Annotated in this window: 74 protein-coding genes (1 of these 74 cut by a window edge); 11 read left to right on the top strand and 63 right to left on the bottom strand. The window is 41.4% G+C overall.

Annotated features, from left to right (window positions below; all coding sequences use genetic code 11):
- Window positions 1–270 (bottom strand): helix-turn-helix domain-containing protein (locus ACIY14_RS03760; RefSeq protein WP_409001573.1); only part of this gene is annotated, 270 nt, incomplete at its 3' end.
- 88 nt (window positions 271–358) lie between these two features.
- Entirely contained in the window at window positions 359–2,674 is a 2,316-nt protein-coding gene (gene pflB / locus ACIY14_RS03755) for a formate C-acetyltransferase (protein ID WP_409001572.1), read from the bottom strand.
- Between the two features lie 236 nt (window positions 2,675–2,910).
- On the opposite strand from pflB, the gene dinB reads away from it, so the two are divergent.
- Window positions 2,911–3,972: a DNA polymerase IV gene (gene dinB, locus ACIY14_RS03750; protein WP_409001571.1), complete on the top strand. Its 1,062-nt coding sequence runs from the start codon at window positions 2,911–2,913 to the stop codon at window positions 3,970–3,972.
- 33 nt (window positions 3,973–4,005) lie between these two features.
- On the opposite strand, the gene ACIY14_RS03745 is transcribed toward dinB, so the two are convergent.
- The gene (locus ACIY14_RS03745; protein ID WP_409001570.1) at window positions 4,006–4,851 is read right to left on the bottom strand and encodes an undecaprenyl-diphosphate phosphatase; all 846 of its coding nucleotides are present in this window, start codon (window positions 4,849–4,851) and stop codon (window positions 4,006–4,008) included.
- Between the two features lie 59 nt (window positions 4,852–4,910).
- Window positions 4,911–6,803, bottom strand: a complete 1,893-nt coding sequence (locus ACIY14_RS03740; protein ID WP_409001569.1) for a DUF2207 family protein — start codon at window positions 6,801–6,803, stop codon at window positions 4,911–4,913.
- 130 nt (window positions 6,804–6,933) lie between these two features.
- On the opposite strand from ACIY14_RS03740, the gene ACIY14_RS03735 reads away from it, so the two are divergent.
- Both ACIY14_RS03735 and ACIY14_RS03730 read left to right on the top strand, forming a co-directional pair.
- Window positions 6,934–8,499 carry an ABC transporter substrate-binding protein/permease gene (locus ACIY14_RS03735; protein WP_409001568.1) on the top strand — a complete coding sequence of 522 codons (1,566 nt, stop codon included), beginning with the start codon at window positions 6,934–6,936 and terminating at the stop codon, window positions 8,497–8,499.
- Window positions 8,499–9,239, top strand: a complete 741-nt coding sequence (locus ACIY14_RS03730; RefSeq protein WP_409001567.1) for an amino acid ABC transporter ATP-binding protein — start codon at window positions 8,499–8,501, stop codon at window positions 9,237–9,239. Before ACIY14_RS03735 ends, ACIY14_RS03730 begins: the two co-directional genes overlap by 1 nt.
- Window positions 9,240–9,331: 92 nt before the next feature.
- On the opposite strand, the gene ACIY14_RS03725 is transcribed toward ACIY14_RS03730, so the two are convergent.
- The 24 genes from ACIY14_RS03725 to ACIY14_RS03610 all read right to left on the bottom strand — a co-directional run bounded on the left by ACIY14_RS03725 (window position 9,332) and on the right by ACIY14_RS03610 (window position 31,389).
- A complete protein-coding gene (locus ACIY14_RS03725; protein WP_000241003.1) occupies window positions 9,332–9,547 on the bottom strand; it encodes a hypothetical protein in 216 nt (71 codons plus the stop codon).
- Between the two features lie 106 nt (window positions 9,548–9,653).
- Window positions 9,654–10,550: an SPFH domain-containing protein gene (locus ACIY14_RS03720; RefSeq protein ID WP_409001566.1), complete on the bottom strand. Its 897-nt coding sequence runs from the start codon at window positions 10,548–10,550 to the stop codon at window positions 9,654–9,656.
- Between the two features lie 82 nt (window positions 10,551–10,632).
- Window positions 10,633–11,883 (bottom strand): threonine ammonia-lyase IlvA, encoded by a 1,251-nt coding sequence (gene ilvA, locus ACIY14_RS03715; RefSeq protein ID WP_409001565.1) that lies wholly within the window; start codon window positions 11,881–11,883, stop codon window positions 10,633–10,635.
- 79 nt (window positions 11,884–11,962) lie between these two features.
- Entirely contained in the window at window positions 11,963–12,985 is a 1,023-nt protein-coding gene (gene ilvC, locus ACIY14_RS03710) for a ketol-acid reductoisomerase (protein ID WP_409001564.1), read from the bottom strand.
- A gap of 90 nt (window positions 12,986–13,075) precedes the next feature.
- On the bottom strand, window positions 13,076–13,552 hold the full coding sequence (ilvN, locus tag ACIY14_RS03705) for an acetolactate synthase small subunit (RefSeq protein ID WP_001253807.1): 477 nt from the start codon (window positions 13,550–13,552) through the stop codon (window positions 13,076–13,078).
- Entirely contained in the window at window positions 13,545–15,245 is a 1,701-nt protein-coding gene (locus ACIY14_RS03700) for an acetolactate synthase large subunit (RefSeq protein WP_409001563.1), read from the bottom strand. Before ACIY14_RS03700 ends, ilvN begins: the two co-directional genes overlap by 8 nt.
- 321 nt (window positions 15,246–15,566) lie before the next feature.
- Entirely contained in the window at window positions 15,567–17,648 is a 2,082-nt protein-coding gene (gene fusA / locus ACIY14_RS03695) for an elongation factor G (RefSeq protein ID WP_000090343.1), read from the bottom strand.
- Between the two features lie 394 nt (window positions 17,649–18,042).
- Window positions 18,043–18,513, bottom strand: coding sequence for a 30S ribosomal protein S7 (rpsG, locus tag ACIY14_RS03690; protein WP_000087873.1), 471 nt, complete (start codon window positions 18,511–18,513; stop codon window positions 18,043–18,045).
- Between the two features lie 19 nt (window positions 18,514–18,532).
- Window positions 18,533–18,946 (bottom strand): 30S ribosomal protein S12, encoded by a 414-nt coding sequence (rpsL, locus tag ACIY14_RS03685; RefSeq protein ID WP_001142332.1) that lies wholly within the window; start codon window positions 18,944–18,946, stop codon window positions 18,533–18,535.
- A gap of 320 nt (window positions 18,947–19,266) precedes the next feature.
- Window positions 19,267–19,866, bottom strand: coding sequence for a response regulator transcription factor (locus tag ACIY14_RS03680; RefSeq protein ID WP_409001562.1), 600 nt, complete (start codon window positions 19,864–19,866; stop codon window positions 19,267–19,269).
- Between the two features lies 1 nt (window position 19,867).
- A complete protein-coding gene (locus ACIY14_RS03675; protein WP_409001561.1) occupies window positions 19,868–20,965 on the bottom strand; it encodes a sensor histidine kinase in 1,098 nt (365 codons plus the stop codon).
- A 4-nt stretch (window positions 20,966–20,969) separates the two neighbouring features.
- Complete coding sequence (locus ACIY14_RS03670) at window positions 20,970–21,704, bottom strand: ABC transporter permease (protein WP_409001560.1); 735 nt, start codon at window positions 21,702–21,704, stop codon at window positions 20,970–20,972.
- Window positions 21,705–21,716: 12 nt separating this feature from the next.
- Window positions 21,717–22,592, bottom strand: coding sequence for an ABC transporter ATP-binding protein (locus ACIY14_RS03665; RefSeq protein WP_409001559.1), 876 nt, complete (start codon window positions 22,590–22,592; stop codon window positions 21,717–21,719).
- A complete protein-coding gene (locus ACIY14_RS03660; RefSeq protein ID WP_070837807.1) occupies window positions 22,579–22,773 on the bottom strand; it encodes a hypothetical protein in 195 nt (64 codons plus the stop codon). The genes ACIY14_RS03665 and ACIY14_RS03660 overlap by 14 nt, the downstream gene beginning before the upstream one ends.
- A complete protein-coding gene (locus ACIY14_RS03655) occupies window positions 22,770–22,976 on the bottom strand; it encodes a hypothetical protein (RefSeq protein WP_223331915.1) in 207 nt (68 codons plus the stop codon). The genes ACIY14_RS03660 and ACIY14_RS03655 overlap by 4 nt, the downstream gene beginning before the upstream one ends.
- A 124-nt stretch (window positions 22,977–23,100) precedes the next feature.
- Entirely contained in the window at window positions 23,101–24,768 is a 1,668-nt protein-coding gene (locus ACIY14_RS03650) for a DAK2 domain-containing protein (RefSeq protein WP_409001558.1), read from the bottom strand.
- Between the two features lie 2 nt (window positions 24,769–24,770).
- Window positions 24,771–25,136, bottom strand: a complete 366-nt coding sequence (locus tag ACIY14_RS03645) for an Asp23/Gls24 family envelope stress response protein (protein ID WP_000216438.1) — start codon at window positions 25,134–25,136, stop codon at window positions 24,771–24,773.
- A 152-nt stretch (window positions 25,137–25,288) separates the two neighbouring features.
- Entirely contained in the window at window positions 25,289–25,477 is a 189-nt protein-coding gene (rpmB, locus tag ACIY14_RS03640; RefSeq protein ID WP_001140948.1) for a 50S ribosomal protein L28, read from the bottom strand.
- A gap of 106 nt (window positions 25,478–25,583) precedes the next feature.
- Window positions 25,584–26,258: a LiaF transmembrane domain-containing protein gene (locus ACIY14_RS03635; protein WP_409001557.1), complete on the bottom strand. Its 675-nt coding sequence runs from the start codon at window positions 26,256–26,258 to the stop codon at window positions 25,584–25,586.
- 5 nt (window positions 26,259–26,263) lie between these two features.
- Entirely contained in the window at window positions 26,264–26,710 is a 447-nt protein-coding gene (locus tag ACIY14_RS03630; protein ID WP_084868249.1) for a LytTR family DNA-binding domain-containing protein, read from the bottom strand.
- A gap of 113 nt (window positions 26,711–26,823) precedes the next feature.
- Window positions 26,824–27,327 carry a phosphatase PAP2 family protein gene (locus ACIY14_RS03625; protein ID WP_409001556.1) on the bottom strand — a complete coding sequence of 168 codons (504 nt, stop codon included), beginning with the start codon at window positions 27,325–27,327 and terminating at the stop codon, window positions 26,824–26,826.
- 97 nt (window positions 27,328–27,424) lie between these two features.
- On the bottom strand, window positions 27,425–29,185 hold the full coding sequence (locus ACIY14_RS03620; RefSeq protein WP_409001555.1) for an ABC transporter ATP-binding protein: 1,761 nt from the start codon (window positions 29,183–29,185) through the stop codon (window positions 27,425–27,427).
- A complete protein-coding gene (locus ACIY14_RS03615) occupies window positions 29,175–30,944 on the bottom strand; it encodes an ABC transporter ATP-binding protein (RefSeq protein WP_409001554.1) in 1,770 nt (589 codons plus the stop codon). The genes ACIY14_RS03620 and ACIY14_RS03615 overlap by 11 nt, the downstream gene beginning before the upstream one ends.
- Window positions 30,928–31,389, bottom strand: coding sequence for a MarR family winged helix-turn-helix transcriptional regulator (locus tag ACIY14_RS03610; RefSeq protein ID WP_409001553.1), 462 nt, complete (start codon window positions 31,387–31,389; stop codon window positions 30,928–30,930). Before ACIY14_RS03610 ends, ACIY14_RS03615 begins: the two co-directional genes overlap by 17 nt.
- 193 nt (window positions 31,390–31,582) lie before the next feature.
- Between ACIY14_RS03610 and ACIY14_RS03605 the strand changes: the two genes are divergently transcribed.
- Window positions 31,583–32,272, top strand: a complete 690-nt coding sequence (locus ACIY14_RS03605; RefSeq protein WP_409001552.1) for a CD20-like domain-containing protein — start codon at window positions 31,583–31,585, stop codon at window positions 32,270–32,272.
- A 47-nt stretch (window positions 32,273–32,319) separates the two neighbouring features.
- Here the strand turns inward: ACIY14_RS03605 and ACIY14_RS03600 are convergent, their stop codons facing one another.
- Window positions 32,320–33,036, bottom strand: coding sequence for a YebC/PmpR family DNA-binding transcriptional regulator (locus ACIY14_RS03600; RefSeq protein ID WP_409001551.1), 717 nt, complete (start codon window positions 33,034–33,036; stop codon window positions 32,320–32,322).
- A 96-nt stretch (window positions 33,037–33,132) separates the two neighbouring features.
- Entirely contained in the window at window positions 33,133–34,503 is a 1,371-nt protein-coding gene (locus ACIY14_RS03595; protein WP_409001550.1) for an MATE family efflux transporter, read from the bottom strand.
- Window positions 34,504–34,612: 109 nt separating this feature from the next.
- Here ACIY14_RS03595 and ACIY14_RS03590 point away from each other — a divergent pair, with 109 nt between their 5' ends.
- On the top strand, window positions 34,613–35,167 hold the full coding sequence (locus tag ACIY14_RS03590) for a GNAT family N-acetyltransferase (RefSeq protein ID WP_409001549.1): 555 nt from the start codon (window positions 34,613–34,615) through the stop codon (window positions 35,165–35,167).
- 118 nt (window positions 35,168–35,285) lie between these two features.
- On the opposite strand, the gene recA is transcribed toward ACIY14_RS03590, so the two are convergent.
- The 9 genes from recA to rpoB all read right to left on the bottom strand — a co-directional run bounded on the left by recA (window position 35,286) and on the right by rpoB (window position 48,495).
- Entirely contained in the window at window positions 35,286–36,437 is a 1,152-nt protein-coding gene (gene recA / locus ACIY14_RS03585) for a recombinase RecA (RefSeq protein WP_001085521.1), read from the bottom strand.
- A 54-nt stretch (window positions 36,438–36,491) separates the two neighbouring features.
- Window positions 36,492–37,748: a competence/damage-inducible protein A gene (locus ACIY14_RS03580; protein ID WP_409001548.1), complete on the bottom strand. Its 1,257-nt coding sequence runs from the start codon at window positions 37,746–37,748 to the stop codon at window positions 36,492–36,494.
- 73 nt (window positions 37,749–37,821) lie between these two features.
- On the bottom strand, window positions 37,822–38,862 hold the full coding sequence (brpA, locus tag ACIY14_RS03575; RefSeq protein WP_409001547.1) for a biofilm formation/cell division transcriptional regulator BrpA: 1,041 nt from the start codon (window positions 38,860–38,862) through the stop codon (window positions 37,822–37,824).
- 4 nt (window positions 38,863–38,866) lie between these two features.
- Entirely contained in the window at window positions 38,867–39,388 is a 522-nt protein-coding gene (locus tag ACIY14_RS03570) for a GNAT family N-acetyltransferase (RefSeq protein ID WP_409001546.1), read from the bottom strand.
- On the bottom strand, window positions 39,378–39,821 hold the full coding sequence (tsaE, locus tag ACIY14_RS03565) for a tRNA (adenosine(37)-N6)-threonylcarbamoyltransferase complex ATPase subunit type 1 TsaE (protein WP_084853468.1): 444 nt from the start codon (window positions 39,819–39,821) through the stop codon (window positions 39,378–39,380). Before tsaE ends, ACIY14_RS03570 begins: the two co-directional genes overlap by 11 nt.
- A gap of 85 nt (window positions 39,822–39,906) precedes the next feature.
- Entirely contained in the window at window positions 39,907–40,530 is a 624-nt protein-coding gene (locus tag ACIY14_RS03560; RefSeq protein ID WP_007520749.1) for a hypothetical protein, read from the bottom strand.
- Window positions 40,531–40,666: 136 nt separating this feature from the next.
- Entirely contained in the window at window positions 40,667–41,086 is a 420-nt protein-coding gene (ndk, locus tag ACIY14_RS03555; protein ID WP_033585778.1) for a nucleoside-diphosphate kinase, read from the bottom strand.
- 108 nt (window positions 41,087–41,194) lie between these two features.
- Window positions 41,195–44,860: a DNA-directed RNA polymerase subunit beta' gene (gene rpoC / locus ACIY14_RS03550; RefSeq protein ID WP_409001545.1), complete on the bottom strand. Its 3,666-nt coding sequence runs from the start codon at window positions 44,858–44,860 to the stop codon at window positions 41,195–41,197.
- Window positions 44,861–44,892: 32 nt separating this feature from the next.
- On the bottom strand, window positions 44,893–48,495 hold the full coding sequence (gene rpoB / locus ACIY14_RS03545; protein ID WP_409001544.1) for a DNA-directed RNA polymerase subunit beta: 3,603 nt from the start codon (window positions 48,493–48,495) through the stop codon (window positions 44,893–44,895).
- A gap of 442 nt (window positions 48,496–48,937) precedes the next feature.
- Here rpoB and ACIY14_RS03540 point away from each other — a divergent pair, with 442 nt between their 5' ends.
- Complete coding sequence (locus ACIY14_RS03540) at window positions 48,938–52,654, top strand: pullulanase (RefSeq protein WP_409001543.1); 3,717 nt, start codon at window positions 48,938–48,940, stop codon at window positions 52,652–52,654.
- Window positions 52,655–52,856: 202 nt separating this feature from the next.
- Here ACIY14_RS03540 and ACIY14_RS03535 read toward each other — a convergent pair whose 3' ends face one another.
- From ACIY14_RS03535 to ACIY14_RS03505, 7 genes are read right to left on the bottom strand one after another with little or no spacing between them, the layout of a single operon-like run.
- The gene (locus tag ACIY14_RS03535) at window positions 52,857–53,621 is read right to left on the bottom strand and encodes an amino acid ABC transporter ATP-binding protein (protein ID WP_409001542.1); all 765 of its coding nucleotides are present in this window, start codon (window positions 53,619–53,621) and stop codon (window positions 52,857–52,859) included.
- Between the two features lie 9 nt (window positions 53,622–53,630).
- Entirely contained in the window at window positions 53,631–54,353 is a 723-nt protein-coding gene (locus tag ACIY14_RS03530) for an amino acid ABC transporter permease (protein WP_167265838.1), read from the bottom strand.
- Between the two features lie 3 nt (window positions 54,354–54,356).
- The gene (locus ACIY14_RS03525) at window positions 54,357–55,049 is read right to left on the bottom strand and encodes an amino acid ABC transporter permease (protein WP_409001541.1); all 693 of its coding nucleotides are present in this window, start codon (window positions 55,047–55,049) and stop codon (window positions 54,357–54,359) included.
- 32 nt (window positions 55,050–55,081) lie between these two features.
- Window positions 55,082–55,960 carry a transporter substrate-binding domain-containing protein gene (locus ACIY14_RS03520; RefSeq protein WP_000037006.1) on the bottom strand — a complete coding sequence of 293 codons (879 nt, stop codon included), beginning with the start codon at window positions 55,958–55,960 and terminating at the stop codon, window positions 55,082–55,084.
- A gap of 11 nt (window positions 55,961–55,971) precedes the next feature.
- On the bottom strand, window positions 55,972–56,970 hold the full coding sequence (locus tag ACIY14_RS03515) for a uroporphyrinogen decarboxylase family protein (protein WP_409001540.1): 999 nt from the start codon (window positions 56,968–56,970) through the stop codon (window positions 55,972–55,974).
- Window positions 56,971–56,972: 2 nt separating this feature from the next.
- On the bottom strand, window positions 56,973–57,176 hold the full coding sequence (locus ACIY14_RS03510) for a hypothetical protein (RefSeq protein ID WP_409001539.1): 204 nt from the start codon (window positions 57,174–57,176) through the stop codon (window positions 56,973–56,975).
- An 11-nt stretch (window positions 57,177–57,187) separates the two neighbouring features.
- Window positions 57,188–58,192, bottom strand: coding sequence for a uroporphyrinogen decarboxylase family protein (locus tag ACIY14_RS03505; RefSeq protein WP_409001538.1), 1,005 nt, complete (start codon window positions 58,190–58,192; stop codon window positions 57,188–57,190).
- A 366-nt stretch (window positions 58,193–58,558) separates the two neighbouring features.
- On the opposite strand from ACIY14_RS03505, the gene ACIY14_RS03500 reads away from it, so the two are divergent.
- The 3 genes from ACIY14_RS03500 (at window position 58,559) to ACIY14_RS03490 (ending at window position 64,837) form a co-directional block, all read left to right on the top strand.
- Complete coding sequence (locus ACIY14_RS03500; protein ID WP_409001537.1) at window positions 58,559–59,416, top strand: 5'-nucleotidase, lipoprotein e(P4) family; 858 nt, start codon at window positions 58,559–58,561, stop codon at window positions 59,414–59,416.
- Between the two features lie 724 nt (window positions 59,417–60,140).
- Window positions 60,141–62,099 (top strand): DNA methyltransferase, encoded by a 1,959-nt coding sequence (locus ACIY14_RS03495; protein WP_409001536.1) that lies wholly within the window; start codon window positions 60,141–60,143, stop codon window positions 62,097–62,099.
- A complete protein-coding gene (locus ACIY14_RS03490; protein ID WP_409001535.1) occupies window positions 62,099–64,837 on the top strand; it encodes a DEAD/DEAH box helicase family protein in 2,739 nt (912 codons plus the stop codon). Before ACIY14_RS03495 ends, ACIY14_RS03490 begins: the two co-directional genes overlap by 1 nt.
- A 361-nt stretch (window positions 64,838–65,198) precedes the next feature.
- Here the strand turns inward: ACIY14_RS03490 and glmS are convergent, their stop codons facing one another.
- Window positions 65,199–67,007 (bottom strand): glutamine--fructose-6-phosphate transaminase (isomerizing), encoded by a 1,809-nt coding sequence (gene glmS, locus ACIY14_RS03485; protein WP_409001534.1) that lies wholly within the window; start codon window positions 67,005–67,007, stop codon window positions 65,199–65,201.
- A 215-nt stretch (window positions 67,008–67,222) separates the two neighbouring features.
- On the opposite strand from glmS, the gene ACIY14_RS03480 reads away from it, so the two are divergent.
- Window positions 67,223–67,636: an EamA family transporter gene (locus tag ACIY14_RS03480; protein ID WP_409001533.1), complete on the top strand. Its 414-nt coding sequence runs from the start codon at window positions 67,223–67,225 to the stop codon at window positions 67,634–67,636.
- A 38-nt stretch (window positions 67,637–67,674) separates the two neighbouring features.
- Here the strand turns inward: ACIY14_RS03480 and ACIY14_RS03475 are convergent, their stop codons facing one another.
- The 7 genes from ACIY14_RS03475 to ruvB form a co-directional block, all read right to left on the bottom strand.
- Window positions 67,675–69,054 (bottom strand): glycoside hydrolase family 1 protein, encoded by a 1,380-nt coding sequence (locus ACIY14_RS03475; protein ID WP_409001532.1) that lies wholly within the window; start codon window positions 69,052–69,054, stop codon window positions 67,675–67,677.
- A 107-nt stretch (window positions 69,055–69,161) separates the two neighbouring features.
- A complete protein-coding gene (locus ACIY14_RS03470; protein ID WP_409001531.1) occupies window positions 69,162–71,015 on the bottom strand; it encodes a proline--tRNA ligase in 1,854 nt (617 codons plus the stop codon).
- Between the two features lie 16 nt (window positions 71,016–71,031).
- The gene (rseP, locus tag ACIY14_RS03465) at window positions 71,032–72,288 is read right to left on the bottom strand and encodes an RIP metalloprotease RseP (RefSeq protein WP_409001530.1); all 1,257 of its coding nucleotides are present in this window, start codon (window positions 72,286–72,288) and stop codon (window positions 71,032–71,034) included.
- Window positions 72,289–72,303: 15 nt separating this feature from the next.
- The gene (locus tag ACIY14_RS03460; protein ID WP_409001529.1) at window positions 72,304–73,107 is read right to left on the bottom strand and encodes a phosphatidate cytidylyltransferase; all 804 of its coding nucleotides are present in this window, start codon (window positions 73,105–73,107) and stop codon (window positions 72,304–72,306) included.
- An 8-nt stretch (window positions 73,108–73,115) separates the two neighbouring features.
- On the bottom strand, window positions 73,116–73,874 hold the full coding sequence (locus ACIY14_RS03455) for an isoprenyl transferase (RefSeq protein WP_409001528.1): 759 nt from the start codon (window positions 73,872–73,874) through the stop codon (window positions 73,116–73,118).
- A gap of 209 nt (window positions 73,875–74,083) precedes the next feature.
- Window positions 74,084–74,668, bottom strand: coding sequence for a nucleotidyltransferase family protein (locus ACIY14_RS03450; protein WP_409001527.1), 585 nt, complete (start codon window positions 74,666–74,668; stop codon window positions 74,084–74,086).
- Window positions 74,649–75,647, bottom strand: coding sequence for a Holliday junction branch migration DNA helicase RuvB (gene ruvB / locus ACIY14_RS03445; RefSeq protein ID WP_409001526.1), 999 nt, complete (start codon window positions 75,645–75,647; stop codon window positions 74,649–74,651). Before ruvB ends, ACIY14_RS03450 begins: the two co-directional genes overlap by 20 nt.
- Before the next feature lie 147 nt (window positions 75,648–75,794).
- Between ruvB and ACIY14_RS03440 the strand changes: the two genes are divergently transcribed.
- Window positions 75,795–75,995, top strand: coding sequence for a hypothetical protein (locus ACIY14_RS03440; RefSeq protein WP_409001525.1), 201 nt, complete (start codon window positions 75,795–75,797; stop codon window positions 75,993–75,995).
- Window positions 75,996–76,133: 138 nt separating this feature from the next.
- On the opposite strand, the gene ACIY14_RS03435 is transcribed toward ACIY14_RS03440, so the two are convergent.
- From ACIY14_RS03435 to ACIY14_RS03395, 9 genes are all read right to left on the bottom strand, one after another.
- Complete coding sequence (locus ACIY14_RS03435) at window positions 76,134–76,550, bottom strand: GNAT family N-acetyltransferase (RefSeq protein WP_409001524.1); 417 nt, start codon at window positions 76,548–76,550, stop codon at window positions 76,134–76,136.
- A gap of 11 nt (window positions 76,551–76,561) precedes the next feature.
- The gene (locus ACIY14_RS03430) at window positions 76,562–77,257 is read right to left on the bottom strand and encodes a GNAT family N-acetyltransferase (protein ID WP_409001523.1); all 696 of its coding nucleotides are present in this window, start codon (window positions 77,255–77,257) and stop codon (window positions 76,562–76,564) included.
- A gap of 93 nt (window positions 77,258–77,350) precedes the next feature.
- The gene (locus ACIY14_RS03425) at window positions 77,351–77,770 is read right to left on the bottom strand and encodes a DUF3021 domain-containing protein (protein WP_250315424.1); all 420 of its coding nucleotides are present in this window, start codon (window positions 77,768–77,770) and stop codon (window positions 77,351–77,353) included.
- A gap of 9 nt (window positions 77,771–77,779) precedes the next feature.
- Window positions 77,780–78,235, bottom strand: coding sequence for a LytTR family DNA-binding domain-containing protein (locus ACIY14_RS03420; protein WP_409001522.1), 456 nt, complete (start codon window positions 78,233–78,235; stop codon window positions 77,780–77,782).
- 18 nt (window positions 78,236–78,253) lie between these two features.
- Window positions 78,254–79,096, bottom strand: coding sequence for an ABC transporter permease (locus ACIY14_RS03415; protein WP_409001521.1), 843 nt, complete (start codon window positions 79,094–79,096; stop codon window positions 78,254–78,256).
- The gene (locus ACIY14_RS03410; protein WP_409001520.1) at window positions 79,096–79,962 is read right to left on the bottom strand and encodes an ATP-binding cassette domain-containing protein; all 867 of its coding nucleotides are present in this window, start codon (window positions 79,960–79,962) and stop codon (window positions 79,096–79,098) included. Before ACIY14_RS03410 ends, ACIY14_RS03415 begins: the two co-directional genes overlap by 1 nt.
- A gap of 505 nt (window positions 79,963–80,467) precedes the next feature.
- Window positions 80,468–80,881, bottom strand: coding sequence for a YjdF family protein (locus ACIY14_RS03405; protein ID WP_409001519.1), 414 nt, complete (start codon window positions 80,879–80,881; stop codon window positions 80,468–80,470).
- Between the two features lie 139 nt (window positions 80,882–81,020).
- Complete coding sequence (locus ACIY14_RS03400; RefSeq protein ID WP_409001518.1) at window positions 81,021–82,253, bottom strand: acyl-CoA thioester hydrolase/BAAT C-terminal domain-containing protein; 1,233 nt, start codon at window positions 82,251–82,253, stop codon at window positions 81,021–81,023.
- Window positions 82,254–82,308: 55 nt separating this feature from the next.
- Window positions 82,309–82,706, bottom strand: partial view of a MarR family winged helix-turn-helix transcriptional regulator gene (locus ACIY14_RS03395; RefSeq protein ID WP_409001517.1) — the 3' portion only. Its footprint extends 58 nt past the window's final position; 398 of the gene's 456 nt are visible here — the last part of the coding sequence; its start codon lies off the right edge, out of view; its stop codon occupies window positions 82,309–82,311.

Genomic DNA, 82,706 nt, shown 5'->3' with positions numbered 1-82,706 from the left:
TCCTTTGTTTGGGAGAGCATAATCAAGACTGACACTTCTTTGCGAACGACCTTCAAGAAGAACTTTATCAATCATTTCTTGTTTTAATTCTGGGGAATAGTATCGATTCTTCCCCTTTTTAACGTTCTCTATTCCATAACAGTCAATTAATTTCATCATGTATCTTAGGCCAGCAACATCCACTCCAAATCTTTTTGAAAGCTGGTTGAAGCTTTGTCCTTGTTTTCTAAGTTCATAGATCTGAACTTTATCTTCATAACTCAATTTCATAATAAAACACCCCAAAAGTTAGATTTTTTCTGTCTAACTTTTGGGGTGCAGTTCATTCCAACTGGCCTTTTCTATTTAATTTAAAATCTTAGCTCAATGCGTCATCCATTGAAAGAACTTCGTGGAAGACACGTTGTGTCAATTCAGTTTTTTGTTCTGGAGTGAGGTATTTGGTGTTTACACAGTATCCTGAGATACGAACGATGACATCTTCGCCATTCATAATCTTGTCATAAACATCTTTCAAGTCCATAACGTTCAAGTTAACGTGTTGTCCACCGTTTTCAAAGTAACCATCAAGGATTGTTACTAAGTTATCCACTTGTTCGTCACGAGTTTTACCAAGAGCACGAGGTGAAACTTGAGTTGTCAATGAGATACCATCAGCTGCATAACCAAAGTCAAGGCTAGCAAGTGAGTTCAAGTTTTGCAACCATCCACCTTTAGCTTTGTTAGATGGGTTAGCACCTGGTGAGAAGAATTCAAGTTTAGACAAGTTCACAGAACCATCTTCGTTGAGGTATACACCTTTGTGGACTGGTGAGTTACCAGTTTGTTTAGAGTAAGCAACGTTAGATGTGATGGTCAAAAGTGATACTGTAGCTTCTGCGTCTTTGTAAAGTTTGTGGCTACGTAGACGAGTTGTGTAAGCTTCAATCAACCATTCTGCCAATTCGTTTGAACGTGGGTCATCTTCACCCCAACGTGGGTATTCACCGATTGTTTCGTAATCGTAGATGTAGCCATTTTCATCACGGATTGGTTTAACTGTAGCGTATTTAATCGCTGACAATGTATCAACAGTGTTAGCAAATCCACAGATACCGAATCCCATGTTGGCACGTTGTTTAGTTGGCAAGAATGCCATTTGAACAGCTTCGTAGTTGTACTTATCAGTCATGTAGTGGATGATGTTCAAAGCATCTACATAAGTGTCAGTCAACCAGTCAAGAGATTTTTCAAAGTTCGCTTTAACTGATTCAAATTCAAGAACTTCGTCGCGGATAGGATCGATGTCAAATACTTTGTAGTCTTTGTGAACATCGTCGTAACCACCGTTCAAACCAGTGAGAAGGGCTTTAAGAACGTTTACACGAGCACCGAAGTACTGGATGTTGTGGCGTTGTTCTTCATTTTCTGGGTCAAGTGGTGACACACAGCATGAGATACAGCTCATTTCACCATATCCGTCTTTAGCCATTGTTGTTACACCTTCGTATTGGATAGAAGAGTGTTTGTGGCTCATGTGCATACAGTAGCGACGGAAGTTGTATGGCAATTTGTCAGTCCAAAGAACTGTCAAGTTTGGCTCTGGAGAGTTACCGATGTTGTCAAGAGTGTTCAAGAAACGGTAGTCCATCTTAGTAACACGGTGACGACCGTCATTACCCATACCAGCCATAGAAGTTGTGATGAAGGTTGGGTCACCTGAGTACAATTGGTCATAAGCTTTTGTACGAGCAAATTTAACTGTACGAAGTTTCATAACGAAATCATCAACGAATTCTTGGATTTCTGATTCAGTAAATGTACCACGAGCAAGGTCACGTTCTGCAAAGATGTCAAGCACGATTGGCACACGTCCTAGAGATGTTGCAGCACCGTTGATAACACGGCAGACAGCCATGAAGGCGATGTTCACCCATTGGATAGCTTCTTTGACGTTCATCGCTGGTTTGCGAACGTCAACACCGTAAAGGTCACCCAAGCGAACAACTTGTTGCAATGCTTGGTATTGAAGGTTTACTTCTTCGCGAAGACGGATTGTTTCTTCATCAATTTCTTTAATTGCATTCCAATCGTTTACTTTTTCTTGCATCAAGTAGTCTGCACCGTAAAGAGCAAGACGTGCGTAAACACCGATGATACGTCCACGTGAGTAAGCATCTGGAAGGCCAGTTACAGTGTGAGCGTGACGAGCACGACGGATATTTGAAGTGTAAGCGCGGAAAATACCGTCGTTAACTGTTGTTACGTATTTTGTGAAGATTTCATGAACAGCTGGATCTGGTTCGTATCCATTTTCTTTCAAAGTAGTTTCAGCCATACGGATACCACCTTTTGGCATGAAATTCAATTTGAAGAGTTCATCGTTCTGGATACCGAAGATCAATTCGTTTTCTTTGTCGATAAATCCAGCAGGAATATCAGCAATAGATGTTGGACGAGTGTCCATTGGGAAACGAGTTTCTTCGTAGTGTGCTTTTGTTTCTTCTACGATTTTTTTGATGTGAAGCGAACGTTCTGTTGGGCCAGCAAGGAAACTTTCATCTCCATCGTAAGGTGTGTAGTTAGCTTGAACGAAGCGAGAAATACTTGCTTTTTCTTTCCAATCTACGCCTTTGAAGCCTTCCCAAGCTTTATCAAAAATATCTTGCGCTTCAACAACTGTCTTAACAACCATGTTAATGTCCTCATTTTTCTTTCTAGTAACAACTATCTGTTACATTCATAAATCAAGTATACCACACAGTAACCGATTTCAACAAGAAGAAAACAGCCTTTTTAGCGCTTTCTTTTATAATACAGACTATATTTTAATGCTATCTGTATTATATATTTGAAAGTCAGACTACTCTTTTCCATTTTTTCAGAAAAAAAGGTATAATGAATAGAAAATGACGCTAGAAAGGAACAAAAATGCTCATATTTCCATTGATTAATGATTTGTCCAGAAAAATCATCCATATCGACATGGATGCCTTTTTTGCTGCGGTGGAAATCAGAGATAATCCCAAGTTAAAGGGCAAACCTGTCATCATTGGGAGCGACCCTAGACAAACAGGTGGTCGGGGTGTCGTTTCTACTTGTAGCTACGAAGCACGAGCTTTTGGCGTTCATTCAGCCATGAGCTCTAAAGAAGCTTATGAGCGCTGTCCCCAAGCTATCTTTATCTCAGGAAATTATGAAAAGTATAAGACTGTGGGACTTGAGATTCGTGCTATTTTTAAACGCTACACTGATTTGATCGAACCTATGAGTATTGACGAGGCATACTTGGATGTAACGGAAAATAAACTCGGTATCAAGTCAGCTGTCAAAATAGCCCGCCTCATCCAACAAGATATCTGGCAGGAGCTACATCTGACTGCTTCTGCAGGCGTCTCTTATAACAAATTCTTAGCTAAAATGGCTAGTGACTATCAAAAACCACATGGTTTAACAGTCATCCTCCCAGATCAGGCTGAGGATTTTCTCAAACAAATGGACATTGCTAAATTTCACGGTGTGGGCAAAAAAACAGTTGAACGCCTTCATGAAATGGGCATTTATACTGGTGAAGACTTATTGGCTGTTTCTGAAGTCACTTTAATCGATCGGTTTGGCAGACTCGGTTTTGATCTTTATCGAAAGGCTAGGGGCATTCATAATTCACCGGTCAAGGCCAATCGTATTCGCAAGTCTATTGGCAAGGAAAAAACCTACGGAAAAATCCTGCACGTAGAAGAAGACATCAAAAAAGAGCTGACTCTTCTCTCAGAAAAGGTAGCTTTCAATCTCAGCCAACAAGGCAAAGCTGGAAAAATCATTATCCTAAAAATACGATATGCTGACTTCTCTACTCTAACTAGACGAAAAAGCCTCCCACAAGCAACACAGGATGCTAGTCAGATTTCTCAAACTGCCCTTCAACTCTACGAAGAACTAGCTGAAAAAGAAAAAGGCATTCGTTTGCTAGGAGTCACAGTAACAGGATTTTAAAAAGCTTGAAGGAAGATTCCCTCAAGCTTTTTCTTATACAAATAAACGCACAAAACTATAGAGCAACAAGACACTACCGAGTACGATACGGTATTTACCAAAGAGGGTAAAGTCGTGCTTCTTCACATAGCCAGTCAAGAAGCGAATAGCAACCATGCTGACCGCGAAGGCTACTCCCATAGCAACCAAAAGCAAGAACAGTTGTCCAAAACTCAAGAGTTGGCCTGCTTTTATAAATTTGAAAATCTTTAAAGCGCTGGCTCCGAACATAACGGGAATCCCAAGATAGAAGGTAAACTCAGTTACGACGGAGCGACTAGTCCCATTCAACAAACCACCAACGATAGTCGCACCAGAACGGCTTGTCCCTGGGAAAAGGGCAAGGACTTGGAAGAGTCCAATGTAAAGAGCTGTTTTATAAGGCAACTTGTCTAACTCTGTTACTGTTGGTTCAATAGCTTGCGCCTTATTTCGTTTTTCAAGATAGATAAAGGCAACCCCAAAGATAATCAACATGATTGCAACTGAAACCATGTTATGGAAGTTGGCATCAAACCAATCATCTAGTTTAAAGACCAATAGCAAAGGCAAGGTCGCAACGAAAACTTTTGACCATAATTGCCAAGTTCGACGAACTTCAACCTTGGTTTTACCAGGTTTGAAAGGATTGAGCTTGTTAAAGTAGATTACCACAACTGCTAAAATAGCACCGAGCTGAATGACAACATTAAACATGGACATGAAGGCTTCATTTTGGTCTTTAAACTGGATAAACTCTTGCGCTAGGATTAAGTGGCCAGTACTTGAAATTGGCAACCATTCTGTAATTCCTTCAACAATCCCAAAAAATATGGACTTCAAAATTTCAATAAAATACATGCATTACTCCTTTTTCTGTCCTCTATTATAACATAATTTCGGATGTTGCGATAGATTTTTTAGAAGGCGCCGATACTACCACCGCCTCCGCCTCCTGAGAATCCTCCACCTGAAGAACCACTTCCAGAAGATACGGAGTAGTTGCTTGCTGTGTTTGCGACCGCTGCATAGTATTTCATCTGTCCAGTATAGGTATGAAGTTGTGCATACCAGCCATAGGCAATGTAACTATCTAAGTCTGGATTCTCAAGATGAATTTGCCGAACTTTCATTAATTGGCTGACCTTTTTGGCATAACCAAAAAGAGTTGCATATACCAGAAGGCGATTCCAAAGGACGATACTCTCCAACTCAGCCTTGTCTAGACGGGCGATATTCCGAAGCATGTTTTCAAAACTCTTCCAGTGATAGTAAACCTCTGCCCCTTCATCTGTCAAAACACCATTATCATAATACCCATATGTTACAGCATAAATTAGCACTAAAATAATGGAAGCAAGTAATCCCAAAAAGAGGAGGTAGAACGAAACAAAACCATACGTGTTCCAACTACAGTAGAAGAATAGCCAGCTCCCTACGGCTGAACCAATTAATCCAATCCACATAGCTAGAGATAGTTTCTTCTCACCCGTACTCAAAGGACGGTAATAATTTGGAATACGCAACGCATGCACCTTGTCTTTAACGCGCTTTTCAATGTTAGAGATGCGTCTATCAAACGAACGTTTCAGCTGCTTTCCTATCTCCTGAACCTGCTTTGCATCCTTTTTAAAAACTCCACGATAAATACTTGGTGAAACCTGATAATCTGAAAACAGGTCCGAAATTGCCAACTCTTTCTTATCTGAAAAGCAAAGTGTCAGACATTCCTTCTCAAAATTTGCCAATCCACTTTCGTTTATGATTTTAAGAATTGGTTCTTTTTCCCCTTTCTCAATAGACAAATGCCCTCTATCTACTAGATCTAGCAAAGTAGCCTGAATGACTCGTTCAAATGTAAAATGACCAAATCCTTTTGCTCCCGGTTTCATTTCGCCCAGTGATAAGGAATATACACTCTCTGCTAAAACCATCGGAGGCCAGTCCATAGGTGGCTCATAGAGGCGATGGTTCTTAGCAAATTTCTTCTTAGGACTAATTTCTTTTTTGAAACGTTTATAAAAGATTAAACCGACAAACAGAAGAACCGTCAAAACAATTGGAATAAGCCACATCATTACGATTTTGTCCGAAGCTTTTTCACTTGCTATTTCAAGCTCAACTCTTTTAAACCAAATGAGGTTATCAGATACCAAGCCTTGATCCGGAGCTTCTGCAAAAGCACTTCTCGGCCAATAGGCATGTAGTTCCACCTGACGATTTCTCGGAAGATCTTTCATCTTGACTTGGTAGAAATCATTTACCTTTTTGACACTAGCTTCCTTAAAGAGTTTTCCTGTATGGAAATAGAGTTTCTCTGCTGGATTTTCAGAGCTGACCTTGAACTCAAACTCTTTAATATCTCCAGAACTATCTGTCAAGGGTTGCCAATTTAACTCCGCTATATCCCTGTATAAGAAGAGAAGATTTGATAGTTGCCAGGTAACCGTCACCCGAACAGTATCTCCAGCATATCCAGCATTGTAAATTTTCACCTTGTAGCCGTCCTCTTCCTCCATAGTATAAAAGGAAACATTTTGAATAATTTGCCCATTTTTAGACACTTGAACGGTCGGGTCGGGATCAATGTCAAATCCTTCTGGCATTTTCCCAGCTTTTCCCAGTCCAACTAGCTGACCATTATAATCATCTCCAAAACGGTAGGTGATTGTTTCCTTAAAAATTGCAGTATTATCTGCATGAATATTCAAATCACCCTGATAGGATAAGATATCAAAGTCTACTGCAAAAACTAGGCTCGGTATAAATAATAAACAAGCAAATACCAAAGTCACTAACCATCTTTTTTTCATAATTGATTCCCTTTCAATCTTTTCACCATTATATCATTTTTTATAAGTAAAGGCTTACTTGTATTGAAAATCTCACCATTTTTAGATACAATAGAGAGACGTCATTTTTAGACTAGAAATAGGAGAAAACATGAAAAAATTATGCTTATCTATTCTTGCTAGCCTAGCCCTTGCATTAGGACTAGCTAGCCAAGTCCAAGCCGACGAATATTTACGCATCGGGATGGAGGCAGCTTACGCTCCCTTTAACTGGACCCAAGACGACGATAGTAATGGTGCTGTCAAAATCGACGGTACCAACCAATATGCCAACGGCTACGATGTTCAAATTGCTAAAAAGATTGCCAAAGACTTAGGCAAGGAACCTTTGGTCGTAAAAACAAAGTGGGAAGGACTTGTTCCAGCCCTTACTTCTGGCAAAATCGATATGATCATTGCCGGTATGAGCCCAACCGCTGAACGCAAACAAGAAATTGCTTTTTCAAGCAGTTACTATACTAGTGAGCCAGTTCTATTGGTTAAAAAGGACTCTGCCTATGCGAATGCCAAATCTTTGGAGGACTTTAGCGGAGCAAAAATCACTTCTCAACAAGGTGTTTACCTTTATGATTTGATTTCCCAAATCCCTGGTGTCAAGAAAGAAACAGCTATGGGCGACTTTGCCCAAATGCGCCAAGCTCTTGAGGCTGGTGTTATTGATGCCTATGTTTCGGAACGCCCTGAAGCTCTAACTGCTGAAGCCGCTAACTCTAAGTTTCAGATGGTTCAAGTAGAACCCGGTTTCAAAACTGGAGAAGAAGATACAGCTATCGCCATTGGACTTCGTAAAGATGACAGTCGTATCAGCCAAATCAATGCTAGTATTGAAACCATCTCAAAAGATGAACAAGTTGCACTGATGGATCGTATGATTCAGGAGCAACCTGCCGAAGCCACAGCAACTGAAGAAAGTAGCAGTAATTTCTTCAGCCAAGTTGCTAAAATTCTTTCTGAAAACTGGCAACAGCTCTTGCGTGGTGCAGGGGTCACTCTTTTAATCTCAATCATCGGAACTATCGTAGGTCTCATTATCGGTCTTGCCATTGGTGTCTTCCGTACGGCTCCTCTCTCTGAAAACAAAGCCATTTACGGCCTACAAAAACTAGTCGGTTGGATTCTCAATGTCTATATTGAAATCTTCCGTGGTACACCGATGATTGTTCAATCCATGGTTATCTACTATGGGACTGCTCAAGCTTTCGGTATCAATCTCGACCGGACACTGGCTGCTATCTTTATCGTCTCAATCAACACAGGTGCCTACATGACAGAAATCGTTCGTGGTGGTATTCTAGCAGTTGACAAGGGACAGTTCGAAGCCGCAACCGCTCTTGGTATGACCCACAATCAAACCATGCGTAAGATTGTCCTTCCTCAGGTTGTCCGTAATATTCTACCTGCTACTGGTAATGAGTTTGTCATCAATATCAAAGATACCTCTGTATTGAACGTTATTTCAGTTGTCGAGCTTTATTTCTCAGGAAATACTGTAGCGACTCAAACCTATCAATACTTCCAGACCTTTACCATCATTGCAGTGATTTACTTTGTCCTCACCTTCACTGTGACCCGTGTCCTACGTTTTATCGAACGCTATATGGACATGGACACTTACACTACAGGTGCTAACCAAATGCAAACGGGGGATTTGAAATAATGACACAACCAATCCTTGAAATCAAACACCTAAAAAAATCCTATGGACAAAATGAAGTGCTAAAAGACATTTCTCTCACCGTCCATAAAGGAGAGGTTATTTCCATCATCGGAAGCTCGGGAAGCGGAAAATCAACCTTCCTTCGTTCGATTAATTTACTAGAAATACCTACAGGAGGAGAGATTCTCTATCGCGGAGAAAATGTCCTGGAAAAAGGCTATAACCTTACCCATTATCGTGAAAAGCTCGGTATGGTTTTCCAATCTTTCAATCTCTTTGAAAATCTGAATGTCCTCGAAAATACCATCGTTGCCCAAACGACAGTACTCAAACGTGACCACTCTGAAGCTGAAAAAATTGCCAAAGAGAATCTTGAAAAAGTTGGTATGGGAGAACGTTACTGGCAAGCCAAGCCGAAGCAACTTTCAGGTGGACAAAAGCAACGTGTAGCTATCGCTCGTGCACTCTCCATGAATCCTGACGCCATTCTCTTCGACGAACCAACATCTGCCCTTGACCCCGAAATGGTCGGAGAAGTCCTCAAAATTATGCAGGATCTAGCTCAAGAAGGCTTGACCATGATTGTTGTAACCCACGAAATGGAATTTGCTCGCGACGTCTCCCATCGTGTCATCTTCATGGACAAGGGAATCATTGCAGAAGAAGGTAAACCTGAAGAACTCTTCACGAACCCTAAAGAAGAACGGACAAAAGAATTCCTTCAGCGTTATCTCAACTAATAAATAAAGACTGCATAAAGAATGCAGTCTTTTTAGTTTAAAATTGTAAAGAAAAGGCAGACTCGATTCAGGAATCTGCCTGTAACCACAGTTCAATCTTCAAATTTTTCATGATTTTTTTCATAGAAATCGATTAAACTAAGAGCTGTTTCAAATGAAATATTTTTAACTTTTGCGCGTCCTTGTGCTAGAGCAATGATAGACATTTCACGCGCATTCGTTTCTTTAGAGATACGGTAACCTGTGATCTTCTTATCACGAACCCAGCCAACAACTGCTTCTACCTTTTCAAAGTTTGACTTAACCATGTTCTTCTCCTGAATTATTCTTTACAATTCCTAATTGTATACGTTTTTATTTCATCTGTCAATAAAAAAACATATATTCGTCACAACTATATTATTCTGCATATTTTTATTTAGCTCTTAAAGCCGATAATATATGAGTTCTTATATCCTCAACTCCATTAGGATTTGCTGGTAGGAAGATTGTATTATTTCCTTCTTTTTCTGCAAAATTATTCAACGTGTCTAAATACTGGTTCGTTAATAGGATAGACATGATTTGTTCTTCAGTTAGCTCAACATTAGCTCCCTTTAACTCTTTGATAGAATCAGCCAGTCCGTCAACAATTGCTTTACGCTGCTCTGCAATCCCTACACCATGTAGGCGATCTTTTTCTGCTTCTGCTTCTGCTGCGGTCACGATCTTAATCTTATCTGCTTCAGCAAGCTCTTGCGCCGCAACTCTCTTACGTTGAGCCGCGTTAATTTCATTCATTGATTGTTTTACTTCAGCATCAGGTTCAACCTTAGTAATCAGCGTTTTGACAATGATATACCCATATGTAGACATTTCTTCAGCCACTTGTTTTTGAACTTCTAAGGCGATTTCATCCTTCTTCTCAAACAACTCATCTAGGGTTAGCTTTGGTACAGATGAACGCAAAGCATCTTCAATATAGGATTTAATTTGGGCTTCTGGACGCATCAATTTATAATAGGCATCTGTGACATTGTTTTCATTCACTCGATACTGAGTTGCCACATTCATCGTTACAAATACATTATCTTGCGTCTTTGTCTCTACAACGATTTCACTCTGCAACAAACGTAGTTGTACTCTTGCCGCAATTCTATCAATCCCAAAGGGAGCCCGCAAATGAATACCACTATTGCTCAACTTTTGGTATTTACCAAAGCGTTCTATAATAGCGACAGATTGTTGTCGTACCACATATACAGAACTAATCGTAATCACTGATGCAATCACCACTAAAATCAATACAACAAGTAAAATTTGTAAAACCATGGGAATCTCCCCCTTTCATCACCCTCATTATAACACCATCGTTATCATTACGCAAATAATATGATAATAATTTTATTTTAGTTTAAACTAGCATATTATACAATGTTTCATTTCCATTCAAATTAATATAAGACGGGTCAAACTTTTCCATCCGATGAATCAACCCAGCATAATCATGCTTATTGGCAAGAGCAATCCCAATCAATACAGGCCCCGTCCCCTTGCTTGCTCGTTTGATATATTCAAAACGAGTGATGTCATCATTTGGCCCCAAAATGTCATTTACAAACTCTCGGAGAGCTCCTGGACGCTGTGGGAAATTCACTACAAAGTAATGCTTGATTCCATCGTAAATCAAGGCACGTTCTTCCATCTCTGGCATGCGGTTGATATCGTTATTTCCTCCAGAAATAATACAACAAATCGTCTTGCCTTTGATATAGTCTGATAAAACTTCCAAGGCTGCAACACTAGCAGCCCCGGCTGGTTCTGCTACAATCCCTTGTTTGGAATAAAGATCAATCAAGGTTTCAGAAATCAAGCCCTCGTCTACCCCAATCAGCGTTTCAACATTCTGACGGGTCGCTTCATAGGTTAATTGTCCAACCTTCTGTACGGCTATCCCATCAGCAAACTTATCAATTTCTTTGAGTTTAACTGGTCCCCCAGCCTCAAAGGCAGCTTTCATAGAACGGGCCCCATTAGCTTCTACCCCGATCACTTCAATAGTCGGGTTAGTTTCCCTAATATAAGTAGAAACACCGGCAATCAATCCACCACCGCCTACTGGTACAAGTACTGTATCAAAATCAATAGACTCTTTACGGGCTTCTTCAAGAATCTCATAAGCTACTGTTCCTTGACCAGCCTGAACATGCGCATCATCAAAAGGATCAATGAAGGTGCGGTTTTCAGAAACTGTAAATTCTTGTGCTGCCTTAGCAGAAGCATCAAAGGTATCCCCAACTAACTTAATTGTCACAAAATCACCACCAAAAAAGCGGACCTGTCCAATCTTTTGTTGCGGTGTTGTGATGGGCATAAAGATGGTTGCAGGAATTTTCATCTCATTACAAGTATAGGCGACACCTTGGGCGTGATTTCCTGCAGAGGCACAGACTACACCACGCTCACGTTCTTCTTTTGTTAATTGAGAAATGGCATAATAGGCTCCGCGAATCTTAAAGGAACGAACACGCTGGGCATTCTCCTTCTTCAAATAAATCTTAGCACCATACTTCTCCGATAAATAATGATCATAATCAAGTGGAGTATTGACTACTACACCACTCAATACTTTGTGGGCTTTCACCACGTCTTTTGCACTTAGCATTGTCTCCTCCTCAAATACTTTTTAAGATAAAAAGCGAGTTAGGTACCCCCAACTCGCCTTCTGTTTTTCTTCACAAGAATTAGTTGTAGATTTTGAATGCGTCGTCGTCGTTTTTACCAACGAAAGGCATTGCTCTACGCAATTCAGCACCAACTTTTTCAATTTCAAGGTTAGCTGCTTGTTCACGGTAAGCAGTCAATTTTGGACGTCCAGCCTTGTAGTCATTTACAAAGTCATTTGCAAATTTACCATTTTGGATATCTGCCAAAACAGCTTTCATGTTTTCTTTGACTTGCTCAGTAATCACACGTGGACCTGATACATAGTCACCGTATTCAGCAGTGTTTGAAATAGATTGACGCATTTTCTTGAATCCACCTTCATAGATCAAGTCAACGATCAATTTCATTTCATGAAGAACTTCAAAGTAAGCCAATTCTGGGGCGTATCTTGCTTCTGTCAAGACTTCAAAGCCTGCTTCGATAAGGGCAGTCAAACCACCACAAAGTACGGCTTGTTCACCAAACAAATCTTCTTCAGTTTCTTCTTTGTAAGTTGTTTCAAGCAAACCAACACGAGCTGCCCCAACACCTTTACACCAGTCCATAGCAATGTTTTTAGCATTTCCTGTAGCGTCTTGATATACGGCATAAAGAGCTGGCACACCAAATCCTTCTTCGTAAGTACGACGTACCAAGTGTCCTGGTCCTTTAGGAGCACACATGAAAACATCTACATCTTCAGGAACTTTGATAAATTCAAAGTGGATGTTGAAACCATGAGCAAATCCAACTGCATTTCCAGCTTCCAAGTTTGGAGCAATTTCTGCTTCGTACAATTCTTGTTGGATTTCGTCTGGTGCCAAGATCATGATAACGTCAGCCAATTTAGTGGCTTCTGCTACTGTATAAGTGTCAAATCCATCTTCTTTTGCTTTGTCAAAAGATTTACCAGGACGTACACCGATGATGACATCACGACCTGAGTCACGCAAGTTTTGCGCATGCGCATGTCCTTGTGAACCATAACCGATTACGGCGATTTTTTTACCATCAAGCGCTGCTACTTTAACATCTTTTTCGTATTCCATTTGAACTGCCATAGTTTTTCTCTCTTTTCTATTTTTTATTGCCTCATAGGCTGGTTTAACAAATTTATGCTGGATTTTATACTCAATAAAAATCAAAGAGTATTAGTCGCGGGTAAATCCAGTTGCACCCGTACGAGCGATATTTTTAATACCATATGGTCGAATCACTCGCAATAAAGCTTCACTCTTTTCAGCATTTCCAGTCATCTGGATAGTGATGGAGCTTGGAGCCACATCTACTACCGTTGCACGGAAAGGTTGGATAATGGCCAAGATTTCTGCACGTTTTTCAGCAGGAGCAGATATCTTCACCAAGATAACTTCTCTTTCCAAGTGTGGTTTATCTGTGATATCTCGAATACGAATCACATCAATCTGTCGATTCAGTTGTTTAATGATTTGCTCTACTTCATCATGAGAAGCTACATCAATAATGATGGTGATACGAGATACATTGGGGTTCTCTGTCGCACCAACTGAGATACTCTCAATGTTGACCTGACGACGAGATAGGACACCTGTAAAGCGATTGAGGACTCCCGAACGATTTTGTAGTTTTGCAGTTAACATTCTACGCATGGAACTTCACCCCCAACATCTCATGATTGCTCTTACCAGCTGGTACCATCGGTAAAACCTGTTCCTTACGAGAAATATCCACCTCGATAAACATCGGTACATCCTCCAGAATGACTTCTAGATCCTTCTCTATCGTCTCTGGATTATCAAATTTATAGTTTTTAATGCCGTAAGCCTGTGCCATCAGCTGGAAGTCAGGAAGTGTATCAAAGACTGACTCGGAAGTTCTACCCTCATAGAAGGATTCCTGCCACTGACGAACCATTCCTAGGGAGTGGTTATTCAACATGACTACCTTAATCGGTACCTTGTAAATGTTCAAAATAGCTAGTTCCTGGTTGGTCATCTGGAAGCCACCATCACCGACAAAAAGGATAACTTCTTTTTCCGGATTGGCAATCTTAGCCCCGATAGCTGCAGGAACTCCGAATCCCATAGTACCCAAACCACCTGAAGTGACTAACTGACGCTCATTTTGGTAAGGATAATACTGAGCTGTCCACATTTGGTGTTGCCCTACGTCTGTGACAACAATGGCATCCCCATTCGTCAACTCACCGATGCGTTCGATAACGGCCTGAGGTTGGACCACACGTTCTTTCTTATCATATGAACGAACTCGATTCTTGTCCTTGGTGACTTTTTCAATCCACTTTTCAGTATTGTTATGAACAGTTGGTTCTGCTAGTAGCATCTGCAAGGCTTTCTTAGCATCGCCCACCACTGGAATATCTGCACTGATAATCTTACCAATCTCGGCTGGATCAATGTCGATATGAGCAACCTTGGCATTTTTAGCAAAGGTCTTGGGATTTCCAGTCAATCGGTCATCGAAACGGCAACCAATACAAATCATAAAGTCGGCTTCCGTCATGGCAATATTAGCTGCGAAAGACCCGTGCATGCCTCCCATTCCAAGAAAGAGCGGATGACTCGTCGCAATCGTACCTTGCCCTAAAAGACTGGTCACGACTGGAATTTGGTAACGTTCAGCAAACTCATTGAGTTCTGTAGCTGCTTCTGCATAACTAACTCCACCACCTGCCAATAAAACAGGTTTCTTGGCTTTTGACAATTGCTTCAAAATTTTCTTGATTTGCATGTCATTTGGCTCTAGAGTCGGTTGATAACTTGGCAAATTCACTTCGGGTGAATAGATGAAATCTGTCTCTAAGGCAGATACGTCTTTTGGTAGGTCAATCACGACGGGCCCTGGACGACCTGTCGTTGCGATATGGACAGCTTCCGTAATGATGCGAGGAATATCTGCCGTCTCACGAACTTGGTAATTGTACTTAGTGATTGGCATGGTAATGCCCACGATGTCTGCCTCCTGAAAGGCATCCTTCCCAATCCCTGCACGCGCCACCTGACCTGTAAAGACCAAAAGGGGAACGCTATCACTCATGGCATCTGCAATCCCTGTAATGGCATTTGTAGCTCCCGGTCCACTCGTGACAACAGCAACACCCAACTCTCCAGTTGATTTGGCATATCCTTCAGCTTCGTGCAAACAACCTTGCTCATGGCGTCCTAAAATGTGGCGAATGCCTTTAAAATTATATATCGCATCATACAAAGGCAAGACTGCACCACCAGGATAGCCAAATATGGTATCAATTCCTAAATCACGAAGTGTTTCCAAAACTAGGTCCGACCCCGTCTTAGGAGATTCTAAACTGATTTTCTCCATTGTTCCCCTTTCTCTTCTCTTAAAAATAGCTTGTTACTATCATACCATTTTTTCAAAAATTTTCAAGATAAAAGAAGCAATTTTCTGAATTTTCTATCTAAAAGTGTATTTATGAATCTTTTTCTCATTTTTATTAACTTTTCTACGGAATTAGGAACCTTTATTTACTTTAATTTATCAAATTAGAATATTTTCTTTCTGGATAAAATTAGTAACTCTCTCACTTAGCGACCAAATTTGTATACTATATTCAGCAAAAATGAATAGTTAAAGACAAAAAAAGGAAGCCACCAAGTGACTTCCTTCTATTGCGAAGACAGATTATTCTTCACCTTTGTTTTTCTTAATGATTTCTTCTTGTACTGACTTAGGTACATCTTCGTAGTGGTCAAATACCATCATGAATGTACCACGTCCTTGAGATGCAGAACGAAGAACTGTTGCGTAACCGAACATTTCAGCAAGTGGAACGTAAGCACGAACGATTTGGCTGTTACCGTGTGCTTCCATACCATCTACACGTCCACGACGAGCAGTTACGTGACCCATAACATCACCAAGGTTTTCTTCTGGAACAGTGATGGTTACAAGCATCATTGGCTCAAGGATAGCTGGCTGTGCAGTCTTAGCAGCTTCTTTAAGTGCAAGAGATGCAGCGATCTTGAAGGCAGTTTCAGATGAGTCGACATCGTGGTATGAACCATCGTAAAGCTTAGCTTTCACGTCAACCATTGGATAACCTGCAAGAACACCGTTAGCCATAGATTCTACCAAACCTTTTTCAACCGCTGGGATAAATTCACGAGGAACCACACCACCGACGATTGCGTTTTCGAATTCGAATCCTTTACCTTCTTCATTTGGAGTAAATTCAATCCATACATCACCGAATTGACCTTTACCACCAGACTGACGTTTGAAGAATCCACGTGCTTGAGTAGAAGCGCGGAATGTTTCACGGTAAGATACTTGAGGAGCACCTACGTTCGCTTCAACTTTGAACTCACGACGCATACGGTCAACAAGGACGTCAAGGTGAAGCTCACCCATACCAGAGATAACTGTTTCACCAGTTTCAACGTTTGTTTCAACACGGAATGTTGGATCTTCTTCAGCCAATTTTTGAAGGGCAATACCCATCTTGTCTTGGTCTGCTTTAGATTTTGGCTCAACCATCAATTGGATAACTGGTTCTGGAACGTCGATTGATTCAAGGATGATTTTAGCTTTTTCATCAGTCAATGAGTCACCAGTTGTCGTATCTTTCAAACCAACGGCAGCTGCGATATCACCTGAGTAAACAGTGTCGATTTCTTGGCGGCTGTTAGCGTGCATTTGAAGGATACGTCCGATACGTTCACGTTTACCTTTAGAAGTATTCAATACGTATGAACCTGATTGAAGAACACCTGAGTAAACACGGAAGAATGTCAAACGACCTACGAATGGGTCTGTCATGATCTTGAAGGCAAGGGCTGCGAATGGCTCTTCGTCAGATGCTGGACGAGTTTCTTCTTCATCTGTATCTGGGTTAACACCTTTGATCGCTGGGATGTCAAGTGGGCTTGGAAGGTAGTCGATAACCGCATCAAGCATCAATTGAACCCCTTTGTTTTTGAAGGCAGAACCACACAATACTGGGAAGAATTCAACATTGATAGTAGCTTTACGGATACCCGCTTTCAATTCTTCGTTAGTAATTTCTTCACCTTCGAGGTATTTCATCATCAAATCTTCATCAGTTTCAGCAACTGCTTCGATCAATTTTTCACGGTATTCTTGTGCTTGTTCAAGATATTCAGCTGGAATATCCTCTTCAAGGATATCTGTACCAAGGTCGTTTGTATAGATTTCAGCTTTCATCTTGATCAAGTCGATGATACCACGGAAATCATCTTCAGCACCGATTGGCAATTGGATTGGGTGTGCGTTTGCTTGAAGACGGTCGTGAAGTGTGCTTACTGAGTAAAGGAAGTCAGCACCGATTTTGTCCATTTTGTTGGCAAATACGATACGTGGAACTCCGTACTCAGTTGCTTGACGCCAAACTGTTTCAGTTTGAGGCTCAACACCTGATTGTGAGTCAAGAACAGTAACCGCACCGTCCAATACACGAAGAGAACGTTGTACTTCAATTGTGAAGTCCACGTGCCCTGGTGTGTCGATGATGTTTACGCGGTGGTTGTTCCATTGAGCTGTTGTCGCAGCAGATGTGATAGTGATACCACGTTCTTGCTCTTGCTCCATCCAGTCCATTTGTGACGCACCTTCGTGAGTTTCACCGATTTTGTGGATTTTACCAGTGTAGTAAAGAATACGCTCAGTAGTTGTTGTTTTACCGGCATCGACGTGAGCCATGATACCGATATTACGAGTTTTTTCAAGTGAAAATTCGCGTGCCATGAGGTTTGTTTCTCCTATTTATTTTTGATTTCTATTCTATTATAACACGATTTTAATAAAAACGGATAGGCAGGACCTACCCGTTCTCAATGTTTTCATGTTTTTGTTGGTTTCAACTTACGAAATGGAAAGTTGAATTGAACTCGGGCTAAAGTTAGCTAGCCGATTTGAGCCGGAACGGGATGCTGTATGAATATGAAAAAGATAAACTTCCTTGTATTCGTCGAATACTGCGTCAGTTTCCTATTTTCACCTTGCATCCTTACCGTTCCTAGCATCATAATTGAACTCGGGCTAAAAGCTCGGAAAATAGATAAGCTTTCCTAGAATCTTTGATTCTGCGTCAAGCTTCCTAATTTTCAGTCGCTTTTTTAACGCCCTTAGTATCATTTTATTACCAACGGAAGTGTGCGAAGGCACGGTTAGCTTCAGCCATACGGTGAGTGTCTTCACGTTTCTTAACTGCTGCACCTGTGTTGTTCGCAGCATCCAAGATTTCTTTTGCAAGACGGTCTTGCATTGTGTGTTCACCACGAAGGCGAGCGATGGTTACCAACCAACGAAGTCCAAGTGTTGTACGGCGTTCTGGACGAACTTCAACTGGGACTTGGTAGTTAGATCCACCAACACGACGTGCACGTACTTCAAGTACAGGCATGATGTTTTCCATCGCTGTTTCAAATACTTCAAGTGCATCGTTACCAGTAGCTTCTTTGATTTGCTCAAAAGCACCGTAAACGATTGAAGCAGCTGTACCACGTTTACCATCAAGCATAACGCGGTTGATAAGACGAGTAACTAGTTGTGAATTGTAAAGCGGATCTGGCAATACGTCACGTTTTGGAGCTCTATTTTTACGACTCATTTCTCTTTATCCCCTTTCCTTATGCTTTTGGACGTTTAGTACCGTATTTAGAACGGCCTTGTTTACGATCGTTAACACCTGCAGTATCAAGTGCACCACGGACGATATGGTAACGTACCCCTGGAAGGTCTTTTACACGTCCACCACGAAGAAGCACCACGCTGTGCTCTTGCAAGTTGTGTCCGATACCTGGGATGTAGGCAGTAACTTCGATAAGGTTGCTCAAACGTACACGAGCAAATTTACGAAGGGCAGAGTTAGGCTTTTTAGGTGTCATTGTTCCAACACGAGTTGCAACACCACGTTTTTGTGGTGAAGAAACGTTTGTTTGAACTTTTTTATGACTGTTGTAACCAACGTTCAAAGCTGGTGATTTAGATTTTTCTACTTTTGATTTACGCGGTTTGCGAACCAATTGGTTAATTGTAGGCATCTACATTCTCCTGTATTTTTTTATTTTTGGTGATGATACACTTGGTGACAGCTACCATCTGTGTGTACTTTTGCAACATTTGTCAGCACGTCCCTGTACACTTTTGAGAGACCAAAAGTAAAAAGTACCGTCTATTATTATAACACAATTTTTCCTTCATTGTCAAGATATTTTTCATTTTTATTCTGATCTTTTAACTCTTTGACACTAGTTATAACTACTTTTTTAAACAAAGAAAAGGAGGCAAAATTGCCTCCTACTTTCTGGTATGGATTTCCTTTGATTCAAGTTGTCATTTCGGAATTTTTTAACCCTTCTTATCAAAGCCAACCAGACTCTTTTGAAATGTTGGCTGCCTCTGTTCGATTACCAGCATCTAGTTTCGAAAGAATATTGGTGACATAGTTTCGGACGGTTCCATTTGATAGATAAAGCTGATCCGCGATTTCTTGATTAGACAAACCTTGAGCGATTCCCTTTAAAACAGCGATTTCTTGCTCTGTTAACGGATTGGGGTGCGTCATCACCACTTCCATCAATTCAGGCGAATATTCCTTGCGTCCTTCGAGAACAGTGTGCAAGGTTTGCATGAGGTCTGCAATGCTTCTTTCTTTCAAGACATAAGCATCCACTCCAGCCTTGACCGCACGTTCAAAATATCCGGGACGTTTGAAGGTCGTCACCACAACCACCTTTGTTTCTAGCTTTTCTGCTCGTATCCACTCCAAGACTTCGAGGCCTGTCTTAACAGGCATTTCTACGTCAAGAATGGCGATATCTACGGGCTCCTTTTCTAAGAGTTGGATGGCTTCTTGTCCATTCTTGGCTTGTAGGACAGTCTCTACATCTGGTTGAAACATAAGCAACTGGCACATCGCATCTCGCAACATACTTTGATCTTCTGCAACAAGTAGTTTCATCTTAGTTTCTCTCCTTATAAGGTAGTCGAACCTGCACTTCCGTTGGCTGTTTCTGACTGATTACCTTTACTTCTCCTGAAAAAGGAAGGACACGGTCTCGAACGGTATGGAGCTCATCTCCTTTTAGAGAAGCAAAGCCACAACCATCGTCTCTCACTGTTAGAATGAGTTCTTTCTCAGTTCGTTCTAATTTCAAGTAAGCTTTCGATGCTTTAGCATGTTTGATGATGTTGGTCACTAACTCAAGTAAAATCATGGAGGCCGTTGATTCTAATTCCTGAGTTAGGCTAGCTGTATCTAGTTGGTGATTGATTTCCGTTTCAATTCCTGCAATTTCCAGCATTTTTTTAACAGTCGCAAACTCGGAAGCAAGGGTTCTTGTTTTAAGATTTTCGATAATTGTACGGACTTCATTCATGGATTCTTTACTGATCTGATGAATTTCTTTTAATTCTTTTTCCACTTGAGGATAGGCCTGCATTTGAAGAAGCTGGAGGGCAAGGTCCGTCTTCACACTCAACATGGCAAAGGTATGACCTAGGCTGTCATGAAGATCCTGACCGATACGACTGCGTTCGTTTTCAGCCAAGAAAAGATTGAGCTTGGCATTTTGTTTCATCTTTTCTTCTTTTAGCTCTTCTGTTATCCGAATTCGATAGAGACCAAAGGTCATTGCATCGGAAAAGATAAAGGTCACCAAGAAAAAGAGTAGCTGCCAGGGACTAACATGATTGACCATATAGATTCCGGTCAGAATAAATGGTTGCAGGACAATAAAACTGACAAAACGCCAAGAGTGAAAAGAAATCTCATCCAGCTCATAAATAAGGAGATTGGATAAATAAAAGATAAACCATGTGAAACCTGAACTTAGCCAAACAGATGTATAAAAAATGTAGACAAGCATGGACCACCATGCTAGCCACTGCACGGTGCGATTCTGACTGATTAAAACCGAATAGAAGGCAAGTACAAATAGTAGGGTCCATAGCAAGGTTAAAAGCGGGTAATCTCCAACGATGACACCCGCTATAGGAAAGATGATAAACACAATTGAAATATGAAACATATAATGAATGTTTTTAAATTTTTCCAACATAGATTTATTTTACCTCAATCCTTTTTTTCAGCTGGATTACCAGTACACCAAAGAAAACTGTATAGCCTAGCACAACCAAGGCAGAAAGAATATTAAATTCGTGGTGCTCCAAATAAGTAGAGACGACCTGCATCAGTTGATAGGTTGGAGTCAGTTTTCCAATGGATTGGAGCCATTCTGGGAAGGAATTCAAAGGGAACCAGAGTCCACCTAGGACAGCCAAAGCAATATAGGCAATATTTCCAATAACCGTCATCAGTTGAGCACTGGGAAGCAAGCTCACCAAGACACCCATGCTGATAAAGACCACGCTTCCGACCAGCAAAATAGCTCCAATCACCAACCAATCAAGCCAAGGCAGGGTCACTCCACGGACAAAATGACCAACTGAAAAGACAACTGTAATTGATAACAAGAAAGTCAGTAGGGTACTGAACAGTTTTGATACATAATATTCTACCATAGATACGGGAGAATGTTGAATCAATTTTTGCCAGTTGTTTGTCTTATCAGACTCGAGTGTGCTTGGGATACTGAAAAAAGCACTTGACATGATACTAAAGAGCGTCATGGCAAAAAGATAGGCTTGAAGAGCAATTTCTGGAATATCTGACCCTGACATCATACCAGAAAAGATAAGGTAAAACACACTTGGAAGTCCGATGGATAGCAAGTAGTAGACTGCTTGCCGTTTCATCAGAATGATTTCCACTTTCATGAGACTTGTCATATTTTTCATCGTCAATCTCCTTTAGTCTTGAGTCGTTTCGAAGATACTGTCTAAGAGAGTTCGATTGCGAACTTCAATTTCTTCGATCATGCAGCCCTGTTCTTGCAAGGCTTCCCATACCTGGCTGGCTTCTTTGGTTGTGAAGGAAAGAGCATTTTGCTTGATTTCAATCTCTTGAACCTGGTCCAAAGTGCTGATAACTTCCTGATAAGTTAGAGGTACCGTAAAATGTTTTTCCTGTTCTTCACCACGCATGGCATAAGGCGTCGTATCGCGAATCAATTCTCCCTTGTGGAGGACCAAGATGCGGTCAGCCGTATGTTCTACCTCTTCGATATAGTGAGAAGAATAGACAATGGTAACACCATTTTTCTTTAATTGATTAACAATTTCCCAAAAATGCTGACGTGTCGAGGTATCCATGGCAGCAGTTGGCTCGTCTAAAAATAGAATTTCCGGACGACCGATTAGTGCCAACACAAAAGAGAACAAACGTTTTTGCCCACCAGATAGCTTGCCCGCTAGCTGATTTTTCTGCTTGTCTGAGAATCTCAGCAAGTCATCAATTTCTTTGTCTGAAAGACTGTCAGGATAAAGTGACTTGAAAAATGATAAAAGTTCTTTCACTTTCAAGTCTTGAACCACCGTATTTTCTTGAGGCAAGATAGAAATAAGCTGCTTTAATCGAGGATCTGTTGGTGCAAAGCCTTGAATAGCTATCTGACCTGAGCTCATGAACTTGTCGCCCAAGAGGCAATCAATCAAGGTTGTCTTCCCTGCCCCGTTAGGTCCAATCAAGGCGACACATTCACCATCGTTGATTTCAAAGGAGATGTTCCGCAAGATCTCCTTGTCTTTTATTTTCTTACTCAATTTCTCAACTTTAATCACAGTCATGAGATTCTCCTTTCAACCACTTCATTCCCATAGGGAAAACAACGAAAATCATAAATCCAAAACCCCAAGCACCACGAATGAATTGGCGAAGCAAGGTTTGGTCAAACCAACCAGTAAACATTTCCACTAACCATACCAAGAGTGACAGGCTGATAAAGAAATAGATGATTGCTTTTTTCATTTCTCAAACTCCTTTTTCACATCTCTAACCAATTTCAAACCTTCTCTGACAAGCCAAGACATCATTCCAAAGCCAGCAAAGAGCTCCCAAGGAAAATGGTAGAAACCCTCGTCCAATCCTGAAAACATGAGATAGGTCATAACTCCTGCTGCTACTAAACTCACTGCGACAATCATTTTATTTTTCATTTCTTCTTCCTCCATTTCATACTTCAATTATAGTCTTTTGAATTTGGCGGAGCTAGATGCTTCTGTCACTAGGAAATATGACAAATGTCATAAAAAAAGAAAGCTGCAAAATCAACTTTCTTTTTAATCAATTAAATTTTTATTCCACACTGAAAAGATATGGATATACGGGTTGTTGACCTTGGTGAATCTCTACTTCAACATCTTCGAATTCTTCTGCGATTTCTTGGGCAATTTCATTGGCAAGTTCTTCGCTTCCGTCTTCTCCGACATAGAAAGTCACGATTTCACTATCTTCGTCCAACATATGTTTCAAAGTTTCAGTCAAGGTTTGGTGCATGTCAGGGTTTGACACGAGGATTTTCCCATCTACCATACCAAGATTGTCATTTTCATGAATTGCTAATCCATCGATAGTTGTATCACGAACGGCTGTTGTTACACTACCACTTACGACATCACCAAGGGCTGCAGTCATGCGTTCTTTGTTTTCTTCGATAGACTTGCTAGGATCAAAGGCAAGAAGACTCGTCAACCCTTGAGGAATTGTACGTGCTTCTACCACAATAGCAGGTAGTTCAAGCACTTCAGCCGCAGACTGAGCTGCCATAAAGATATTTTTGTTGTTTGGCAAGAAGATAATGTTGCGAGCATTGACCTGTTCAACAGCCTTGATAAAGTCTTCTGTTGAAGGGTTCATCGTCTGCCCGCCTTCGATAACATAATCCACACCTTGGGCACGGAAGATATCTGCTAAACCTTGACCAGCTACTACTGCGATAAGGGCATACTCTTTTGTTTCAGCAGGCTTGTTTCCTTGAGTTGCTTCTTTTTCAACTTGCGCCTCGTGTTGGTTACGCATGTTGTCCACTTTTACCTTAATCAAGCTACCATATTTGAGACCTTCTTGCATGACAAGACCTGGATCTTCTGTATGGACGTGAACTTTGACGATTTCATCATCATTGACAACAAGGAGCGAGTCACCGAGTTCATTCAAGTAGTTACGGAATTCATCGTAGTCAAAGTCCTTAGAATAAGTTGGACCTTGTTTGAGAGCTACCATGATCTCTGTACAGTAACCAAAGGTAATATCCTCAGTTGCAACATGTCCAGCCACAGACTTATGGTGCTCTGCATTGATCATTTCACTCATGTTGGCAGGAGTCGCTACAAAGTCCTCAGACGCACTGTATTCACCAGTAAGAGCTGAAAGGAATCCTTCGTAGATGAAGACCAAACCTTGACCACCTGAGTCTACCACACCAACTTCCTTAAGGACTGGAAGCATTTCTGGTGTCTTAGCCAAAGCTGCTTTCGCACCTTCCAAGGCTGCACGCATGACCTCAACAGCATCATCTGTCTCCTCGGCTTTTTTCTTAGCCCCAATGGCTGCACCACGAGAAACAGTCAAAATGGTTCCTTCAACAGGTTTCATAACCGCTTTATAAGCTACTTCGACACCGGATTGGAAGGCAAGAGCCAAGTCTTGACCTGTTAATTCATCTTTTTCCTTGATAGCTTGAGAGAAGCCACGGAAGAGCTGAGAAGTGATAACCCCTGAGTTCCCACGCGCACCCATCAAGAGCCCTTTAGCAAGAATGCTCGCTACTTCTCCAACAGTAGAAGCAGGCTTATCTGCTACTTCTTTGGCACCATTTTCAATGGTCATTCCCATGTTTGTCCCAGTATCTCCATCTGGAACTGGAAAGACGTTCAATGAATTGACATATTCTGCTTGCTTATTCAAACGAGTTGATGCAGCCTGCACCATCTCTTGGAATAAACTGGTAGTAATTTTTGACACGATTATTCTCCTACAACTTTGATATTTTGAATGTAGACATTCACAGTCTGAGCAGTAATTCCTAGTTGATTTTCTAAACTAAAACGAACACGCTCTTGAATGTTTTTTGACACTTCGCTTATCTTTACTCCGTAGCTCAATACGGTATAAACATCAACTGCGATGCTACCATCTTCGGCTGCCTTCACGACAACACCCTTAGAATAATTTTCCTTACCAAGAAGGGCTTGGAAATTGTCTTTGAGGGCATTTTTACTAGCCATACCGACCACACCAAAAATCTCAGTTGCGGCACCACCTACTACGGTTGCAATCACTTCATCTGTCAGTTCGATTTGACCATCTTTTGTATTAATTTTTACAGTCATTTTTTTTACCTCAACTAGTTGATACTCTATTTTATCATATTTCAGCCCAAGTGTAAAAGCAGAATACTGTATCTGCGGATATTTACTCTATTTTTCAAATGGTTTTATCCTTAGAGCAAAAGAAAAAGACCTAAGCGGTCTTTTCATTTTTATTAAACGCGTTCAACTTTACCTGATTTCAAAGCACGAGCTGAAGCCCAAACTTTTTTAGGTTTACCATCGATAAGAACAGTAACTTTTTGAAGGTTTGGTTTTACGGCACGTTTTGTTTGGTTCATCGCGTGTGAACGGTTGTTTCCTGATACAGTCTTACGACCTGTAAAGTAACATACTTTAGCCATTGTGTTTTCCTCCTATTAGATCTAATATAGCGGATGTGCTAGCACCACATACCGTACTATGTTATCACACTTTCTCTATTTTGGCAAGGAAATTAGGAGACTTTTTTTATTTAACGTAAACAACTCCAAGTTTACCAAAAGCAACTTCCCCACGAATAATCAAAGTTTTGCTGGTTGATGCTACAGGAGCATCTGCCTTAGCTGCACCAAAGGATGTTTCTACTTTCAAATCGACACGCCAGTGTTGTGGGACATATACTGTTGCATTTCCGAAAGCCACTTCAATATTTAAAGTCGCAAAATCACCTAACATCTCTGCATTGTCATAGTAGATTTTAGCACCCCCAAACGCGACTTCCACTTGGTCGTCTACAATATCTTGATCTTGCTTATAGAAAGTCCCGCTTCCAAATACGACTTCCTTATCCGTAATGACTGTTTTTTCTCCATTGTACCACCACTTTTTTTCATGCCAGAACTTACTTGAATGTGTCAGATAACCAACACCGAGTACCACCAAGATGCTAGCCCAGATGAGAGAATGATTTGTAACTGGTAACAAGTCATAAGAGTAATTTGCAATGATGAGGGCTAGTAAACCTGTAAATACTGCTGAAGTTAGATGGCGTCTAAGGATGGACTCAATGGACTTATAAGCAAAAAAAACAATACCTAGCAAAGGCCATATTTTACCATCCAAAGAAGGAATGCCAAAATTTCCTTGCAGCAAGATCCAAGCTGCTAAAACCAATAAAACAATACCAAATGCTTTCTTTTTCATGTTTTTTACCTCATGTTTCTTAGATTTTCTTTTAGGAGGGATTGGTAATGCCGTGAGACATGAACCTCCTTGTGCGTCTGATAAAAGGAAATGGTGCCCGTTCCTGAAAAGGACTTGTCCACCGAGTATATCTGACGGATGTTTGTGATCGTTGACTTGGACACTCGACTAAAATAGCGAGGTAAGATGGACTCCAACTCATAGAGTTTGAGGCGAACCTCATAGGCTTCCTTCTGGGTATGAGCGTAAATCTTGCTCCCTTCTGTTTCAAAGAAGAGAATTTCTGAAAGGTCTAGATAATATTCACCTGTCCCCTTGTAAAAAGTCAACCTCGGAGCCTTTGACTCTTGCAAGAGCCGTTGCAAGTCTGCAATTTCATCTGTCAAAGTGGGGGTCTTGATGACAATTTCAGTCTCCTCTAAATTGCCGTCAATCTCAATTCGTAACTTCATCACATCTCCTTTCTGACTCTACTATATCAAAGCTAAGATAGGAATACAAGGGCAAAAAAGCAAGTGGTCTATATGAAGCAGTAAGTGGTTGTAGGACCAGCCTAACTTACATGTCAGAATAGGAAGAAAAGGAACCCCCACAACAGACCGCAAATATAGCCAACCAAGACGTCCTTTGGATAATGCACACCACCTAAAACCCTCACCAATCCCAGCAAAGCTGAGAAGAGCAAGCATGCTAAGCCAACAGGTAGACTAGCATGCAGACAGGCCATGGAGATGATGGTTGCCGAAAAGACATGGCGACTAGGCATAGACTTTCCCGAACTATCTTTTTCAAGCAGGGGACTGATATCCCAAGTTTCATAAGGTCGCGGGTGATTGATTTTCTTACGAAACAGGGACAAGACCACAAATCCTGATGCAGGAATAAGCACATAAACCCCAACTTGCTGACCAAGTTCTAGTTTCAGGCAAGTGGTGACTAGCAAGATCAGATAGACCAGGGGCATGGCGACTGTCATCAAACGATTGAAACTGCGTAACAGAAATAAAAGAGTGGGATGACTAGTTAGTCTGGAGCTGATATTTCGATACCATTCTTGATAATTTTTCATTTATACTTCTCATTCATTACCTTGTTTTCGTCTACAGGTGAGACGTTTGTCTTCTAGTATAGTGCAGAAAAAGAAGGCCGTCAAGCCTTCTTTAGATTTATTCTTCTGCTTCGTCTTCTGTAAATTGACTATTGTAGAGATCCGCATAGAAGCCACCTTGCGCCATCAGCTCCTCGTGATTGCCTTGCTCGATGATATTTCCATCTTTCATGACAAGAATCAAATCTGCATTACGAATCGTTGACAAGCGGTGGGCGATGACAAAGGAAGTTCTGCCTTCCATCAAACGGTCCATGGCTTTTTGGATCAATTCCTCTGTACGTGTGTCGACTGAGGATGTCGCTTCATCCAAAATCAAGAGCGGTGCATCCTTGAGAAGGGCACGAGCAATGGTCAAGAGCTGTTTTTGTCCAACAGACAAGGTCACGGTATCATCCAAAACAGTATCGTAGCCATCTGGCAAGGTCATGATAAAGTGGTGAATTCCTACAGCCTTGCTAGCTTCCATCATCCGCTCATCGCTGATGCCTGTTTGATTGTAGATGAGATTTTCTCGAATGGTTCCTTCAAAGAGCCAAGTATCTTGCAAGACCATTGAAAAGGCATCGTGTACTTCTGAGCGCTTCATATCCTTGGTATCGACACCATCGATACGGATACTTCCCTTATCAATCTCATAGAACTTCATCAAAAGATTGACAATGGTTGTCTTACCAGCTCCAGTTGGCCCAACGATAGCGACCTTTTGACCTGCATGAGCTGTCGCGGAAAAATCATGGATGATGGTGCGTTCTGGTGTATAACCAAAGGATACGCGATCAAAGACTACTTCTCCTTTCATATGAGCCAATTGTCTTTCCTTATGGGATTCATCCTGCATCTCAGCTTCACCTAGAAATTCAAAGACACGTCCCATGGCTGCACTCGCTTGTTGTAAGCTCGTAATCCCTTGGGCAATCTGTGATAAGGGCTGGGAAAAGGTCCGTACGTAAACCATAAAGGCTACAATAATCCCTATAGTGATATGCCCTTCTAGCGCTAATGCAGCTCCAACAATAATGACTAGGACATAACTAAAGTTCCCAACAAAGAACATGGCTGGCATCATGATACCAGAGACAAACTGAGATTTCCAGATACTATCATGCAAGTCCTGGTTTAAACCTGCAAATCTCGCTTTGGAGGTGTCCACTGCGTTGTAGCTGGTCACTACATTGTGGCCAGAGTACATCTCTTCCACATAACCATTGACGGCCGCTAAATTATTTTGTTGGGCTTTAAAGTAACCTTGTGACTTAGCCATAATGATAGAAACGGCCACAAATCCTAGTAAGGTTGAGACAACCGTTACCAGAGCTAAAATCCAGTTCATCCCAAACATGGTCACCAAAACAGCAATCAACAAGAAGCTGGCTGAGATAACTGTTCCGAGACTTTGGTTGAGAGATTGCGCCGCCGTATCCACATCATTGGTCACACGAGATAGAGTGTCCCCTTGCGAATGACGATCAAAATAGCCAAGAGGCAAACGATTGATCTTTTCAGCGATTGCTGTCCGCAAACGTTTTGAAAAATGTTGGATACTGGTTGAAAAGATATAGGCCTGTGTATAGTTGAGGATAGCACCAAGTACATAGAGAATCACTAAAAAGCTAGCAATACTTGAAACAGCCTCTAGGTCAATTCCCGTCATCAAACCATCTGAAATCAAGTTGGTAATTTCCTTAATCTTGGTTGGTCCATAAACAGTGATGATGCTTGAACATACAGCTGCTACAACCGCTACTAGTAGGGGAAGTTGGAGACCTGCTAGAAAAGGTTTATAATATTTCCAAAAAGACATTTTCTTATTTTCCATGTTCCAATTCCTCCTTCGATAGTTGTGAATAGGCAATTTCTTGGTAGACTTCGTTGGTAGCTAGAAGTTCCTTATGGGTGCCTTGTCCCACGACTTTTCCTTGATCCAAGACTAAGATCAGGTCGGCGTCCATAATGGTAGAAATCCGTTGTGCTACGATGAGCTTGGTCATGGATTTTGTTTTCTCAGCTAGCTCTTGGCGTAAGATACGATCCGTCTTGTAGTCCAAGGCTGAGAAGGAGTCATCAAAAATGAGAATCTCTGGTTTACGAGCCAAGGCACGCGCAATGGCCAAACGCTGTCTTTGACCTCCTGAGAAGTTGGTTCCGCCTTGGGCTACTTCTGATGCAAGACCTGCTTCCTTGTCCTCGATAAAGGTTTTAGACTGGGCCAATTCCAAGGCTTGCCACATAGCAGCCTCGCTTAGAGGAGTTTCTTTGCTCTTACCAAAGTTCAAGTTCCCCTTGACATCTCCAGAGAAAAGCACAGCTTTTTGTGGAATATAGCCGACTTTATTGCGCAAATCTTCCAAGTCATAGTCTTGAACATTAACTTCGTCCACTAGGATTTCTCCATCTGAAACGTCGTAAAAACGAGGCAAGAGGTTGACAAGCGTGGACTTACCTGATCCAGTCGATCCAATGAAGGCTACGGTTTGACCCGCTTCTGCTTTGAAGGTGACATGTTCCACGACTGCTTCAGAATTTTTAGAGTAGCGGAAAGTCACATCACGGAATTCTACTTGTCCTTGAATTGAAGGATCCGCCGTCTGTGCATGACTAGGATTTTCAATAGAAGGATGCAGATCCAATACTTGATTGATACGTCCTGCCGAAACCAAGGTACGAGGAAGAACGATAAAGAGTGCTCCCATGAGAAGGAAGCCCATCACGACCTGCATAGCATAGGACATGAAGACCACCATATCACTAAAGAGTGGCAAACGTTCCGCCAAACTTGCGCCGTTGATGATATAGGCACCAATCCAGTAAATGGCTAAGCTCAATCCACTTGAAATCGCCATCATAATCGGGTTCATAATCGCCATCAATCGATTGACAAAGAGGTTGAGACGCGTCACTTCATCATTGGCTGCTTCAAATTTTTCATCTTGGTAATCTTCCGCATTGTATGCACGAACAACTCGAATCCCAGTCAAGCTTTCACGAGTGATGCTATTGAGTTTATCTGTCAATTTTTGGATGACCGATTGTTTTGGAAAGGCCAGAGTCATGAGAATAGTGGTCATCAAGACATTCACAATAACAGCCACAACGACTGCCCAGAGCCAGTATTCCGACTTCCCAAGGATTTTTCCAATGGCCCAGATGGCCATGATAGGCCCACGAGTCACTACCTGTAAGCCCATAGTAAAGAGCATCTGAATCTGAGTGATATCATTGGTCGTCCGAGTCAAAAGACTTGGGATTGAAAAACGTTTGATCTCTGTCTGCGAAAAATCCAAAACCTGATGAAATACATCAGTGCGTAGATGGGTTGTATAGGATGCTGCAACGCGAGCGGCAAAGAAACCAACCATAACAGATGAAAAGAAAGCCAATAAAGACAAACCAATCATCTTCGCAGCTGGTGACCAGAGTGCATCCAACTGCGTTCCAGACGTTCCGAGTAACTCTGTAATTTGTGAAATGTAGGTCGGTACCTCTAACTCGAGATAGACCGAGAAACAAGTGAAAAGAATCGTAAGAACAATCATCCCCCACTCTTTTCCTGTAATACGTTTAGCGAGTTTCTTCATTCTCTCCTCCTATCTTCTCAACATTTTCTTGCAATTGCCCGAGTACCTTTTCAAAGATTGCCAAGTCTGACTTTGAAACACCCTCTAGCAGACTCTGATCAATCCGATCAAAAAAAGCTTTAACTTTTTGCATCTGCGAACGCGATTTCTCCGTCAGGTGAACAAATTTTGCCCGCTTATCGCTGGGGCTCGCCTCTAACTCGATCAAACCATTTTGTACCATGCGCTTGACCAAATTACTCGCCACAGATTTAGTAATATTGAGTTCCTGCTCGATATCCTTAATCAGGACCAGTTCCTCTTTTTGTTCACAATGATCTAAAAAACGCAGAACCTGCCCTTGCGGTCCACCCATAAATTCAATGCCACATCGCTTAGCTTCTTTCTGTACCATCAGGTGAACCTGGTGCCCAAAGCGTTTAAAAATCAACATCGGCTTGTCCATGATTGCTCCTTTCTCACGATTGAATATAGTTCTCAGGAGAACTAATTAAGTTTCCATGAGAACTATTTTATCACTTTCAGAAGAGATGTCAAGAAAAAAGTTTCCTAGAGAACTATTTTAGTCTGAATTGACATTGGAGAATATTTTCTCTATAATAAGCACTAGCTACCGTGGATAGGAATCCATTCACTCGATGAAGGGAGAAAACGTTCAAATGAAACCAGAAGAACAAAAAGTTTTAGGGATTTTAGCAACCATTTTTGGAGCCATCGCACTTTTAGGGTCCTGGATCCCGTTTATTAACTATCTATCGTTTTCCATCGCTATTGTCGCGTTGATCTTAGGTATTATCGGACTTATTGCCAATCTCAAAAAACGAAAAACAATGGCCATTATCGGAACATCTCTCGCAGTTGCTTCTGTTGTACTTTTCTTTACGACCCAGATACTGTACGCTAATGTCTACAAAGATTTTGTCAGAGAGTTTAACCGTTCCTATAGAGAAGCTAGCTCCTCAATGGAACGCGACTTGACAGATGATACCATTGATTCACTCCCCGAAGATGAGGAAGAAGACGATACCTTCACTTGGACACAAGAACAGTTCGACGCTTTAATTGAAGGTGACCTTGATAACAAAGGAAAAGGTGGTACCAACTACAAGGATATTATCAAAAAACACGGACTGCCAGACTCCGAGTTTGATTCCACTATTGAGAGCTACGACACAAAGAAAATTACCTATATTGGCATTGATGATAGAATCAAGACCGTTACTCTAACCTTTGTAAAACAGGATAATGGTCAACTCTTACTAGTTCATAAAATAGCTGTAGGCCTAGGAGAAAGCCGGCAGCAAAGAGATTCTGGAACCAGAATCTAATCTCAAATATAAAAAGCGAACAGCTAGCAAGTCTGTTCGCTTTTTTATTAGAATCCATCTACATTTGTGTAGATCTTTTGGACGTCCTCATCATCCTCAAGAACGCTGTAAAGTTTTTCAAAGGTTTCCAAATCTTCACCTGACAACTCAACTTCTGACTGAGGAATCATTTCCAGTTCAGTAACTTGAAATTCTTCGATACCAGACTCACGAAGAGCAACGATAGCCTTGTGAAGGTCAGTTGGAGCTGTGTAAACAGTGATTGTTCCTTCTTCTGCTTCTACATCATCCACATCAATGTCTGCTTCAAGCAAAAGCTCAAAGATAGCATCCGCATCATCACCAGCAAATACGATAACACCCTTGTTGTCAAAGAGGTAAGAAACAGAACCTGAAGCTCCCATGTTACCGCCATTTTTACCAAAAGCAGCACGAACATTAGCTGCGGTACGGTTGACGTTTGAAGTCAAGGTATCAACAATCAGCATAGAACCATTTGGTCCAAATCCTTCGTAACGTCCTTCTGTAAAGGTTTCGTCTGTGTTTCCTTTTGCTTTATCAATCGCTTTATCGATAACGTGTTTTGGCACTTGGGCTTGTTTAGCATGGTCGATAACGAATTTCAAAGCAGTGTTTGATTCTGGGTCTGGTTCCCCTTTTTTAGCTGCTACATAGATTTCTACACCAAATTTTGCATATACTTTAGAGTTAGCTCCATCTTTAGCCGTTTTCTTGGCTACGATATTGGCCCATTTACGTCCCATTAGGAATCTCCTTTTTTCACATTTTAATCTTTCTTATTATAACACAAGTCTAGCTGATTTTCACTAGAGGAAATGGATTTTCTTTTGCAAAGCAAGCTAGGATTTTCCTCCGACTGCCACGATTTTCTTGCCTTCTTTTATCCAAGGGTGTCGGGAAAGGGAGAAGTAAAGTTGGGCAGTCATCACAACCCAGAGTAGCGGTTCACAGAGAATAACACCTGTGTAGCCTGTCCAAGGAATAATCCAAGCTACGAAAATAATTTTCCCAAACAACTCGATAAAGCTAGATACGAGGGGCAAAAGTTTTTGGCCTAGTCCCTGCAAGCTATTTCTATAAATCAATAAAAGACTTAAAAATGGATAAAATACAGAACTGATACGTAAGTACAAGGTCCCGTTTTCTACCAAGTAGCTGTCTGTCGAACTTGCTAGGAAAGAAACTAGGCTAGGACTGGCAAAAAATAGGAAAATACAGGCAAGGGCTGCCCAAGACATACTCAAATAGCTCCCTAAACGAAGACCTTGGACAATACGTTCGGGACGTTTCGCTCCAAAGTTTTGAGAGATAAAAGTCGTCATCGATGCTGAAATAGCTGTCATTGGTAATAAGGCAAAGGCCATGATTCGCCGTGCTGCCGTTTGAGCACTGATAATGACTGCACCAAAACTATTGACAGAGGATTGCAAAATGACACTTCCGATAGAGACGATTGACCCCATCAGACCCATGGCTAGTCCTTGCTCCAAGAGATCCACATAGAGAGCCTTATTCCATTTGAAATGTTTGAGACCCGGAAGAAGCTCTGGAACACTCTTACGAATATAAAAATAACAGAGGATTGCTGACAAACCCTGCGAGATAATGGTTGCAAGACCCGCAGACTGAACTCCCAGATGCAGTTGCGTAATAAAATATAAATCCAAGATCACATTAACGATAGCTGAAAAGATAAGAAAAGTAAGAGCCGCAAGGCTATCGCCAATCGAGCGCAGTAAGCCTGCAAAAAGATTGTAAGCAAAACTAACCCCTACACAGGTAACAATCATGGAGATGTACTCATAGGATTGAGGAAGGATTTCTACAGGTGTCTCTAAATATTGCAAGAGTGGATAAAGGCCGAAGAAGCCTATCAGCATGACAAGAGCACTCAGGATGGCACCCAGAATCCAAGTTGCTGCAACAGCTTCTTTAATCTTAGCAAAATTACGAGCACCGTAAAGACGAGCGATGACAACTCCCATCCCATTTCCAACTCCGAGGGCAAAGCCGATAATCAGATCAAAGATAGCCGTCGTTGCTCCTACTGCTGCTAGGGATTCTTGTCCAAGGAACCGCCCTACAATCAAGACGTCAGCTGTATTGTACAGTTGTTGGAAGATATTGGACAACAGAATTGGAAGGGCAAAGCTCAAAAGTGAGGGAAGAATGGAGCCATGAATCAGGTCCACTGTTCGTTTTTTATTCATAAGGATATTATATCAGCTTTCCAGAGGACCGACAAGATTCTTTAACGAATCCTGAAATCAATTGCTTACAGAGAGACAATTTGCTATAATCAAGAAAAGGAGGTCATTTATGAGTTTGACCAGTCAATTAATAACCGATGTGTTTCCAGATCTTGATAAAGTTGAAAAGCTAAATAACGAAGCTTTCCCCGAGGAAGAACGAGTCCCTCTTTCTGAGTTTTTGCGCTATCAGGACCGAGATGACGCCCACTTTTTTGCTTTTTATAACGAAGAAGAATTTGTTGGCTTTGCTTTTGCCATCTCCAACCAAAAGGCCTTCTATGTTAGCTTTTTTGCCATCATGCCTCACTTAAGAAGTCACGGGTACGGGAAGGAAATTATCGACAAACTAACTGATTTTTACCAGCGGACCATGTTGCTTGAAGTGGAGCGATTGGATGAAGAATGCGATAACTTGGAACAAAGAAAAGCTCGTATGAGCTTCTATCAACAAAATGGCTTTAAAACAGCTAACGCTTTTCTAGAGTATGATGGCTTGAGTTTTGAAATTCTCTACCGCGGTGACCATTTCGACGAGGAAGCCTATCGCGACATCTTCCAAAAATTACAAGATGAACATTATTTTGACTTTCATATCAAATACAGACGCTTTAGTGATCATTAGTTATTTCACGGAAGAGAAGTCTAATGAACTTTCTCACGATAAAACGCATAATATCAAGGTTATGAAGACCTGATATTATGCGTTTTTATGATTTTGAAAACTTTACCTAGTTTTATCTTTATTCTTCAATTTCGATTTCAAGTCCATCGCCTAGGTCAAGCGTCACTTCTTGGTTAGGTGCTAGATCTTCAGCGACAGAAGTAGGAGCGGTTCCCTCTTCATCTTCAATCAAACCGTATTGAACACGAACCTGATGGTCAATCTCATCAAAAATCTCTGGGTGATCTGCCAAGTATTTCTTAGCATTCTCTGATCCTTGCCCGATTTTTTCACCCTTGTAAGAGTACCACGCTCCTGCTTTTTGGATAATATCGAGATCACTTGCAATCTTCAAGAGCTCACCGGTCTTAGAAATCCCTTCTCCGTACATGATTTCAACAAAAGCTTCCTTAAATGGTGGAGCCACCTTGTTTTTCACGACCTTGATTTTGGTTTCCTTACCAACATTGGTATCTTTTTGGTCACCAGTTCCTTTGATTTGTGTGCTTCCACGAACATCCAAACGGACTGAAGCGTAGAATTTCAGAGCACGTCCACCAGGTGTTGTTTCAGGATTTCCAAACATGACCCCAACTTTTTCACGCAACTGGTTGATAAAGATGGCAATTGTTTTGGTTTTATTAATAGAAGCTCCGAGTTTACGCATGGCCTGGCTCATCATACGAGCTTGCAAACCAACGTGACTATCTCCAATATCCCCATCGATTTCTGCACGAGGCACAAGGGCAGCAACCGAGTCAATAACGACAAGGTCAACTGCACCTGAGTCAATCAATTTTCCTGCAATTTCAAGACCTTGTTCTCCTGAGTCTGGTTGTGACAAGAGCAATTCGTCAATATTCACACCAAGGGCCGCAGCATAGGCTGGATCAAGGGCATGTTCCGCATCGATAAAGGCAGCGATACCGCCTTCTTTCTGTGCTTGCGCGACAGCGTGAAGGGCAACTGTTGTTTTACCAGATGATTCTGGTCCATAAATTTCGATGATACGTCCCTTAGGATAACCACCCGAACCAAGAGCAATGTCCAGAGCCAATGAACCTGAACTCATGACTTGCACTTTTTGCTCTGCACGCTCGCCCAAACGCATGATTGAGCCTTTACCGAAATCTTTCTCGATCAATTTAAGAGCATCGTTCAATGCTTTTTCACGATCAGCTCCAAATTTTTTCCCAATTTCATCTAATTTTTTTGTTGGTTTTTTCGCCATTTTGTTCTCCTATATTCTACTGGTCCTTAGACCCGTCTTTCATTATACCAAAATTTAGTCACTTAATAAAGTCTTGCGAACTAGGTTAAAGGCATGCATAACCGCGATGTGACGAACATCTGCACGGCTCCGTCCGGTAATATTAGCCTTGATCACCTCGGTCCCTTTTGCATGCGCCAAGCCGATAAAAACTGTGCCAGCTGGATGCCCCTCTAGGCTATCTGGTCCTGCCACACCCGTCAAACTAACTCCATAGTCAGACTGAGTCTTGAGACGTGCCTGCTCTGCCATTTTTCGAGCTGTAAACTCTGAAACGACACCATGTTCTTTCAGCTCTTGCTCAGAAATATCCAGCATCTTGGACTTTTCTTCTAAACTGTAAGTGACAAAACCGCCATTAAAGATAGCTGAAACACCTGAAAAGTCTGCTAAAGTAGCCTGAAAGAGGCCTGCCGTCAAGCTCTCTGCTGCAGTAATGCTTTTCTGTCTCTTCTTAAGCTCTTCTACAACGACACTTGCTAGGCTGGTTTCTTCTCCATATCCATAACAGATCTCTCGCAGAGAAATTCCCTCAAAAGTCTGACGATCCAAGATTTGATTTTCTAGGATATCCAGCACTCGATCAGCCTTTTCTTGACTGACTGCTTTTGTGGACAAGCGCAAGGTCACTTCTCCTGTTTTTGCATAAGGCGCCAAAGTCGGATCCGTTTGATGGTCAATCAAATCCGCCAAAATGGTCACCAACTGACTCTCCCCAATCCCAAAGAAACGAAGCACTCGGGAATACAGTTTGGTGCCAGTCATCAGCTTGGGTAAGAGTTGATTTAAGACCATGGGTTTCAACTCACTTGGCGGCCCTGGAAGGACTACGTAGGTCACGCCATTCACTTCCGACACTCCTCCTACTGCTAAACCTGTCTCATTTGGCAGTGGAGTTGCCCCTTCTACAATTTGGGCTTGCCGCTCATTATTTGGTGTTCGCGCATAGTCTGGCCTTTGGGCAAAAAAGATATCTAGTTTTTCCTGCGCTTGAGGATTAAACTCTAGATTTTTTCCCAAAAATTTAGCCAGAGTTTGTTTGGTCAAATCATCCTCGGTTGGTCCTAAGCCCCCTGTCAAAATCACAAGATTACTACGTTGACTCGCAATCTCAAGCAAGGACAAAAGACGAGCTTCATTGTCTCCGACAGCTGTTTGAAAATAAACATCTACCCCGATTTCGGCTAACTTCTCTGATAAAAACTGAGCATTGGTATTGACGATCTGCCCTGTTAAAATTTCTGTTCCGACAGCAATAATTTCTGCTTTCATTTTCCCTCCTACTTATCTATTCGAATTTTTTTGAAAAAATCGCAGGAAATTTCCCACGATTTGACTCTTTGTTTTATTCTACCTCTTCGTTTGAAACACTGCTACTGGTTGAAGGTGCTGTCCGACCAAAGGCTGTTTCGTACAGTACCGCATTGGTTTCCAATTCTGTCACTGGCTCTTTACCTAGTGAACTACGCAAGAGATTTTGCATTTCGAGCATATGTTCTGAAGTGACAATCTGATAAGAAATCCCTTGTAGCTCAGCATCTTCCCCACGCAATTGATGCGTTTCGATATTCTTGAAGGAATCTTGATAGCCGAGCAATTGTGGAATGCTCTTAGCTGATAAGTCCACATTGGTCTGCATGTTGTCACTCAAAGCTTTGAGGATACCTTGATAATGGCTCACACTATTTAGACTCAAAACCTTCTCTACGATTTTTTGAATAACTTCACGTTGACGTTTTTGACGGCCGTAGTCTCCTTCAGGGTCTTGGTAACGCATCCGTGAATACACCAAGGCTTCCTCACCATTCAAGTTTTGTTCCCCAACACCAATGGAAATCTTATTAAACTCTTCTTGGTCAGTGATAGAAATTGGAAAACCAAGTGTATTGTTGACGGTGATTCCACCAACTGCATCCACCAATTGTTGAAGACCTTGCATATTGACCATTACATAGCGGTCAATGTGGATATTCATCATCTTTTGAATAGTAGAAATTGCAAGTTCCGCACCACCATTAGCATAGGCCGCATTGAGTTTGGCTTCCTGAACTTGACCATTTCCATTCTCGATCTTAGTCAGAATATCCCGTTCCAAACTCATCATAGTGGTTTTCTTTGTTTTGGGATTAACCGTCAGGAGTATCATAGAATCACTATTTCCTGCCCACGGATCTGTACGTTCCGAATTTCCCGTATCTACCCCCATTAGGAGAATCGTTAAAGGCTCAGTTGCTTCGATAACGTTGGTTTCTTCACCAATTTTTTTGTAAGTTTTTTGACTCAGGGTTGCGGTCCCCTGCTGATAGATTGTGTAGGCATAAATTCCTACACCTACAACTGTTACGGTCAGGAAACCTAGCACCATTCCAATTAATTTTTTGATCATCTTGTTATTCATCTATCAATTTGCCCATCAGACAAACATCTAAAAATATCCCTTCTGCTAAATAGGCTCCTCTTTCTTGCAAGCCTTCTGTGATAAATCCCATTTTTGAATAGAGGTGGATAGCAGCCTCATTTCGTTTTTGTACACTGAGTTGCAAGCGGCGCAAGACGCCACTGGCTTTAGCCCACTCGATGCCTTCTTCTAGAAGTATTGTAGCCAATCCTTGGTTCCAGAATTTCTTTCGAACCGCTAAAAAAACATCTCCAATATGCCGAACCCTTAAATGTTGATCCGCTGTGATATTTAAGACACCCGCAATCTCATCATTCAGTAAGGCGAGGAGAGTAATTTGATTCTCCGATGCAGCTTGCTTTTCAATAAAAAGAGCCATTTCAGAAGCTGTCATCATGATACCATTTTCATCTAGGCTAGTGAAGTCTGTCTCTTGACCAACACAATCTAAAAATGCAATCAAGGCTATAGCATCTGAAGTCTCTGCCTCACGAATGCACAACTCATACTCCATCCTGAAGCTCCTTGATGAGTTGTTCAGCCCGAGGGCCATGAGCTGTAAAATGAAGGCAACGACCCTCAGCTTCTTTCAAAATTTCCAATTCCAAATAGGAATCTGGTAAATCCTCACCCAAAAGATGCCCCCACTCAATAACAGTCACACCACCACCAAAGAGAAACTCATCCAAGTCAATAGAATCAGCATCTCCTTCGATACGGTAGACATCCAAATGGTAAAGCGGCAGACGCCCTTCGTACTCTCTCACGATAGTATAAGTTGGACTTTTAATCATCTGACGGATATCCAATCCCTTGGCAAGGCCTTTTGTAAAGGTTGTTTTACCCGCACCCAACTCTCCCGTCAAGATCAGAACATCGTCTTTTTGAAGCAAATGACCTAATCTTTCTCCGAGAGCTAGAAGCTCTTCTTCATTTTTTGTGTACATGTTACTATTATACCAAAAAGTTTCCTTTTATGTGAATTTTCTTTATAGACTTACTATGCTACATTTACAGTTCTCCTTGCCTTTCTTAGAAAAAGGTAAAAATACAAATAACAAATAAAACATCGCGAATCACATGTCCGTAAAATGAAATTTCCCTTTGCACGGATTTTGGAAAGAGGAAACGCGCACATAAAAAACCAAGACCGATATAAAGGAGAATGGAGGAGATTGTTACGGGATTTCTCAAGAAAATAATCGTGCCTAAAACGGAAATCACAACCGTTCTCTTCTTGTTGAGATGGTTGTCCATATCCCGAATATATTTATCAAAAGGTAAGAAAATCCATAGATCTACTCCCAGCAAGAAAAAGAATGAAGGCAAAAAGAGGTCAACCAGATCCTGCTGCAATTTGCTAGTAGTTTGGATGCTTTCTGTGAGAACCAGACAGGTTGCCAGAAGATTGACTACTAAAAGAAGGCTATAAACAAGACTTACTTTCTTTTGAACACGCAAAATACTATGACTTTTCTGACCCAAGGTATGGAAGTAATTAATCCCAGCACAAAAACCAGAAACTCCCACTATGAGAATTAAAAAATAGACATTTCCTTCTCTTAAGGATAAAAATGATTCCTTCCACAATAAACAACTTCCAAATAAAATTTGAGCGACAGCTAATAATAATAAAACACGAATTGATTTCATCATTTCCTTTTCTTCCTCCGTATAAGAAATTATACTCTGACAGGATTAGAAAATGATAAATGACTTCCAAAATGTCACATTAGGACGCTGAACGGTACAAAAAACAATTCCGTCATTCACAGAACTGTTCTCTTCTAATCTAATCCTTAAACCAGAGGGCGATTTCTCGTTTAGCTGACTCTTCTGAATCTGATCCATGTACGACGTTTTGAATGGCTTGATTTTCTCCTGCCGCCTTAGCAAAATCTCCCCGGATGGTCCCCGGAAGAGCCTCTTCTGGACGAGTAGCCCCCATCATGTCACGCCAGCTTTCAATTACCTTGGGACCTGAAATGATTCCCACAATTATTGGACCTGAGGTCATAAATTGGCGGATAGGAAGATAAAAACTTTTTCCAACTAAGTCGCGATAGTGTTGGTCAATCAAATCTTCTGAAACTGTTGAACGTAACTCTAGTTTTTCGAGTTTGAAACCACGTCGCTCAATTCTTTTCAAAACCTCGCCAACTAGACCTCTCTTCACACCATCTGGCTTAATGATAAAGAATGTTTGTTCCATATAAATCCCCTTGTCATTTTAGTTCTTCTATTCTACCACACTTTATGAAAAAGTGGGAAAATTTTCTGAAACAACGCAAAGAGAACCCGAAGGTTCTCTTATTTACTTTTATTCTACAGTTTCTTCAGATTGGATTTCCACCGTTTCATCTACTGGAGCAAGTTCTGTCTCTTCTTGTTCAGGAGCCAGATATTCTGCGTCATTGATTGCCTGTGGTTCAAGATTACGGTAGCGAGCCATACCAGTACCTGCTGGGATGATCTTACCGATGATAACATTTTCCTTGAGTCCAAGGAGATGGTCTTTCTTACCGCGGATGGCTGCATCTGTAAGGACACGAGTTGTTTCCTGGAAGGAAGCCGCTGACAAGAAACTGTTTGTTTCAAGTGAGGCTTTGGTGATTCCCATAAGGACTGGGCGACCAGTCGCTGGAACTCCACCTGCGATAAGGACATCTTTGTTCGCATCTGTAAAATCGTTGATGTCTAAAAGGGTACCCATGAGAAGATCTGTATCACCTGGATCCATGACACGGACTTTACGGATCATTTGACGAACCATAACCTCGATGTGTTTGTCTCCGATTTCTACCCCTTGGCTACGATAAACTTTTTGGACTTCACCGAGAAGGTAAGTTTCAACTGACAAGACATCACGAACAGCAAGGAGATGTTTTGGTTGGATAGAACCCTCTGTCAATGCTGCACCACGAGAAACTTGGTCTCCAACTTCAACACGCATACGTGCTGTAAATGGAACGACGTATTCACCTTCGCCAGTTTCACCCTTAACAAAGACTTTTTTCGTACGAGTTGAAGCATCTTCTTCGATAGCTGTAACTTGTCCCTTGACCTCTGTAATAACCGCTTCCCCTTTTGGATTGCGGGCTTCAAAGATTTCTTGGACGCGAGGAAGACCTTGAGTGATATCGGTATTTGAGGCAACCCCACCCGTGTGGAAGGTACGCATTGTAAGCTGTGTACCAGGTTCCCCGATAGATTGGGCAGCGATTGTACCAACTGCTTCACCAACTTCAACCGCATCACCAGTCGCCAAGTTGATACCGTAACAGTGACGGCAGACACCATGACGAGTGTTACATGTAAATACGGAACGGATAGTCACTTCTTCCACACCAGCATTGACAATCTCGCGCGCCTTGTCTTCTGTGATTAACTCATTTGGACCAATGATGACTTCGCCAGTTTCTGGGTGTTTAACAGTTTTCTTAGTATAACGACCATTGAGACGTTCTTCGAGAGACTCGATCATCTCTTTTCCTTCTGCGATAGAGCGGATCAAGAGACCACGGTCTGTTCCACAGTCGTCCTCACGGATGATAACGTCTTGGGCGACGTCAACCAAACGACGAGTCAAGTAACCTGAGTCGGCTGTCTTAAGGGCCGTATCGGTCATACCTTTACGGGCACCGTGAGTTGAGAAGAACATTTCGAGTACTGACAAACCTTCGCGGAAGTTTGAAAGGATTGGCAATTCCATGATACGTCCGTTTGGAGCGGCCATCAGACCACGCATACCGGCAAGTTGTGAGAAGTTCGAGATGTTACCACGGGCTCCTGAGTCCATCATCATAACGATTGGGTTCTTCGGATCTTGATTATCAACCAAGCGTTTTTCCAATTTCTCACGAGCTGCACGCCATTCAGCTGTAACGGCATTGTAACGTTCATCATCAGTGATCAAACCACGACGGAACTGTTTTGTGATCTGCTCTACACGCTTATGAGATTCTTCGATGATTTCAGCCTTGTCTTCAACCACTGGGATATCAGCAATCCCCACTGTCAATCCAGCAAGTGTTGAATGATGGTAACCTAAGTCTTTCAATCGGTCCAAGAATGCAGAGGTTTCTGTTGTACGGAAACGTTTGAAAATCTCAGCGATGATATTTCCAAGGTTTTTCTTCTTGAATGGAGGATTGAGTTCAAGGTTGCGAATGGCTTCCTTGATATCGCCACCTAGTGGCAAGAAGTACTTAGCTGGGAGCCCTTCTGTCAAGTTCGCATTATTTGGTTCTTGCAAGTAAGGTAGACCCCCTGGCATGATGTCGTTGAAGAGGATTTTACCAACTGTTGTCAGCAATACCTTGTGTTTTTGCTCTTCTGTCCATGGTTTGTTAAGGCTGTCTGTAGCGATACCTACACGTGAGTGGAGGTGAACATAACCATTTCGATAAGCCATAACAGCTTCGTCACGGTCTTTGAAGACCATTCCTTCACCTTCACGGCCAGCTTCTTCCATGGTCAAATAGTAGTTACCCAAAACCATGTCCTGAGATGGGGTAACAACCGGTTTCCCATCTTTCGGATTCAAGATGTGCTCAGCAGCGAGCATCAAGATACGAGCTTCTGCTTGGGCTTCTTCTGAAAGCGGTACGTGGATGGCCATTTGGTCCCCGTCAAAGTCGGCATTGTAGGCTTCACAGACAAGTGGGTGCAAACGAAGGGCCTTACCATCAATCAAGACTGGCTCGAAGGCTTGGATACCCAAACGGTGAAGGGTCGGTGCGCGGTTCAAAAGGACTGGGTGTTCTTTGATTACTTCTTCGAGGATATCCCAGATACGTTCATCTCCGCGTTCCACCAAGCGTTTAGCCGCTTTAACGTTTTGCACGATGTCACGGGCAACGATTTCGCGCATGACAAATGGTTTAAAGAGTTCGATCGCCATTTCGCGTGGCACACCACATTGGTACATCTTAAGAGTTGGACCAACGGCGATAACGGAACGTCCTGAGAAGTCAACACGTTTACCGAGCAAGTTTTGACGGAAGCGTCCTTGTTTCCCTTTGAGCATGTGGCTCAATGATTTCAACGGACGGCTACCTGGTCCTGTGATTGGACGGCCACGACGACCATTATCAATCAAAGCGTCAACCGCTTCTTGAAGCATACGCTTCTCATTTTGAACGATGATACCTGGTGCATTCAACTCAAGCAAACGAGCCAAACGGTTGTTACGGTTGATAACACGGCGGTAAAGGTCGTTCAAGTCAGATGAGGCAAAACGGCCACCATCCAACTGCAACATTGGACGGAGATCTGGTGGAATAACTGGAAGGATGTTGAGAACCATCCATTCAGGTTTGTTCCCAGACTTGTAAAAGGCATCCAAAACATCCAAACGACGGATAGCTTTGACACGTTTTTGTCCAGTAGCTGTTTTCAACTCTTCTTTGAGTTCAGCAATTTCTTTTTCAAGATCTACTTGTTTCAACAGGTCTTGGATGGCTTCTGCACCCATCTTGGCAACGAATGATCCATAGCCATACTCACGCAAGCGCTCACGGTATTCGCGCTCTGTCATGATAGACTTGTGCTCAAGTGGTGTATCCTTAGGATCAATCACCACATAAGCCGCAAAGTAGATAACTTCCTCGAGGGCACGAGGGCTCATATCAAGGGTCAAGCCCATACGGCTTGGAATCCCCTTGAAATACCAGATGTGAGATACAGGAGCTTTCAACTCGATGTGCCCCATACGCTCACGACGAACTTTTGTACGCGTTACTTCAACCCCACAACGGTCACAAACAATCCCTCTGTAACGAATGCGTTTGTATTTACCACAAGCACATTCCCAGTCTTTTGTAGGACCAAAGATGACTTCGTCAAAGAGTCCTTCACGTTCTGGTTTCAACGTACGGTAATTGATTGTTTCAGGTTTTTTGACTTCTCCATAAGACCATGAACGGACTTTGCTTGGAGAAGCTAGGGTGATTTGCATACTTTTAAAACGATTTACATCAACCACTATTTCTTCCCTTTCTATTCTAAGTGAACTGCTTATTCTTGTTCAGCAGTTTCTTCTGTTGCTTCCGCTTTTGCACCTTCTTCAGCTTCAAAAGCAGCTTTTGCTTCTTCAGCAGCTTTTTTACGTGCTTTTTCAAGGTCATCTACGTGGATGACATCTTCGTCCATTCCTTCATCCAAGTCGCGAAGTTCCACTTCTTGGTCATCTTCGTCAAGGACACGCATGTCAAGGCCAAGAGATTGCAATTCTTTCACAAGAACTCGGAAGGATTCTGGAACACCTGGTTTTGGAATTGGTTTTCCTTTTGTAATAGCTTCATAAGCTCTCAAACGTCCGTTGATATCGTCAGATTTGTAAGTCAAGATTTCTTGAAGGACATTTGACGCACCGTAGGCTTCAAGGGCCCAAACTTCCATCTCACCGAAACGTTGTCCACCAAACTGAGCTTTACCTCCAAGTGGCTGTTGAGTAACGGTTGAGTAAGGCCCGACTGAACGCGCGTGCAATTTATCATCAACCATGTGGTGGAGTTTGATCATGTACATGACACCAACTGATACACGGTTGTCAAATGGTTCACCAGTACGTCCATCATAAAGGATAGTCTTGGCATCGCTATCCATACCTGCTTCTTTGACAGTGTCCCAAAGATCTTCAGAACTTGCTCCGTCAAAGACTGGTGTTGCGATGTGGATACCAAGAGTACGTGCTGCCATACCAAGGTGAAGCTCCATAACCTGACCGATATTCATACGTGATGGTACCCCAAGTGGGTTCAACATGATATCAACTGGAGTTCCGTCTGGAAGGTAAGGCATGTCTTCTACAGGAACGATACGAGAGACAACCCCCTTGTTTCCGTGACGTCCGGCCATCTTATCTCCGACCTTGATCTTACGTTTTTGAGCGATGTAGACGCGAACCAGCATGTTAACGCCTGATTGCAACTCATCTCCATTTGCACGTGTAAAGATCTTAACATCACGAACGACACCATCGGCACCGTGTGGTACACGAAGAGAAGTATCACGTACTTCACGAGACTTGTCTCCGAAGATAGCGTGCAAGAGGCGTTCTTCAGCTGAAAGATCTTTTTCACCCTTAGGTGTGACTTTACCTACAAGGATATCGCCTTCTTTAACCTCGGCACCAATACGGATAATTCCCATTTCGTCAAGGTTTTTAAGGGCATCTTCCCCAACGTTTGGAATCTCACGAGTAATTTCTTCAGGCCCAAGCTTTGTATCGCGGGTTTCTGATTCGTATTCTTCAAGGTGGACAGATGTGTAGACATCGTCTTTCACCAGGCGTTCGCTCATGATAACGGCATCTTCGAAGTTGTAACCTTCCCAAGTCATGTAGGCAACGATTGGGTTTTGTCCAAGCGCCATTTCTCCATTTTCCATAGAAGGTCCGTCAGCGATAAAGTCGCCTTTTTCAACAACATCGCCAACTTTAACAAGTGTACGTTGGTTATAAGCAGTACCTGAGTTTGAACGACGGAATTTTTGAATGTGGTAAACATCTAGGGAACCATCTTCACGGCGAACTTCTACCTTGTCTGCATCTGCGTAGGTAACTTTTCCATCATGCTGAGCAATAACCGCAGCTCCAGAGTCATGGGCTGCTTGGTATTCCATACCAGTACCAACGTAAGGTGCTTTTGGATCAATCAATGGCACAGCCTGACGTTGCATGTTGGCACCCATGAGGGCACGGTTGGAGTCATCGTTTTCCAAGAAAGGAATACATGCAGTCGCAACGGCAACTACCTGTTTTGGTGAAACGTCCATGTAGTCAACTACTTCTGCTGGATACTCTTGGTTGACCCCTTGGTGACGTCCCATGACAACCTTCTCAGCAAAAGTACCATCTTCGTTGAGGCGAGAGTTAGCCTGTGCTACAGTAAATTCATCTTCTTCATCGGCTGTCAACCAAACGATTTCGTTTGTGACTACACCAGTTTCACGGTCAACCTTACGATATGGTGTTTGAACAAATCCATACTTGTTCAAGTGACCGTATGATGACAAGTTATTGATCAAACCGATGTTAGGTCCTTCAGGTGTCTCGATTGGACACATACGACCGTAGTGAGTGTAGTGCACGTCACGTACTTCATATCCAGCACGGTCACGAGTCAAACCACCAGGTCCTAAGGCTGACAAACGACGTTTGTGAGACAACTCAGAAAGTGGGTTGTGTTGGTCCATGAACTGGGACAATTGTGAAGAACCAAAGAATTCTTTAACCGCAGCTGTTACAGGACGGATATTGATGATTTGTTGTGGTGTCAAGACTTCATTGTCTTGAACAGACATACGTTCACGAACATTACGTTCCATACGAGAAAGCCCAAGACGTACTTGGTTGGCAAGCAATTCACCAACTGCACGGATACGACGGTTTCCAAGGTGGTCGATATCATCCACACGGCCGATACCTTCCGCCAAGTTGAGGAAGTAGCTCATTTCAGCAAGGATATCCGCAGGAGTTACAACACGAACCTTGTCGTCTGGATTAGCATTTCCGATGATGGTTACAACACGGTCTGGGTCCGTTGGGGCAACAACCTTGAATTTTTGAAGCACAACTGGTTCTGTCAGAACAGCTGCATCGTTTGGAATATAAACGATCTTGTTCAAGTCGCCATCCAAGTGACTCTCGATACTTTCAATCACACTACGAGTCATAACGGTACCAGCTTCTACCAAGATTTCTCCTGTTTCAGGGTCTACCAATGGCTCCGCAATGGTTTGATTGAGCAAGCGTGTTTTAACGTTGAGTTTTTTATTGATCTTGTAACGACCAACAGCTGCCAAATCGTAGCGGCGTGGGTCAAAGAAACGTGCCACAAGCAAGCTACGTGAGCTTTCAGCAGTCTTAGGCTCACCTGGACGAAGGCGTTCGTAGATTTCTTTCAAGGCTTCGTCTGTACGAGAATCCATTGGATTCTTGTGGATATCTTTTTCAACAGTATTGCGAACCAATTCGCTATCACCAAAGATATCAAAGATTTCATCATCGCCTGAGAAACCAAGCGCACGAACCAAGGTCGTAAATGGAATCTTACGAGTACGGTCGATACGAGTATAAGCGATGTCTTTTGAGTCGCTTTCCAGTTCCAACCAAGCTCCACGGTTAGGGATAACAGTAGAACCGTAACCCACTTTACCGTTCTTGTCTACTTTGTCATTAAAGTAAACACCTGGTGAGCGAACCAACTGAGAAACGATAATACGTTCACCACCATTGATGATGAAAGTACCCATTTCGGTCATGATTGGGAAATCACCAAAGAAGACTTCTTGGGTCTTGATTTCGCCTGTTTCTTTATTGATCAAGCGGAAGGTTACAAAAATTGGGGCTGAGTAGCTAGCATCGTGGATACGAGCTTCTTCGAGCGTGTATTTTGGTTCCTTGATTTCATAGCCAACAAATTCCAACTCCATTGTGTCTGTGAAGTTTGAAATTGGCAATACATCTTCAAATACTTCCTTAAGTCCGTGGTCTAGGAAATCTTTGAATGAATCCGTTTGAATTTCAATCAAATTTGGTAAGTCAAGAACTTCTTTGATTCTTGAAAAACTACGACGGGTACGATGTTTCCCGTATTGAACGTCATGTCCTGCCAAGATGATTCTCCTTTGTAAATAAATTCCAAGCCTTATCAATCAGGCTTTTCTAATCGTCATATGGTTTTAAAAACCCCTATCACCGTGTCCCTTTGATGAATTTTCAGAATCTTTAAATCTTTGTTACAAGCACTCAAAAACCTGAAAAAAAGCACAAAAAGAGCAGCTAAATCTGACTTTTTCAGAAGATTTAACTGCTGTGAGCCTTGTCTGGACAATATTTCAGACAAAACCTACGACAAATGATTACTCATATTATACCTTATTTAGCCAGATTTTTCAAGGTTTTTTTACTATTTTTTAAACAATCTTTTCCTATATATTATTTTAAAATTTCAAGAGAATGAAGCATTATATTTTCTCTTAAAAGTTAGGAAAACGCTTGCACTAATGTTTACCTCGTGCTATACTGTTAGGAAACAACTACACAAGGAGAATTGTGATGAAAAAGATCCCATCTCAAACTGAGAAAAAAATGATTTACGGTATCCGTTCCTTGAAGAACGGAACTGGTTCTGTCCTTATTGGTGCTAGCATTGTCTTGCTTTCTGCTGCAATGCCAACTATTTCGGCCAACGAAAACCTTCCTCAAACTCAGGAAAATACCAGCGTTGTGACCAAGGTCCCTACTGAGACTGAAACCAGTCAAACTCAAAAGGAAACGCCTATTTCTGAACAAAAGAATGCAAACGCTTCCCTTGATTCTAAAAAGGAAGCTCCAGCTGCGGAAACTACTACAGCACCAGAAACACCTAAAACAGAAGATGCTACTACAAGCCAGGCTAACAGCAAGGAAGAGAAAGTAGATAACAGCACTGCAACGCCAACTTCAGAACAAAAACTACAAGCTGACACATCCTCTGAAGAACCCATCGCAGACAACCACTTCCGTATCCATGTAAAAAAACTCCCTGAAGAAAACAAAGATTCTCAAGGTCTTTGGACTTGGGATGATGTTGAAAAGCCGTCTGAAAACTGGCCCAATGGTGCCAAGTCCTTTAAGGATGCCAAGAAAGATGACTATGGCTATTATCTAGATGTCAAACTCAAAAATGAGCAAGCCAAGAAAGTCAGCTTCCTTATCAACAATACCAAGGGGGATAACCTTACCGGAGACCGTTCAGTAGAGCGTCTCTCTCCAAAAATGAATGAGGCTTGGATAGATGAAAACTACAAGGTATACAATTATCGCCCTCAACCAGCAGGAACTATTCGTGTCAACTACTACCGCACCGATGGCAACTATGACAAAAAATCTCTTTGGTATTGGGGCGATGTCAAAAACCCAAGCAGTGGAGAATGGCCTGACGGTACTGACTTTACCGCAACTGGAAAATATGGCCGTTACATTGATATCCCACTCAATGAAGCTGCAAGAGAATTTGGATTTTTATTACTAGACGAAAGCAAGAAAGGCGATGATGTGAAAATCAGAAAAGAGGATTATAAATTCACTGATCTAAAAAATCACAGTCAGATTTTCCTCAAGGATGATGACGAAACCATCTACACCAATCCCTACTATGTGCACGATATCCGCATGACTGGTGCCCAACATGTGGCTAAATCTCGTATCGAAAGCAGCTTTTCTACCCTAGTCGGAGCTAAGAAAGACGATATCCTCAAACACTCCAGCATCACTGATTACCATGGGAATAAAGTAGCTATCACAGACGTGGAAGTGGATGAGGCAGGTAAAAAAGTGACCTATATCGGCGATTTCTCTGACACTCAACACCCGTACACTGTCAGCTACAATTCAGAGCGCTTTACCACACGTTCAAGCTGGCGCCTCAAGGATGAGTCCTACAGTTACGATGGTCCACTCGGCGCAACTCTAAAAGAAGATGGCAAGCGTGTTGACCTCACCCTCTGGTCTCCAAGTGCTGATAAGGTTTCCGTTGTTGTCTATGACAAGAAAGACCCTGAAAAGGTAGTCGGAACTGTCGCCCTTGAAAAAGGAGAAAAAGGAACCTGGAAACAAACTCTAGACACAAACTCTGGTCTCGGTATCAGCAACTATACTGGCTACTACTACCACTACCAGATCGAGCGCCAAGGTAAAACCGTTCTCGTTCTTGACCCTTATGCCAAGTCACTAGCAGCTTGGAACAGTGACCTAGCAAAAACAGATGCCGCTCATAAGGTCGCTAAAGCTGCCTTTGTCGACCCATCCAAACTAGGACCGCAAGACTTGACCTATGGGAAGATTCACAACTTCAAATCGCGTGAAGATGCCATTATCTATGAAGCTCATGTGCGTGACTTCACTTCGGATCCTGCCATCGCAAAAGACTTGACCAAGCCATTTGGTACCTTTGAAGCCTTTATCGAAAAACTAGACTACCTCAAAGACTTGGGTGTGACTCATATCCAGCTCCTTCCAGTCTTGTCTTACTACTTTGTCAATGAATTGAAGAACCAAGAACGTTTGTCTGCCTATGCTTCAAGTAACAGCAACTATAACTGGGGATATGACCCTCAAAACTACTTCTCCTTGACTGGTATGTACTCAAGCGATCCTAAGGATCCAGAAAAACGTATCGCAGAATTCAAAAACCTCATCAACGAAATCCACAAACGTGGCATGGGGGCTATCTTGGATGTGGTCTACAACCATACTGCCAATGTTGATATTTTTGAAGATATTGAGCCAAACTACTATCACTTTATGGACGCAGACGGAACTCCACGTACTAGCTTTGGTGGCGGTCGTTTGGGAACAACCCACTACATGTCTAAACGTGTCTTGGTAGACTCTATCAAGTATCTGGTTGAAACCTACAAAGTAGATGGTTTCCGTTTCGATATGATGGGAGACCACGATGCGGCTTCAATTGAGGAAGCTTACAAGGCTGCACGCGCCCTCAATCCAAACCTCATCATGCTTGGCGAAGGTTGGAGAACCTATGCTGGAGACGAAAACATGCCTACCAAGCCTGCTGACCAAGATTGGATGAAACATACCGATACTGTCGCTGTCTTTTCAGACGACATCCGCAACAACCTCAAGTCTGGCTATCCAAACGAAGGCCAGCCTGCCTTTATCACAGGTGGCAAACGCGATATCAATACCATCTTTAAAAATCTCATTGCCCAACCAACTAACTTTGAGGCTGACAATCCTGGAGATGTTATCCAGTATATCGCAGCCCATGATAACTTGACCCTCTTTGATATCATCGCCCAGTCTATCAAAAAAGACCCTAGCAAGGCTGAAAACTACGCTGAAATCCATCGTCGTTTGCGACTTGGAAACCTCATGGTCTTGACTGCTCAAGGAACTCCCTTTATCCACTCTGGTCAGGAATACGGACGTACCAAACAATTCCTTGATCCAGCCTATAAGACTCCTGTTCCTGAAGATAAGGTTCCAAACAAGTCTCACTTGTTACGTAACAAAGACGGCAAACCATTTGTCTATCCTTACTTTATCCATGACTCTTACGACTCTAGTGATGCTGTCAACAAGTTTGATTGGACCAAAGCTACAGATAGCAAAGCATATCCTGAAAATGTCAAGAGCCGTGACTACATGAAAGGATTGATCGCTCTTCGTCAATCTACGGACGCCTTCCGACTCAAGAGTCTACAAGATATCAAAGATAGCGTCCAACTCATTACTGTCCCAGGACAAAATGGTGTTGAAAAAGAAGACGTGGTCATCGGCTACCAAATCACAGCTCCAAACGGCGATGTCTACGCAGTCTTTGTCAATGCGGATGATAAGGCTCGCGAATTCAACTTGGGAACTGCCTTTGCTCACTTGAGAAAGGCCGAAGTCCTGGCAGATGAAAACCAAGCCGGACCAGTAGGAATCGCTAAACCTCAAGGTCTCGAATGGACTGAAAAAGGCTTGAAATTGAACGCTCTCACTGCCGTTGTTCTCCGATTGTCTCAAGGTGGTGCCATTGTCGCTCCAGCTGTGGAAGAAAAACCAGAATTTGATCTTTCTAGCCTGGACGTTGAACCAGAACAAGGTCAAGCTCAAAACCTAGCAGCAAATCCTGACTCTCAAGAAACTGCTACAGAGACTCTTTCTCAGAAATTCCTTCCAAACACAGGTACTGAGAACAAATCCCTTCTTGCCCTTGCTGGATTTAGCATTCTTGCCCTTCTCGGACTTGGATGGTTGATGAAAAACAAGAAAAAGAAATAATGCTCAATGAAAATCAAAGAGTAAACTAGGAAGCTAATCGCAGGCTACTCAAAGCACAGCTTTGAGCTTGTAGATAAGGCGAAGCTGACCTGGTTTAAAGAGATTTTTGAAGAGTATAACCTAGCCCTCCTATAGAGAAAACACCCCATGGTCAGAAGAATCCTCTAGTCATGGGGTGTTGTTTTTATGATACACTTATCTATCAAATCATATATTCTACACTATAGCTAGCATCTGATAAGATACGAGCCAGGAACTGCTTGGTTCGTTCTTCCTGAGGACGACTAAAGAAATCGTGGGGATTATTTTCCTCTACGATACGGCCTCCATCCATGAAAATAACGTGGTTGGCAACATCTCTAGCAAATCCCATCTCATGCGTGACGACCACCATGGTCACACCTTCTCCCGCCAACTGTTTCAGAACATCCAAAACATCTCCAACCAACTCAGGGTCTAGTGCGGATGTTGGTTCATCTAGCAAAATGACCTCGGGCTTGACGGCGATGGCACGCGCAATTCCTATTCGTTGTTGTTGCCCTCCAGATAGTTGTGAAGGGTAGTAGTCCTTATAGGCCAGTAAACCAACTTTTTCTAAGGCAGATTCTGCACGTCTGAGCGCTTCTTCCTTGGGAACTTTACGAGCTACGATTAGGCCTTCTAGAATATTTTCCAGAGCAGTTTTATTTGCAAAAAGATTGTAGTGCTGGAAAACAAAGGCTGTTTTTTGGCGAATTTCTAGAATGTCTTTCTTGCTTAATTTGGCTAAGTCATAGGTCTTTCCTGCCAATGTCAAACGGCCGCTATCAGCTTTTTCTAAGTGGTTGAGACAACGGAGAAAGGTCGTTTTCCCCGAACCTGATGGCCCTAAAATAACAACGACATCTCCTTGGTTGACCTGAAGATTAACATCCTCCAAGACCTGTCTCTCACCAAATGTTTTTGCGATATGTTCTACTTGTAACATCCTGTCCTCCTATACAAAACGCGCGCTAGATGCTTTCGCTCTCTTTTCTTTTTTCTCATAGCCTTTTTCTAATACAGAAAAGCCCCACTGAATCAAACCACAGATCAAAATATACTGCAAAAAGATTACAAAATAAGACTCAAAATACTGGTAACCGTAGGACGCTTCTACACGAGCAATAGCGGTGATGTCCTTGATGGTCATAACAAAGACCAGGGAGGTCCCTTTGACGATATTGATCACCAGATTGGCCAAGTTAGGCAAGGCTGAGCGCAAGGCTTGAGGAAAAACAATCCTTAGATAGGCCTGGGTCGTAGTCAGCCCAATCGCATGCGCTGCCTCTAGTTGTCCCTTGTCCACCGTCAAGATAGCTGAACGCAAAATCTCCGACAAACTCCCGACTGTCATCAAACTATAAATGATGAAGGCATAGTAGAGAGGATCAAGTTTGAAAATATCAAAGTCACTTCCTATGCTTTTGAGAAATTGATTCAGCAAACTTGGAAACAAACTATAAAAGAAGAGAATCAATAAAATCGGAGGAGTCGCTCGGATAAAGGCCAGATAGACCAGAGAAAAACTCCTCACACCTCGAACCTTGTAAATCTGCCCCAAGGCTAAAAATAGAGCTGGTAAAAAGCTTAAGACCATAGCCACAATCATGATGACCAAGGTGATTGGCACACCTTTCAAGGTCTCCAGAAAGGTCTTTACAATATAGTCTATGTCCATTTCTTACCTCCCTTTTGTTTCCAAAGACTTCTCAAGCAAACGACTCAAGCTAGAAATAACCAAAGCAATCCCCCAATAAAGAAGTGCAACTGCCGTATAGGTTTCCAGAGAGTAGTTCCCTAAATTGCGACTGATCAAGAGATTCCCCGCCCCCATAATATCAACAAAACCAATCGTATAGGCCAAGGCAGCATCCCGCATGAGATTGAGAATAGCGGTTGTTATATTGGGAAGAGCAACTTGAAAAGCTTGAGGAAAAATGATTCTCCAAAAAGTCTGACTTGGAGTCAAGCCAATACTAAGCCCGGCCTCTGTCTGCCCCTTTGAAATAGCTTGATAGGCCGCCTTGAAAACCTCGGCAACAATCGCCGCAAACAAGAGAATCATCGTCAGGAGAACAAAAATAGTTTTAGACCAGTTGTTGATATCCAAACCAAGCCACCATTTCAGAAATTCTGGCAAGCCATAAAAGACTAGAAAAAGTAAGACAATCGGCGGTGTACAACGAAGGGTAAAGATATAACCTTTGGAAATCGCTGCAAAACTCTTGTCTTCTCCTACTTGCGCCCAGGCCAAGAGACCTCCAAAAAGGGAACCAAGAAGAGTAGTAAAAAAGAGAATGGTCAAGGTCATAGGAAGCGCCTGCCATAAGGTCGGCAAAAACTGAAAGACCTTGGAAAAATCATAAGAAACCATGCAAAACCCTTTCTAGTCTTGGAATTTCTGGTCTAGTCTTTGTCTACGTAACTAAAGACATCTTCTTTAAAGTATTGCTGAGATAGCTTAGCAAGCGTGCCATCTTCTTTCAACTCTTTGATTGCTTTTTCGTATTCTTTAGCAAATTTCTCACCCTTTTCATCACGGTGAATCAAGGGATAAGTTGGAATGCCCTTGTATGGGAACCAGCTGAGTTTATCCGCATATTGGTGATAAGGGCCATCTTCTGCGGTAACTGCTTTTTCAAAGGACAGTTTGATATCAAAGAAAGCGTCATAACGTCCTTCCAAGACCCAGGCATAGGCATCTGCCACCTTAAAGGATTCAGCTGCTGTCAGTTCAATTGGTGCATCCTGATGTTTTTCATTGTAGCTGGTGATGACATTCCATTGAGCATTCTGTGGAGAGATGGGAACCAATTTCCCTTTATTCTTAGCAAAGTCATCAATGGTTTTGTATTTCTGTTCATCTTCTTTTCTGACAGTAAATCCGATGATGCTCGCTCCGACTGGTTCAGATGGAATGACAAACTTTTTAGCTCGTTCATCTGTGTACCAAGCTCCCTTAGTTCCGATGTCATACTTGCCTGATTCCAGACCAATCAAGAGGTCGTCATCACTGGTACCCGTATATTCAAATTGATAGTTTACCAACTTCTCATCAACAGCCTTCAAAACAGCTACTTCATAACCATCCGATTCCCCTTTTTCATTGACAAAGTCATAAGGTACATAATTTTGTGTATGGGCAACCTTCAAGGTTATGACTTCAGCAGACGAAGCCGTTTCTCCCTCCTTGGCTGGAGCGCCAGCTAAACTTCTCCCGATAATCGTTGCCCCAATTACTGCAACAACTGCTACACCACCGATAATCCATGCTTTTTTACTCATCTTTTTCTCCTTTAGTTTTCAAGCGCTTCTCTCACCCACTGGATACGTTCAACTGCGATATCACTTGGAATGGTACAATCTGCCCCAAGTACCAAGCCCTGTTCCCCAGCTTCTGCAACTAGTTTCTTTGCCTCAGCCTGAATGGCATCCTTGCTACCAGTATACAGCAAGCCTGTCTTGCCATTTTCGAATCCTCCAAGAACCGTACGTCCCTTGAAAATCTCACGACCTTCCTTGAGAGTGATTCCCTCTGGTCCTACAGCCCAGTTAAAGACTTGGGCTGGATAGTCTGCAAAAAGATGAATATCATTTCGCGCTCCCTCGTAGCCACAGATATGAAGAACCGTGACACCACCAACAGCACTAGCCGCTTCTAGAATAGTTATCTCGCTAGGTGCAATGACGGCTTGATAATCTGCTACCGACACTCGTTGATCTTGGATACTTTGCACGCTGAGGTAGATTCCGTCAGCACCAGCCTCTTTGATGACAGCTCGGCTGAGACTAGCAATATCTTCTGCAATCACATCCAACACCTTCTTCAGAGCTTCAGGATCTTCCACCAGAAAGTCCGCAATAAGGTCATCTCCGCCAGACACTTCCCCTAGCAGCCACTTGAGATAGGTCACAGGAGCAAAAATATTGTAAATCGCAACAATATCTTCTGTAAACTCTTGCTTGATTTTCTGGACCAAGTTCACCTGCTCTTTTATCCAAGTGTGATCTGGTCCGAGTGGTTGAATGGTCGCTAATTCTTGAAGTGATTTGCCTTTGGCAATCGCTGGATTTGGATAAGCAAAGTAGCCATCACTCATGAGTTTGATAAAGTCTGGCTGAACTTCTTGGATAAAACGCTTATGGCCCTCGATATTCTTCTCGATAATGGCTGGATTTGAGAACCCGTCTAGCCATTCGTCTTCTGATGTGAAATGGTGCCAAAAGCCTACTGGCACACGATCAACTTTCTCACCTCTAAATGCTTTTAAAACCCATTCTCTTTTTTCTGACATTCTTATTCTCCATTTCTTACTTTTTCAACTAATAAACTGCTTGCGATATCATTTGAGCGTAGAAAGGGGAGACTGGACTTGGAAAAATCCTGAACTCCACGACATCTCTCTCCATTTTTGCAGTGCTGATTTTTTACGACACTTATGGCGACCAAGACCAGCAAGCCGACAACTGCAATGAAGATTCCCCATCTTTTACTTTTCATAGCTCCTCCTTTTAGAGAACAGCTGCCTGCCGAATCCAGTCCAACCTCTCTAAGTCAAAGTCATCTGGAACAGTACAGTCAGCTCCCAGAAGAACACCTTTATTACCCGCTTCAGCCAGCAACCGCCTTGTTTCATTTTGCAATTCCGCCTTGGAACCTTGATAAAGCAGGCTTTTCTTGCCATTTTCAAATCCACCTAAAACGGCCTTGCCTGGAAACAACTCTTGACCCTGTGTCAAACTAACATCCTCATGATGAGTCGCCCAATTGACCACTTGAGCTGGATAATCCTTAAATATCGTCACATCATTGCTCGCACCTTCAAAACCACAGATATGGAGGATATTGGTCCCACCAACCTGATTGGCAGCCTCCAAAATCGCTATATTGCTCGGTTCGATATAGGTTTGGTAGAGTGCTGGTGTGATGCGCTCATCTTGAATTTCCTGGGTGCTGAGATAAATCCCATCAACTCCACCTTGCTGGATGATTTTCTGGGTTAGGATAGCAATATCTCCTGCAATCACATCTAGAATCGCTCTGAATTGCTCAGGATTTTCAAGCAATAGATCAGCCACTTCCCTATCTCCCCGAGAAGTTTCTGTACGGAACCAGCGCTTGAGGTAGGAGATCGGTGAAAAGATATTGTAGAAAGAAGCAATCTCTTCGGTAAAAGTCTCTCGAATCGCTTGGACCACTTCCACCTGTTGCTGAATCCATGGGTGTTCCTCACCAATCGACTCAATAGAAGTCAGCTCCTGAATGCTTGAAACCTTAGGACTATAGACATTACTTGGATAAAGGAAAAAACCGTCGCTCATAATTTTGACAAAATCAGGACGAATCCTTTCCACATAGTTGCGATGCCCATCAACACTTTTTTGAAAGATACGTGGATTATTTAATCCCTGCCCCTTTTCTTCGAGTGTTACAAAATGAAACCAAAATCCCACAGGAACTCTTTCCACTTCATCGCCTCGAATCGCTCTAAAGACCAGATCTCTTTTACTTGCCATACCTCTCTCCTTACATTTGGATTGAAACCATCTTACCACTCCTTTTCTCCTTTTCCCAATATATATTGACTATCAACATGATTGGAAATTTTTATATCTATAAAGAAAAAAATCTCTGGAAAGCTTGATTTCACTAGCCTTTCAGAGATTCTTTTCTGTTTATTGCTTTTTTAAAATAGTTGTTATATAGATTTTTTATCAAGTCAATTGGATTTTTTTATATACATCTTCATTCCTAAATTAAGTACATAATTTTATCCTAATAACAAATTACTACTGAAAAATTTATTTTCTCCCGATATTTCCTTGCACAAATCCCATGAAAACGCTACAATGTTAATAGACTATTATTAGGAGGATAAGATTATGAAAACATCCAAAGTTACTATTACAATTGCTTCTACACTTGCTTCCGTCATTTTACTGACTGGCTGTGGCACAAATTCGGCAAATTCACAGACAACACAAAGTAGTACATCTGATAATCAGGTTACAATGACCTATGATCAGTTGCGTTCAAGAGAGAACACTATGTCAACTCTTTGGTATCAAAAAGCAGCTGAAACCAAGGCGCTCTATCTACAAGGTTACAATGTCGCTACTGATCGTTTGAAAGAACTACTAAAAACACAGACAGATAAACCCTACTCTATCGTTTTGGACTTGGACGAAACCGTACTAGACAACAGTCCTTATCAAGCGCAAAATGTCAAAGACGGAACAGCATTTACCCCAGAAAACTGGGATGTCTGGGTAAAAAAGGCTGCAGCCAAGGCTGTACCAGGTGCTAAAGACTTCCTCCAATTTGCAGACCAAAACGGTATCCAAATTTACTATGTATCTGACCGCACGATAGATCAGGTAGATGATACAATCAAAAACCTAGAAAACGAAGGAATTCCTGTACAAAGCCGCGATCATCTCATGTTCTTAGAAAAAGGCGTCAAATCTAAAGAAGGTCGTAGACAAGCAGTCCAAGAAAAAACCAACTTAGTCATGCTACTAGGAGACAATCTTGTAGACTTTACAGAGTTTTCAAAGACCTCTGAAACTGAGCGCGACCAAAAATTAGAGGAATTACAAAAAGAGTTTGGTGAGAAATTCATCATTTTCCCTAACCCAATGTACGGATCATGGGAAAGCACTGTTTACAATGGGAATAAATTGGATGCCAAGGGTCAAACCGAAGAGCGCCAAAAAAATCTACAAGGATTTGATAAGTAAAATAAGGGAGCTATATACCGGTTTACACCAACCACAAGATATAGTATTTGCGAGAGTATCAAAAAAAGACGACTTCCAAGCGGAAATCGTCTTTTAATAAGGACTAAATTCCTCAGAATGTTCGCTCCTAACCAGTTCATACCCTCTAGTTCCGCCATATACCTAGCAATTACTTTCCTATCTATTTTTTGATACTTTTTCTTAACACATCATAAATACAGACTTTTGTTAGTTTAACCGAAAAAAAGCGATGATTTATAACAATATCACTTTTTATCACAAAATTTCATATATTTGTCATAGAATACTTCGGACAGGCTAGTCGGAACGTCAATCAATTGACCATCAACTCTTTGAGAGACGGACCTTTCCAATTCAAAATGTACCTCATTTAGTATAGGTGTAGCCATAAATCATATTTTCTAAGTGGTTTATACATGACTGTCCGTCAGGGAAAGCAAATATGCAAAATTTAGAAATTTTGATATAATAGAACTATCAAAAAGTAAAGGAATGATTGGTATGAAAGCAATCACAGCTCACAGCTCACAGCTCACAGCTCACAGCTCACAGCTCACAGCTCACAGCTCACAGCTCACAGCTCACAGCTCACAGCTCACGCTGATTATGTAATCAAGCGTATTTTTTGTCAAGCCCTAAAACAGACTTTTTCACATTTTTGTGAGAAGGTCTTTTCTGTTGTGTATGAAAGTGAGGGACTTGTATGAATCAGGCATTCGAAACAGCGATTCAACAAGCCCTACGAGAGGTGGTAGAAAGCTTTGATGAACAGTATGTAGCTGAGGGACTATTAAAAAAAGATGCTATTATAGTAGATTTAGATAATTATAAACCTGAGTTGGTTGAAAAGATTTTGACAAATGCAATTCTAAATGAAGCATTTACCGAGGATATTGCTGGTGCGACAATTTTGAAAATCAATGATATCATTCAAATGCTTGAGGTTGATGAATATTGGTCAAACTCTTACACGCGTTACACCAACAAAATTGGATTAGCGGTAAATAATCGCTATTTAGATGAAGTAACAGATGTTGTCCTAAATTTCCCCTACAAAGATAGTGTCTTAAAAGCTGGTATGACTAAAGATGATGTATCAAGGGAAGATGCTGAAGAATCCTTTTTAAATGAGATAGTTGCTCGAGAGGAGATTGATGTCCTCCTTGATGAAAAGATTTTTAAAAATGCTAAGAAATATGATAAAAACGGCTCTTCTCCTGTATCAGAAATCAAGCATACGGATAATCTGATTATCAAAGGAAATAATCTATTAGCACTCCACAGCTTGAAAAAACGATTTAGTGGAAAAATTAAGATGATTTATCTTGATCCACCTTATAATACAGGGAATGAGGATACATTCGATTATAATGATAGTTTTACGCGTTCAACTTGGTTAACTTTCATGAAGAATCGTTTAGAAATATCAAAAGAATTATTATCCGATGAAGGATTAATTTTTTTGCATATTGATGTAAGCCGAGCAAATTCCACTAATATTGTAGGGACAGGAATGCAGCCATATTTACATATTCTGATGGATGAAATATTTGGAAGTAAAAACTATATTGCAACATTACATTGGAAGAAGAAAAAACAACCATCGTTTCTTAGTAGAGTTGCTGGAATAATGGAAACAATTATTGTATTTGCTAAAAACGAAAAAAATATCTCAAAATTATCAATAGAAGGTGCTACTGATACAACAAAACGTGTTGATAATGCAAGCAATAAGAAAAGCCAGAGACTGATTTCATCTGGAGTTGCTTATCAAGGTGCAGATAAAAATACTATTATTAAAGCAGGAACTTACAAAAATAAAACAATGGAAACTACCTTTTTGGATGATGTTGTTATAAAGGATGGTTTCACACAAAATTCTGTTAATGTTATTGCTCACTGGAGAACGTCTCAGGAAAATATTAATAACTATATTCAAGAAGGATTACTATATATTACTGCTTTGAATTCTTTTAGAAGGTTTTCAACGGAAGAAGAAAAAGGTAAACCTAAAGCAATTACTGATTTATTACTTGACTGGGGGCAGAATCAAGATGCAACAGATGAATTAAAAATACTATTTGGTGATAAAACTTTTTCAACTCCAAAACCAGAGAAGTTAATAGAAAATATAATTAAATCAAACACCGAGGAAAACGATATTGTCCTTGACTTCTTTATGGGTTCGGGAACTACTGCAGCAGTTGCTCACAAGATGAATCGTCAGTACATCGGTATTGAACAAATGGATTATATTGAAACCGTAGCGGTAGAGAGATTAAAGAAAGTTATTGATGGAGAACAAGGTGGCATTTCTCAAGATGTTGCTTGGTCTGGCGGTGGTTCATTCATTTATGCTGAATTAATGGACAAAAATGCAACCTTTATTGATGCTGTTCTTAACTCTAAACATTCTGATGAATTGAAGGCTATCTTTGACGACATGAAAGCCACACTTGATTTTGATTTCAGAGTGGATTTACAAGAAGTTGACCAATCTATCTGGGATGAAGATTTTGAAATGCAGAAAAAAATTCTTGTGAAGATTATTGACAAAAACCAGCTCTATCACAACTACTCTGAAATTGATGATGAAACCATTAAATTGCAATTATCCCAATCAGATTATGATTTCAATAAGAGTTTTTATGGAGAGAAATGATGGTTAGAAAAGCAAAGAAAAAAGAACTGATCTTTGAACTCTTCGATGAATTGAAACAGCTGGATATGGATATTTTGAACGAACAGCATGGTTGGGAATTACCACAGTATATTGTAGAAAATCTCAAGCATGAACCACGTTCTTATCAAAGTGAAGCTATTCGCTATTTTCATTACACTCAAGCATCAGATACTTTCAAGTTTCGAAAGCCAAGACAGCTGATGTTCAATATGGCAACTGGTTCGGGAAAGACTGATTTGATGGCTGGTTTAATCCTCTATCTTTATAAAGAAAAAGGGTATCAAAATTTTCTGTTTACAGTGAATACAAATGGTGTTCTGAGTAAGACCATTGATAATCTAACGGGTGCTCAATCTACGAAGTTTCTTTTCAATTCCAACTTAGAAATTGATGGGGAATATATCTTTATCAACCAGATTTCAGGAAGATTTCCAGATTTTCCTAATAAAAATGTAATTAATATTAAGTTTGTTTCAATTCAAACATTGACAAATGACCTCTTCACACAGGCAGAAAATATCATGTCATTAAAAGATTACCAGAAGACAAAAATGATTATTCTGGCGGATGAAGCCCATCACTATTCTGCTTCTACGAAAAAGAAAAATAAAGCAGAATTGGAAAAAATCTCATGGGAAAAAAGCCTACTTTCTCTTCTTCACGCACATGCTGATAATCTCTTGCTAGAATTTACCGCAACACTTGATTTTGACGATGAGACCATTTATCAAAAATATCGAGATAAGATTATTTACCGTTATACCTTGGATTCATACATCAAAGAACGATATTCAAAAAATGTAAGACGCATTCAGACGGGGAATTCCAACGAAGATAACATGCTTAGTACCGTTCTCCTGAGTGAATATCGTCGCAAATTTGCTCTAGAAAAATTTGGGATTGAGATAAAACCAGTCATTCTTTTCAAATCACATAAAATTGATGCTTCCTATGAAGCAAATAATCTATTCAATGAGATGATTGATAGTCTGACTGTGGAAAGTTTAAGGTCGTTCCTTATTTCACAATTGAAAAGTGTATCAGAAGAGCAAAGCCATACCCTACAGCTAGCTTATCAGTATTATCTCGAAAAGGATGATCTTTCAACTGTTGTTCGAGAAATTAAGCGTGGTTTTTCACCAGCTAGAATTCTAAATGCAAATGATTCAGATAGTGGCTCAAAAGGGTTGCTAGAAACAGGACAGTATCAAGCCCTCAATTCGCTTGAATCGCCCAATAATCTGTACCGTGTAATCTTTGCCGTAGCAAAATTAACAGAAGGTTGGGATGTCCTCAATCTTTACGATATCGTTCGTATTAGCAACTTGGGAAAAATGAATGATAAAAGAGATGCTAAATCAACCAATTCCGAGGCTCAGTTGATCGGACGTGGGGCACGATACAATCCTTTCTCCTTAAATCAAAAGATTTCTTACCAAAGACGATTTGATGAATCAGATGAAACAGCAAGTCTTTTGTTGGAAACACTACACTACCATACCCTTAATGAGCCACAATACATTAAGAATTTGATGGCATCACTTGACAAGATGAATCTTGCGACTGGGACTGATGAAAAAAATCCTCCAATTGAAATCAAACTGAAACCCTCTTTCAAGAAAACCCAAATCTTTAAAGCAGGTAAACTTTACTATAATGAGACTGAGGAAATTCCTGACAGTCACTATGTGAATTTACGTGCATATGGTATTGAAATTTCTAAGCTAGCCAATGTGACCTATTTTAAATCCACCTATGAGACAACTTACCTTTCAGCTGGAGCAATAGAGTTAAAAACGTCCCAATTAAGAGGAATTGATATTCGTTATTTTAAAAAATCAATTAGCCGTTCTAACTTTTTCCGATTTGAAAATCTGAAAAGATATCTTCCAAATCTCAAGTCTATGGAAGACTTTTGGGGTGAAAATTGGCTAGATTTGCAAAATCTTACACTCTCTGTCACAACAGAAAAAGAAACCATTGTAGAAGATTTTTCCGCTATGGAAAAGCTGAAAATTGTTGATAACTTTTTTAACCTACTAGCCGCCCAAATAAAGGCAGGTTATCGCAAAGCAAGAGGTACGAACCGCTTTATCGGATATCCAATTACAGAATATCTCGTTGATTATCGCAAACGAATACCTAATTATGATACAGCTAAGCAGAGTGGCTCCTTCATCGAACAAAAAGTAGCTAATATTAGTTTTGAAAAATTTGACTTTTTTGCTTACCAATCAGCTATAATTAATAGGAATGAAGAAAATCTAGTTAATGCTATTGCCAATCATATTGATGAACTAAGAGAACAATATGGAGATGTTTTCCTCATTCGAATGGATGAAAACATGCTAAAGGGGACAGATAAAGTTGAACGATTGAAATTGCATCAATTTGAAGAGAATCCACGGGAAATCAATTTTTCAGGATTTCAACCAGACTTTATCCTACTTCTTCAAAATAAGGATTACTATCTTCAAATCTTCATTGAACCCAAAGGTGAACAATTGACAGAAAAAGATAGATGGAAGGAGGAACTTCTTTCATACATCAACGACCATCAAGAAGATTTGATTTTCGAGGATGAAGTTGATGGAGTTATCATCAAAGGACTTAAATTCTATAATCAAGAAAATAGTAAACAAACACTCAATCAATTAGCACATATAGCTCTTGAAAAACCACATTTTGGTGGAAATATTAGGCTGGACTTATTCTAAATATCAAAAAGACGATTTCCGCTTGGATAATCGCCTTTTTGATATTTTATCTTGTAGTTGGTATAAGCTGGTATATATTCCCTAGAAAGTATGCTCTATCCCTTGTACCAAAACTGTAGTCCCCATTAATCGGTGTGTAGCTGTCATAGTCTTTCATCTGAATGGAAGTTCTATCTGCACTATCAAAAATCGTTCTCTCTGTTCTTTTGATTCCCTCTGAGTTCGGGACTGATCCAGACTAGCATAGCAATAATACTTGATTTCTTTTCAGGATAAATAACTTAGTCATTAATACAGTGCCTCCTTACTCAAGGATACCAAGACAGAGCAAAAAAGCCTAGATGAACTAGACTTTCTTTGTTTATTCTACTGTTACTGACTTAGCAAGGTTACGTGGTTTGTCCACATCAAGGCCACGGTGGAGTGTTGCAAAGTAAGCGACCAATTGCGTTGGTACGACCATTGAGATTGGTGAGAGGTAAGGGTGTACGGTCGTAAGGACGATATCATCGGTCTCTTTAGCAACATTTTCCTCTGCGATAGTGAGAACCTTAGCACCACGGGCTGCGACCTCTTGGATATTTCCACGAGTGTGGTTGGCAAGGACTAGATCTGACAAGAGGGCCAAGACAGGCGTTCCTTCTTCAATCAAGGCAATGGTTCCATGCTTGAGTTCTCCTGCCGCAAAGCCTTCACACTGGATGTAAGAAATCTCTTTGAGTTTGAGGCTCGCTTCCATGGCTACATAGTAGTCTTGACCACGTCCAATGTAAAAGGCATTGCGAGTGGTTTCAAGAAGCTCACGAACTTTAGCATCAATGGTTTCTTTCTCTGAAAGGGTTGATTCGATAGACTGAGCTACGATTGACAACTCATGAACCAGGTCAAAGGCTTGCGCTTTGGCATTCCCGTTTGCTTCTCCGACTGCTTTTGCAAGGAAGGCAAGGGCTGCGATTTGCGCTGTGTAGGCCTTGGTTGATGCCACGGCAATTTCAGGACCCGCGTGAAGAAGCATAGTATGGTTAGCTTCACGAGAAAGAGTTGAGCCTGGTACGTTTGTCACTGTCAAACTCGGAATCCCCATTTCATTAGCCTTAACCAAAACTTGACGGCTGTCAGCTGTTTCACCAGACTGGCTGATAAAGATAAAGAGTGGTTTTTTGCTGAGAAGTGGCATACCATAGCCCCACTCAGATGAGATTCCAAGTTCAACTGGTGTATCTGTCAATTCTTCCAGCATCTTCTTAGAAGCAAATCCTGCATGGTAAGAAGTTCCAGCTGCAAGAATGTAGATGCGATCTGCATCTTGAACAGCCTGGATGATAGCTGGGTCTACGACAACTTGACCAACCTCATCTGTGTAGGCTTGGATGAGTTTACGCATCACCGTTGGTTGCTCGTCGATTTCCTTGAGCATGTAGTAAGGATAAGTCCCCTTACCGATATCAGACAAGTCAAGCTCCGCAGTATAGCTAGCACGTTCACGGCGATTGCCGTCATAGTCTTGAACTTCGACGCTATCAGCCTTGACGATTACCAACTCTTGATCATGGATTTCCATGTATTGGTTGGTCTCACGAATCATAGCCATAGCATCTGAGCAGACCATGTTATAATCTTCCCCAAGACCAATCAAAAGTGGTGATTTATTCTTCGCTACATAGATAATATCTGGATTTTCAGAGTCAATCAAGGCAAAGGCATAAGAACCACGGATGATGTGAAGAGCTTTTTTGAAGGCTTCAAGAACTGACAAGCCATCTTCTTCCGCAAATTTCCCAATCAAGTGCACTGCGATTTCCGTATCTGTTTGCCCCTTGAAGTGGTGACCGGTAAGGTATTCTTCCTTGATTTCAAGGTAGTTTTCAATGACCCCATTGTGGACCAAGACAAAACGTCCAGTCTCAGAGCGGTGTGGATGAGCATTGTCTTCCGTTGGTTTCCCATGAGTCGCCCAACGCGTATGACCGATACCAGTTGTTCCCTCAACGCCAGTAGTTTTGGCAGACAATTCTGCGATACGACCAACAGCCTTGACTAGATGATTTTCAGCACCACCTAGGACAAAAATCCCCGCAGAATCATAACCACGGTATTCGAGCTTTTCAAGCCCCTGAATCAAAATATCAGTTGCATTTGTGTTTCCAACAACACCAACAATTCCACACATAGTATATACGACACAGACCAGCTGTGCTTTCTCCTTAAATTGGTATAGTCTGATTTCCCTTTTACAGAATCAGCAAAAACAGTATATACTTGTTTTTATCACTTGTCAAGGATAAAAATTGGTATAGTCTTTCTGACTAGGATTTTATCAGAATTTCACTTGATACCTGACAAGTCAGCATCAATTACTTATAATAAAAAGAGGAGGTGTTTGCCATGTGGTTTTTCTTTGCACTTTTATCAGCTGTCTTTGCAGCCTTAACATCAATTTTAGCCAAGATTGGGATTGAGGGAGTTCCATCCAATCTAGCAACTGCTATTCGCACAGTTGTCGTCATTCTTATGGCCTGGGCCATGGTTTTCTTGACCAATAGCCAGACCGAAATTATTAACATCAGTAGAAAAAGTTGGCTCTTTCTCATCTTATCTGGTTTAGCCACTGGTGCCTCTTGGCTCTGCTACTACAAGGCCCTACAGATGGGTAATGCGACTGAGGTATCTGCTGTCGATAAATTCAGTCTCGTCATTACCCTTGTTCTAGCCTTTTTCTTTCTACAGGATATCCTGACGTTTAAAACAATTATTGGCTGTATCCTGATTACGATCGGAACCTTGGTGATAATATTGTAATAAAAAGTGAGATGAACACCATCTCACTCTTTTTATTCTTAAAATCCATTATGGTCTCTGAGTTCTTTGAACCAATGGCCTGATTTCTTCAGGCGACGTTCCTGTGTTTCCAAGTCAAGTTCAATCAGACCGTAGCGGTTTTTATAACTGTTGAGCCATGACCAGCAATCGATAAAGGTCCAGATTAAGTAACCTTTACAGTTAGCACCGTCTTCGATAGCACGATGAAGTTCACGCAGATGCCCTTTGACAAAGTCGATACGATAATCATCTTGAATCATCCCGTTTTCACGGAACTTGTCTTCGCCTTCAACACCCATTCCATTTTCCGTCAGCATCCACTCAATATTGCCATAATTTTCTTTGATATTTTGAGCGATATGGTAAATCCCTTGCTCATAAATTTCCCAACCGCGATGCGGGTTAATCTTACGACCTGGCATGACGTAAGGCTCATAGAAATGTTCTGGTAAGAGGGGACTATCTGGATGTTTAGCAAATCGAGGCGCCATAACACGCAAAGGTTGATAGTAGTTGACTCCAAGGAAGTCAACCGTATGCTCACGAATGAGCTCCAACTCTTCAGCTGTAGAATCCGGCAGCAAATCTTGCTCCGCTAAAATCTCTACTAACTCTTCTGGATAAGCTCCCAAGACAGACGGGTCTAGGAAAGATTGAGCTTGGAAGAGATCCGCAATGCGAGCAGCCTTGACATCCGCGGGATGCTGGCTACGTGGGTAAGCTGGTGTCAAGTTGAGGACAATCCCAATCTTAGAATCAGGCAAAATCTCATGACAGGCCTTAACCGCAAGACTGCTAGCCAATTGCGTATGATAAGCAACCTTAACCGCCGCCTTAGCATCTACCTTGTGAGGATAATGGGCATCATAGAAATAGCCAAATTCTACGGGGACGATGGGTTCATTGAAGGTAATCCATTGATCCACCAAGTCACCGTAAGTCTCAAAACAAAAACGAGCATAGTCTTCATAGGCCCTGACGGTTGCCTTATTTTCCCATCCATCCCCATCTTCTTGCAGGGCAAATGGCAGGTCAAAGTGGTAGAGATTGACTAAAAGACGAATTCCCTTGGCCTTAATGGCTTCAAAGACCTGACGATAAAAAGCCACCCCTTGTGGATTGACCTCTCCACGGCCTTGTGGGAAAATGCGAGACCACTGGATAGAAGTTCGGAAGGCTGTGTGACCAGTCTCTACCAGAAGCTCAATATCTTTTTCCCAGTTTTCGTAAAAAGTCGATGTTTTGTCAGGTCCAATCCCATTATAGTAGCGATTGGACTCTACCTGAAACCAATAATCCCAGAGATTGTCTCCCTTGCCGTCACCAGGCACACGACCTTCAGTCTGTGGTCCAGAAGTCGAGGAACCCCAGACAAAATCCTTTGGAAATTTTAGCATTGTTATACCTCTTAACTTGATGATGTATTTATTCATTCTCATTATATAGAAAAAACAAGGTAAAAACTAGTTACATTTTTACCTTGTTTTTCTTCTGATTATAGTTTTTACTTCTTGCTGAGGATTTCAAGGGTTTCAAGCAAGTTGTCTGCGTGAACCTCGATCGTATCACCAGTCGCCTTGATCTTAACTTCTACGATACCATCAGCTGCTTTTTTACCTACAGTGATACGGATTGGAAGACCAATCAAGTCGCTATCGCTAAATTTAACACCGACACGTTCGTTACGGTCATCTGTCAAGACTTCGTAACCAGCTTCCATCAAGCTTGCTTCAAGTTTCTCTGTCAAGACTTGCGCTTCTTCATCTTTGACATTGACAGTGATCAAATGCACATCAAATGGTGCCAATTCTTTAGGGAAGTTAATTCCCCAAGCATAACGGTATTCACCTTTTGGCGTTTTGTTAACAAAGAGGCGAGCGTGTTGTTCCATAACTGCTGAGAGGAGACGACTAACACCGATACCGTAACAACCCATGATGATTGGCACAGCACGACCATTTTCATCCAAAACATCTGCACTCATGCTTGCTGAGTAACGAGTTCCGAGTTTGAAAATATGACCAATCTCGATACCACGCGCAAAGTTTAGGACACCTTGTCCGTCTGGTGAAATTTCACCCTCACGAACTTCGCGGATATCCACGTATTCTGCAGTAAAATCACGACCTGGGTTCACACCCGTCAAGTGGTAGCCATCCTCGTTAGCACCCACAACAGCATTGCGAACATCTTGCACCTTACGATCTGCAATGATTTTCACATTTTCTGGTAAACCAACTGGTCCAAGCGAACCAAAGCCTGCTGGGACGGCACTTGCGACTTCTTCCTCGCTAGCCACATCAAAGAAATCTGCTCCCAAATGGTTCTTCAACTTGACTTCATTGAGTTGGTCATTTCCAACTAGAAGGGCTGCAACAAGCTTACCATCTGCCATGTAGAAGAGGGTTTTAATCGTTTGTTCTTCTGGAACGTTAAGGAAGGCTGCAACTTCATCGATGGATTTAACACCTGGAGTTTCCACTCGAGTCACTTCTTCTTCCGCAACGACACGGTTGCTTGGTTTGTACTCGTTTGTTGCCATTTCTAAGTTAGCTGCATAGCTAGACTCACTTGAGTAGGCAATGGTGTCTTCACCAGAAACCATCCATTTGAGCAATTCTGCCTTGATTTCCTCTTGCACTTCTGCAGGAATTTCATCAAATGAGGCAACTGACTTGTCCAAGACAACCCAGCGGTCAAGGTCTGTACGAGTAGGAGTGATGGCCATAAATTCTTGGCTATCCTTACCACCCATGGCACCACCGTCACCGATGATAGCCTTGAAATCCAAACCACTACGAGTGAAAATTCGTTCGTAGGCCGCCTTGTACTCGTCATAAGTCACATCCAAACTATCGTAATTAGCATGGAAACTATAGCCGTCTTTCATGATAAATTCACGCGTACGGAGAAGTCCGTTACGTGGACGTTTTTCATCACGGTATTTCGGTTGGATTTGGTAAAGGTTGAGTGGCAATTGCTTGTAAGATTTGACAGAGTCACGAACAATGGCTGTGAAGGTCTCTTCGTGTGTCGGACCTAGGATAAAGTCTGACTTTTCACGGTTTTTCAGTTTATAAAGGTCTTCACCATAGGTTTCATAACGACCTGATTCGCGCCAAAGATCGGCACTGAGAAGGGCGGGCGCTAGCATTTCCACCGCACCAATCTTATCAAATTCTTGACGCATGATGTTTTTAGCCTTTTCAATCACACGGTTAGCGAGTGGTAGGTAAGAATAAACACCAGCAGAAACTTGACGAACATAACCAGCACGCAACATAAGGGCGTGGCTGATAACTTGAGCATCACTTGGCATTTCGCGAAGCGTAGGGATTAGCATTTTACTTTGTTTCATAATATTCCTCGATTATCTAAAAGAAGAGTCGCATAATGTCATTCCAGGTCACAGCTAGCATCAAGACAACCATGATAACTACACCAGCCATGGTGACATAGGTTTCAATTTCTTGTTTAAGGGGTTTACGGCGGATAGCCTCTAAAATATTGAGCACAATCTTTCCACCATCCAAAGCTGGGATAGGGATCAAGTTAAAAATCCCGATATTGATGGAAATCATAGCTAGGAAGTAAAGGACATTCTCAATTCCATTTTTAGCAGCATCGCTACTTGCTTTAAAGATGGCAACGGGACCACCGAGTTTGTTCAAATCTGGATGGAAAATCAAGTTTTTCAGAGCCGAAAGGATGCGAAGCCCTGAGTCAGCAGCGGTTGTAAAGCCACCAACAAACATGGATAGAAAGTCTGACTTAACTCCCGGTTGAACCCCGAGAATGTAACGTCCTTGATTCTCTTCTGGAGTCACCGTGACTTGTTTTTCACTACCATTTTCAGAAATGGTCACATCCAATGTCGGAGCTGTCTTGTCCTTGGTATCTTCTTCCACAGCCTGGGTTAAGTCTTGCCAATTTTTAACCTCATGCGAGCCGACCTTGGTAATTTGGGCGGTCTCAGCTACGCCTACCTTAGCCAAAGCTCCCTCAGGCATGACATGAAAGAGATTGGTTTGAGTATCTCTAACACCGCCTTGTAAAAAGATCAGGATCCAAAAAACAACAACACCTAGGATAAAGTTATTCATGGGACCTGCAAAGTTGGTGATGAGCTTGCCCCAGATAGAAGCATTTTGATACTGTACATCCAGAGGAGCGATGCGCACTTCGGTTCCGTCTTCTTCAACAACCGTTGCATCATGATCCACTGCAAAAGTCTTTTCTTCTTCCAGGACCAAACCCTTGATAAAGAGCTTGTCTTCAAAGTCAAACTGGGTTACCTGCATAGGAAGAGCCGTTTGATCCAGTTTCTTTCCTGAGAGGTTGATCCGTTTGACCTTACCATCATCAGCAAGTGTTAGACTGACTGGAGTTCCTGTCTTGATTTCTGTTGCATCATCACCCCAGCCTGCCATACGAACATAGCCTCCTAGAGGAAGGATCCGAATGGTATAAGCAGTGCCATCCTTACCGATATGGGAAAAAATCTTGGGCCCCATACCAATGGCAAATTCACGAACTAGAATACCTGATTTCTTGGCAAAGTAAAAATGTCCAAACTCATGCACCACCACTATAATCCCAAAAACGAGGATAAAGGTTAGCAATCCAATCATTCAATCTTCCTTTCTTTAAAACAGGCCAAATAAGTGCATCATTGGAAATACAATCAGCATGCTGTCAAAGCGATCCAACACACCACCATGTCCAGGGATAAATTTTCCAGAATCCTTGATACCGAAATGACGTTTCATAGCACTCTCAATCAAGTCACCAAACTGACCTGCCACACTGAAGAAGACGGCAAAGAGGCTCATTCTATAAATCCCATAAGGGAGAGCAACTGTGCTGTCCACTAGCATGAAGAGTACTGTTATCAGTACCGCACCTAGAATACCACCGATAAAGCCCTCAATACTCTTATTAGGAGAAACTCTCGGTGCTAACTTATGCTTACCAAAATTCACCCCTGTCAGATAAGCTGCACTATCTGTCGCCCAAACGATAAAGAGGGCCAGAAGAACCTTATCAAATCCAGCTATACGAGCATCTAGTAAGGCATTGAAGCCAAAACCAACATAAAAACTCACAGCAATCGGAAAGGCAGCATCTTCAATCGTATAGCTTTTACTGAAAACGGTCGTCCCTAACATAATTGTAATCAAAACACTGTAGGCAACTACGTTCCCATCAACAGGCAAAAAAGTTAGGTAATTTTCTAAGGGGATTGTGAGGGCAAAGGTTGCAAGGAGGGTCAAGGTGCCCTCAATGGTCATGGTCTTTAGTCCCTTCATGTGCAAGAGTTCATTGACAGCCAGCATCGCTAACAAACCAATCCCTATCTGCAACAGGAGCCCGCCAACAAACAAGACGGGAAGGAAGATAACCAGAGCCAATACCGCAAACAATGTTCTCTCTTGTAAATCCTTGGTCATATTTTCTCCTAAACTCCTCCAAATCGGCGATGACGACGATTATAGGCAAGAATTGCTTCCTGTAAAGCTTCCTCGTCAAAATCAGGCCACAAGGTATCCGTAAAATAGAGCTCACTATACGCCCCCTGCCATGGAAGAAAATTGCTCAAGCGTAATTCTCCACTGGTACGAATAATCAAATCTGGATCTCGCACATCCTTCGGCAAATGTTGGGTGAAGAGATAGTTGCCAATCAATTCCTCTGTGATATCACCCGGATTGATTTTCGCATCTAAAACATCCTGAGAAATCAGCTTAACAGCCTGTGTAATCTCAGCACGTCCACCATAGTTAAGGGCAAAATTAAGAATCAAACCCGTATTGTTCTTAGTCAATTCCTCTGCTTTTGTCAAAGCTTCAAAAGTCTGCTTAGGCAAACGATCCGTCTCCCCAATCATTTGAATTTTAACGTTATTTGCATGCAATTCAGGAACATAGTTATCATAAAACTCGACTGGTAGGTTCATGATAAACTTAACTTCCTGATCTGGACGTGTCCAGTTCTCCGTTGAAAAAGCATAGACCGTAATAACCTTAACGCCCAGTTTGTTGGCTGCCTTGGTCACCTTTTGAAGGGATTCCATCCCTGCCTTGTGTCCGAAAACCCGTGGTTGCATGCGTCTCTTAGCCCAGCGGCCATTCCCATCCATGATGATGCCAATATGATTAGGAACCTGTCTTGGAACCTCTACTTCTGCAGCTTTATCTTTCTTAAAAAATCCAAACATGATCTTATTCCTATTCAAAAATCTATCGTTTTATTATACCATACTTCCCTATTTTCTTCTATTGCTAAGTTACTATCATTACTTGTAAGTAACAAAAAATAAGCCGCCTGATTGGGCGACTTTATTTTATAGGGAGATTATTATGAAAAAGTTTTAGGAGTTTAAGTTAAGTTTCTCTTAACTTATGGACTTAGTATACCGCCCCTAACTTAAATTTTTCTTAAGTTTTTTGAGAAAGTGAGATTTTTCCATTTTTCTTGCCAATTTTTCTTGAGCAACCGCTCTTGATAGAGCTTCATTCGGTCCTCATTCTCTAAGAAATGAGGAGTTGGGGAAACCTGAAAATTCAAAATATCCTCTAAACCATAAGGCGCAAAGAGCTCTAAAGTTGCGTCGGCATGTAAGCGAAGCCCTATCGCCGTACAGCGTTCAGGATACTTAGCTATCGCATCACAGGAACTGGTATAGGGCGCAGTGTGAGGACTGTGCAGATGCATATAGACCTGATTTTTCAACTCCCACTGGTACTGAGGAAAATCCTCTCTCAGCTTGTTCTCTAGGGATACTGTTTCCTCATAAGAAACATCTGGATCAGAGAAAATCACATCCACATCTGTTTCACGGTCAAAAGGCGATTTGTCTGACAAGAGATTCCAGATAAAATTTCGGACAGAACCTGCCGCCAACCAAGAGTCTTTCAGACCAAGGTCTCGAATGATGGTCAGAATGGTCATCATATCTGGATTTTTTCTAAAAACCTCTAGAATATCTTGCTCATTTTTCACTGTATTCATACCCCAAATGTTCATAAGCCTTGGCTGTCGCGACCCGTCCAGATCGTGTCCGCATGATAAAACCTTTTTGGATTAAGTAAGGCTCATACATATCTTCCACCGTCTCACGCCCCTCGGCAATATTAACCGAAAGGGTTCCCAGCCCAACCGGACCACCACCGTACATCTCAATCATGGTACGAAGGATTTTTTGGTCTACATAGTCTAACCCCTCATGGTCAACATCTAGCATGGTTAATGCCTTATCGGTAATGACATCATCAATTAAGCCATTCCCCATTATCTGTGCAAAGTCGCGCACGCGCTTAAGGAGACGATTGGCAATACGAGGAGTTCCTCGACTGCGCAAGGCCAGCTCAGCAGCCGCCTCATGAGTGATTTCCATCTCAAAAATATCTGCCGTTCGTTCGACAATTTCTGTCAAGTCAGCATGGGCATAGTATTCCATATGACCTGTAATCCCAAAACGTGCCCGTAGAGGATTTGAAAGCATCCCCGCCCTTGTCGTCGCACCAATCAAGGTAAAAGGTGGCAAGTCCAAATGAACACTGCGACTGCCTTCTCCAGCCCCAATCATAATGTCAATGTAGAAGTCCTCCATGGCACTGTAAAGCACCTCTTCCACCGACATGGGCAGGCGATGAATCTCGTCAATAAAGAGAACGTCTCCAGGCTCCAAATCATTCAAAATAGCTACCAAGTCACCCGCTTTTTCAATGACAGGACCAGACGTTTGCTTGAGATTGACTCCCAGTTCGTTGGCAATAACAAAGGCCATGGTCGTTTTCCCCAAACCTGGAGGCCCAAATAAGAGTACATGATCCAGTGCTTCATCCCGCATTTTGGCAGCTTCGATAAAGATTTGTAGCTGATCCTTGACCTTATCCTGCCCAATATATTCACGTAAATATTGGGGACGTAGGGTACGTTCTACCAACTCCTCATCACCCATGATTTCATTATCTAAAATTCTACTCATGCTCCTATTATAGCAAAAATCCAGCCTACAAACAAAAAAGCCACCTGATTGGGTGACTTCTTTAGGGAGATTATTATGAAAAAGAAAAGTTTAGGATTTCATTAAATAAAGTTAGGAGGTCTTTATTTAATGATTATATGATACAAGATGAATCTTAAAGCTAACTTAACTTTTTCTCTGATTGATCATTTTTTAAAATTTTTTTCCAAATGGAATTTTCTTTTTCAAACCACAAAAAAGCCACCTGATTGGGTGACTTCTTTAGGAGATTATGATGAAAAAGAAAAGTTTGGGATTTCATTAAATAAAGGGTACTCAATGAAAATCGAAATCAGACTAGGCAGATAGACTCAAGCATAGCTATAGTTAGCTAAGTCGACTCTAACGAAGGCTGGTGAGATTTTCGAAGAGTATTAGGAGGTCTTTATCTAATAACTATATAATACACGAGGAGACTTAAATTTTACTTAAGAAAAATTAACTTTTTTATCTTTTTCGATCCACCCAAATCATCCCTGTACAATCATAAATAGATAAAGTTTCAAATCCCAAAGAACGATAAAATCCCAAATTTTTCTCTGTTTGGTCTGTCACCAGTTGGACTTGATAGGCATCTTTATAATCACCTAAAGCCTCTTTCATCAAGTCGCTACCAATCCCTTGGCGCTGATAGCTAGGCAAAACGATCAAATCCTGGACAAAAATAGATGAAAAACCATCTCCGACCAAACGGACCAAGCCAACCACGGCATCTCCATCACGTGCCAAATAAATCGCTAATGAGTGAGACAAGGCCTTCTCCAACATTTGGGGTTGATGTGTATAATTTGTCCATCCAACTGCCTGATAGAGATGCAAAACATCCTCTAGCTTGACGATTTCTTGCTTTCTAATAGTTATCATCCCAATACCTCTCAGAATTCTCTTAAGCTCTTGTACTGCCGTCCATCTTTATCAAAGTTTTCAGGAACCAACCATGCTTCCAAACGATTTTTAACTTGAGGCCAGTCCTTATCAATCATAGCGAGCCAATCCGTATCCCTCGTGCGCCCCTTATAAACGACTGCCTGGCGGAAGGTTCCTTCATAGATAAAGCCCAAACGTTCCGCAGCTCGTCTTGATGGCAGATTTAGAGCATCGCATTTCCACTCATAGCGACGATAGTTAATCTCCTCAAAAACATAGCGAGCTAGGAGATATTGAGCCTCTGTCCCTATACGTGTTCCCCTGAGTTCTGTAGAAAAAGTGACAGCTCCCACTTCTATTACTCGGTTATTCTGGTCAATGCGCATGAGAGAAAATGTTCCCAAGACCTTACCAGTTGCCTTATCTATAATCACGTAGTAAAAACGGTCCTTACGAGCCAACATCTGATTTAAGACGGTAACCAGTTCCTCCATATCTGCCACTGGTTCCTGAAAGAGGTAGGTCCACATCTCCCGAGGAGTATCTGGACCATAAACAGCTAGCAAATCCTCTGCATGCTTCTCCACCGAAAGAGCCTCTATCCAAGCGTAGCGCCCTTCTAAGAAATCAATGGAAGGCAATTCACCTGGTGTATAACCTTTCATTGACTCACCAATTATCTGACCATATTCATTTACTGGCATAGCTTTCTCCTTGTTTTGCGCTGAAAATACTATATCATAATTTTCTCTATATGGAAACTAGCACTCTCCCCAAACTTCATCCTCAACACTACATTAGTGATCCGTTTTCTTTCTTTTCTCTTCTAAGGCTTGATTAATTCGTTGGGTGAGTTTGTGAGTTTGCCAGATTTGGTACAACCATATCAGTCCATAAATTAACAAGAAAAAGAACCACAGCAAGGGACTCAACAATGCTGAACCCCAGCCAAAAAATAGGTAGGTCAATACTAAAATAGTAGCTGTCGCTAACAAATGAACTCCTACACGCATACTATAAGCAAGAAACTCTAGCCTTTCAAGGATTAAGGTCAATACTCCCATAATTCCACTCATCAAAAACAAAGCTAGAATATTTTTTGTCGTTGGTGCAGGATAGGTAATACCTGAATAAAACTGAGCCAATAACACCAAACTCAAATAAACAAAGGAGGCCGTCCGCATTCCCGATACAAAATAAGCAATCAATCGCTTCATGATTTTCTCCTATAAACCTAAATAATCCATTAAGGACTTAACGTATTTCCGACTCACACTCGATTTGATACCCCGAGTCATCTTAGCCATCATGTTTCCTGAAAAACTATCCGATAATGACTCTAGATGGTCAATGTTTATAATTGAATGACGTGATATCTGTATAAAGTTACGCCGGTTAATCCGATTCTGAAAATTTGTCAATGTTTCCTTTGTTTTATAAATCCCGTCTACCGTATAAATGGTCAACAAATTCTTATCGATATCTGCTAGAATAAGATCCTCAATTTTTACCATAACCAGATGATCATCCGTTCGAATAGGAATGACCACCTGATTAGTCGTTGAAAATTGTTCTAAATACTCCATGACCTCTCTTGCTTGGTCGGTTAATCGAGCTGCCTGAATTAAAATGTGTGGGTCTTTTTCTGAAAACTCTGTCTTCATTTCAAAACGAATCTTCATTTTCTCTCCAATACATCTTTATTTTCTCTTGCTAAACACTTTAACAAATAAAAGCCAAAGAAGAATAGCGACGAGACTGATAATAACCACTATAAAGTATGTTTCTTCCTTTGTCAATAGTTCTTGCCAGTTGATTTGGATTCCCATTTTTTCTTGAAATTCCTGTAACAGACTGTTGTTTCCTGAAAATGCGGTCTCTAACCGATCTTTCATCAAGACTTGTCGATAGAGAGAAGCAATATAAGTTGCAGGGGTACATTTCATGAAAAGCTGTGCAGAATCAGGTAGTACTCCAATAGGGATATAAGTTCCTACTAAAAATCCAGAGGCAGTTCCCACTATCGTTGCCAGTTTCCCAAGGCTATCTACAGATTGAAAACGGTAAATCAAGAGAACATTTACCAAACTTGAAAGCAGACTGCTTAACAACATAATCAAAGCGATTTCCGGTAAATGACTGATAACTGGATTCTCTTTAAAATAAAAACTCATAACTGCAAACATAAATGCCTGCATGACAAAAGAAATAACAATACTACTGATTAGATAGGACGCCTGTAGGCCCCAGTTACCTAAATCTGTCAAGAAGAGATCTTGATCTACCTGATTTTCTCGGTCCTGTACCATTTGTTTAAAAGCCGTAAAACTGGTTGTCATCCCAGTCACATCCAACGTCCCACCCATCAGCCAGTTATTTAAAAGGTTCGTATTATCGGGGAGTTGGGACCAAGCATCCGTCAAGTTCTTCTGCAAAAAAATGATATAAAGGAGGAAGGAAATCAATGCCCCCAATAATGAGAAAAATACTCCCGAACGATTACGAAAATATAAGATAAAATTCCGTTTCAATAAAGCTAGCATTAGCGAACCTCTCTTCCTGTAAGTGCAATAAAGGCATCATCCATAGTACCTGGACGAAATTCAAAAGAATCAATTTCTTCTCGAACTTTTGCCAAATATTCAATAGCTTCCTGTGACGTCCTTGGATAAAAAAGATATTCCAACTCATTTTCTTCCTCTACTGTCATTCCAGTCTGTAGCAACTTTTCTAAATCTTTCATTTCTTTAAAACGAATTTTTAGGATATTAGATGCATACTGACTTTTAATAGCAGTCGCAGAACCTTTCGCAATCACTTTCCCATGATCAACGATATAAATCTGATCCGCTTCATCCGCTTCATCCAGATAATGAGTCGTTAAGATAATCGTCATACCTTCATCCTTTTGTAGCCGAGACAGTAGATCCCAGATGGATTTGCGAGTTTGAATATCAAGACCTGTCGTTGGTTCATCCAAGAAAAGAATATCTGGTCGCGAAAGAAGAGCACGCGCAATATCAACCCGACGTTTTTGCCCACCTGACAAGGTTCCATAGAGTTGTTTCTGGAAAGCAGTCAAACCCAGTTGATGAATCAAATCATCCACACGACTTACTGCAATCTCCTTATACTGTTGAGCACGAATCGTGAGATTTTCCCTAACCGTCAACATCTCATCCAGTACACTAGCTTGAAAAACAACTCCGATTTTCGTATTTGGCGCATATCGAATCTGACCTTGTGTCGGCTTTTCCAAACCGATTAACATGGAAATAGTGGTTGATTTCCCTGCACCATTGGGTCCCAAAATAGCATTGAAACTGCCTTTTTCAAACTCTAACTGAATATCGTCAACAGCCATATGATTGCCATACCGTTTAGTCAAATGTTTAGCTTGTAAAATCATATTTTCCCCTCCTCTTTACCTCACTAGTTTAACAAAAAGAATGAAAGAAAAATCGACTTTTGAGATAAGCAGTTAAAATGAAAGGCCAAGTGGTAAAATAATGGGGTTAAGTTAAAGTAGAGCAGGCTCGTTTTTCTCCTATCGAATCACTAGAGGAAGTTTAAAATCACTTACAACCAAACATTATATTTTTAAATATGCGCTATAAAAGAGGTGTTTTATAGTATCCGGCAGAAAACTCCAAGAGTCGGTAGTATTGTTCTCACCAAAGCAAACAATAAAAAATGAATCAGAAATCATGACACACACTCCCTTCTAGCAAAATGAAATTGCTGAATATGATATGATGGAATTTGAAGCAAGTAAGTATTGTCGTAAATTTGAAACCGCCATTAGTAAAACTTTTGACGATAAGTAGAGCTATTAGGAAAAGAATTTTCAATACAAGCAAAAACAGCTCTTGTTATCCAAGAAGAGCTGTTCTATTTTATGAAAGAGAGAGTCACTAGTGACCCTTGTGCTTCTCTCTACGTTTTTGCTGTTTGCGTTCAAATTTCTCTTGCTTGAGCAATTGCTTTTGGAGACTGGACTGTTGTTTTGAATGCTTTTTTCGTTCCTCGTGCTGTAACTGTAAAAGCTCTTGTGACTTAGAAGAAACTTCCTGCTTCACCTGTTTCTTTACAGCTCGCTGCAGACGCTTCGGATTCTTAATCTTCACATGCTGTTTGACTGTTGCCACTGGACTAAAAGATAGCCGAACAAACTGAGTCTGTAAAAGTTTCAAAATTTCATCCTCTTTTGGCTCCTGACCAAATGTCACACGACAAACTTGATAAGTTTCCTGATACTCTTGTTCAAACAATCCATGCCAAAATCCATCTTCAAAATAAACTGTCAAGCCAATTGAAATGATTTCCACGACAGCACCTCCTTAAATCTATCCCTAAGAATGGACAACCAAGGAGGAAGGTTACTGATAGGCTTGCCTACGTCTGGACTACCAACCAGAACTGTGTTTTTATCTTAGTTGGGACTATTATAGCACGGTTCAGCACTATCTACAAATTTTTCAAATGTGTATCAAAAAAATTTATCGTAGCAAACCAAGAGTCTACACTTTCTTTCATTAATAAGCGCCAATCTTTTCGATAACGATGATTCGGTTGATAAGCAACCGTCAACATATGCCCTGTTTCATGGTATTTTTTAAACAAAATGGATTTCCCCTTATAATGTGAAATAATATCATCTATCGCGGATGACGCATTCCATATTTCATCAACATCGCTTCCTAGTAATAATAAAGGAGAGGCAATTTTACTCACATCAATCTGAGCCCTACTATCTTCAGGAATATGTTTTCTAAAAAACTTGTTTAACAAATAATTTCCTAGTTGAAATTTTTGATACGTAAGTTCTTTTTGCAAATATGTCCAAGAAGATGAATGAGAGTTGAGTTTTCCCTTTATTCCCTCAAATATTACATTTGAGGGGGAATTGAGTACCAAACATTGCACATCATCCAAAATACTTTGTCCAGCCAGAACAAGCTCTGCTCCTTTAGAACGACCATATATTCCTATTTTTGTATCATCAACTTGAGGATGATGATATAGAAAATCTTTCGCTTCCTCCAGACATTCTATCGGAATTCGTTCTAAGTTTTGGGGTAATCCCTCTAAACCAAAATAAGCTATCGCAAGACAAATATAGCCTCTAGAAGATAAAAGTTGGGCAATGTTCTGAGCTTTTTCAATTCTTCCCTCACTACCGCTAACAATAATCACGGCTGGCGCCTTTCTTAACTTTTCATCATAAAATAATCGACCTTGAAAATGCTTATCATAAATATCTTGATACCTTATTCCCAGATTCATATAACGCCTTACAAAACTTTGCTCCGCGACCACATCTTTTCCCAGCCTGATTTTAATTTCAACACCAAAACAATCTCGCAATGGAATTCTATCAAGAGAACTAGGTAATCTCCTTTTCCTATTCTTCAACGGTTTCGCATTAAAGAACAAGCCCATTTCTGAAACCCCTTTATAAGATCCTGAAATAGCTGCTGTCTGAGAGGTATCAATCATACCGCCCTGATCAGATAAAAAAATTGCGGTTGATTTCCACACGACATCATGATCTAAAAGTAAGGGAGCGTTTATACAGTAATAATCAGACAGGTACATTTCTACACAATACCTTGTCCTTGGTTCTAAACCATTGATAGTAATATAAAAAGATTCATCTGCTAAGTCAGTTTGTGAAATCAGTTCAATGTTTACAGTCATGCCTTCTCCTTTTGTTAATATACTTAACAACCAAATTTAAAATTTACCGTGACTTTCACCACGGTAATCCTCCCCATACATTTTCAATATCATCCATCAATTTCACAACTGTTTGAAGCTCTTCCTCGCTATAGTTGTTTAAAACTGAAAAGACCGATTTTTCAATATATGCTTGTTGCTCCTTATGGATTTTAAAAACTTCGATACCTTTTTCAGATAATCTCAAATATTTATTTTTCCCATTATTCGGAGCAAAATCAAAAACAACTAAATTTTTTTGAATTAATCTCCTAACACTTTGAGTTATTGCACTTCTCGAAACTTTTAATAATTCAGATAATTTCACTAGATTTAAGGGCTGATTTTTCCCAATCACAACAATCAAATGTACCTCATTCAAAGTAATGGATTTGTCAACACTAATTTTATGTTGATTTTTTTTTAACTGTTCAA

It is taken from the genome of Streptococcus sp. ST16 (assembly GCF_046098135.1).
In the GTDB taxonomy this organism is placed as follows: domain Bacteria; phylum Bacillota; class Bacilli; order Lactobacillales; family Streptococcaceae; genus Streptococcus.
Note: the sequence above shows the minus strand (reverse complement) of the source record. Positions and strands in the feature narration are given on the sequence as shown.

What these genes read in the sequence shown, in the direction of transcription:
- pflB (WP_409001572.1), bottom strand. Translation starts at nt 2,674, where the DNA reads ATGGTTGTTAAGACAGTTGTTGAAGCGCAAGATATTTTTGATAAAGCT.
- dinB (WP_409001571.1), top strand. Translation starts at nt 2,911, where the DNA reads ATGCTCATATTTCCATTGATTAATGATTTGTCCAGAAAAATCATCCAT.
- ACIY14_RS03745 (WP_409001570.1), bottom strand. Translation starts at nt 4,851, where the DNA reads ATGTATTTTATTGAAATTTTGAAGTCCATATTTTTTGGGATTGTTGAA.
- ACIY14_RS03740 (WP_409001569.1), bottom strand. Translation starts at nt 6,803, where the DNA reads ATGAAAAAAAGATGGTTAGTGACTTTGGTATTTGCTTGTTTATTATTT.
- ACIY14_RS03735 (WP_409001568.1), top strand. Translation starts at nt 6,934, where the DNA reads ATGAAAAAATTATGCTTATCTATTCTTGCTAGCCTAGCCCTTGCATTA.
- ACIY14_RS03730 (WP_409001567.1), top strand. Translation starts at nt 8,499, where the DNA reads ATGACACAACCAATCCTTGAAATCAAACACCTAAAAAAATCCTATGGA.
- ACIY14_RS03725 (WP_000241003.1), bottom strand. Translation starts at nt 9,547, where the DNA reads ATGGTTAAGTCAAACTTTGAAAAGGTAGAAGCAGTTGTTGGCTGGGTT.
- ACIY14_RS03720 (WP_409001566.1), bottom strand. Translation starts at nt 10,550, where the DNA reads ATGGTTTTACAAATTTTACTTGTTGTATTGATTTTAGTGGTGATTGCA.
- ilvA (WP_409001565.1), bottom strand. Translation starts at nt 11,883, where the DNA reads ATGCTAAGTGCAAAAGACGTGGTGAAAGCCCACAAAGTATTGAGTGGT.
- ilvC (WP_409001564.1), bottom strand. Translation starts at nt 12,985, where the DNA reads ATGGCAGTTCAAATGGAATACGAAAAAGATGTTAAAGTAGCAGCGCTT.
- ilvN (WP_001253807.1), bottom strand. Translation starts at nt 13,552, where the DNA reads ATGCGTAGAATGTTAACTGCAAAACTACAAAATCGTTCGGGAGTCCTC.
- ACIY14_RS03700 (WP_409001563.1), bottom strand. Translation starts at nt 15,245, where the DNA reads ATGGAGAAAATCAGTTTAGAATCTCCTAAGACGGGGTCGGACCTAGTT.
- fusA (WP_000090343.1), bottom strand. Translation starts at nt 17,648, where the DNA reads ATGGCACGCGAATTTTCACTTGAAAAAACTCGTAATATCGGTATCATG.
- rpsG (WP_000087873.1), bottom strand. Translation starts at nt 18,513, where the DNA reads ATGAGTCGTAAAAATAGAGCTCCAAAACGTGACGTATTGCCAGATCCG.
- rpsL (WP_001142332.1), bottom strand. Translation starts at nt 18,946, where the DNA reads ATGCCTACAATTAACCAATTGGTTCGCAAACCGCGTAAATCAAAAGTA.
- ACIY14_RS03680 (WP_409001562.1), bottom strand. Translation starts at nt 19,866, where the DNA reads ATGAAACTACTTGTTGCAGAAGATCAAAGTATGTTGCGAGATGCGATG.
- ACIY14_RS03675 (WP_409001561.1), bottom strand. Translation starts at nt 20,965, where the DNA reads ATGTTGGAAAAATTTAAAAACATTCATTATATGTTTCATATTTCAATT.
- ACIY14_RS03670 (WP_409001560.1), bottom strand. Translation starts at nt 21,704, where the DNA reads ATGAAAAATATGACAAGTCTCATGAAAGTGGAAATCATTCTGATGAAA.
- ACIY14_RS03665 (WP_409001559.1), bottom strand. Translation starts at nt 22,592, where the DNA reads ATGACTGTGATTAAAGTTGAGAAATTGAGTAAGAAAATAAAAGACAAG.
- ACIY14_RS03660 (WP_070837807.1), bottom strand. Translation starts at nt 22,773, where the DNA reads ATGAAAAAAGCAATCATCTATTTCTTTATCAGCCTGTCACTCTTGGTA.
- ACIY14_RS03655 (WP_223331915.1), bottom strand. Translation starts at nt 22,976, where the DNA reads ATGGAGGAAGAAGAAATGAAAAATAAAATGATTGTCGCAGTGAGTTTA.
- ACIY14_RS03645 (WP_000216438.1), bottom strand. Translation starts at nt 25,136, where the DNA reads ATGACTGTAAAAATTAATACAAAAGATGGTCAAATCGAACTGACAGAT.
- rpmB (WP_001140948.1), bottom strand. Translation starts at nt 25,477, where the DNA reads ATGGCTAAAGTATGTTACTTTACAGGTCGTAAGACTGTATCAGGAAAC.
- ACIY14_RS03635 (WP_409001557.1), bottom strand. Translation starts at nt 26,258, where the DNA reads ATGAAAAAGAAAGCATTTGGTATTGTTTTATTGGTTTTAGCAGCTTGG.
- ACIY14_RS03630 (WP_084868249.1), bottom strand. Translation starts at nt 26,710, where the DNA reads ATGAAGTTACGAATTGAGATTGACGGCAATTTAGAGGAGACTGAAATT.
- ACIY14_RS03625 (WP_409001556.1), bottom strand. Translation starts at nt 27,327, where the DNA reads ATGAAAAATTATCAAGAATGGTATCGAAATATCAGCTCCAGACTAACT.
- ACIY14_RS03620 (WP_409001555.1), bottom strand. Translation starts at nt 29,185, where the DNA reads ATGGAAAATAAGAAAATGTCTTTTTGGAAATATTATAAACCTTTTCTA.
- ACIY14_RS03615 (WP_409001554.1), bottom strand. Translation starts at nt 30,944, where the DNA reads ATGAAGAAACTCGCTAAACGTATTACAGGAAAAGAGTGGGGGATGATT.
- ACIY14_RS03610 (WP_409001553.1), bottom strand. Translation starts at nt 31,389, where the DNA reads ATGGACAAGCCGATGTTGATTTTTAAACGCTTTGGGCACCAGGTTCAC.
- ACIY14_RS03605 (WP_409001552.1), top strand. Translation starts at nt 31,583, where the DNA reads ATGAAGGGAGAAAACGTTCAAATGAAACCAGAAGAACAAAAAGTTTTA.
- ACIY14_RS03600 (WP_409001551.1), bottom strand. Translation starts at nt 33,036, where the DNA reads ATGGGACGTAAATGGGCCAATATCGTAGCCAAGAAAACGGCTAAAGAT.
- ACIY14_RS03595 (WP_409001550.1), bottom strand. Translation starts at nt 34,503, where the DNA reads ATGAATAAAAAACGAACAGTGGACCTGATTCATGGCTCCATTCTTCCC.
- ACIY14_RS03590 (WP_409001549.1), top strand. Translation starts at nt 34,613, where the DNA reads ATGAGTTTGACCAGTCAATTAATAACCGATGTGTTTCCAGATCTTGAT.
- recA (WP_001085521.1), bottom strand. Translation starts at nt 36,437, where the DNA reads ATGGCGAAAAAACCAACAAAAAAATTAGATGAAATTGGGAAAAAATTT.
- ACIY14_RS03580 (WP_409001548.1), bottom strand. Translation starts at nt 37,748, where the DNA reads ATGAAAGCAGAAATTATTGCTGTCGGAACAGAAATTTTAACAGGGCAG.
- brpA (WP_409001547.1), bottom strand. Translation starts at nt 38,862, where the DNA reads ATGATCAAAAAATTAATTGGAATGGTGCTAGGTTTCCTGACCGTAACA.
- ACIY14_RS03570 (WP_409001546.1), bottom strand. Translation starts at nt 39,388, where the DNA reads ATGGAGTATGAGTTGTGCATTCGTGAGGCAGAGACTTCAGATGCTATA.
- tsaE (WP_084853468.1), bottom strand. Translation starts at nt 39,821, where the DNA reads ATGTACACAAAAAATGAAGAAGAGCTTCTAGCTCTCGGAGAAAGATTA.
- ACIY14_RS03560 (WP_007520749.1), bottom strand. Translation starts at nt 40,530, where the DNA reads ATGATGAAATCAATTCGTGTTTTATTATTATTAGCTGTCGCTCAAATT.
- ndk (WP_033585778.1), bottom strand. Translation starts at nt 41,086, where the DNA reads ATGGAACAAACATTCTTTATCATTAAGCCAGATGGTGTGAAGAGAGGT.
- ACIY14_RS03540 (WP_409001543.1), top strand. Translation starts at nt 48,938, where the DNA reads ATGAAAAAGATCCCATCTCAAACTGAGAAAAAAATGATTTACGGTATC.
- ACIY14_RS03535 (WP_409001542.1), bottom strand. Translation starts at nt 53,621, where the DNA reads ATGTTACAAGTAGAACATATCGCAAAAACATTTGGTGAGAGACAGGTC.
- ACIY14_RS03530 (WP_167265838.1), bottom strand. Translation starts at nt 54,353, where the DNA reads ATGGACATAGACTATATTGTAAAGACCTTTCTGGAGACCTTGAAAGGT.
- ACIY14_RS03525 (WP_409001541.1), bottom strand. Translation starts at nt 55,049, where the DNA reads ATGGTTTCTTATGATTTTTCCAAGGTCTTTCAGTTTTTGCCGACCTTA.
- ACIY14_RS03520 (WP_000037006.1), bottom strand. Translation starts at nt 55,960, where the DNA reads ATGAGTAAAAAAGCATGGATTATCGGTGGTGTAGCAGTTGTTGCAGTA.
- ACIY14_RS03515 (WP_409001540.1), bottom strand. Translation starts at nt 56,970, where the DNA reads ATGTCAGAAAAAAGAGAATGGGTTTTAAAAGCATTTAGAGGTGAGAAA.
- ACIY14_RS03510 (WP_409001539.1), bottom strand. Translation starts at nt 57,176, where the DNA reads ATGAAAAGTAAAAGATGGGGAATCTTCATTGCAGTTGTCGGCTTGCTG.
- ACIY14_RS03505 (WP_409001538.1), bottom strand. Translation starts at nt 58,192, where the DNA reads ATGGCAAGTAAAAGAGATCTGGTCTTTAGAGCGATTCGAGGCGATGAA.
- ACIY14_RS03500 (WP_409001537.1), top strand. Translation starts at nt 58,559, where the DNA reads ATGAAAACATCCAAAGTTACTATTACAATTGCTTCTACACTTGCTTCC.
- ACIY14_RS03495 (WP_409001536.1), top strand. Translation starts at nt 60,141, where the DNA reads ATGAATCAGGCATTCGAAACAGCGATTCAACAAGCCCTACGAGAGGTG.
- ACIY14_RS03490 (WP_409001535.1), top strand. Translation starts at nt 62,099, where the DNA reads ATGGTTAGAAAAGCAAAGAAAAAAGAACTGATCTTTGAACTCTTCGAT.
- glmS (WP_409001534.1), bottom strand. Translation starts at nt 67,007, where the DNA reads ATGTGTGGAATTGTTGGTGTTGTTGGAAACACAAATGCAACTGATATT.
- ACIY14_RS03480 (WP_409001533.1), top strand. Translation starts at nt 67,223, where the DNA reads ATGTGGTTTTTCTTTGCACTTTTATCAGCTGTCTTTGCAGCCTTAACA.
- ACIY14_RS03475 (WP_409001532.1), bottom strand. Translation starts at nt 69,054, where the DNA reads ATGCTAAAATTTCCAAAGGATTTTGTCTGGGGTTCCTCGACTTCTGGA.
- ACIY14_RS03470 (WP_409001531.1), bottom strand. Translation starts at nt 71,015, where the DNA reads ATGAAACAAAGTAAAATGCTAATCCCTACGCTTCGCGAAATGCCAAGT.
- rseP (WP_409001530.1), bottom strand. Translation starts at nt 72,288, where the DNA reads ATGATTGGATTGCTAACCTTTATCCTCGTTTTTGGGATTATAGTGGTG.
- ACIY14_RS03460 (WP_409001529.1), bottom strand. Translation starts at nt 73,107, where the DNA reads ATGACCAAGGATTTACAAGAGAGAACATTGTTTGCGGTATTGGCTCTG.
- ACIY14_RS03455 (WP_409001528.1), bottom strand. Translation starts at nt 73,874, where the DNA reads ATGTTTGGATTTTTTAAGAAAGATAAAGCTGCAGAAGTAGAGGTTCCA.
- ACIY14_RS03450 (WP_409001527.1), bottom strand. Translation starts at nt 74,668, where the DNA reads ATGAATACAGTGAAAAATGAGCAAGATATTCTAGAGGTTTTTAGAAAA.
- ruvB (WP_409001526.1), bottom strand. Translation starts at nt 75,647, where the DNA reads ATGAGTAGAATTTTAGATAATGAAATCATGGGTGATGAGGAGTTGGTA.
- ACIY14_RS03440 (WP_409001525.1), top strand. Translation starts at nt 75,795, where the DNA reads ATGAATCTTAAAGCTAACTTAACTTTTTCTCTGATTGATCATTTTTTA.
- ACIY14_RS03435 (WP_409001524.1), bottom strand. Translation starts at nt 76,550, where the DNA reads ATGATAACTATTAGAAAGCAAGAAATCGTCAAGCTAGAGGATGTTTTG.
- ACIY14_RS03430 (WP_409001523.1), bottom strand. Translation starts at nt 77,257, where the DNA reads ATGCCAGTAAATGAATATGGTCAGATAATTGGTGAGTCAATGAAAGGT.
- ACIY14_RS03425 (WP_250315424.1), bottom strand. Translation starts at nt 77,770, where the DNA reads ATGAAGCGATTGATTGCTTATTTTGTATCGGGAATGCGGACGGCCTCC.
- ACIY14_RS03420 (WP_409001522.1), bottom strand. Translation starts at nt 78,235, where the DNA reads ATGAAGATTCGTTTTGAAATGAAGACAGAGTTTTCAGAAAAAGACCCA.
- ACIY14_RS03415 (WP_409001521.1), bottom strand. Translation starts at nt 79,096, where the DNA reads ATGCTAGCTTTATTGAAACGGAATTTTATCTTATATTTTCGTAATCGT.
- ACIY14_RS03410 (WP_409001520.1), bottom strand. Translation starts at nt 79,962, where the DNA reads ATGATTTTACAAGCTAAACATTTGACTAAACGGTATGGCAATCATATG.
- ACIY14_RS03400 (WP_409001518.1), bottom strand. Translation starts at nt 82,253, where the DNA reads ATGACTGTAAACATTGAACTGATTTCACAAACTGACTTAGCAGATGAA.